The 115,343-nt window shown below is 76.3% G+C and carries 98 protein-coding genes and 1 pseudogene (2 of these 99 running past the window's edge); 30 read left to right on the top strand and 69 right to left on the bottom strand.

The features are described 5' to 3' along the window. The 9 genes in view from P9841_RS18930 to argC are tightly spaced (at most 47 nt apart) and all read right to left on the bottom strand, a layout consistent with a single transcriptional unit that may run on beyond the window. Positions 1-199, bottom strand: partial view of a uridine kinase family protein gene (locus P9841_RS18930; RefSeq protein ID WP_283320096.1) — the start only. Its footprint begins 404 nt before the window's first position; only the first 199 of its 603 coding nucleotides appear in the window; the start codon lies at positions 197-199; the stop codon falls past the left edge of the window. Next, a complete protein-coding gene (gene argH, locus P9841_RS18925) occupies positions 196-1,656 on the bottom strand; it encodes an argininosuccinate lyase (protein ID WP_283320095.1) in 1,461 nt (486 codons plus the stop codon). Before argH ends, P9841_RS18930 begins: the two co-directional genes overlap by 4 nt. Then, positions 1,649-2,887, bottom strand: a complete 1,239-nt coding sequence (locus P9841_RS18920) for an argininosuccinate synthase (RefSeq protein WP_283320094.1) — start codon at positions 2,885-2,887, stop codon at positions 1,649-1,651. The genes argH and P9841_RS18920 overlap by 8 nt, the downstream gene beginning before the upstream one ends. Positions 2,888-2,934: 47 nt before the next feature. Further along, positions 2,935-3,474: an arginine repressor gene (locus P9841_RS18915; RefSeq protein ID WP_222169621.1), complete on the bottom strand. Its 540-nt coding sequence runs from the start codon at positions 3,472-3,474 to the stop codon at positions 2,935-2,937. Beyond that, positions 3,471-4,418: an ornithine carbamoyltransferase gene (gene argF, locus P9841_RS18910; protein WP_283320093.1), complete on the bottom strand. Its 948-nt coding sequence runs from the start codon at positions 4,416-4,418 to the stop codon at positions 3,471-3,473. The genes P9841_RS18915 and argF overlap by 4 nt, the downstream gene beginning before the upstream one ends. Then, positions 4,415-5,710: an acetylornithine transaminase gene (locus tag P9841_RS18905; protein WP_459349160.1), complete on the bottom strand. Its 1,296-nt coding sequence runs from the start codon at positions 5,708-5,710 to the stop codon at positions 4,415-4,417. The genes argF and P9841_RS18905 overlap by 4 nt, the downstream gene beginning before the upstream one ends. Next, positions 5,711-6,724, bottom strand: coding sequence for an acetylglutamate kinase (gene argB, locus P9841_RS18900; RefSeq protein ID WP_283320092.1), 1,014 nt, complete (start codon positions 6,722-6,724; stop codon positions 5,711-5,713). After that, entirely contained in the window at positions 6,721-7,914 is a 1,194-nt protein-coding gene (argJ, locus tag P9841_RS18895) for a bifunctional glutamate N-acetyltransferase/amino-acid acetyltransferase ArgJ (RefSeq protein ID WP_283320091.1), read from the bottom strand. Before argJ ends, argB begins: the two co-directional genes overlap by 4 nt. Beyond that, entirely contained in the window at positions 7,911-8,978 is a 1,068-nt protein-coding gene (argC, locus tag P9841_RS18890; protein WP_283322023.1) for an N-acetyl-gamma-glutamyl-phosphate reductase, read from the bottom strand. The genes argJ and argC overlap by 4 nt, the downstream gene beginning before the upstream one ends. A gap of 84 nt (positions 8,979-9,062) precedes the next feature. Here argC and P9841_RS18885 point away from each other — a divergent pair, with 84 nt between their 5' ends. From P9841_RS18885 to P9841_RS18875, 3 genes are read left to right on the top strand one after another with little or no spacing between them, the layout of a single operon-like run. Beyond that, the gene (locus tag P9841_RS18885) at positions 9,063-9,821 is read left to right on the top strand and encodes an alpha/beta hydrolase (protein ID WP_283320090.1); all 759 of its coding nucleotides are present in this window, start codon (positions 9,063-9,065) and stop codon (positions 9,819-9,821) included. Between the two features lie 53 nt (positions 9,822-9,874). Then, complete coding sequence (locus P9841_RS18880; protein WP_283320089.1) at positions 9,875-10,858, top strand: quinone oxidoreductase family protein; 984 nt, start codon at positions 9,875-9,877, stop codon at positions 10,856-10,858. Beyond that, positions 10,855-11,586, top strand: coding sequence for a DsbA family oxidoreductase (locus P9841_RS18875; RefSeq protein WP_283320088.1), 732 nt, complete (start codon positions 10,855-10,857; stop codon positions 11,584-11,586). Before P9841_RS18880 ends, P9841_RS18875 begins: the two co-directional genes overlap by 4 nt. 109 nt (positions 11,587-11,695) lie before the next feature. Here the strand turns inward: P9841_RS18875 and P9841_RS18870 are convergent, their stop codons facing one another. The 8 genes and pseudogenes from P9841_RS18870 to infC all read right to left on the bottom strand — a co-directional run. Further along, complete coding sequence (locus P9841_RS18870; RefSeq protein WP_283320087.1) at positions 11,696-15,826, bottom strand: ExeM/NucH family extracellular endonuclease; 4,131 nt, start codon at positions 15,824-15,826, stop codon at positions 11,696-11,698. A 313-nt stretch (positions 15,827-16,139) separates the two neighbouring features. Further along, the gene (pheT, locus tag P9841_RS18865) at positions 16,140-18,722 is read right to left on the bottom strand and encodes a phenylalanine--tRNA ligase subunit beta (protein ID WP_283320086.1); all 2,583 of its coding nucleotides are present in this window, start codon (positions 18,720-18,722) and stop codon (positions 16,140-16,142) included. Further along, entirely contained in the window at positions 18,722-19,786 is a 1,065-nt protein-coding gene (pheS, locus tag P9841_RS18860; RefSeq protein ID WP_283320085.1) for a phenylalanine--tRNA ligase subunit alpha, read from the bottom strand. The genes pheT and pheS overlap by 1 nt, the downstream gene beginning before the upstream one ends. A 220-nt stretch (positions 19,787-20,006) precedes the next feature. Further along, entirely contained in the window at positions 20,007-20,618 is a 612-nt protein-coding gene (gene thpR / locus P9841_RS18855) for an RNA 2',3'-cyclic phosphodiesterase (protein WP_283320084.1), read from the bottom strand. 87 nt (positions 20,619-20,705) lie between these two features. Continuing rightward, positions 20,706-21,593, bottom strand: coding sequence for a TrmH family RNA methyltransferase (locus P9841_RS18850; protein ID WP_283322022.1), 888 nt, complete (start codon positions 21,591-21,593; stop codon positions 20,706-20,708). Positions 21,594-21,858: 265 nt separating this feature from the next. Beyond that, positions 21,859-22,245 (bottom strand): 50S ribosomal protein L20, encoded by a 387-nt coding sequence (rplT, locus tag P9841_RS18845; protein WP_283320083.1) that lies wholly within the window; start codon positions 22,243-22,245, stop codon positions 21,859-21,861. A gap of 60 nt (positions 22,246-22,305) precedes the next feature. Then, positions 22,306-22,500, bottom strand: a complete 195-nt coding sequence (gene rpmI, locus P9841_RS18840; RefSeq protein ID WP_146835768.1) for a 50S ribosomal protein L35 — start codon at positions 22,498-22,500, stop codon at positions 22,306-22,308. A 649-nt stretch (positions 22,501-23,149) separates the two neighbouring features. After that, positions 23,150-23,548, bottom strand: a pseudogene (infC, locus tag P9841_RS18835) (translation initiation factor IF-3); the annotation flags it as partial. A 423-nt stretch (positions 23,549-23,971) separates the two neighbouring features. On the opposite strand from infC, the gene P9841_RS18830 reads away from it, so the two are divergent. From P9841_RS18830 to P9841_RS18820, 3 genes are all read left to right on the top strand, one after another. Next, complete coding sequence (locus P9841_RS18830) at positions 23,972-24,448, top strand: Fur family transcriptional regulator (RefSeq protein ID WP_283320082.1); 477 nt, start codon at positions 23,972-23,974, stop codon at positions 24,446-24,448. Between the two features lie 129 nt (positions 24,449-24,577). Next, positions 24,578-26,080 (top strand): catalase, encoded by a 1,503-nt coding sequence (locus P9841_RS18825; protein ID WP_283320081.1) that lies wholly within the window; start codon positions 24,578-24,580, stop codon positions 26,078-26,080. Positions 26,081-26,163: 83 nt separating this feature from the next. Then, complete coding sequence (locus tag P9841_RS18820; RefSeq protein ID WP_283320080.1) at positions 26,164-26,520, top strand: DUF1844 domain-containing protein; 357 nt, start codon at positions 26,164-26,166, stop codon at positions 26,518-26,520. An 11-nt stretch (positions 26,521-26,531) separates the two neighbouring features. Here P9841_RS18820 and P9841_RS18815 read toward each other — a convergent pair whose 3' ends face one another. Further along, positions 26,532-27,938, bottom strand: coding sequence for an MFS transporter (locus tag P9841_RS18815; RefSeq protein ID WP_283320079.1), 1,407 nt, complete (start codon positions 27,936-27,938; stop codon positions 26,532-26,534). Positions 27,939-28,049: 111 nt separating this feature from the next. Here P9841_RS18815 and P9841_RS18810 point away from each other — a divergent pair, with 111 nt between their 5' ends. From P9841_RS18810 to P9841_RS18800, 3 genes are all read left to right on the top strand, one after another. Continuing rightward, the gene (locus P9841_RS18810) at positions 28,050-28,862 is read left to right on the top strand and encodes a hypothetical protein (protein WP_283320078.1); all 813 of its coding nucleotides are present in this window, start codon (positions 28,050-28,052) and stop codon (positions 28,860-28,862) included. Then, the gene (locus P9841_RS18805; RefSeq protein WP_459349162.1) at positions 28,859-29,620 is read left to right on the top strand and encodes a trypsin-like peptidase domain-containing protein; all 762 of its coding nucleotides are present in this window, start codon (positions 28,859-28,861) and stop codon (positions 29,618-29,620) included. Before P9841_RS18810 ends, P9841_RS18805 begins: the two co-directional genes overlap by 4 nt. Before the next feature lie 130 nt (positions 29,621-29,750). Next, entirely contained in the window at positions 29,751-30,248 is a 498-nt protein-coding gene (locus tag P9841_RS18800) for a hypothetical protein (protein WP_283320077.1), read from the top strand. A 108-nt stretch (positions 30,249-30,356) separates the two neighbouring features. On the opposite strand, the gene P9841_RS18795 is transcribed toward P9841_RS18800, so the two are convergent. From P9841_RS18795 to P9841_RS18770, 6 genes are all read right to left on the bottom strand, one after another. After that, positions 30,357-31,172 carry an SseB family protein gene (locus tag P9841_RS18795; protein WP_283320076.1) on the bottom strand — a complete coding sequence of 272 codons (816 nt, stop codon included), beginning with the start codon at positions 31,170-31,172 and terminating at the stop codon, positions 30,357-30,359. After that, complete coding sequence (gene priA, locus P9841_RS18790) at positions 31,169-31,909, bottom strand: bifunctional 1-(5-phosphoribosyl)-5-((5-phosphoribosylamino)methylideneamino)imidazole-4-carboxamide isomerase/phosphoribosylanthranilate isomerase PriA (protein WP_283320075.1); 741 nt, start codon at positions 31,907-31,909, stop codon at positions 31,169-31,171. The genes P9841_RS18795 and priA overlap by 4 nt, the downstream gene beginning before the upstream one ends. 106 nt (positions 31,910-32,015) lie before the next feature. Continuing rightward, the gene (hisH, locus tag P9841_RS18785) at positions 32,016-32,663 is read right to left on the bottom strand and encodes an imidazole glycerol phosphate synthase subunit HisH (RefSeq protein WP_283320074.1); all 648 of its coding nucleotides are present in this window, start codon (positions 32,661-32,663) and stop codon (positions 32,016-32,018) included. Positions 32,664-32,821: 158 nt separating this feature from the next. Continuing rightward, positions 32,822-33,367 (bottom strand): hypothetical protein, encoded by a 546-nt coding sequence (locus P9841_RS18780; protein WP_283320073.1) that lies wholly within the window; start codon positions 33,365-33,367, stop codon positions 32,822-32,824. Next, on the bottom strand, positions 33,364-33,978 hold the full coding sequence (gene hisB, locus P9841_RS18775) for an imidazoleglycerol-phosphate dehydratase HisB (RefSeq protein ID WP_283320072.1): 615 nt from the start codon (positions 33,976-33,978) through the stop codon (positions 33,364-33,366). Before hisB ends, P9841_RS18780 begins: the two co-directional genes overlap by 4 nt. Next, positions 33,975-35,105, bottom strand: coding sequence for a histidinol-phosphate transaminase (locus tag P9841_RS18770; RefSeq protein WP_283320071.1), 1,131 nt, complete (start codon positions 35,103-35,105; stop codon positions 33,975-33,977). The genes hisB and P9841_RS18770 overlap by 4 nt, the downstream gene beginning before the upstream one ends. A gap of 100 nt (positions 35,106-35,205) precedes the next feature. On the opposite strand from P9841_RS18770, the gene P9841_RS18765 reads away from it, so the two are divergent. Next, positions 35,206-37,419 (top strand): RecQ family ATP-dependent DNA helicase, encoded by a 2,214-nt coding sequence (locus P9841_RS18765; RefSeq protein WP_283320070.1) that lies wholly within the window; start codon positions 35,206-35,208, stop codon positions 37,417-37,419. Between the two features lie 200 nt (positions 37,420-37,619). Here P9841_RS18765 and P9841_RS18760 read toward each other — a convergent pair whose 3' ends face one another. Then, on the bottom strand, positions 37,620-38,294 hold the full coding sequence (locus tag P9841_RS18760) for an HAD family hydrolase (protein WP_283320069.1): 675 nt from the start codon (positions 38,292-38,294) through the stop codon (positions 37,620-37,622). Between the two features lie 10 nt (positions 38,295-38,304). Continuing rightward, entirely contained in the window at positions 38,305-39,627 is a 1,323-nt protein-coding gene (gene hisD / locus P9841_RS18755; RefSeq protein ID WP_283320068.1) for a histidinol dehydrogenase, read from the bottom strand. Between the two features lie 396 nt (positions 39,628-40,023). On the opposite strand from hisD, the gene P9841_RS18750 reads away from it, so the two are divergent. Continuing rightward, positions 40,024-40,242 carry an RNA-binding S4 domain-containing protein gene (locus P9841_RS18750; RefSeq protein ID WP_222169647.1) on the top strand — a complete coding sequence of 73 codons (219 nt, stop codon included), beginning with the start codon at positions 40,024-40,026 and terminating at the stop codon, positions 40,240-40,242. A gap of 356 nt (positions 40,243-40,598) precedes the next feature. Here the strand turns inward: P9841_RS18750 and dnaE are convergent, their stop codons facing one another. The 20 genes from dnaE to mraZ form a co-directional block, all read right to left on the bottom strand. After that, positions 40,599-44,180 carry a DNA polymerase III subunit alpha gene (dnaE, locus tag P9841_RS18745; RefSeq protein WP_283320067.1) on the bottom strand — a complete coding sequence of 1,194 codons (3,582 nt, stop codon included), beginning with the start codon at positions 44,178-44,180 and terminating at the stop codon, positions 40,599-40,601. A 75-nt stretch (positions 44,181-44,255) separates the two neighbouring features. Further along, the gene (locus P9841_RS18740) at positions 44,256-45,191 is read right to left on the bottom strand and encodes an RluA family pseudouridine synthase (RefSeq protein ID WP_283320066.1); all 936 of its coding nucleotides are present in this window, start codon (positions 45,189-45,191) and stop codon (positions 44,256-44,258) included. Then, positions 45,184-45,924: a signal peptidase II gene (locus P9841_RS18735; RefSeq protein WP_283320065.1), complete on the bottom strand. Its 741-nt coding sequence runs from the start codon at positions 45,922-45,924 to the stop codon at positions 45,184-45,186. Before P9841_RS18735 ends, P9841_RS18740 begins: the two co-directional genes overlap by 8 nt. 164 nt (positions 45,925-46,088) lie before the next feature. Further along, complete coding sequence (locus P9841_RS18730) at positions 46,089-46,547, bottom strand: TraR/DksA family transcriptional regulator (RefSeq protein WP_283320064.1); 459 nt, start codon at positions 46,545-46,547, stop codon at positions 46,089-46,091. 152 nt (positions 46,548-46,699) lie between these two features. Next, positions 46,700-47,365 carry a DivIVA domain-containing protein gene (locus P9841_RS18725; protein ID WP_283320063.1) on the bottom strand — a complete coding sequence of 222 codons (666 nt, stop codon included), beginning with the start codon at positions 47,363-47,365 and terminating at the stop codon, positions 46,700-46,702. 157 nt (positions 47,366-47,522) lie between these two features. After that, positions 47,523-47,813 carry a YggT family protein gene (locus P9841_RS18720; RefSeq protein WP_283320062.1) on the bottom strand — a complete coding sequence of 97 codons (291 nt, stop codon included), beginning with the start codon at positions 47,811-47,813 and terminating at the stop codon, positions 47,523-47,525. Positions 47,814-47,835: 22 nt separating this feature from the next. Beyond that, a complete protein-coding gene (locus P9841_RS18715; RefSeq protein WP_283320061.1) occupies positions 47,836-48,321 on the bottom strand; it encodes a cell division protein SepF in 486 nt (161 codons plus the stop codon). Positions 48,322-48,439: 118 nt separating this feature from the next. Next, on the bottom strand, positions 48,440-49,186 hold the full coding sequence (pgeF, locus tag P9841_RS18710; RefSeq protein ID WP_283320060.1) for a peptidoglycan editing factor PgeF: 747 nt from the start codon (positions 49,184-49,186) through the stop codon (positions 48,440-48,442). Between the two features lie 5 nt (positions 49,187-49,191). Beyond that, on the bottom strand, positions 49,192-50,439 hold the full coding sequence (gene ftsZ, locus P9841_RS18705; RefSeq protein WP_283320059.1) for a cell division protein FtsZ: 1,248 nt from the start codon (positions 50,437-50,439) through the stop codon (positions 49,192-49,194). A gap of 141 nt (positions 50,440-50,580) precedes the next feature. Next, entirely contained in the window at positions 50,581-51,405 is an 825-nt protein-coding gene (locus P9841_RS18700; protein ID WP_283320058.1) for a cell division protein FtsQ/DivIB, read from the bottom strand. Positions 51,406-51,713: 308 nt separating this feature from the next. Then, a complete protein-coding gene (gene murC, locus P9841_RS19060; RefSeq protein WP_349306915.1) occupies positions 51,714-54,692 on the bottom strand; it encodes a UDP-N-acetylmuramate--L-alanine ligase in 2,979 nt (992 codons plus the stop codon). 134 nt (positions 54,693-54,826) lie between these two features. Further along, positions 54,827-56,056 (bottom strand): putative lipid II flippase FtsW, encoded by a 1,230-nt coding sequence (ftsW, locus tag P9841_RS18685; protein WP_283320057.1) that lies wholly within the window; start codon positions 56,054-56,056, stop codon positions 54,827-54,829. Positions 56,057-56,066: 10 nt separating this feature from the next. Further along, the gene (murD, locus tag P9841_RS18680) at positions 56,067-57,527 is read right to left on the bottom strand and encodes a UDP-N-acetylmuramoyl-L-alanine--D-glutamate ligase (RefSeq protein WP_502848942.1); all 1,461 of its coding nucleotides are present in this window, start codon (positions 57,525-57,527) and stop codon (positions 56,067-56,069) included. Beyond that, the gene (gene mraY, locus P9841_RS18675; RefSeq protein WP_283320055.1) at positions 57,524-58,606 is read right to left on the bottom strand and encodes a phospho-N-acetylmuramoyl-pentapeptide-transferase; all 1,083 of its coding nucleotides are present in this window, start codon (positions 58,604-58,606) and stop codon (positions 57,524-57,526) included. Before mraY ends, murD begins: the two co-directional genes overlap by 4 nt. Then, positions 58,603-60,096 (bottom strand): UDP-N-acetylmuramoyl-tripeptide--D-alanyl-D-alanine ligase, encoded by a 1,494-nt coding sequence (locus P9841_RS18670; protein ID WP_283320054.1) that lies wholly within the window; start codon positions 60,094-60,096, stop codon positions 58,603-58,605. Before P9841_RS18670 ends, mraY begins: the two co-directional genes overlap by 4 nt. Then, complete coding sequence (locus P9841_RS18665; RefSeq protein ID WP_283320053.1) at positions 60,093-61,697, bottom strand: UDP-N-acetylmuramoyl-L-alanyl-D-glutamate--2,6-diaminopimelate ligase; 1,605 nt, start codon at positions 61,695-61,697, stop codon at positions 60,093-60,095. Before P9841_RS18665 ends, P9841_RS18670 begins: the two co-directional genes overlap by 4 nt. A 73-nt stretch (positions 61,698-61,770) precedes the next feature. Continuing rightward, positions 61,771-63,651: a peptidoglycan D,D-transpeptidase FtsI family protein gene (locus P9841_RS18660; protein WP_283320052.1), complete on the bottom strand. Its 1,881-nt coding sequence runs from the start codon at positions 63,649-63,651 to the stop codon at positions 61,771-61,773. Beyond that, a complete protein-coding gene (gene ftsL, locus P9841_RS18655) occupies positions 63,648-64,061 on the bottom strand; it encodes a cell division protein FtsL (protein WP_283320051.1) in 414 nt (137 codons plus the stop codon). Before ftsL ends, P9841_RS18660 begins: the two co-directional genes overlap by 4 nt. Beyond that, entirely contained in the window at positions 64,058-65,143 is a 1,086-nt protein-coding gene (gene rsmH, locus P9841_RS18650) for a 16S rRNA (cytosine(1402)-N(4))-methyltransferase RsmH (protein ID WP_283320050.1), read from the bottom strand. The genes ftsL and rsmH overlap by 4 nt, the downstream gene beginning before the upstream one ends. Positions 65,144-65,334: 191 nt before the next feature. Next, positions 65,335-65,769, bottom strand: coding sequence for a division/cell wall cluster transcriptional repressor MraZ (mraZ, locus tag P9841_RS18645; protein WP_283322019.1), 435 nt, complete (start codon positions 65,767-65,769; stop codon positions 65,335-65,337). Positions 65,770-66,274: 505 nt separating this feature from the next. Here mraZ and P9841_RS18640 point away from each other — a divergent pair. From P9841_RS18640 to P9841_RS18630, 3 genes are read left to right on the top strand one after another with little or no spacing between them, the layout of a single operon-like run. Further along, a complete protein-coding gene (locus tag P9841_RS18640; protein WP_283320049.1) occupies positions 66,275-67,279 on the top strand; it encodes an AAA family ATPase in 1,005 nt (334 codons plus the stop codon). Positions 67,280-67,314: 35 nt separating this feature from the next. Beyond that, on the top strand, positions 67,315-68,499 hold the full coding sequence (locus P9841_RS18635; RefSeq protein WP_283320048.1) for a DUF58 domain-containing protein: 1,185 nt from the start codon (positions 67,315-67,317) through the stop codon (positions 68,497-68,499). A 37-nt stretch (positions 68,500-68,536) separates the two neighbouring features. Beyond that, positions 68,537-70,780, top strand: a complete 2,244-nt coding sequence (locus P9841_RS18630; RefSeq protein WP_283320047.1) for a transglutaminase TgpA family protein — start codon at positions 68,537-68,539, stop codon at positions 70,778-70,780. Positions 70,781-71,014: 234 nt separating this feature from the next. Here the strand turns inward: P9841_RS18630 and P9841_RS18625 are convergent, their stop codons facing one another. The 3 genes from P9841_RS18625 to P9841_RS18615 are packed head-to-tail and all read right to left on the bottom strand — an operon-like array spanning position 71,015 to position 73,226. Then, entirely contained in the window at positions 71,015-71,404 is a 390-nt protein-coding gene (locus P9841_RS18625) for an SCO2097 family morphological protein (protein ID WP_283320046.1), read from the bottom strand. A 38-nt stretch (positions 71,405-71,442) separates the two neighbouring features. Next, complete coding sequence (gene dinB, locus P9841_RS18620; protein ID WP_283320045.1) at positions 71,443-72,792, bottom strand: DNA polymerase IV; 1,350 nt, start codon at positions 72,790-72,792, stop codon at positions 71,443-71,445. Beyond that, positions 72,789-73,226 (bottom strand): SAV_6107 family HEPN domain-containing protein, encoded by a 438-nt coding sequence (locus tag P9841_RS18615; protein WP_222169670.1) that lies wholly within the window; start codon positions 73,224-73,226, stop codon positions 72,789-72,791. The genes dinB and P9841_RS18615 overlap by 4 nt, the downstream gene beginning before the upstream one ends. A 201-nt stretch (positions 73,227-73,427) precedes the next feature. Between P9841_RS18615 and P9841_RS18610 the strand changes: the two genes are divergently transcribed. Further along, positions 73,428-74,243 carry a spermidine synthase gene (locus P9841_RS18610; protein ID WP_283320044.1) on the top strand — a complete coding sequence of 272 codons (816 nt, stop codon included), beginning with the start codon at positions 73,428-73,430 and terminating at the stop codon, positions 74,241-74,243. A gap of 106 nt (positions 74,244-74,349) precedes the next feature. On the opposite strand, the gene P9841_RS18605 is transcribed toward P9841_RS18610, so the two are convergent. The 3 genes from P9841_RS18605 to P9841_RS18595 all read right to left on the bottom strand — a co-directional run bounded on the left by P9841_RS18605 (position 74,350) and on the right by P9841_RS18595 (position 77,155). After that, positions 74,350-74,553 (bottom strand): cold-shock protein, encoded by a 204-nt coding sequence (locus P9841_RS18605; RefSeq protein ID WP_146952335.1) that lies wholly within the window; start codon positions 74,551-74,553, stop codon positions 74,350-74,352. A gap of 317 nt (positions 74,554-74,870) precedes the next feature. Then, the gene (locus P9841_RS18600) at positions 74,871-76,163 is read right to left on the bottom strand and encodes an MFS transporter (protein WP_283320043.1); all 1,293 of its coding nucleotides are present in this window, start codon (positions 76,161-76,163) and stop codon (positions 74,871-74,873) included. Positions 76,164-76,219: 56 nt separating this feature from the next. Beyond that, on the bottom strand, positions 76,220-77,155 hold the full coding sequence (locus tag P9841_RS18595; protein ID WP_283320042.1) for a proteasome assembly chaperone family protein: 936 nt from the start codon (positions 77,153-77,155) through the stop codon (positions 76,220-76,222). Positions 77,156-77,501: 346 nt separating this feature from the next. Between P9841_RS18595 and P9841_RS18590 the strand changes: the two genes are divergently transcribed. The 4 genes from P9841_RS18590 to P9841_RS18575 all read left to right on the top strand — a co-directional run bounded on the left by P9841_RS18590 (position 77,502) and on the right by P9841_RS18575 (position 83,870). Beyond that, entirely contained in the window at positions 77,502-79,733 is a 2,232-nt protein-coding gene (locus P9841_RS18590) for a HelD family protein (RefSeq protein ID WP_283320041.1), read from the top strand. Between the two features lie 103 nt (positions 79,734-79,836). After that, positions 79,837-81,033 (top strand): phosphoglycerate dehydrogenase, encoded by a 1,197-nt coding sequence (gene serA / locus P9841_RS18585; RefSeq protein WP_283320040.1) that lies wholly within the window; start codon positions 79,837-79,839, stop codon positions 81,031-81,033. Positions 81,034-81,058: 25 nt separating this feature from the next. After that, positions 81,059-82,108 carry an aldo/keto reductase gene (locus P9841_RS18580; RefSeq protein WP_283320039.1) on the top strand — a complete coding sequence of 350 codons (1,050 nt, stop codon included), beginning with the start codon at positions 81,059-81,061 and terminating at the stop codon, positions 82,106-82,108. A 61-nt stretch (positions 82,109-82,169) separates the two neighbouring features. Next, positions 82,170-83,870, top strand: a complete 1,701-nt coding sequence (locus P9841_RS18575; protein ID WP_283320038.1) for an AMP-binding protein — start codon at positions 82,170-82,172, stop codon at positions 83,868-83,870. A gap of 152 nt (positions 83,871-84,022) precedes the next feature. Here the strand turns inward: P9841_RS18575 and P9841_RS18570 are convergent, their stop codons facing one another. Together P9841_RS18570 and nrdR are read right to left on the bottom strand one after the other, a co-directional pair. Continuing rightward, entirely contained in the window at positions 84,023-86,056 is a 2,034-nt protein-coding gene (locus P9841_RS18570) for a S9 family peptidase (protein WP_283320037.1), read from the bottom strand. Positions 86,057-86,135: 79 nt separating this feature from the next. Beyond that, complete coding sequence (gene nrdR / locus P9841_RS18565; RefSeq protein ID WP_283322018.1) at positions 86,136-86,651, bottom strand: transcriptional regulator NrdR; 516 nt, start codon at positions 86,649-86,651, stop codon at positions 86,136-86,138. A gap of 183 nt (positions 86,652-86,834) precedes the next feature. On the opposite strand from nrdR, the gene P9841_RS18560 reads away from it, so the two are divergent. After that, complete coding sequence (locus P9841_RS18560; protein WP_283320036.1) at positions 86,835-87,296, top strand: MarR family winged helix-turn-helix transcriptional regulator; 462 nt, start codon at positions 86,835-86,837, stop codon at positions 87,294-87,296. Continuing rightward, positions 87,293-88,441, top strand: a complete 1,149-nt coding sequence (locus P9841_RS18555; RefSeq protein ID WP_283320035.1) for a DUF6544 family protein — start codon at positions 87,293-87,295, stop codon at positions 88,439-88,441. Before P9841_RS18560 ends, P9841_RS18555 begins: the two co-directional genes overlap by 4 nt. Before the next feature lie 483 nt (positions 88,442-88,924). On the opposite strand, the gene P9841_RS18550 is transcribed toward P9841_RS18555, so the two are convergent. Beyond that, positions 88,925-89,362, bottom strand: a complete 438-nt coding sequence (locus P9841_RS18550) for a LysM peptidoglycan-binding domain-containing protein (protein ID WP_283320034.1) — start codon at positions 89,360-89,362, stop codon at positions 88,925-88,927. Positions 89,363-89,656: 294 nt separating this feature from the next. Between P9841_RS18550 and lexA the strand changes: the two genes are divergently transcribed. Next, positions 89,657-90,397: a transcriptional repressor LexA gene (gene lexA / locus P9841_RS18545; RefSeq protein ID WP_283320033.1), complete on the top strand. Its 741-nt coding sequence runs from the start codon at positions 89,657-89,659 to the stop codon at positions 90,395-90,397. Between the two features lie 106 nt (positions 90,398-90,503). Here lexA and P9841_RS18540 read toward each other — a convergent pair whose 3' ends face one another. After that, a complete protein-coding gene (locus tag P9841_RS18540) occupies positions 90,504-91,568 on the bottom strand; it encodes an aminotransferase class V-fold PLP-dependent enzyme (RefSeq protein ID WP_283320032.1) in 1,065 nt (354 codons plus the stop codon). Positions 91,569-91,649: 81 nt separating this feature from the next. Between P9841_RS18540 and P9841_RS18535 the strand changes: the two genes are divergently transcribed. Then, positions 91,650-92,609, top strand: a complete 960-nt coding sequence (locus P9841_RS18535; RefSeq protein ID WP_283320031.1) for a LysR family transcriptional regulator — start codon at positions 91,650-91,652, stop codon at positions 92,607-92,609. A gap of 19 nt (positions 92,610-92,628) precedes the next feature. On the opposite strand, the gene P9841_RS18530 is transcribed toward P9841_RS18535, so the two are convergent. The 3 genes from P9841_RS18530 to hflX form a co-directional block, all read right to left on the bottom strand. After that, a complete protein-coding gene (locus P9841_RS18530) occupies positions 92,629-93,600 on the bottom strand; it encodes an L-lactate dehydrogenase (protein WP_255596361.1) in 972 nt (323 codons plus the stop codon). Between the two features lie 182 nt (positions 93,601-93,782). Further along, positions 93,783-95,957: an ATP-dependent DNA helicase gene (locus P9841_RS18525; protein ID WP_283320030.1), complete on the bottom strand. Its 2,175-nt coding sequence runs from the start codon at positions 95,955-95,957 to the stop codon at positions 93,783-93,785. Positions 95,958-96,013: 56 nt separating this feature from the next. Beyond that, positions 96,014-97,567, bottom strand: coding sequence for a GTPase HflX (gene hflX / locus P9841_RS18520; protein ID WP_459349151.1), 1,554 nt, complete (start codon positions 97,565-97,567; stop codon positions 96,014-96,016). Positions 97,568-97,686: 119 nt separating this feature from the next. Here hflX and P9841_RS18515 point away from each other — a divergent pair, with 119 nt between their 5' ends. Then, positions 97,687-98,298 carry a class I SAM-dependent methyltransferase gene (locus tag P9841_RS18515; RefSeq protein WP_283320029.1) on the top strand — a complete coding sequence of 204 codons (612 nt, stop codon included), beginning with the start codon at positions 97,687-97,689 and terminating at the stop codon, positions 98,296-98,298. Positions 98,299-98,311: 13 nt separating this feature from the next. Here the strand turns inward: P9841_RS18515 and P9841_RS18510 are convergent, their stop codons facing one another. From P9841_RS18510 to P9841_RS18480, 7 genes are all read right to left on the bottom strand, one after another. Beyond that, the gene (locus tag P9841_RS18510; protein WP_283320028.1) at positions 98,312-98,725 is read right to left on the bottom strand and encodes a thioredoxin family protein; all 414 of its coding nucleotides are present in this window, start codon (positions 98,723-98,725) and stop codon (positions 98,312-98,314) included. A gap of 67 nt (positions 98,726-98,792) precedes the next feature. Beyond that, entirely contained in the window at positions 98,793-99,755 is a 963-nt protein-coding gene (gene dapF / locus P9841_RS18505; protein ID WP_283320027.1) for a diaminopimelate epimerase, read from the bottom strand. Continuing rightward, positions 99,752-100,708 carry a tRNA (adenosine(37)-N6)-dimethylallyltransferase MiaA gene (miaA, locus tag P9841_RS18500; RefSeq protein ID WP_283320026.1) on the bottom strand — a complete coding sequence of 319 codons (957 nt, stop codon included), beginning with the start codon at positions 100,706-100,708 and terminating at the stop codon, positions 99,752-99,754. The genes dapF and miaA overlap by 4 nt, the downstream gene beginning before the upstream one ends. Beyond that, positions 100,705-100,869 (bottom strand): hypothetical protein, encoded by a 165-nt coding sequence (locus P9841_RS18495; protein WP_283320025.1) that lies wholly within the window; start codon positions 100,867-100,869, stop codon positions 100,705-100,707. Before P9841_RS18495 ends, miaA begins: the two co-directional genes overlap by 4 nt. 720 nt (positions 100,870-101,589) lie before the next feature. Then, entirely contained in the window at positions 101,590-103,605 is a 2,016-nt protein-coding gene (locus P9841_RS18490; RefSeq protein WP_283320024.1) for a hypothetical protein, read from the bottom strand. Next, a complete protein-coding gene (locus tag P9841_RS18485) occupies positions 103,602-105,614 on the bottom strand; it encodes an ATP-binding protein (RefSeq protein WP_283320023.1) in 2,013 nt (670 codons plus the stop codon). The genes P9841_RS18490 and P9841_RS18485 overlap by 4 nt, the downstream gene beginning before the upstream one ends. 2 nt (positions 105,615-105,616) lie before the next feature. Further along, on the bottom strand, positions 105,617-106,105 hold the full coding sequence (locus P9841_RS18480; RefSeq protein WP_283320022.1) for a type III secretion system chaperone family protein: 489 nt from the start codon (positions 106,103-106,105) through the stop codon (positions 105,617-105,619). Positions 106,106-106,371: 266 nt separating this feature from the next. Between P9841_RS18480 and P9841_RS18475 the strand changes: the two genes are divergently transcribed. Together P9841_RS18475 and P9841_RS18470 are read left to right on the top strand one after the other, a co-directional pair. After that, positions 106,372-106,863 carry a type III secretion system chaperone family protein gene (locus tag P9841_RS18475; protein ID WP_283320021.1) on the top strand — a complete coding sequence of 164 codons (492 nt, stop codon included), beginning with the start codon at positions 106,372-106,374 and terminating at the stop codon, positions 106,861-106,863. Further along, positions 106,860-107,366, top strand: a complete 507-nt coding sequence (locus P9841_RS18470; protein ID WP_283320020.1) for a type III secretion system chaperone family protein — start codon at positions 106,860-106,862, stop codon at positions 107,364-107,366. Before P9841_RS18475 ends, P9841_RS18470 begins: the two co-directional genes overlap by 4 nt. A gap of 73 nt (positions 107,367-107,439) precedes the next feature. On the opposite strand, the gene miaB is transcribed toward P9841_RS18470, so the two are convergent. After that, entirely contained in the window at positions 107,440-109,050 is a 1,611-nt protein-coding gene (gene miaB / locus P9841_RS18465; RefSeq protein ID WP_283320019.1) for a tRNA (N6-isopentenyl adenosine(37)-C2)-methylthiotransferase MiaB, read from the bottom strand. Between the two features lie 155 nt (positions 109,051-109,205). Here miaB and P9841_RS18460 point away from each other — a divergent pair, with 155 nt between their 5' ends. The 4 genes from P9841_RS18460 (at position 109,206) to P9841_RS18445 (ending at position 112,682) form a co-directional block, all read left to right on the top strand. Then, the gene (locus P9841_RS18460; protein WP_283320018.1) at positions 109,206-109,994 is read left to right on the top strand and encodes an amino acid ABC transporter ATP-binding protein; all 789 of its coding nucleotides are present in this window, start codon (positions 109,206-109,208) and stop codon (positions 109,992-109,994) included. A 140-nt stretch (positions 109,995-110,134) separates the two neighbouring features. Next, complete coding sequence (locus tag P9841_RS18455) at positions 110,135-111,010, top strand: glutamate ABC transporter substrate-binding protein (protein WP_283320017.1); 876 nt, start codon at positions 110,135-110,137, stop codon at positions 111,008-111,010. 75 nt (positions 111,011-111,085) lie between these two features. After that, the gene (locus tag P9841_RS18450; protein WP_283320016.1) at positions 111,086-111,736 is read left to right on the top strand and encodes an amino acid ABC transporter permease; all 651 of its coding nucleotides are present in this window, start codon (positions 111,086-111,088) and stop codon (positions 111,734-111,736) included. 49 nt (positions 111,737-111,785) lie between these two features. Then, positions 111,786-112,682, top strand: a complete 897-nt coding sequence (locus P9841_RS18445) for an amino acid ABC transporter permease (RefSeq protein ID WP_283320015.1) — start codon at positions 111,786-111,788, stop codon at positions 112,680-112,682. 37 nt (positions 112,683-112,719) lie between these two features. Here the strand turns inward: P9841_RS18445 and rny are convergent, their stop codons facing one another. Both rny and P9841_RS19055 read right to left on the bottom strand, forming a co-directional pair. Then, complete coding sequence (rny, locus tag P9841_RS18440; RefSeq protein WP_283320014.1) at positions 112,720-114,273, bottom strand: ribonuclease Y; 1,554 nt, start codon at positions 114,271-114,273, stop codon at positions 112,720-112,722. Positions 114,274-114,470: 197 nt separating this feature from the next. Further along, positions 114,471-115,343 carry the 3' portion of a RecX family transcriptional regulator gene (locus tag P9841_RS19055; protein WP_349306914.1) on the bottom strand. Its footprint extends 435 nt past the window's final position, so the window shows 873 of its 1,308 coding nt (coding positions 436-1,308); its start codon lies beyond the right edge, outside the window; the stop codon is at positions 114,471-114,473.

Raw genomic sequence — 115,343 nt, 5'->3', positions numbered from 1 at the left:
TGTGGAGCACGTGCCCGCGCACGCCGGCCTCGGCGCACCGGCGGGCGACAGCGCCCGCGAGCGTGGTCTTGCCCGACCCGGCCGGGCCGTCGACGGCGACCAGCCGGACGGGTCCGAGCCGCCGGGGCGCGGACAGCAGCAGGGGCACGACGACGCCCGCGGCGTCCTCGTGCCCCTGGGGCGCGCTCGGGCAGGTCACCCGGCGATCGTGCCAGACGACGACGCACGGCCCGGCGCCGTGCCCGACACCGACGCCCGCAGCCCGGCGGCACGGGCGCGTGCCCGCCCGAGCTGCTCGGCGACCCGCACCGGGGCGGTGCCGCCGTGCGCGGACCGGGAGGCCACGGACCCCTCGACCGAGAGCACGCTGCGCACGTCCGGGGTGAGGTGCGGCGAGACGGCGGCCAGCTCCTCGTCCGTGAGGTCCCACAGCTCGACGGGCGGCTCGTGCTGCTCGCAGGCCCGGACGCACGCGCCCGCGACCTCGTGCGCGACCCGGAACGGCACGCCCTGGCGGACCAGCCACTCGGCGACGTCGGTCGCGAGCGAGAACCCCTGCGGGGCGAGCGAGGCCATCCGCTGCGTGTCGAACCGCAGCGTCGCGACCATCCCCGCGAAGGCGGGCAGCAGGACGGTGAGGGTGTCGACCTGGTCGAACACCGGCTCCTTGTCCTCCTGCAGGTCGCGGTTGTACGCGAGCGGCAGGCCCTTGAGCGTGGTGAGCAGGCCCGTGAGGTCGCCGACCAGCCGGCCGGCCTTGCCGCGCGCGAGCTCCGCCACGTCGGGGTTCTTCTTCTGCGGCATGATGCTCGACCCGGTCGAGTAGGCGTCGTCCAGCCGGACGAACCCGAACTCGACGGTCGACCAGAGGACGACCTCCTCCGCCAGGCGGGACAGGTCGACGCCGAGCATCGCGGACACCCAGGCGAACTCGGCCACGACGTCGCGGGACGCGGTGCCGTCGATCGAGTTCTCCACCGGCGCGTCGAAGCCGAGCTCCGCCGCGACGGCCGCCGGGTCGAGGCCCAGCGAGGACCCGGCCAGCGCGCCCGAGCCGTACGGGGACACCGCGGCCCGGCGGTCCCAGTCGGCGTACCGCTCGACGTCGCGCAGCAGCGGCCACGCGTGCGCCAGCAGGTGGTGCGCGAGCAGGACGGGCTGGGCGTGCTGCAGGTGCGTGCGCCCCGGCATGACCGCGTCGCCCGCGGCCTCGGCCTGGGCGACCAGGGCGTCGACGACGTCGAGGGTCAGCCCGGCGATGTCGCGCGCCGCGTCCCGCAGGTACATCCGCACCAGCGTCGCGATCTGGTCGTTGCGCGAGCGCCCGGCGCGCAGCCGCCCGCCGAGGTCGGCCCCGGCGCGCTCGATCAGCCCGCGTTCCAGGGCGCCGTGCACGTCCTCGTCGGACTCGGCGGCGACGAACGCCCCGGACTCGACGTCGGCGCGCAGGCGCTCCAGCGCGTCGAGCATGCCCGCGAGCGCCGCGTCGTCGAGCAGCCCGGCCGCGTGCAGCACCCGCGCGTGGGCCTTCGACCCCGCGATGTCCTGCGGGGCCAGGCGCCAGTCGAACTGGGTGGACTTGGACAGGGCCGCGAGCGCGTCCGCGGGGCCGCCGGCGAACCGGCCGCCCCACAGCGTGCCGGCCTGCTCAGGCACCGATGCCGCCCTGCGAGCCGAGGTCCTCGCCGTTGCCGAACTGCACGTCGCGCGCGGCGGCGAGCTTGGACGACAGGCCGTAGATCTCGATGAACCCGCGCGCGGCGGACTGGTCGAACGTGTCCCCCGAGTCGTAGGTGGCGAGGTTGAAGTCGTACAGCGAGGAGTCCGAGCGCCGGCCGGTGACGGTCGCGCGGCCCCCGTGCAGCACCATGCGGATCTCGCCGGAGACGTAGCGCTGGGTGTCGTCGATGAAGACGTCGAGCGACTTCTTCAGCGGGGAGAACCACTGGCCGTCGTAGACCAGCTCGGTCCAGCGCTGCTCGACCTGGCGCTTGAACCGGGCCTGCTCGCGCTCGACGGTGACGTTCTCGAGCTCCTGGTGCGCGGCGATGAGCGCGATCGCGCCCGGGGCCTCGTACACCTCGCGGGACTTGATGCCGACCAGGCGGTCCTCGACGATGTCGATGCGGCCGACGCCCTGCGCGCCCGCGCGGCGGTTCATCTCCTGGATCGCCTGCAGCGGGGTGACCGGCACGCCGTCCAGCGCGACCGGGACGCCCTGCTGGAACGTGATGACGACCTCGTCGGCGACCGGCGGGAACGTCGGGTCGTCCGTGTAGGTGTAGACGTCCTTGGTCGGCTCGTTCCAGATGTCCTCGAGGAACCCGGTCTCGACCGCGCGGCCCCACACGTTCTGGTCGATCGAGAACGGGTTGTGCTTGGTGGTCGCGATCGGCAGCTTCTTGCGCTCGGCGAACTCGATGGCCTTGTCGCGGGTCAGCGCGAGGTCGCGGACCGGCGCGAGGCACTTGAGGTCGGGGGCGATCGACGTGATGCCGACCTCGAACCGCACCTGGTCGTTGCCCTTGCCGGTGCAGCCGTGCGCGACGGTGGTGGCGCCGAACTGCCGCGCGGCCCGGACCAGGTGCTTGACGATGACGGGGCGGGACAGCGCGGACACCAGCGGGTACCGGTCGAGGTACAGGCCGTTGGCGCGCAGCGCCGGCATGCAGTACTCGGCGGCGAACTCGTCGCGGGCGTCGGCGACGTACGCCTCCACGGCGCCGCAGTCCAGGGCGCGCTGGCGGATGACCTCGAGGTCCTCGCCGCCCTGGCCGACGTCGACCGCCACGGCGATCACCTCGGCGCCGGTCGCCTCGGCGATCCAGCCGATGCCCACGGAGGTGTCCAGGCCGCCCGAGTAGGCGAGGACGACGCGCTCAGTCATGTGTCTTCTCTTTCGTGTCTGCGGGGAGGGGAAGGTCGGGGTGGGTGTCAGCCGGTCTGCGCGAGCTCGAGGAACCGGGCCGCGATGGCCGGGCCCTCGGGGCCGTCGGCGCCCTCGCGGGCGATGACGAGGACGGTGTCGTCGCCCGCGATCGTGCCGAGCACGCCGGGCAGCACGGAGTGGTCGATGGCCGAGGCGAGGAACTGCGCCGCGCCGGGCGGGGTGCGCAGCACGACCAGGCTGCCGGACGCCTCCGCGGTGACCAGCAGCTCCGAGCAGAGCCGGGCGAGCCGCGCGGCGAGCGCCTCGGCGTCGGACACCGGGGCCGGGCTGCGGTCGCCGCCCTCCCCCGGCACGGCGTACGCGAGGGCGCCGACGGGGGTGCGGATCTTCACGGCCCGCAGCTCGACGAGGTCCCGCGAGAGCGTGGCCTGCGTGACGGTGACGCCCTGGTGCGCGAGCAGGTCGGCCAGCTCGGACTGCGAGTGCACGGACTGCCGGGACAGCAGGTCCCGGATCAGCGCGTGCCGGGCGGCCTTCGTCGCCGGGATCCGCCCGGTCGACGTCACCGGCTCCTCGGCCGTCACGACGCGTCCTCCAGCAGCCAGGCGAGCAGGGCCTTCTGCGCGTGCAGCCGGTTCTCCGCCTCGTCCCAGACGACCGACTGCGGGCCGTCGAGCACCTCGGCGGTGATCTCCTTGCCGCGGTACGCCGGCAGGCAGTGCAGCACGAGCGCGTCCGGCGCGGCGAGCGCGAGCGCGGCGGCGTCCAGGCGGTACGGCACGAACGGCTGCTCCCGCTCGGCGGCCTCGTCCTCCTGGCCCATCGACACCCACGTGTCCGTCGCCACGGCGTCCGCGCCGGCGAGGGCCGCGGCCAGGTCGTCCGTCACCTCGACGGAGCCGCCGGTGCGCGCCGCCACCGCCGCGGCGGCGGCCACGACGCCCGCGTCCGGCAGGTACGCGGCCGGCGTCGCGACGCGCACGTGCAGGCCCGCGGTCGCGCCGCCGAGCAGGTACGACTGCGCCATGTTGTTGGACCCGTCGCCCGTGTAGGCCAGGGTCCGGCCGCGCAGCGCGCCCACGCCGCCCCAGTGCTGGGCGAGCGTCAGCAGGTCCGCGAGCACCTGGCACGGGTGGAAGTCGTCGGTGAGCGCGTTGACCACCGGGACGCCGGCGTGGGCCGCCATCTCCTCGATCCGGGCCTGCGCGTGCGTCCGCCAGACGATCGCCGAGACCTGCCGGCCCAGCACCCGCGCGGTGTCCGCGATCGACTCGCGCACGCCGATCCGGGCGAGGTTGCCGTCGACGGCCAGCGGGTAGCCGCCCAGCTCGGCGACGCCCGTCGTGAAGGACACCTGCGTGCGCAGGGTCGGCTTGTCGAACACGATCGCGACCGCCTGCGGGCCGGCGAGCGGCCGGCGGGCGTGGCGGTCGGCGCGCAGCGCGAGCCCGAGCTCGAGGACCTGCGCCTGCTCCTCGGGGCTCAGGTCGTCGTCACGCAGGAAGTGCCGGGGCGGGGCGGCGGTCATGCGGCGGCTCCGAGGTCGTGCGGCAGCGCCGCGAGGAAGTCGGTGAACGTGGCGGCCTGCTCGCGGGTCAGCACGAACGGCGGGGCCAGCCGGATCGTCTCCGGGGTGCACGGGTTGACGACGAAGCCGGCCGCGAGGGCGCGGGCGGCGACGTCGGCGGCGACGGGCGCGGTGAGGCCGACAGCGACGAGCAGCCCCTCCCCCCGGACCTCCGCCACGAGCGGGTGCCCCAGGGCGGCGATCTGCTGCCGCCACCACGCGCCGAGGTCCGCGACGTGGGCGAGGAGCCCGTCGCGCTCGATGACGCCGACGGTCGCGAGCGCCGCGGCCGCCGCGACCGGGTTCCCGCCGAACGTGGTGCCGTGCTGGCCGCGCCCGAGCAGCGTCGCCGCCCGCTCGCCGTACGCGACGACCGCGCCGACCGGGAAGCCGCCGCCGAGGCCCTTGGCCAGCGTGACGACGTCGGGGCGGATGCCGCCGCCGAGGTGGGCGTGCTGGTGGGCCAGCCACACCCCGGTGCGGCCCATGCCGGTCTGGACCTCGTCGAGCACGAGCAGCGCGCCGTGCGCGGCCGTCAGCTCGCGGGCCCGCACCAGGTACCCGGGCGGCAGGGGGCGGACGCCCGCCTCGCCCTGGATCGGCTCCAGGAACAGCGCCGCGACCCGGTCCCCGTCGCTCCCCTCGAACGCCGCCTCCAGCGCCGCGGTGTCTCCGAACGGCAGGAACTCCACCCCGCCGGGCAGCGGCTCGAACGGCTCCCGGTAGGCGGCCTTGGACGTGAGCGCGAGCGCCCCCATCGACCGGCCGTGGAACGCGCCCTCCAGCGCCAGGACGCGGGTGCGCCGGCCGGCGGGGCCGTCGGCGTTGCGGCGGGCCATCTTGAACGCCGCCTCGTTCGCCTCGGTGCCCGAGTTCGTGAGGAACACCCGCGACCCCTCGGGGGCGTCCGCGAGCGCCAGCAGCCGCTCCGCGAGCGCGATCTGCGTCGGGCTGGCGAAGAAGTTCGAGATGTGGCCGAGCGTGCCGAGCTGGGCGGAGACGGCCGCCGTCAGCGTCGGGTGGGCGTGTCCCAGGGCGTTGACCGCGATGCCGCCGAGCAGGTCGAGGTAGCGCGTGCCGTCGGCGTCCCACACGTACGGCCCCTCGCCGCGCACGAGCACGCGCTGCGGCGCGCCGAACGTGTCCATCAGGGCGTGGCCGTAGCGCTCCGTCCAGTGCGCGACGGAGTCGGACCGGGTCAGGCCCGTCAGGACGGCGGCGCCGTCGACGGGGGCCGGCTGCTGCGCGGTCACTCAGCTCACCTCGGGGACGTGGGGGACGTTCGGCACGCCGCCGCCGACCTGCGGGATCGGGGCGGTGAAGGGCGAGGGCACCGGCTCGTCGTCGGGCAGCACCATCGTGCCGATGCCCTCGGACGTGAAGACCTCGACCAGGATCGAGTGCGCCTGCCGGCCGTCGATGACGTGGGCCCGGCCGACGCCGCCGGTCACCGCCCGCCAGCACGCCTCCATCTTGGGGCGCATGCCGGAGTCCAGGGACGGCAGCAGGTCAGCCAGGGCGCCGGCGCGGATCCGGCGGGCCAGCGACGAGCGGTCCGGCCACGAGGTGTAGAGGCCCTCGACGTCGGTCAGCACGATGAGCTTGCGGGCGCCGAGCGCGACGGCCAGCGCGGCCGCGGCGGTGTCCGCGTTGACGTTCAGCACCTGCGTCGGGTCGTCGACGTCCGGGGCGACCGTGGAGACCACCGGGATGCGGCCGGCGTCCAGCAGGTCGTGCACCGCACCGGGGTTGACCTGCACCACGTCGCCGACCTGTCCCACGTCGACCGGCTGCCCGTCCACCGTCGCGGTGCGGCGCCGGGCCTGGAGCAGCCCGCCGTCCTCCCCGGACAGGCCGACCGCGTACGGGCCGTGGGCGTTGAGCAGGCCGACGAGCTCCCGCGACACCTGGCCCGTGAGCACCATGCGCACGACGTCCATCGCCTCGGGGGTCGTGACGCGCAGGCCGCCGCGGAACTCCGACTCGATGCCGAGCCGGTCCAGCATCGCATTGATCTGCGGCCCGCCGCCGTGCACGACGACCGGGCGCAGGCCGACCTGGCGCAGGAACACCATGTCCTCGGCGAACGCGCGCTTCAGCTCGTCGTCGACCATCGCGTTGCCGCCGTACTTGACGACGACGAGCGCGCCGGCGAAGCGCTGCAGCCAGGGCAGCGCCTCGACGAGGACCTCGGCCTTCTGGTCGGGGCGCAGGTCGGTGCGGGTGTCGAACGCCGCGTGGTGCGGCGGCGGGGCGTCGAGGCTCATGTGGAGTACGCGCTGTTCTCGTGGACGTAGTCGTGGGTGAGGTCGTTGGTCCAGACGGTCGCGGTGGCGTCGCCGGCGTGCAGGTCGATGTCGACGCGCACCTCGCGCGCCGCGGCCAGGTCGACGCCCTCGCGCGGGTCGCCGACGCCGCCGGCGCGGCACACCTGGACGCCGTTGATCGCGACGTCGAGCCTCGAGGCGTCGTACGGCGCGACCTCCTCCGGCACGGTGCCGACGGCGGCGAGCACGCGGCCCCAGTTCGGGTCGTTGCCGAACACCGCGGCCTTGAACAGGTTCGAGCGCGTGACCGCCCGGGCCACGGCGACCGCCGCGTCCTCGGTGGTCGCCCCCGTGACCGTGACCGCGATGTCGTGGGAGGCGCCCTCGGCGTCCGCGACGAGCTGCCGGGCCAGGTCCGCGGAGGCGGCGGCGACCGCGGTCGCGAACAGCTCGGGGTCCGGCGTGACGCCGCCGGCCCCGGAGGCGAGCAGCAGCACGGTGTCGTTGGTCGACATGCAGCCGTCCGAGTCGACGCGGTCGAACGTGGTCCGGGTGGCGCCGCGCAGCGCCGCGTCGGCCTGCTCGGCGGTCACGACGGCGTCGGTGGTGAGGACGACGAGCATGGTCGCGAGGCCCGGTGCCAGCATGCCGGCGCCCTTGGCCATGCCGCCGACCGTCCAGCCGTCACCGGCCACGGCCGTCGTCTTGCTCACGGTGTCCGTGGTCATGATCGCGGCGGCCGCGTCCGGGCCGGCGTCCGGTCGCAGCGCGCCCGCCGCCGCGTCGACGCCCGCGAGCAGCAGGTCCATCGGCAGCCGCTCGCCGATCAGCCCCGTGGAGCACACCAGCACGTCGCCCGCGGAGACGCCGAGCGCCTCGGCGGCGTGCTCGGCCGTGCGGTGGGTGTCGCCGAACCCCTCCGGGCCGGTGCAGGCGTTCGCGCCGCCGGAGTTGAGGACCACCGCGGCGGCCACCCCGTCCGAGACGGCCTGCCGGGACCAGACGACGGGGGCGGCGACCACGCGGTTGGACGTGAACACGCCCGCGGCGACCTGCAGGGGGCCGTCGTTGACGACGAGCGCGAGGTCCGGGCGCCCGGAGGCCTTGAGGCCGGCGGTGACGCCCGCGGCGCGGAAGCCGGCGGGGGCGGTGACGCCCTGGGCGGCGGGCGCGGCGGCTGCGTCGGTCACGGGGCGACTCCCTCGGTGGTGAGGCCGGCGCGCTCGGGCAGGCCGAGCGCGAGGTTCAGGGACTGCACCGCGGCGCCCGCGGTGCCCTTGACGAGGTTGTCCAGCGCGCACACCGCGACGACCCGGCCGGCGGCCTCGTCGGCCGCGACCTGCACCAGGGCGGTGTTGGCGCCCGTGGTGGCGCCGGAACCCGGCCACTGCCCCTCGGGCAGCAGCTGGACGAACGTCTCGCCGGCGTAGGCCGTCTCCCATGCGGCGCGGACCGCCGCGGCGTCGGCGCCGGGCGCCAGCGGGGCGGTGACCGTCGCGAGGATCCCGCGCGACATCGGCACGAGGACGGGCGTGAACGACAGCCGGGTGCCGGACGCCCCGGCGACCGCGAGGTTCTGCAGCACCTCGGGCACGTGCCGGTGCGTCCCCGCGACGGCGTACGGCTGCGCCGAGCCGAGCGCCTCGGACGCCAGCAGGTGCGCCTTGAGCGTCCGCCCGGCGCCCGAGTACCCGACGGCGAGCACCGCGACCACGTCGGGCCCGACGAGCCCGACGGCGACGCCGGGCTGCAGCGCGAGCGTGACGGCGGTGACGTTGCAGCCGGGGACGGCGATGCGGCGGGCCCGGGCGAGGGCGGCCCGCTGGGCGGCCGGGGCGGACTCCCCCGCGTGCAGCAGCTCCGGCATGCCGTACGGCCAGGTGCCCGCGTGCTCGGTGCCGTAGAACCGCCGCCACGCGTCCGCGTCGGACAGCCGGTGGTCGGCCCCCAGGTCGACCACGACCGCCCCGTCGCCGCGGTCCGCGAGCGCCGCGGCGATCTCCCCGCTGGCCCCGTGCGGCAGCGCGAGCACCACCACGTCGTGCCCGGCGAGCTCGTCCACGGAGGTCGGGGTGAGGACGCGGTCGGCGAGCGAGCGCAGGTGGGGCTGGTGGGCGCCGAGGCGGGTGCCCGCGTTGCTGTGCGCCGTGAGCGCACCGATCTCGGCGTCGGGGTGGCCGAGCAGCAGCCGGAGGGTCTCGCCGCCGGCGTACCCGGAGGCGCCCGCGACGGCGACGGAGAAGGACATGTGCATGATCATACATCGGTGTGCAGGACGATTCATCCTGCTGGCCCGCCGTGGCGTGGACCCGGCAGCCGGGCGCTAGTCTCACGATCCGTGACCAGCCCCCGCGCACCGCTGCACCCCGGTCCTCCCGTCGACGGTACTCCCCGCTCCCGCGGCGCTGTGCTGGTGCTCGCCGGCGGCGGCTACGTGATGCGGGCGCCGCACGAGGCCGGCGACGTCGCCGCGTTCCTGGGCGCGCACGGCGTCCGGTCGGCCTGGCTGGACTACCCCGTCGCGCCCGCCCGCTACCCCGCGGCCCTCCACGAGGTGCTGCTCGCGGTCGCGGACCTGCGCGCGGGCCGGCGCGGCGGCGCCCCCGTGGACGGGCCCGTCGCGGTGCTCGGTTTCTCCGCCGGCGGGCACCTGGCGGGTACGGCCGCGACCGCCACGCTCGAGGAGCGCGCCGGCGCGGCGGCCCTCGCGGGCCTGGACCCGTCCGAGGTGCGCCGGCCCGACGCCGCCGTGCTCTGCTACCCGGTCGTCTCGCTCGTGCGGCACCCGCACCTGGGGTCCCGCACCCACCTGCTGGGCCACGAGGACGACGGCCCCGCGCGGGCGCTGTCGGTCGAGGAGCGCGTCGACGCCGCCACGCCGCCGACGTTCCTGTGGCACACGGCCGACGACGAGGCGGTGCCCGTCGAGCACGCGCTGCTCGCGACCGCCGCGCTGCGGCGCCACCGGGTGCCCGTCGAGCTGCACGTCTACCCCAGCGGCCCGCACGGGCTGGGCCTGGCCGAGGGGCTGCCCGCCGGGGCGTGGACCACCGCGCTGCTGCCGTGGCTCGCCGCGCAGGGCATCGGGCCGGCCTGACCGGATCGCGGGCGCCGCGGAATGCCCGCGCGCCCGGCGTCGTTGCAGGCCACATGCACGCAGTCCTCGCCACCGAACCCGGTGGGCCCGACGTCCTGGCGCTCGACGAGATCCCCGACCCGCTGCCCGGGCCGCGCGACCTGCTGGTGCGGCTCAGCGCCGCGGGCGTGAACTTCATCGACGTCTACCACCGCAACGGCACGTACCCCATGCCGTTCCCGCACGTCCCGGGGTCCGAGGGCGCCGGCGTGGTCGAGGCCGTCGGGCGCGAGATGCGGGAGTTCGCCGTGGGCGACCTGGTCGCGTGGGCGTCGGCTCCGTCGTCGTACGCGGAGCTCGTCGTGGTGCCGGAGCTCGTCGCGCTGCGCGTGCCCGACGGCGTCGGGGAGGACGTCGCCGCCGCGCTGCCGCTGCAGGGCATCACCGCCCACTACCTCGCCACGTCGACGTTCCCGGTGGAGGCCGGGCAGGACGTGCTCGTGCACGCCGGCGCGGGCGGCGTCGGCCTGCTGCTCACCCAGCTCGCCGCCGCGCGCGGCGCCCGCGTCATCACCACCGTGGGCACCGCGGAGAAGGAGGCGCTGTCCCGCGCGGCCGGCGCCGCGGACGTCATCCGGTACACGGAGCTCGACGACCTGACCTCCGAGCTGCCCGGGATCGTGCGGGGGCTCACCGGTGGCCGCGGCGTGCACACCGTCTTCGACGGCGTCGGGCGCTCGACGTTCGACGCGTCGCTCGCGTCCCTGCGCCCCCGGGGCGGGCTCGCCCTGTTCGGGGCGTCGTCGGGCCCGGTGCCGCCGTTCGACCCGCAGCGGCTCAACGCCGCGGGCTCCGTCTACCTCACGCGCCCCACCATCGGCCACCACGTCGCGACCCGCGAGGAGCTGACGTGGCGCGCGGGCGAGCTGTTCGACGCGGTCGCCGCCGGGACGCTGGACGTCCGCATCGGCGCGACCTACCCCCTGTCCGAGGCCGAGGAGGCCCACCGCGCCCTCGAGGGCCGCGCCACCACCGGGAAGGTGCTGCTGACCGCATGAGAGACCTGCACGTCGAGATCTGGTCCGACATCGCCTGCCCGTGGTGCTACATCGGCAAGCGCCGGTTCGCGGCCGCTCTGGAGCAGTTCGAGCACCGCGACCACGTGCGCGTGACGTGGCGGTCGTTCGAGCTGCAGCCGGACGCCGAGCCGTCGACCGCGCACCCCGGCCTGACCGAGGCGCAGCTGCTGTCCGAGCGCAAGGGCATGCCGCTGGACCAGGTCCAGCAGATGTTCGCGCACGTGACGGGGATCGCGGCGTCGGTCGGGCTCGCCTACGACTTCGACCGGGTCGTGCCCGCCAACACGTTCGACGCCCACCGGCTGGTGCACGTCGCGGCCGAGCTCGGCGGGGCGTCCGCGGCGGCCGAGGTCGTGGAGCGGCTGATGAGCGCGCACTTCGAGCACGGCCGGGTCGTGGACGACCCGGAGGTGCTGGTCGCGGTCGCCACCGAGGCCGGGCTGGACGCGGACGCCGTGCGGGAGGCGCTCGCCTCGGACACCGGCGCCGGGGCCGTCCGCGCCGACGAGGCCGAGGCGGCGGCGCTGGGCATCCAGGGCGTGCCGTTCTTCGTCGCCGACCGGCGGCTCGGGCTCTCGGGCGCGCAGCCCGTGGAGGTCTTCGCGCAGCTCCTCGACCAGGCCTGGCGGGACGCCAACCCGCCGCTGGCGATCCCCACGGTGGCCGGCGCGGCCGACGCGGAGGCGTGCGGGCCTGACGGCTGCTGAGCCGGCACCGGCGGGCACAGGCCGGCTCGGGCCGGCCCGCCCCCGGTCGCACACGACAGGGCCCCTCCCGGACGTCCGGGAGGGGCCCTGTCGCGTCAGCCCGCCGCCGTCAGCGGCGCACCGTCACCGTGACCGGGGCGCTCGTGCTGCCGGCCACCTCGTCCGGCCGGGACGGCACGAACGTCGCGGTGTACTCGTGCGGCCCCACCGGCGCGGTGCGCGGCACCGTCCCGAGCGCGAGGCCCAGCAGCACCGGCGACCGCCCGACCACCCGGTCGCCCTCGCGGAACTCGACGGTCCCGCTCGGGAACCACGTGCCCTCGACCTGGACCCGGGCGAGCAGCACGGTCGGGAGCCAGCTGCCGTACGGCTGGCTCGACCTGCTGGCCGACAGGCGGGTCGTCGAGGCCGCGAGCACCGGGCCCTCCGGCTCGGCCACCGTCACCGGCAGCGTCACCGTCGTCCCGCTCGGCGCCGCCACCAGCGTGAGGGTGTGCGCGCCCGGCGTCGTGCCCTCCGGGACCGTCACCGCGACCTCCGCCGCGCCCTCGGCCACCGTGGCGGACCCGATCGACGTCCCGTCCAGCTGCACGTCCAGCGCGGTGTTGCGCGGCGAGCCGAGGCTGGTCAGGTCCAGGCCCGTGACCGGGAACGCGAGCTCGTCACCCGCGGCGACCTCCTCGGGCAGCGCCGGCACCCCGACGGCCCGCTCGTCGAACTCGGGGGCCAGCCCCGGGTTCGCCTCGAGGTAGGCGATCCACGCGTCCCGGTCGATCAGCCCGGAGTCGGTCGTCCCGGCGCCCTCGGCGAGCACCCGGAAGTTGTCACCGCCCTGGGCGAGGAACGAGAACGTGCCGATGCGGTACTCCGCGGCCGGGTCGATCGGCGCGCCGTCGACCGTGACCGAGGTGATGCGGCTGCCGAGCGGCTGCGACTCGTCGTAGGTGTACGTGACGTTGTCCGACAGGCCGAGCTGCAGGTACGGGCGCGAGGGGATCGTGCCGTCGGCGTTGGTCTGCCACTGCTGCTCGAGCATCGTCACCACCTGGTCGCCCGTGAGCGTGGTCGTCCAGAGGTTGTTGACGAACGGCAGGACCGCGTTGGCCTCGGCGTACGTGACGACGCCGTCGGGCGCGTAGAGCAGCTCCGCGCGCAGGCCGCCCGGGTTGACGACGCCGATCTGCGCCCCGCCGCGCTCGGCGGGTGCGAGCGTCTCCAGCAGCGAGTCGGCGACGAGGTTGCCGAGCGTCGACTCCTTCGACCGGTCGTCCCGGGTGCCGCCGGCGTAGGTGCCGCCGGCGCCGGTGTAGCCGCCGCCCGCGAACGCCGTCGTGATGTCGGCGGTCACCGAGCCCTTGGGCTGGTTGCCGACCACCGCGGCCTCCGCGATCGCCGCGTCGACGATCGCCTTGACCTCGGCGACCCGCGGGTACTGGGCGACCAGGGCCGCGTCGAGCTGCGCCTGGGTCTGGCCCGTCGCCGGGGCGACGCGCTTGACGTTCTCCCCCGCGAGCGCCGACACCGCGTCGGTGGCCGGGTCGTAGGTCAGCGTGACCTTGCCGATGTTCTCGCCGTACGAGCCGGTCTGGACGATCGGCCGGGTGCCCTCGCCGGTGGCGCCGGGCTCCGCCGGGCCGTACCACGCGTACTGCTTGTGGGTGTGGCCGGTGAAGATCACGTCCACGTCGGCGGACGTCGCGGTCGCGATCTCGGCGAAGGCGCCGCCCGCGGCGATCTCCTCCTCCAGCGTGGCGCCGTCCGGCGTCCCGGCGCCGGCGCCCTCGTGGTACTCCGCCACGATGACGTCGGCCTCGCCGTTGCCCTCGTCGCCGTCGGAGAGCTGCGCCGCGACGCGGTTGACCGCCGCGACCGGGTCCCCGAAGTCGAGCGTCTCGATGCCACCGGGGCTGACCAGCGTCGGCGTCTCCTGCGTGACGGCACCGACGACACCCACCCGCACGCCGTCGACGTCCAGCACGGTGTACTCGTCGAGCGCCGGGTCCTCGGTGCCCTGCTCGTAGACGTTCGCGCCGAGGTACGGCCACTGCGCGTTCGCGCCGCCCGCGACGACGCGGTCCACCAGGTCGGCGTAGCCGCGGTCGAACTCGTGGTTGCCGACGGCGGACGCCGCCAGGTCGAGGGCGTTGAGCACGTCGATGGTCGGCTGGTCCTCCGCGACCGCGGAGGCGAACAGCGACGCGCCGATGTTGTCGCCCGCGGACAGGAGCACCGCGGCACCCCCGGCGTCCTCGGCCGCCGCGCGCTGCTGCTCGACGGTCCCGGCGAACGCGACGGTGTTGGCGTCGATGCGGCCGTGGAAGTCGTTGATGTTCAGCAGCGTGAGGTCGAGCGGGCCGTCCGGCGCCGTGCCGCCGTCGCCCGCCTCGAACCCGACGAGCACCGGGTCGTGGTCGGAGGACCGGTAGGCGTCCGGGGCGTAGAACAGCGTGCCGTGCGTGTTGTAGCGGCTGTACTCCAGCGCCACCGACTCGCCCGCGTTGATCTCCCAGATGTCCGCGCCGGTGGCCCGGTCCAGCGCCGCCTCGTTCAGCAGCACGTGGTCCAGCGAGCCCGACAGGCCCTGGTAGACGTACGACGAGCCCGGTGCCTCCAGCGCCGTCGCGGCGTCCGCGTAGCCGGCGTCGGCCAGCACCCGCAGCGGGTCCTCCTGCGTGTAGGAGTTGAAGTCGCCGAGCAGCGCGACCGCCTCGGCGTCGCCCTGCACCGTCGGGACCCAGTCGCGCAGCGCCTCGGCCTGCCGGACGCGGGACTCGTTCGACGCGCCCTGGCCGTCGCCGGCGTCCGCGTCACCCGGCCAGGGGCCCGCGGAGCTCTTCGACTTGAAGTGGTTGACGACGACGAACAGCTCGTCGCCCCCGGCCACGGGCACGAAGGACTGGCCGATCGGCTCCCGCGCGTTGCCGAACGCCTGGTCGTCGCCCGACTGGGTGCCGAGCGCCCGGGCGTCGCCCACGGGCTCGACCTCGGCGGGGCGGTAGATCAGGGCGTTGGTGATGGTGTCCTGCTGCTCCACCGGCGGCAGGTCGGCCGAGGACGGCACGTAGTCCCACGTGCCGGCCCCCGCGGCGTCGTTGAGCGCACCGACCAGCGAGGCCAGCGCCTCGTCGGGGTCGCCGTCGACGACCGCGGAGTTCTCGATCTCCATGAGGCCCACGACGTCGGCGTCGAGTGCGTTCACGGCCGCGACGATCTTGTCCTGCTGCCGCTGGAGGTCGTCCGCGTCCCACGCGCCGCGCTGCGCGCAGCCCTCGCGGACCGTCACCGGGTCGCCCGCGCGGTCGGTGTACGGCACGCACGAGGCGCCCTGCGAGCCGAGCGTCGTGAAGTAGTTGAGGACGTTGAACGACGCGACGGTCACGTCGGCGTCGCCGAGCCCCTCGGGGGCCGCCGTGCGGTCGTCCTCGACCTGCACCGGCACGCTCGCGGGGTCGGCCGGGTCCACCGGCGCCGTCGGGCTGAGCTTCCAGGCGCTGTTCCGGTAGTCCACGACGACCGGCTCGGTGAACGTCACCTGCGCCCCGACGCGCACCGGGTTCTCCAGCGACACGTACGGGGGCGTGAGGCCCGAGTTCGCGGCGGAGAGGAAGTTCGTGCTCGCGCCGTCGTCGAGCACGACGCCGCGGGCGGCGTTGTCCGCGGCGACCGCGGCGTTCTCCGGGGTGCCGGGCGCCGCGACGTCGGTGGGCTGCCGCAGGGGCGTGGTGCCCACGGCCAGGCCGATCTCGCCGTACTGGTTGGTGGTGTACGTGTTGCTGACCGTCAGGTCGCCCGACGGCAGGTACAGCATCGACTCGAGCGCCTCGCGTCCCGCGTCGTCCGCCGGCCACGGCGTCGTGACCGGCTCGACGGGGGCGGCGTCGCCCCCGGGCTTCACGAGGCCGGCCGCCGAGGAGACGGTGATCTCGGTGAGGCCCTGGTACTCCGAGACGGCTCCGGTCACCTGGACCAGCTCGCCCGGCGTGACGGAGCCCGCCGTGGTCGGCGAGAACACGAACACCGCGTCCGACGCCGTCCGGGCGGCGTCCCCGCCCGTCCCCGGCGTCTGGATCACGTAGCCGCGGTAGCCCCCGGTCGCGTAGACCGCGGTGACGACTCCGGTCGTCGTCACCGTCGATCCCGCGAGCGGCGAGGCGTCCCCCGTGCCCTGGACCTGCGCGATGGTGTGGGTGTCCTCCGCCGCTGCCGCGGGCACAGCGGCGGCCAGGGGTGCCCCGACCATCGCTCCCGCGGCGGCGAGGCTCGCCGCCCACCTCGTGCGTGTGCGTACAGCGCTCACCGATCTTCTCCGATCCCCCGGGGGCACGACGGCCCTCGTCACAGGGCGGAGTCACAGGTGTGACCCAGCCGAGTGACAACGTATGGGCGGTATGTCCGGATAGGCAACCACTCGGGGGGAACACACGGGTGGCGGAAGCGTGAACACCGCGGACGCGCGGGACCCGGGCGCCGGGCCGAGGTCGTCAGGACGGGCCGAGGTCGTGCGTCCGGACTGACGACCTCGGACGGACATGACGACCTCGGACGTGGCCCGCCTACGCGCGCAGGGTCGCGCCGAACCGGCGCTCGGCCTCCGCCACCACGGCGGCCCGCACGGCCGCCGTCTCGTCGGCGGTCAGCGTCCGGTCCGCGGCACGCAGCCGCAGCGCGAACGCCAGCGACCGCCGTCCGGCGCCGACCTGCTCGCCGGAGTACACGTCGAACAGGCGCGCGCTCTCCAGGACGTCGCCCGCCGGGCTGGCGGACGCGCCCGCCCGCACCGCCTCGAGGACGTCCGCGACCGGCACGGAGTCCGGCACCACCAGGGCGACGTCCTCCTTCGCGACCGGGTAGGTCGACACCTCGCGCGCGACCACCTCGGTGCGCGGGGCCGCGGCGAGCAGCACGTCGAGGTCGACCTCGAACGCGCACGCCCGCGCCGGCAGGCCGAGCGTCGCGACGACCGCGGGGTGCAGCTCGCCGGCGTGGCCGACCAGCGCACCGGCCGCCGTCGTCACGCGGGCGCAGCGCCCGGGGTGCCACGGCGCGGTCGAGGCGTCGGCCTCCAGGCGCACGTCGACGCCCAGCGTCTCGGCGAGCAGGCGCACCGCGTCGATCGCGTCGGCGTGGTCCGCCGGGCGGCCGGGGCCCCACCAGCCGGCGGGCTCCCGCAGCCCGGTGAGCACGCCGGCGACGTGCCGCGGCTGCGGGGGCACCGCGGCGCGGACCGCGTCGAGCACCTCCGGCGCGGGCCGCTCGGCGACCGGCGGGACCGGCGCCGGGGCCGTCCCCGCGACGGGCAGCGTGACCGCGCCGACCTCGAACACCGCGAGGTCCGTGGTCCCGCGGGCCACGTTGCGCCGCGCGGTCTCCAGCAGCGTGACGAGCAGCGAGCTGCGCAGGTACGGCTGCTCCTCCGACAGCGGGTTCGCCAGCCGGAGCAGGGCGCGCCGGGCGTCGTCCTCCGGCAGCGCCAGCGCGTCGAGCTGGGCGGTGCCGACGAACGGGTAGGACAGCGTCTCGACCCACCCGGAGTCCGCGAGCACCTGCGCCACCCGGCGACGCCGGCGCTGGGACACGGTCAGGCCGAGGCCGACCGGCGAGCGCGGGACCACCGAGGGGATCGCGTCGTAGCCGCGCAGCCGCGCGACCTCCTCGACCAGGTCCACGGGCGCGGTCAGGTCCGGTCGCCACGTGGGCACCGTCACCGGCAGCACCGCGTCGGCCCCGGTCCCGACGGGCTCGCCGACCGTGCAGCCGATCGCCCGCAGGTACGTGGCGACCTCGGCGACGTCCAGGTCGAGCCCGATCAGCCGCGACGGCAGGTCGACGGGCAGCAGCAGCCGCGGCGCCGGGCTCGTGCGGTCCACGTCCGTGAGCACCGGGTCCGGCGTCCCGCCGCCGTGCTCCACCAGCAGCTCGACCACGCGCGCGACCGCGACGCGCGGCAGCTGCGGGTCCACCCCGCGCTCGAAGCGCTTGCTCGCCTCGCTGGGCAGCTTGTGCCGCCGCGCGGTGCGGGCGATCGTCACCGGGTCGAAGTGGGCGGCCTCGATCAGCAGGTCGGTGGTCGTGGCCGACACCTCGGTCTCCGCCCCGCCCATGACGCCCGCCAGCCCGAGCACGCGCCCCGCGTCGGGGCCGTCGGTGATGAGCAGGTCCTCCGGGTCGAGCGCCCGGTCCACCCCGTCGAGCGTGGTGAGCCGCTCCCCCGGGCGCGCCCGGCGCACCACGATCGGCGCGCTGAGCGTCGCCAGGTCGTAGGCGTGCAGCGGCTGCCCCAGGTCGAGCATGACGTAGTTGGTCACGTCGACCGCGAGCGAGATGGGGCGCATGCCGGCCTGGGTCAGGCGCTGCTGCAGCCACGCCGGCGACGGGGCGTCGGCCGCGACGCCGCGCACGACGCGGGCCACGAACCGGTCGGCGCCGGGGACGCCGTGGATCGGCGCGTCGTCCCGCAGCTCGACGCCGAAGCCACCGGTCGTCGCGACGCCGTCCTCCGCCCCCGGCCGCGGCAGGCCGCGGTCCGTGAACACCGCCCCGGTCGCGTGCGCGTACTCCCGGGCGACGCCGCGCATCGCGAAGCAGTACCCGCGGTCCGGCGTGACGTTGATCTCCAGCACCTCCTCGCCGAGCCCCAGCAGGGCGCGCGCGTCGGTCCCGGGCTCCGCGTCGATGCCGAGCTCGGACAGCACGATGATGCCGTCGTGGTCCTCGCCGAGGCCGAGCTCGCGCGAGGAGCAGATCATCCCGTCCGACACGTGGCCGTACGTCTTGCGGGACGCGATGGGGAACGGCCCGGGCAGCACCGTGCCCGGCAGCGCGACGACCACGTGGTCGCCCACGTCGAAGTTGTGCGCGCCGCAGACGATGCCCCGCGGCGTGCGGGTGCCGTCCTCGGCGGTGCCGTTGTGCTCCCCCACGTCGACCTGGCACCAGTTGATGGTCTTGCCGTTCTTCTGCGGCTCGGGGTGGCGCTCGACGACCCGGCCGACGACGAGCGGGCCCGTCACGGCGGCCGGGTGGACGGCCTCCTCCTCCAGCCCGACCCGCACGAGGTCGGCCGCCAGCTGCTCGGCCGTGAGGCCCTCGGGGAGCTCGACGTGCTCGGCGAGCCACGTCAGGGGGATGCGAGGCATCAGATCACCGCCCGGAACTGGGTGGAGAAGCGCACGTCGCCCTCCACCATGTCGTGCATGTCCGCGATCTCGTGGCGGAGCATGAGCGTGCGCTCGATGCCCATCCCGAACGCGAAGCCGGAGTAGACGTCGGGGTCGATCCCCGCGGCGAGCAGCACGTTCGGGTTGACCATCCCGCAGCCGCCCCACTCGATCCAGCCGGGTCCGCCCTTCTTCTGCGGGAACCACAGGTCCATCTCGGCGCTCGGCTCGGTGAACGGGAAGAACGACGGCCGCAGGCGGGTGCGCGCCTCGGGGCCGAACATCGCCCGCGCGAAGTGGTCCAGCGTGCCCTTGAGGTGCGCCATGGTCAGGCCCTTGTCGACCGCCAGCCCCTCCACCTGGTGGAACACCGGCGTGTGCGTGGCGTCGAGCTCGTCGGTGCGGAACACCCGCCCCGGGCAGGCGATGTACACGGGCAGCTCGCGCTCCAGGAGGCTGCGCGCCTGCACGGGCGAGGTGTGCGTGCGCAGCACCAGGTGCGGGTCGGGCTCACCCTCGGGCGCCGCGACGTAGAACGTGTCCTGCATCTGCCGCGCCGGGTGGTCCGGGCCGAAGTTCAGCGCGTCGAAGTTGAACCACTCGGCCTCGACCTCGGGACCCTCGGCGATCTCCCAGCCCATCGCCACGAACACGTCCGCGACGCGCTCCTGCAGCAGCTCGAGCGGGTGCCGGGCACCGCGCGGGCGCCGGTCGGACGGCAGCGTGACGTCCACGGCCTCCTCGACGAGCACGCGGGCGTCGCGCTCGGCGGCCAGCTGCTCCTCGCGCGCGGCGATCGCGGCGTTCAGCCGGCCGCGCGCCTGGCCGACCGTCCGGCCGGCGACGGCCTTGTCCGCCGCGGCCAGGCCGCCGATCGCGCGGTTGGCGAGCGCCAGCCGGCTGCGCTCGCCGGTGTGCGCGAGCCGGGCGGACTTGAGCTCGTCGAGGTCGCCCGCGGCGGCGACGGCCGCGAGCGCGTCGGACAGGGCGTGCTCGACGGCGTCGGCGTCGAGCGGGGACAGGGGTGTGTCGGGCGTGGACATCCGGACCTTCCAGGCGGGATCGGCGGGCCGGGAGGTCGCGCGCACGCGACGACCGGCCGACGGGCGAGTCTAGTGGCGCCCGTGCCGGGGACTCCGGACCGTCCGCCCTGCGGAGGTCAGGTGCCGCGCGTCAGCGCCGCGCCCCGGGCACGGGCCCGGGAAATCGGCGGCTGGTGCGCGGCTGGGACGTCATGCGCGCCATGGTGCCACACCCCGGCGCTCAGCCGCCGAGGGTCCACGCCCCCAGGGGCAGGTACAGCGGACCGCCGGCGCGCCCCTCGCCGGGCCGCGACTCCGCGAGCACGAGCTCGCGCACCGGCCAGGCCGGGCCCCGGTAGACCGCCAGCGCGTGCACGAGGAGGTCGGCCGGGTCCGGGCCCGCGGTCCGACGGCGTGAGCCCCGGGGTGGCACCGCGCGGCCGAGCGTCACGTGGGGCCGGGACCTCGCGCGGTCGTCCTGGCGCGCGCCCACCGCCTCGCCCGCCTCCCGGCACGCGGCCACCAGACCGTGGACGGCCTCGACCTCCCCGCCGACGCCGGCCCACAGCGTGCGGTGCGCGAAGACGCCGGCCCCCGTCAGCGACAGCCCGAACGGGCTCGTGCCCGCCGCCACCGCCGCGAGCTCCCCCGCCAGCAGCTCCGCGACGCTCTCCCCGACGTCCCCGTAGAACGCGAGCGTCACGTGCCAGTTCTCCGCGGCCGTCCACCGCACGCCCTGCGGGCCCGAGCGGCCGGGCGAGTCCTCGGCGTCCACGCCGACGGCCGTCACGAGCGCCGACGCCAGGTGACGACGCACCTGCGGCGTCGGCCACAGACCTGCGAAGACGCGCACCCGGCCAGCATGCCGCACGGACCGCGGGTCGTCGTGGCCGGAACCGCGTCGCCGCGTCCGCCCGGGCTCGCGGGCGCGCGGGGCCGGTCAGCGGTGCGCGCGCGAGGACGCGTACAGGCACACGGCCGCCGCCGTCCCCAGGTTCAGCGACTCCGCCCGGCCGCGCAGCGGCACCCGCACGACGGCGTCCGCCAGGTCGCGGTCCACCGCGGGCAGGCCCCACGCCTCGTTGCCGAACAGCCACGCGGTCGCGGCGCGCAGGTCGGGGTCCCCCGGCGTGACCCCGGCGGCGTCGTCCACGGGCGCCGCACCCCCGGCGCGGGCTGCGGCGTCCTGCAGGTCGTCCAGGTCCAGGTCCCCCGCGCCGTCCGCCGCCAGCACCGTCAGCCCCGCGCCGCGCACCGCCGCGACCGCCTCGGCCACCGGCACCCCCGAGACCACCGGCAGGTGGAACAGGGACCCCGCCGTCGACCGGACGACCTTGGGGTTCGTCGCCTCGACGCTGTCACCCGCGATGACGACGGCGTCCGCGCCGGCCGCGTCCGCCACCCGGATCACCGTGCCGGCGTTGCCGGGGTCGCGGACCCGCGCGAGCACCGCCACCAGCCGGGGCCGGCCCGCGAGGACCTCCGGCAGTGCCGCGGCGGCGAGCGGCCCCGTCAGGCGCTCCGCGGGGACGCCCTCGGCGGGCAGGTCCACCACCGCGAGCACGCCCTGAGCATCCGCGGACATCGCGTCGAGCACCGCCGGGGACGCGAGGTGCACGTACAGCCCGCTGGCGTCCTCGGCGATCTCCGGGTGCCGCTCGACGGCCTCGGGCGTCAGGTACACGTCCCGGACCAGCCACGGCGTGCAGCGCACCGCCTCCCGGACCGCCTGGGGGCCCTCCGCCAGGAACCGCCCGGCGCGCCGCCGCCCCGCCCGCGCGACGAGGCCCCGCACGTGCCGCACGCGGTCGGAGTGCAGGTTCGTCAGCAGCGAGGGCCCGCTGCGCGCGGGGTGGTTCTCCGGGACGACGGGCGGCAGCTCACGGGACACGTCCCCCATCCTCCCGCACTCGGGTACCGCCCCACCTCCCGGGCGACGAGCTCCCCTGGCGCGGCGTCCTCCCCGCGAGATCTCCCCGGGCCGGACGTCCTCCCGGACGGACGACGGACCCCCGGCAGCCGCGAGGGCTGCCGGGGGTCCGTCGGTCGGGCGCAGGGCGGAGGTCCGCCGGGCCCGGGGTGCTCGCTCGGCGTCAGGCCGCGGCGCGCGGCGCGTTGACGTCCGCGGGCAGCGCGTCCTTGGCCACCTGCACCAGGGCGTTGAACGCCGGGGCGTCGTTGACGGCCAGGTCGGCCAGCACGCGGCGGTCGACCTCCACGCCCGCGAGCTTGAGGCCCTGGATCAGGCGGTTGTAGGTCAGGCCCTGCTCGCGCGCCGCCGCGTTGATCCGCTGGATCCACAGCTTGCGGAAGTCGCCCTTGCGGACCTTGCGGTCGCGGTAGGCGTAGACGAGGGAGTGGGTGACCTGCTCCTTGGCCTTGCGGTACAGGCGCGAGCGCTGCCCGCGGTAGCCGCTGGCGCGCTCGAGAGTTGCCCGGCGCTTCTTCTGGGCGTTGACCGCCCGCTTCACGCGTGCCACGTGATGCTCCTTGCTCTGTTCTCAGGTCGGCGGGGTGCCGTGGCGCTCACGCGCCGACGGTCACTTGCCGAGCAGCTTCTTGATACGGGGGGCGTCGGCCGCGGAGACGACCTGGTCCGAGGCGAGGCGGCGCGTGCGACGGCTCGACTTGTGCTCGAACAGGTGGCGGGCGTTCGCCTGCTCGCGCATGACCTTGCCGCTCCCGGTGATCCGGAAGCGCTTCTTCGCACCGGAGTGCGTCTTGTTCTTCGGCATGGCTGCCGTCTCTCCTTGTCGTCGCATCGCGCCGGGGCGCGACTCGTCCGTCCGGACCCGGTGGGATCAGGGCGTGGTGGTGCGGGTCAGGCGTTCCCGCCGCCGGACGACTGGCCACGGGGGGCCGGTCGAGCCGAGGGACGCGGGGTGGGTGCCGGGCGCGGCGCGGGCCGCGGGGTCGGCGCCGCCGTCGACCCGGCCGCGGGGCCGGACGTCGGGCGGGGGGTCGCCGACGGACGAGCCGTCGGCGTGGGGGCGGCCGCGGACCGGGGGGCCGCGGCGGGGCGTGCCGTGGTCTGCGGTCGCGGTGCGGCCTGGGGTCGCGGTGCGGCCGCCGGCCGGGGGCCGACGCCGGGCGCGGGGCCGTGGCGGGGCGCGGCGCCGCGGGGGCCTCGGCAGCCGGGGCCTCGGCAGCGGCCGGAGCCGGCGCAGCCGCAGGTGCGGGCGCGGCGGCGGGTGCCGGCTCGGCGACCGGGGCCGGCGCAGCAGCCGGGGCGGCCTCGTCCGGGGCCTCGGCGACCGGCGCGCCGGTCTCGTCCTGGCGCTGCTCACGCCGGGCGCGGCGCTGCTCGCCCTTCTGCTCGGCCTTCTTCTTGGTGGGGCCGAGCACCATGATCATGTTGCGGCCGTCCTGCTTCGGCATGCTCTCGATGAAGCCGAGCTCGGACACGTCGTCCGCGAGCCGCTGGAGCAGGCGCACGCCCATCTCGGGGCGCGACTGCTCACGGCCGCGGAACATGATCATGACCTTGACCTTGTCGCCCGCCGCGAGGAACCGCTCGACGTGGCCCTTCTTGGTGCCGTAGTCGTGCGGGTCGATCTTGAGGCGGAAGCGGATCTCCTTGAGAACCGTGTTGCTCTGGTTCCGCCGGGCCTCGCGGGCCTTCATGTCTGCTTCGTACTTGAACTTGCCGTAGTCCATGATCTTGCAGACGGGCGGACGGGCGTCCGGGGCCACCTCGACCAGGTCGAGATCGGCGTCCTGGGCCAGGCGCAGCGCGTCCTCCACGCGGACGATGCCGACCTGCTCGCCGTTCGGGCCGACCAGGCGGACCTCGGCGACGCGGATCCGATCGTTGATGCGGGGCTCGCTGATGTGGTGCTCCTCGAAGTCGCAGGTGACGACCCCAGGAACGAGGAAGGCCCCCGGTCCTGGGCACAGGTGGGGGCCGACGGTTCCACGACCACCGCGTGAGCGGTGCGTCGCCGACCGCGCTCCCGCGAGGGGGGCACGGCCTGGACCGGTGACCTGGACCCTGCTGCCGGCGGACCGGGCGGTCGGGACTCAGGTGGGAGTGGCTCCACTTGTGCACCCGGGCGGAGCACTCGCGCGCACCACCCAGGTCAGTCGTGGATGACTCTACCAGAACACCCGGGCGGGCCGTCCGGATTCCCCGGCACCGGCGCCACGTGGTGACACACCGTCAGATCCCTCCTTGAACTGTTCCAGAAGACGTGTCAGGGTGAGGCCATGCCCGTCGACCAGCACGCACCCGCCGCAGCCGGCGCACCGGCCCAGCAGCCGGAGCACGGGACCCCGCAGGACCTGCTGCGCCGGCACGGGCTGCGGGTCACCGCCCCGCGCGTGGCCGTGCTCGACGCGGTCGCCTCGATGCCGCACGCCGACGCGGACGCCGTGCTGCGGCACGCCCGGACCGCGCTGCCGACCGTCTCGGTTCAGGCGGTCTACGACGTGCTGCACGCGCTGACCGACGCCGGCATCCTGCGGCGCATCGAGCCGGCCGGGCACCCCGCCCGGTACGAGCGCCGCGTCGGCGACAACCACCACCACGTCGTCTGCCGGCGCTGCGGTGCCGTCGGCGACGTCGACTGCGCCGTCGGCGAGGCACCGTGCCTCACGCCCGTCTCCACGTCGGGCTTCACGGTCGACACCGCCGAGGTCACCTACTGGGGTCTGTGCCCCGGCTGCCGGGCCGCCTCCGGCTGAGACTCCTCCGCCGGGCCCGTCCGGCCCGCCGGACCTCCGACCACCACCCACCGACCACCGGTCGGGCGCACCCGCCCGCACCGGCCCCCGGCGCGCCCGCAGCGGCTCGCCCGACCCGGAAGGACACGTGTGACCCAGGTCCACCCCACCACCACGAACTCCGGCGCCCCCGTCGCCTCCGACGCCCACTCCCTCGCGGTCGGCGCCGACGGCCCGATCGTCCTGCACGACCACTACCTGGTGGAGAAGCTCGCCCAGTTCAACCGCGAGCGCGTGCCCGAGCGCGTCGTGCACGCCAAGGGTGGCGGCGCGTTCGGGACGTTCACGACCACCGCCGACGTCAGCCGGTACACCCGGGCGGCGCTGTTCCAGCCCGGCGTGCGGACGGACATGCTGGCCCGGTTCTCGTCCGTCGCCGGCGAGCACGGCTCCCCCGACACGTGGCGCGACCCCCGCGGCTTCGCGCTGAAGTTCTACACGTCCGAGGGCAACTACGACCTGGTCGGCAACAACACGCCGGTGTTCTTCCTGCGCGACGGCATCAAGTTCCCGGACTTCATCCGCTCGCAGAAGCGGCTGCCCGGGTCGAACCTGCGCGACAACGACATGCAGTGGGACTTCTGGTCGCTGTCCCCGGAGTCCGCGCACCAGGTCACGTGGCTGATGGGCGACCGCGGGCTGCCGCGCTCGTGGCGGACCATGGACGGCTTCGGCTCGCACACCTACCAGTGGGTCAACGCGGCCGGCGAGCGGTTCTGGGTCAAGTACCACTTCAGGACGCAGCAGGGCATCGACAACCTCACGGCCGACGAGGCCGCGCAGCTGGCGGGCTCGGACGCCGACCACCACATCCGCGACCTGTTCGAGCACATCGCCGACGGGGACTTCCCGCGCTGGACGCTGTCCGTGCAGGTGATGCCGTACGAGGACGCGAAGGCCTACCGGTTCAACCCGTTCGACCTCACGAAGGTCTGGCCGCACGCGGACTACCCGCTGATCGAGGTCGGCGTGATGGAGCTCAACCGCAACCCGGAGAACTACTTCGCGCAGATCGAGCAGGCCACGTTCGCGCCGTCGAACTTCGTGCCCGGCATCGCGGCGAGCCCGGACAAGATGCTGCTCGCGCGGATCTTCTCCTACGCGGACGCCCACCGGTACCGGGTCGGCACGAACCACGCGCAGCTGCCCGTGAACGCCCCGCAGGCGCCGGTGCACTCGTACTCCAAGGACGGCGCGGCGCGGTACCACTTCGCCGCACCCGACGTGCCCGTGTACGCGCCCAACTCGGTGGGCGGCCCGGCGGCGGACCCGGCGCGCGCCGCCGAGTCCTCCGGGTGGGAGTCCGACGGGGCGATGGTCCGCGCCGCGGCCACGCTGCACGAGCAGGACGACGACTGGGGCCAGGCCGGGACCCTGTACCGCGAGGTCTTCGACGACGCCGCCCGCGCCCGGTTCCTCGAGACGATCACCGGGCACGTCGGCGCGGTGCGCAGCGACGTGATCCGCGCCCGGGCCGTCCAGTACTGGACGAACGTGGACGCGGGCCTGGGGCAGGCCCTGGCCGCCGCGCTCGCCGGCACGGCCCCGCTCGAGACCGGCGAGCCCGGCACCGCGAGCACGCCCGTCGCCTGACGCCGGCCGTCCCGCGCACCACGACGCCCGCCGCCCGGATCCCCCGGGCGGCGGGCGTCGTCGCGGATGAGAGGATCGCCCGCATGAGCCAGACGCCCGACCCCGAGACCGCCACCCGCGACATCGCCGACGTCGCCGCGGTCGAGGTGATCACCACCGCCGCCGTGCACCTGATGAGCGCGGCCGCCGTCAAGTGCGGCCTGTCGCCCGACACCGAGGGCCGGCGGGGCAGCGACGACCTGGACCTCGACGAGGCCCGCAAGCTCATCACCGCGCTGGCCGCTCTCGTCACCGCGTCGGCGCCGGACATCGGCAACCAGCACGCGCGCTCGCTGCGGGACGGGCTGCGCTCCCTGCAGCTCGCGTTCCGGGAGGCGAGCCCGTTCCCCGACGCGCCCGGCGAGGGCCCCGGCGAGAAGTTCACCGGCGCCGTGTCCTGACACCCCGCGCGTCAGCGGGCGGCGTCCTCCCGCGGTCGCGCGGCCACGTCGTCGGCCCCCGCCGGCACGGGCGTCGGCACCACGCCTGCGGCCGCGGGGACGGCGCGCGCGGGTCCGGCGGGCACAGGGTCGGACGCCGCGGGCAGCGGGCCGGTCCCCGCGGGCAGCGGGTCGGTCCCCGCGGGCGGTGCGTCGCCCTCCCCCGCGCCGCCGTCCGGTGCGCGGCGCGCCGCACCCGCGCGTCCGGCCGCCGCGCGCCGGCGCGCGACCGTCAGCACCGCGAGCCCGCCGAGCGCGAGCAGCACGCCGGCACCGCCCGCGGCGGCGAAGCCCGACCACGGCCCGAACCCGTCGATCACCGCGCCGACCACCGGTGCGCCCATCGCGGCGCCCACCGTGTTCGCGGTGCCGCTCCAGCCCATCACCTCGCCGCGCCGGTGCTCGGGCACCGCGCGGACCAGCGACGCGTTGATCGACGACAGCGCGGCGGCGCACGGCAGGCCCGCGACCACCACCGCGACCGCGAGCTGCACCTGCGTCTGCGCGAACGCGGCAGGCAGGGTCGCCACCCCGAGCGCCGCGACGAGGACCAGCGGGTGCAGCTCACGCCGTCCCGCGCCGTACACCAGGCCACCCACCACGGAGCCCACGCACCAGAGCGCGATCATCCAGCCGACGGCGGACTCGTGGCCCCAGCCGCGCAGCGCCGCGACGATGCCCACGTCCGTGCCGTTGAGCACCAGCGCCGCCGTCGAGGCGGCGGCGAGCACGACCAGCAGGCCGGGCGTCAGCACGCGTCGCCGCGGACCGGCGGGGGGCGCGCCGGGTGCGGTGCCGGCCGAGCGGGTCGGAGGGTCGAACCACATGAGCAGCAGCCCCGCGCCGACGGTGGACACGCCGATCACCGTCAGGGCGACGGAGGTGGACACCTGCGTGGCGACGAGGACGCCCACGGTCGGGGCGAGCATGAACGTCAGCTCGGTGCCCACCGAGTCCAGCGCGTACGCGGTGCGCTGCTGCTCCGGGGGCACCAGCACCGACAGGGACTGCCGCACCACGGAGAACACGGGGACGAGGAACGCGCCCGCGACCACCGCCGCGACCAGCAGTGCCTCGTACCCGAGCCGTGGCGCGACGAGCCACACCGCCGACTCCACGACGACCGAGGGCACGAGCGCGCGCCGCAGCCCCAGCCGGTCCACCCGCCGCCCGCGCCACGGCGACCCGATCGCCACGCCGACCGTCATCGCGGCGGCGACGAGGCCAGCACGGCCGTACCCCTGCCCGAGCGGGCCCACCACGTGCAGGGTGAGCACCACGCCCGTCATGGCGTGCGGGATGCGCGCGACGAAGGAGACGAGGACGAGCGGGAGGACTCCGGGCAGGCGCAGCAGGCGACCGTAGGGGGCGAGGGACACGCGAGGATTCTCCCGCGCCGGAGCCCCGCCGGACGACAGGATTCCGCCTCCGCGGGCTCCCCCGGGAGTGACGTCGGGCACGTCCCGACGGCCCGCCCGTATGGTGGTGCCGTGACGTCTGCCACCGGGCCGGGCGACCCGATCGGCACGCCGACGCCGGTCGGGCCCTCGCCACGGCCGCACCCCGAGCCCCCGGACGGCCGGGCCTCCGCCGCCGCAGGAGCCCCCGGCGCCGCGCCCTCCCCCGCCGTGGCCCGCACGGCCGACCCGCGCGCGGTCGACCTGCGCGCGGGGACGGCAGCCGCCAGGCCGGCGGGGACCCCCGAGGCCGCGTCCGGCGTCCCGTCGGCGGCGGCACCGGAGCACCGCCACGACGAGCACGCCCACGTCGCTCCCCCCGCCCGGCGGCGACGTCGCGGCTGGGGGCTGGCCACGCTCGCGGTGCTGCTGGTCGCCGCCGCCGCGCTCGCCACCGTGCTCTGGCTGCGCGTCGTGAGCTGGCAGGACTACGCGGCGCGGGTCGAGGACCAGGGGCGGGACGTCGGCACCGAGCTCGCCACCCTGCGCGCGCAGCACGAGGGCACGCTCGGGGAGCTGGCCGCGGTGGGCGACCAGCTCGCGACGGCCCAGGAGCGCATCGTGCAGCTCGCGGACGAGAAGGCGCAGGTCGGCGACGACCGCGAGGTGCAGCGCCAGCTCGTCGACTACCAGGCCCGGATCTCGCAGGCCGCCGCGAACGTCGCGTCCGCCCTGTCGACCTGCATCGACGCGCAGAACCAGCTCATCACGTACCTCGAGGACGCCGAGTCGTACGACCCCGCGGACCTCGAGCGGTTCAAGGGCGACGTCCAGGGCGTGTGCGCCGCGGCGACCGACGCGAACACCGAGCTGCAGCGCCAGCTCGCGGCGGGGGCGGACGGGTGACGGGCGCCGTCCGGCCGCCGCGCCCGCGTCCCCGCGCCACGACGCGCGCCGCGGTCCCGCTGCTCGGCCTGCTCCTCCTGGCCGGGTGCGGGGTGCTGCCCGCCGAGCCCGGCGCGGTGCCGACGGACCTCGTGCCGTCCGACGCCCCCGTGCCCACGCCGACCTCGTCCGGCAACCTGTCCCCCGACGGCTTCGACTCCGCCCAGCGGATGGCGGTGCGCATCCGGAACGTCGGCTGCGACTCGCTGTCCACCGGCTCGGGCTTCGCGATCGACGAGACCACGCTCATCACCAACCGCCACGTCGTCGCCGACTCCGCTGACCTGCAGCTGTCGACCTACGACGGCCGCGACGTGGCCGTCACGGCGTCGGCCACCGCGGCGCTGGCCGACCTCGCGGTCGTGCGCACCGCGGACCCGCTGCCGTCGGCGCCGGGACTCGCCGAGGCCGACCCCGGCCCGGGCGACGAGGTCACGGTCGTCGGGTACCCGCAGGGCGGCGCGCTGACCGTCACCACGGGTCAGGTCATCGGGGCGACGACCGACCCGCTGAACGAGAACCTCGGGCAGGTCCTCGTCACGAACGCCGAGGTCGAGCCCGGAAGCTCCGGGTCCGCCGTCCTGGACGCCTCGGGCCGGGTCGTCGGCGTGGTGTACGCCAAGAACGCCACCGGTCAGAGCTTCGTCGTCCCCGTCAGCACGCTGCGGCAGCTGCTCGCCGACGAGGCGTCGTTCACCCCCACCACGTCCTGCGGCTGACCCGCCCGGGGGGTGGGCCGACCGCGGCGCGCGGGGTGCCGTCCGGTGCACGCGCCCGCGGCGTCCGGCCCTGGTGCGGCGGGCGCCCGACGTGCGACGGTGGGGCCTCGGACCGACCCGGGAGGACCTCATGCCCCACGACGACCGCCGCGACGACCTGCCGGAGCTCACCCGCGCCGCGAGCGACGTGTTCTCGGCGCAGCGCGTCTTCGGGGAGGCGTACGAGCACGACGGCACGCTGGTGATCCCCGTCGCGAAGGTGCTCGGGTCGCACGGTGCCGGCACGGCGAGCGGGCACGGCCGGCTCGGCCTGCGCCCGGGGAGCCGCCGGTGGCAGCGGCCCGGGCCCGGGGCGGGGCAGGACGAGGACGAGCGGCGCGACCCGGAGGGCCCGGGCACGGGCGGCGGGCGGGCCCCGTCGGGCCGGGGCGGCGGCGACGCGGAGGGGTCCGGCTTCGCGACGCGGATCAAGCCGCTGGGCGTCTACGTCGTCGACAGCACCGGGGTGCGCTGGCGGCCCGCCGTCGACGTCAACCGGGTCGTCCTCGGCGGGCAGGTCGTCGGCGCGGTGTCCGTGGTGGCGCTGTCGTTCGTGCTCGCGGTGGGACGGCTGCGCCGCCGGCGCTGAGCGGGCGCACCGGGGCACAGCGGCACCGAGGCACCGGGCACCGAGGCACCGGGCACCGGGGCACCGGGCACCGGGGCACAGGGGCACCGAGGCACCGAGGCACCGAGGTCAGCGCAGCCGCACCTCGACGGAGTCCACGCGCTGCGTGACGGTCTCGTCGGCGCCCAGCGCCTCCCCCACGCGGCGCACCACCGCGTCGACGGCGACGCGGTCCAGCCCCGGCACGAGCGTCAGCTCCACGGCGACCTCGGCACGGCCGCCCGGCAGCGCCGCGACGTCGCGCACCGGCACGCCGGGGTGCTGCGCCGGTGCCGCGCGGCGGAACCACCGGCTGCGGGGTCCGGGCCCCGGCTCGCCGCCGGAGGACGGCCCCACCGCGGCGAGCACCGCCCCGCGCACGGCCGCCGCCACCTCGGGGTCGACCGCCGCGCCGGCGCCGGTGCCGGTCACCGCCGGGCGCCACGGCTGCTGCTGCGCGAGCGCCCACACGGCCGGGCGCGGCAGCAGCGCCGTCACGGGGCCGCCGGGGTCGAGGACGAGAAGCTCCCAGCCCTCCTGCACGGCGGACAGGGCCGCGCGGGCGACCTCGGTCGGCACGGGCCGGGCGTCCGCCCGCCACGCCGTCATCGCCGCCACCGACGAGAACACGGGCAACGCCGTCCTGCCGTCCGGCGCCCGCAGCGCCACGATCCCGGCCGACGCCTCCTTCTCCACCGTGTGGGCGTGGCCGCCGACCTCGACCGTCCCCGCGGAGTCGAGCTCCGCGAGCACGGGGACCAGAACGCGCGTCCCGGCGAGCGCCGCGACCACCCCGGCCACCGTCCCGCCCGCCCCGAGGTCCGCGAGCGCCGCGGCGACGGCCGGGTCGGCGCTGCCGTCGTCACCGGCGAACGGCGAGGTCGGCGGCAGCTCCCGGCCGGTCACGGCCGCCCGGCGACGTCCAGCGCCTCGGGCAGCGTGAACGCGCCCGCGTACAGGGCCTTGCCGACGATCGCGCCCTCGACGCCGTCCGCCACCAGGGCCCGGAGCACGCGCAGGTCGTCCAGCGACGAGATCCCGCCGGACGCCACCACCGGCGCGTCCGTGCGCGAGCAGACCTCCCGCAGCAGGTCGACGTTCGGGCCGCGGAGCGTGCCGTCCTTCGTGACGTCCGTGACGACGTAGCGCGCGCACCCGGCGGCGTCGAGGCGCGCGAGCACCTCCCACAGGTCGCCGCCCTCGCGGGTCCAGCCGCGCGCGGCGAGCGTCGTGCCCCGCACGTCCAGCCCGACCGCGATCGCGGCGCCGTGCCGGGCGATCGCGTCGGCCGTCCAGTCCGGGTCCTCCAGCGCGGCGGTGCCCAGGTTCACCCGGGTCGCCCCCGTCCCGAGAGCCCGCTCGAGCGACGCGTCGTCGCGGATGCCCCCCGACAGCTCGACCTTGACGCCCTTGCCGGACAGCACCTGCGTCACGTCGGCGAGCAGCTCGGCGTTGGAGCCCCGGCCGAACGCCGCGTCGAGGTCCACGAGGTGGATCCACTCGGCACCGCCGTCGTGCCAGTCGAGCGCGGCGGCCAGCGGGTCGCCGTAGGACGTCTCCGACCCCGCCTCGCCCTGGACCAGGCGGACGGCCTGGCCGTCGGCGACGTCGACGGCGGGCAGGAGCTGCAGACGGTCGGACATGGGACTCCTCGTCGGGGGGGTGCGCCCGGCGGCGGCCGGCGGCCGGCGGCGGGACGGGGTTCGTGGGGGGCGGCCGGGGTGGGCCGGCCGGGTCGGGCGGGTCGGTTCAGGTCAGCGAGCCGACCCAGTTCTCGAGCAGCTGCGCCCCGGCGTCGCCCGACTTCTCCGGGTGGAACTGCGTCGCCGCCAGCGGCCCGTTCTCCACGGCGGCGACGAACGGGCCGCCGTGCTCGGACCACGTCACCAGCGGCGGCGCCATGCGCTCGGGGTCGGCGCTGCCCGTCAGCGGGAAGCTGCGGGCGGCGTACGAGTGCACGAAGTAGAAGCGCTCCTGCTCGACGCCCGCGAACAGCCGCGTGCCGTCGGGGGCGTCGACCGTCGACCAGCCCATGTGCGGGACGACGTCGGCCTCGAGCCGGTCGACGACGCCCGGCCACTCGCCGAGGCCGTCGGTGCGGACGCCGTGCTCCTCGCCGCGGTCGAACATCACCTGCATGCCGACGCAGATGCCCAGGACCGGCCGGCCGCCCGCGAGCCGGCGGTCGACGATCTGGTCGCCCCGCACGTCGCGCAGACCCGCCATGACCGCGGCGAAGGCGCCGACACCCGGGACGACGAGCCCGTCGGCCTCCGCGGCGTGCTGCGCGTCCGACGTCAGCTCGACCTCGGCGCCGACCCGCTCCAGGGCACGCACGGCCGAGCGGACGTTCCCGAATCCGTAGTCCAGGACGACGACGCGAGGCTGGCTGGGCACCGGTCCAGGCTACCCGGCGCTGCGTGCCCGGCCTCTCGGCGTCCGGTGCGCGGACCGGGTCACGCCGGATCAGGCCAGGCCGGGTCGGGCCGGACGGGACCAGGCCGGGCCGGGTCGGGCCCGGCAGGGCAGCGGGGTGCGGTGCGGTGCACCGCCGGTCAGCCCTTGCGGCGCCGGCCTCCCGACAGCGCGCGCATCGCGGCCCACCGCGACATCCCGACGCTGGTCTCCACGCCGTCGAGCTCGGCCACCGGCGTCCCGCCGACGAGCACGTCCTCGAGCACCGCCGGGGCGCCCGACAGCACCAGCCCGGGCGGCAGGTCGTCCTCGCGCGTGCCCCCGACCCACCGGCTCGCGGCGATCCGGCCGGCTCGCCGGTCCAGCAGCACGACGGGCGAGCCGCGCAGCATCCGCGAGATCGCCTCCGCCGCGGCGGCGGTCCCCGCGGCGTCGGCGGTGTCGCGCAGGACGGCCAGCGCGCCCACCGGGGACGGCACGGCGTCCACGTCGACCCCGGCGAGCGAGCACGCCGCCGCCAGGGGCCGGGCGCCGTCGACCTGCGTCACGACCACCGCGACGACGGGCTCGTCGGGCTCCGTCGCCGCATCGTCCAGGCCGGAGAGGTCGTCGGGGATCTCGAAGCCGAGGTCCTCCGGGACGTCGGGCAGGTCGTCGGGCGAGCCGTCCCGGGGCGCGTCGCTCACAGCGCGCCCTTCGTGCTCGGCACGCCGTCGACGCGCGGGTCCAGGGCGACGGCCGCCCGCAGCGCGCGGGCGAGCGCCTTGAACTGCGCCTCCACGATGTGGTGCGGGTCGCGGCCGGCGAGCACGCGCACGTGCATGCCGAACGCGGCGTGGTGGGCGATCGACTCCAGGACGTGCCGGGTCAGCGACCCCGTGAAGTGGCCGCCGATCAGGTGGTACTCCTGACCCTCCGGCTCCCCCGAGTGGACCAGGTACGGGCGTCCGGACACGTCGACGACCGCCTGCGCCAGCGCCTCGTCCAGCGGCACCGTCGCGTCGCCGAAGCGTGCGATGCCGCGCTTGTCGCCCAGCGCCTCGCGCAGCGCCTCGCCCAGGCAGATCGCGACGTCCTCGACGGTGTGGTGCGCGTCGATCTCGGTGTCCCCGGTCGCACGGACCGTCAGGTCGATGAGGGAGTGCTTGCCGAGCGCCGTGAGCATGTGGTCGTAGAACGGCACGGTCGTGCTGATGTCCGTGCGCCCCGATCCGTCGAGGTCCACCTCCACCACGACGCTCGACTCGCTCGTCGTGCGCTCGATCCGGGCCCTGCGCCCGCCGGTCGTCGTGGTCACGTCCCCAGCACCTCCCACAGCGCGGCGGTGAACGCCGCGGTCTCGTCCGGGGTGCCGACCGACACCCGCAGCCATCCTTCGGGGCCGACCTCGCGGATCAGCACGCCCCGGTCCAGCAGACCCTGCCAGATCTCGTGGCGGTCCCCGTGCACCTGGAACAGCACGAAGTTCGCGTCGGACTCCGCCACCCGGAGCCCCCGGCCGCGCAGGGTGACCACGAGGGCGTCACGCTCCGCCCGCAGGGACCCGACCTGCGCCATGAGCGCCGGGGCGTGCCGCAGGGCCGCGCGGGCCGTCGCCTGCGTGACCGCGGACAGGTGGTACGGCAGCCGCACGACCCGCAGCGCGTCGACGAGCTGCCGCGACGCCGCGAGGTAGCCGACGCGGGCGCCGGCCAGGCCGAACGCCTTGGACATGGTGCGGCTCACCGCCAGGTGGGGGTGCTCGGCCAGCAGGGTCAGCGCCGAGTCGACGCCCTCCCGGCGGAACTCCGCGTACGCCTCGTCGACGACGACGACGCACCCGCCCGGCACCTCGGCCGCGGCGTCGAGCACCTCGCGGACGGTCGCGAGGTCGAGCGCCGTCCCGGTCGGGTTGTTCGGGCTGGTGAGCAGGACGACCGAGGGCGCCTCCCGGGCGACGAGGGCGCGTGCCTCGGCCGGGTCGACGTCGAACTGCTCCGTGCGCCGGCCGGCCACCCAGCGGGTGTGGGTGTCGCGGGCGTACTCCGGGTACATCGAGTACGTGGGCGCGAACGACACGGCCGTGCGCCCCGGGCCGCCGAAGGCCTGCAGCAGGTGGAGCATCACCTCGTTGGACCCGTTGGCCGCCCAGACCTGCTCGGGCTCGAGCCGGACGCCCGACTCCACCGCCAGGTAGTCCGCCAGGTCGGCGCGCAGCGCGAGGAACTCGCGGTCCGGGTAGCGGTTCAGCCCCGTGGCGGCCTCCGCGACCGCAGCGGCGATGTCGGCCACCACCTCCGGCGACGGGGCGTAGGGGTTCTCGTTCACGTTCAGCAGCACCGGCACGTCGAGCTGCGGGGCGCCGTACGGCACCTCGCCGGCGAGCTCGGGACGCACCGGCAGCACGGGCCGCGTGGCCTGCGGGGCGGGGTCGGGTGCGGTCACCGGCTGATCGTATCCGCGGTGCGGGCGGGTGCCGGCGGTCGTCCACAGGGCGACGCCTGCCGCTCGGCCGGTGTCGGCGGTCGTGGCTAGTGTCGGGGCGATGACGCAGCAGATCCCGGGCGCGACCGCACCGACCTCCGACGAGATCGCCGACGCCGGCGGCACCACGACGCACGCCGGCCTGCGCGAGGAGGCGGAGGCCGTGCTGCGTCGCCTCGTCGGGCGCGACGACGCGCGTCTGCGCGACGACCAGTGGCGCGCCGTGGACGCGCTCGTGAGCGACCACCGCCGCGCGCTCGTCGTCCAGCGCACCGGGTGGGGCAAGTCGGCGGTGTACTTCGTGGCGACCGCCCTGCTGCGCGCCCGCGGGGCCGGCCCGACGGTGCTCGTCTCGCCGCTGCTCGCGCTCATGCGCAACCAGGTCGCCTCCGCGCAGCGGGCCGGTGTCCGCGCGGCGACGCTCAACTCGGCGAACGTCACCGAGTGGGACGACGTGCACGCGCAGATCGCCGCGGGCGACGTCGACGTGCTGCTGGTCTCCCCCGAGCGGCTGACCCACCCGCAGTTCCGGGACGAGGTGCTGCCGCGGCTCGCCGCCGATGCGGGCCTGGTGGTCGTGGACGAGGCGCACTGCATCTCCGACTGGGGGCACGACTTCCGGCCCGACTACCGGCGCATCCGCACGCTGCTCGCCGAGCTGCCCGACGGCATCCCGGTGCTGGCGACCACCGCCACGGCGAACGCCCGCGTCACCGCCGACGTCGCCGAGCAGCTCGGCACCGCGGTCCGCGACGACGTCCTCGTGCTGCGCGGGGCGCTCGACCGCTCCAGCCTCGACCTGTCCGTGGTGCGGCTCCCCGACACGGCCGGGCAGCTGGCCTGGCTCGCGCAGAACCTGCCCGCCCTCGAGGGCTCCGGCATCGTCTACTGCCTGACGGTCGCCGCCGCCCAGCAGGTGACCGAGCACCTGCGGTCGGCCGGCCTCGACGTGCGGGCGTACACCGGCCAGACCGACCCGGCGGAGCGCGAGGTCGCCGAGGCGGACCTGCTCGCGAACCGGGTCAAGGCCCTGGTCGCCACCTCCGCCCTCGGCATGGGCTTCGACAAGCCGGACCTCGGGTTCGTCGTGCACGTCGGGGCGCCGTCCTCCCCCATCGCGTACTACCAGCAGGTCGGCCGCGCCGGACGCGCGGCCGAGGCCGTCGGCGGGCGCGCGACCGCGGTGCTGCTGCCCGGCCGGGAGGACCGCGCGATCTGGGAGTGGTTCGCGTCGACCGCGTTCCCGCCGGAGGACGACGTGCGGGCCGCGCTGCGAGCCCTCCGCGAGGGCGGCGTGCTGTCCACCGCGGCGCTCGAGACGCACGTCTCGCTGCGCCGGTCACGCCTCGAGCAGATGCTCAAGGTGCTCGACGTCGACGGTGCGGTCCGGCGCGTGCGGGGCGGCTGGGAGGCGACCGGCGAGCCCTGGTCGTACGACGCGGAGCGGTACGAGCGCGTCACCGCCACCCGTCGGGCCGAGCAGCAGCTCATGGTCGACTACGTCACCACCGACGGCTGCCGGATGGCCCACCTGCGGCGGGCGCTCGACGACCCCGAGCTCGCGGGCCCGGGCGGCGAGCAGTGGCGGTGCGGACGCTGCGACCGCTGCACGGGCAGCACGGTGGGCGTGTCCCCGGACGCCGCGCACGTCGCCGGCGCCCAGGCGCTCCTCACGTCGGCCGGCGTCGCGGTCGACCCGCGCCGGCAGTGGCCCACCGGGATGGCGACCCTGGGACTCGACCTGCGCGGGCGCATCCCGGCCGAGGAGAACGCCGAGCCGGGGCGCGCCGTCGCCCGCCTCGACTCCGTCGGCTGGGGCGGGCTGCTGCGTGACCTGTTCGGCGGCGAGGCGGACCCGGAGGCCGGCCTCCCGGCCGCGTTGCGCGACCCGGTGCTCGCCACCCTCGACGCGTGGCAGCCCGAGCACCGGCCCGAGGGCGTCGTGGTGGTGCGCTCCTCGACGCGGCCCGCCCTCGTCGAGCACCTGGCGAACGGCGTCGCCCGGCACCTCGGCGTACCGCTCGTCGGTGCCGTCGCGCCCCGGCCCGACACCCCGCCGAGCCGGCACGACGTCAACTCCGCGCACCGGCTCGCCGCGGTCGCCCGACGCCTCGAGCTCGACCTCGGACCGGCCGCGGCCGCGGGGCTCCCCGGCCGGAACGTGCTGCTCGTCGACGACCGCACCGACTCGGGGTGGACGCTGACCGTCGCCGCACGGCTGCTCCGGCGGGCGGGCGCCGCGGCGGTGCTGCCGTTCGTGCTCGGGGTGGGCTGACACCGGCGCGCCGGGGGTCGGGGTCGCGTCGCCCGTCGGCGCGGTGCCGGGAGTTGGTGCCGGGGATCGGTGCCGGGGACCTGTGCCGGGACCTGTGCCGGGGACCGGTCCCGGCGGCCGGGTTCGTCTCGCGGTCCGAGCCGCGGTGGACGCGCCCGCCCGCTGAGCCGGTCCCGTGCGCGCCGTCGGCGCGAGGGGTCTCAGCGCGGCAGCGCCAGGTCGAGCACCCGGTGCAGCCGGAGCTGGTCCGGCGCCCTCAACGGCGGGAGCACGAGGGCCGTCATCCCGAGCTCCGCCGCAGCGCCGTCCCACGCCCCGCGGTCGCCGACCATCAGGACGTCGGAGGCCGGGACGCCGAGACCGTCCAGCGCCGCCGCGAAGATCCTGGGGTCCGGCTTCGCAGCGCCCACCTCGTAGGAGAGCGCCCACACGTCCACGAGGTCCGCGAGCGACCCGCCGCCGGGCGACGCGTGGGCCGCGAACGCGGGGCGCAGGTCGACGTGGATGTCGCTGACGACGCCGATCGCTACGCCCGCGCCCGTCAGCGCGCCGAGCGTGGCACCGACGTCGTGGGCGAACGGAGCAGCAGCCACGTCGGACTCAGCGGCGTAGAGCGCGGCAGCCAGCTCCGCATCCAGCCCCGAGGTCGCGAACCAGTGCTCGTACGCCGCCCGGTGCCGATCCTGGTCGGCATCGACGTCCGGCGCCCCGACGGCCGACCGGTCACCCGCGCGGAGCATGCGGAGCACCGCGTCGACCTCCGCGGACCCGGCCGCGCGTCCGGCGTGCACCAGACCGCGCGCCACCAGCTCCGGGTACGTCGGTGCCGGCACGAGCGTGCCCCGGTAGTCGAGCAGGACCGCCCGGAACGACACAGCGCGTGGCTCAGAACCGGGCGCGGACGGCCTCGCCGTGCGCCGGCAGCCCCTCGGCGTCCGCGAGCGCGACGATCCGGTCCGCGACCTCCCGCAGCGCGTCCGCGTCGTACTCCACCACCTGCACCGCCCGGACGAACGAGTGCACGCCGAGCCCGGACGAGAAGTGGGCGCAGCCGCCGGTCGGCAGGACGTGGTTGGAGCCGGCCATGTAGTCGCCCAGCGACACCGGGGAGTACGCGCCGACGAAGATCGCACCCGCACTGGTCACACGCTCCGCGACGGCCGCGGCGTCGACCGTCTGGATCTCGAGGTGCTCCGCGCCGTACGCGTTGACGACGTCGAGGCCGGCCTCGACGTCGTCCACCAGGACGATCGCCGACTGCGGGCCGGACAGCGCCTGGGCCACGCGCGCGGCGTGCCGGGTGGCCTGGACCCTGTCCACCAGCTTCGCCTCGACGGCGCCCGCGAGCTCGACGGACGGCGTGACCAGGACGGACGCCGCCAGCGGGTCGTGCTCCGCCTGCGAGACCAGGTCGGCGGCCACGTGGTCGGCGTCCGCGGTGCCGTCCGCCAGGACCGCGATCTCCGTGGGGCCCGCCTCCGCGTCGATCCCGACGACGCCGCGGACGAGCCGCTTCGCCGCCGCGACGTACACGTTGCCCGGGCCGGTGATCACGTCGACGGGCTCGCAGAGCGTGTCACCGTCCACGGGCTCGGAACCGGCCGCGCCGTACGCCAGCATCGCGATGGCCTGGGCACCCCCGACCGCGTACACCTCGTCGACCCCCAGCAGCGCGCACGTCGCGAGCACGACCGGGTCCGGCAGCCCGTCCTCGTCCCGCTGCGGGGGCGACGCGACGGCCAGCGAACCGACGCCGGCCTCCTGCGCGGCCACCACGTTCATGATCACCGAGGACGGGTAGACCGCGAGCCCGCCCGGCACGTACAGGCCGACACGCCTGACCGGGATCCACCGCTGGCGCACCTGCGCGCCCGGGGCGACCTGCACGGTGTGGTCGGCCGGACGCTGCCGGGCGTGCACCGCGCGGACCCGGCGGATCGTCTCGTCGAGCGCCGCCCGCACCTGCGGGTCCAGCACGTCGACCGCGGCCGCGATCACCTCGGCGGGCACCCGCAGGTGCGCGGGGCGGACGCCGTCGAAGCGCTCCGCCAGATCACGCAGGGCTGCGGCACCTCGCGCCCGGACGTCGGCGATCACCGGCTCGACGGCCGCCGTGGCGGACTCCACGTCGAGCTCGGGACGCGGCAGGGTCTCGAGCAGCTCGCGGCGGGACAGGGCGCGACCGCGCAGGTCGATGCGGGAGATCACCCTCCCGATTCTAGGGGCGCCCCGGAACGTGCGCCGGGGCGTCCACCGGCACGGACGCCTGCGCGCGGCCGGAACCCGCCGCCGGGGCGCGGCCGCCGAGGCGCGGCCGCCGGGGCGCAGTCGCCGACGCGCGATCGCCGGCGTGTCCACCGGCACGGACGCCTGCGCGCGGCCGGAGACCGCCGCCGAGGCGCACGTCGCCGACGTGTGGGCCCCGCGCCTTCCGGCTCCGGCAGGCTGGCACGGTTCCCGTCGGCCGGACCGCGCCGGGCCCGGGCGGGACCGGCACCGGCAGGCGGACGCGGGCGGACGGCGGTCGGGTGGCTCCCGCCCGGCGCTCGAGGTCAGCCGGCTCGGGCCGGGCAAGACCGTGCCGCGCGCTGGCAGGATGGTCCGGTGACCACCGTGCCGATCTCCGACGACGTCATCCGACTCGGGCAGTTCCTCAAGCTCGCCGGCCTGGCCGACTCGGGGGCGGACGCGCGGGCGCTCCTCGACGACGGCGAGGTGACCGTCAACGGTGAGCCGGAGTCGCGCCGCGGCCGCCAGCTGCACCGCGGCGACGTCGTCGAGGTCGCCACCCCGGCGGGCCCGCACCGCGCCACCGTCGCCTGACGCGCCCCGACAGCACCCCGCGAGCTCGGGACTCCCGGCGAGTTCGGCACTCCCGGTCGAGTTCGGCAGTCGGAGGTGCCGAACTCGCACCGCACCTGCCGAACTCGCGGGACGCTGCGGACGCAGCCGCACGCGAGGTCGTCACCTCCGGCCGAGGTCGTCACGTCGACCTGACGACCTCAGCGCGAGCTGACGACCTCGGGGCGGGCGGACGACCCCGGCGCCGAGCTGACGACCTCGTTGCGCGTTGACGAGCTCGGCGGGCGGACGACCCCGGCGTGCGGCGGCGCAGCTGTGGACGCGCCCGTCCGCGCCCGCCCGAGGCCCGCGCCGGGCCGGACGGCCCGGCGCGGGCCCTAGACGCCGACCGGGGTCGTCGCCGACTCGAGGCAGCCCGGGCCGAGCAGCGCCTTCAGGTCGCCGTACAGCGCGGGCGAGCGCTCCACCCGCCAGCCGCCGTTCGGCATCACGAGCGCGGTGCCCCCGCGGACCTGCGCGACGCGGAAGTGGATCTCCGACATCCCGGGGTGGGTGCGGAGCACCTCCAGCAGCCGCTCGAGGACGGGCGGCGTGCACCGGGCCTCGGACATCCGCACCACCACGGGCGCGTCGGCGACGGCGGACAGGTCCGGCAGCGACACCTCCATGGCCTGCAGCTGCATGGCGTCGTCCCGGCGCCGCACCCGGCCGCGCACCACGATGACGGCGTCCTCGGCCAGCACGGTCGAGTAGGCGAGGTAGGTCTCGCCGAAGAACATGATCTCGACCGAGCCCTCCATGTCCTCCAGCGTGACGGCGGCCCACGGGTTGCCCTGCTTGGACATCTTGCGCTGCAGGGACGTCACGAGCCCCGCGACGACGACGGTGGACCCGTCGGGCCGCGCCTCGTCGGCGTTGAGCGTCGCGATCGACACGTCCGCGGCGGCGGACAGCACGTGCTCCAGCCCGGACAGCGGGTGGTCGGAGACGTACAGGCCGAGCATCTCCCGCTCGAACTGCAGCCGCTGCTTCTTGTCCCAGTCCGGCACGTCGGGCACCTGCACGGAGAACCCGGGCCCGTCGTCGCCCCCGAGGTCCGCGAACAGGTCGAACTGCCCCTCGGCCTCGCGCCGCTTGACGCCGATCACGGACTCCACGGCCTGCTCGTGCACGAGCAGCAGCGCCCGGCGGGCGTGGCCGAGCGAGTCGAACGCGCCGGCCTTGATGAGCGACTCGATGGTCCGCTTGTTGCAGACCACGGCCGGGACCTTGTCGAGGAAGTCGGTGAACGAGGTGAACTCGCCCTTCTCCTCGCGCGTCCGCACGATCGCCTCGACGACGTTGGCGCCGACGTTGCGGACGGCGGTCAGGCCGAACCGGATGTCGGGCCCGACGGCCGTGAACAGGGCGGAGGACGAGTTCACGTCGGGCGGCAGGACGGTGATGCCCATGCGCCGGCACTCGCCGAGGTACAGGGCGGACTTGTCCTTGTCGTCGCCCACCGACGTGAGCAGGCCCGCCATGTACTCGGTCGGGTAGTTCGCCTTGAGGTACGCCGTCCAGTACGAGACGACCCCGTACCCGGCGGAGTGCGCCTTGTTGAACGCGTAGCCCGCGAACGGGACCAGCGTGTCCCAGACCGCCTGGATCGCCGGCTTGGAGTAGCCGCGCTCCTTCATGCCCGCCTCGAACGGCACGAACTCCTTGTCGAGGATCTCCTTCTTCTTCTTGCCCATCGCGCGGCGCAGCAGGTCGGCCTGGCCGAGCGAGTAGCCCGCGAGCACCTGCGCGGCCTTCTGCACCTGCTCCTGGTACACGATGAGGCCGTACGTGCCGTCGAGGACCTCCGCCAGGGGCTCCTCGAGCTCCGGGTGGATGGGCGTGATCGGCTGGAGGCCGTTCTTGCGCAGCGCGTAGTTCGTGTGCGAGTTCATGCCCATCGGCCCGGGCCGGTACAGGGCGATGACGGCGGAGATGTCCTCGAAGTTGTCGGGGCGCATCTGCCGCAGCAGCGCCCGCATCGGGCCGCCGTCGAGCTGGAACACGCCCAGGGTGTCGCCGCGCGCCAGCAGCTCGTACGTCGGCTTGTCGTCGAGGGGGATCTCCTCGAGCTCGATGGCCGGCTTGTCGTTCATGACGATGTTGCGCAGCGCGTCGTCGAGGATCGTGAGGTTCCGCAGCCCGAGGAAGTCCATCTTGATGAGGCCGAGGCCCTCGGACGTCGGGTAGTCGAACTGCGTGATGACCGCGCCGTCCTGCGGCCGCTTCATGATCGGGATGATGTCGATCAGCGGCTCGCTGGACATGATGACGCCGGCGGCGTGCACGCCCCACTGGCGCTTGAGGTTCTCCAGGCCGCGCGCGGTCTCCAGGACGCGCTGCGCCTCGGGGTCGGCGGCGACGACCTGCCGGAACTCCTCGGCCTCGGCGTAGCGCGGGTGCTCCGGGTCGTACATGCCGGACAGCGGGATGTCCTTGCCCATGACGGCGGGCGGCATCGCCTTGGTGAGCTTCTCCCCCATCGCGAACGGGAAGCCCAGCACGCGCGAGGAGTCCTTGAGGGCCTGCTTCGCCTTGATGGTGCCGTACGTGACGATCTGCGCGACCCGGTCGTCGCCGTACTTCTCGGTGACGTACCGGATGACCTCGCCGCGCCGGCGCTCGTCGAAGTCGACGTCGACGTCGGGCCAGGAGACGCGCTCGGGGTTGAGGAACCGCTCGAAGATCAGCCCGTGCCGCAGCGGGTCGAGCTCGGTGATGCCCATCGCGTACGAGGCCATCGACCCGGCCGCGGAGCCGCGTCCCGGCCCGACGCGGATGCCCTGCTCGCGGGCCCACGCGATGAAGTCGGCGACGACGAGGAAGTAGCCGGAGAAGCCGAGCTGGACGATGACGTCGGTCTCGTACCGCGCCTGGGCCCGCACGTCGTCCGGGATGCCGCCGGGGTACCGCCGGTGCAGCCCGCGCTCGACCTCCTTGATGAACCACGAGTTCTCGTCCTCGCCCTCCGGGACGGGGAAGCGCGGCATGTAGTTGGCGCCCGTCGGGAACTCGACCTCGCACCGCTCCGCGATGAGCAGCGTGTTGTCGCACGCCTCCGGCAGCTCCGACCAGGTCTGGCGCATCTCCTGCGCGGACTTGACGTAGTAGCCGTCGCCGCTGAACGCGAAGCGCGAGCCGCCCTGGTCGTACGTCGGCTCGTCGAGCGTGGACCCGGACTGGACGGCCAGCAGCACCTCGTGCGCGTGCGCGTCCTCCTTGCGGGTGTAGTGCAGGTCGTTCGTGGCGACGACCGGCGCGCCGATCTGCTCGGCGATGCTCAGCAGGCCCTTGATGGTCCGGCGCTCGATCTCGAGCCCGTGGTCCATCAGCTCGACGAAGAAGTTCTCCTTGCCGAAGATGTCCTGCAGCTCCCCGGCCGCGCGCAGCGCCTCGGCGTCGTGCCCCAGCCGCAGCCGCGTCTGGATCTCGCCCGACGGGCACCCCGACGTCGCGATCAGCCCGGTGCTGTACGTCTGCAGCAGCTCGCGGTCCATGCGCGGCCACTTGCCCATCTGCCCCTCGAGCGAGGCCAGCGAGCCCATCCGGAACAGGTTGTGCATGCCCTCGGTGCTCTGGGACAGCAGCGTGAGGTGCGTGTAGGCGCCGCGGGCGGAGACGTCGTCGGCCGCCTGGTGCGCCTCGCCCCAGCGCACGCGCGTCTGGTCGAACCGGCTGGTGCCCGGCGTGACGTACGCCTCGACCCCGATGATCGGCTTGACCCCGAGCTTCTTGGCCTGCGAGTAGAAGTCGAAGGCGCCGAACAGGTAGCCGTGGTCGGTGATCGCCATGGCCGACTGGCCGAGGCGCTGGGCCTCCGCGAGCATCTCGCCGACCCGGGCCGCGCCGTCGAGCATCGAGTACTCGGAGTGCACGTGCAGGTGGACGAAGTCGGAACCGTTGCTGCCACCTGATGCCATGCCCGCCATCCTAGGTCGACCGTCCGACAGACCCGGCGTGCCCCGCCGCCGACCCGGGCGACCGCGCGGGAGGCGTCAGCGGTAGCCGTCGCGCAGCGTCTCCAGCGCGTGCTCCAGGTCCGCCGGGTAGCCGCTGGTCACCTCCAGCCACCGCCCGTCCGCGGGGTGCGCGAAGCCGAGCCGCACCGCGTGCAGCCACTGCCGCGTGAGCCCGACCCGCTCGGCGAGCACGGGGTCCGCGCCGTACGTCAGGTCGCCCACCAGCGGGTGCCGCAGCGCCGCGAAGTGCACGCGGATCTGGTGCGTCCGGCCCGTCTCGAGGTGCACCTCCGCGAGCGACGCGGCCGGGAGCATCTCCAGCACCTCGTAGTGCGTGACCGACGGCTTGCCCTCCGCGGTGACCGCGAACTTCCAGTCCTGCCCCGGGTGCCGGCCGATCGGGGCGTCGATCGTCCCGGTCGTCGGCTCGGGGTGGCCCTGCGCGAGCGCGTGGTAGACCTTCTCGACGGTGCGCTCCTTGAACGCCCGCTTGAGCACCGTGTACGCGTGCTCGCTCTTCGCGACGACCATCAGGCCCGACGTCCCGACGTCCAGGCGGTGCACGACACCCTGCCGCTCCGCCGCGCCCGAGGTCGAGACGTGGTAGCCGCGCGCGGCGAGCACGCCGACGACGGTCGGGCCGGTCCAGCCCGGCGACGGGTGGGCGGCGACGCCCACGGGCTTGTCCACCACCACGAGGTCCGCGTCGTCGTACGCGATGCCGAGGGCCGGGACGTCCTGCTCGGAGTCCACCGTCCGGCTCGCCTCGGGCGCCGGGACCTCGACCTCGAGCCAGCCGTCCGCGGGCAGGCGGGCGGACTTGCCCACGGCCAGCCCGTCGACGCGCACGTACCCGCCCTCGGCGAGCTCCGCCGCGCGGGTCCGCGACAGCCCGAGCATCCGCGACAGCGCGGCGTCGACCCGCTCCCCCGCCAGCGCGTCCGGGACCGGCAGGGTCCGGACCTCAGCCATCGGCGCGCGCCCCGCCCGGGACGTCGGCGGACGCACCGCCCACGCCGTCGCCCGCCGCGCCGCCGTCGCCCTCCGCCGCGCCGTCCTGCCGCCCGTCGTCCTCGCCGCGGCCCTCACGGGAGCCGTCGAGCCGGATGCCGAGCAGCGACAGCAGCATCAGCATGCCCGCCGCGACGACGATCGCGATGTCGGCGACGTTGCCCACGAACCAGTCCGCGTACGCGATGAAGTCCACGACGTGCCCGCGCGCGACGCCGGGCTCGCGGATCATCCGGTCGACCAGGTTGCCGAGCGCCCCGCCGAGCAGGAGCCCCAGCGCGACGGTCCAGCCGCGGGACCCCAGGCGGCGCGACACCCGCACGATCACCACCACGACGGTGATCGCGACGACGGTCAGCAGCCAGGTCGTGCCGGTGGCGATGCCGAGCGCGGCACCGGGGTTGAACAGCAGCTGCAGCCCGAGCAGGTCGCCCAGCAGCGGGCGCCGGACGCCCTCCTCCAGCGTCGCGAGCGCCCACGCCTTCGTCGCCTGGTCGAGGGCGAGCGTGGCGACCGCCAGCACGACCAGCCCGGTCACGAACCGGCGACGCGGTCCGCCGCCGGGCACCGGGGCGCCGTCCCGCGCCGTGGCGGGCTGCGGGCCGACCTCCGGGCGGACGGGAGCGGCTGCGCTCTCGGCGGCGCCGGGCTGCGGGGTGGCGGGGACGGGCTCGGGCCCGGGGGTTCGCGACATCGCCGCAGAGTCTACGGGCGTGCCGCGGCACGGCGGCGGCCCCGCACGCCCGCGGACGTCCCCGGCCGCACCGGGACGACGCGCCGGGCGCGACCCGGCCGACGCCCGGACGCACGACGGCCCCCGGGATCACCCGGGGGCCGTCGTGGACGTCGCGGTCGGCGTCAGCGGCGCTCCTCGCGCTGCTTGCAGGCCACGCAGAGCGTCGCCCGCGGGAACGCCTGCACGCGGGCCTTGCCGATCGCCTCGCCGCACGAGTCGCAGCGGCCGAACGTGCCGGCGTCGATGCGGGCCAGCGCGCGGGTGGTCTGCTCGAGCATGTCGCGGGTGTTGTTGACCAGCGTGAGCTCGTGCTCGCGCTCGAGAGCGCTGGAGCCGGAGTCGGCCTGGTCGTCGCCCGCGCCGTCGCCGGAGTTGCGCAGGAGGTTCGACAGCTCCTCGTCGGCCGCCGCGAGCTCCGCGGTCAGGCGGTCGATCTCGGCGACGAGCTCGGTGGCGATCTCCTGCACCTCCTGCTCGGTCCAGGGGTCCTCACCGGCCCGGACGGGGAACCGGGTGGCCGCGTCCGTCAGGTCGGGGAGCGTGCGAGGGGCGTGCGCGCTGAGCGAGTCGTTGATGGCCACGGGGGTCCTCTTTCCTCAGATGAGTCCGCAGAGACTATGCGCCCCGCCCTGGACGCACAACACACCACGCCCGACGGGGCGGGCGTGGTGTGTCGTGGGTGACGAGGCGTCCGGCTGCCGGCCGGGTCGGCAGGCGCCCGGCGGCGCCGGTGTCAGAGGCGGTCGGCCGACGGCGTCGCGCCCTGGGCACCGCGCTGCGGCAGCGCGCTGGCCCGGTTGTCGAGGTCGCCGAGCAGGTTCTCGAGGTAGCTCTTGAGGCGCGTGCGGTAGTCGCGCTCGAACACCCGGAGCTCGTCGATCTTGCGCTCGAGCACCGAGCGCTCCTGCTCCAGCTCGCTGAGCGTGCGGGCGGAGGTCTCCTCGGCCTCGCGCACGATGCGCTGGGCCTGACCCTTCGCCTCGTTGACGATGCGCTCGCCCTCCTCCTGGCCGCTGCGGACGTAGTCGTCGTGCAGCTTCTGGGCCAGGGCGAGCATGCCGGTGGCGGACTCGGGCTCGCTCTGCCTCTGCGGCGCGACCGGCGCGGTGGCCACCGGGGCGGGTGCCGGGGCCGGGGCGGCGGCGACGGGGGCCGGGGCGGGCTTCTCCTCGGGCTTCGGGGCCGCGGACGCCTGCGCGCCCTGGCGGCTGAGCTCGGCGATGCGGCGCTCCGCCGCGGCGAGCTTCGCCTTGAGGTCCTCGTTCTCGCTCTGGGTCTCCCGGAGGGTGTTCACGACCTCGTCGAGGAAGTCGTCGACCTCGTCCTGGTCGTACCCCTCGCGGAACTTCGTCGCCTGGAACTTCTTGTTCAGGACGTCGTCTGCCGTCAGCAGTGCCATCGTCGTCACCTCTTCGGTCGTACTGGGTCGAGCCGGTGGCAGTCCGCCGACCACCTCGGGCCACCGTAGCGGACATTGGGATTTGTGCACGCGACCCGCCCGCGTGCCGCGGCACGCGATCGGACCCGGGGGCACGCCGGCCCGGGGAGCAGCGGCGTCATGCCGCGAGCCACCCCAGGAGGGAGAGCAGGAACGAGCACCCGAGCATGAGCACGAGGAACGCCAGGTCGAGGCGCACCGAGCCGAGCGTCAACGGCGGGATCACCCGGCGCAGGGCGCGCAGCGGCGGGTCCGTCACCGAGTACGTGATCTCGGCGACCACGAGGGCGACGCCGCGCGGGCGCCAGTCCCGGGCGAAGTACTGCACCCAGTCGAGGACGAGGCGCACGAGCAGGACGAGGATGAAGGCCAGGACGACGAGCTGCAGCAGGCCGAGGACGAAGGTCACGCGTCCCAGTCTCCCCGATCCGTCAGCTCTGGTTGAAGAAGCCGGCGCGCGAGGCCTCGGCGGGCCGGCCGTCGCCGGTGATCTCCACCGAGGACGGCGACAGCAGGAACACCTTGTTGGTGACCCGCTCGATCGCGCCGTGGAGGCCGAAGATCAGGCCCGCGGCGAAGTCGACGAGCCGCTTGGCGTCCGCGTCGTCCATGTCCGACAGGTTCATGATGACCGGGGTGTTCTCCCGGAACGCCTCGCCGATCTTGCGCGCGTCGTTGTAGGAGCGCGGGTGGATCGTCGTGATGCGGCGGACCTCGCCGTCGTGGCGGGGCGCGGGCGCCGGCGCGACGGGGCGCTCGACGGGCGCGGCGGTCCGGTGCAGCGGCGTGACCTCGGCCTCGTAGTCCTGTCCCACGGTCGCCTCCGGCTCGTCGTACTCGTCGACGTACTGGTCGTGCTCGCCACGGTCGTCGGCAAGCCCGAGGTACAGCATGGTCTTGCGCAGCGCTCCGGCCATCGCGATCACTCCATCCGCATTGCTGAAAGGTCCTGCGACGTCACGCTAGCAACGGCGCAGCGCGCCGCCCTGCTGCGACACGCGGCGTGTCGGCCGCCGTGCTGGCCGGCCGCGGCGGTCAGAGCAGCGCGACCACGCCGGCGGACCTCCCCGTGACCTCTCCCGCGCGCTGCGCCCGCCGGTGCGAGTAGAAGCGCGCGTCGGTGTCCGTGCACCACCCCGTGAGCCGCACGTCCCCGACGCCGGCCCCGCGCAGCACGGCCGCCGCGCCCGCGGGCAGGTCGAGGCCGGGCGTGCCCCGGTCGGTCATGCAGGCCGTGGCGGGCACGACGGCCGCGACCTCGCGCTGCAGCTCCTCGGGGACCTCGTAGCGGGGGCCCGAGATCGCCGGTCCGACGACCGCGCGCACCCGGGCGGGGTCCGCGCCCCGGGCGACGAGCGCCCCGACCGCCGCCTGGAGCACGCCCGCGACGAGGCCGCGTCGGCCCGCGTGCACCGCGCCGACGACCCGGGCGACCGGGTCGGCGAGCAGCACGGGGACGCAGTCCGCGACGAGCACGCCGACGGCGGTCCCGGGCAGCGCCGTGACGAGCGCGTCGGCGTCCGCCACCGCGTCGGCACCGGCCTCGGCGACCGAGCCCAGCACGTGCACCGCGGACCCGTGCACCTGCCGGGCCCAGGCGACCGGCGCCCCGGCCCACGCCGCCACGCGCGCACGGTTCTCCCGCACGTGCGCCGGGTCGTCCCCGACGGCGAGGCCGAGGTCGAGCGTGTCCCAGGGGGGCGCGCTGACACCGCCGGCGCGGGTGGTGAAGCCCGCCCGGACGCCGGGGCCGAGGTCGACCTCCAGGACCGGGACGCCCACGGCGGCTACTTGAGGAAGTCCGGCACGTCGAGGTCGTCGTCCTTGCGGCGCGCGACCTCCTCCTCGAAGATCCGCGGGACCTCGAGCTGGCCGGTGGCGCCGGCGTCGGTCTCGGTGCTCAGGAACGCCGGGACGCCGGGCGCCGGGCGCTGCTCGTCGTCCGGGCCCACCGGGCGCGGCGGGACCGCGGCGTGGGCGGCGGTGGTGGTGGGCACCGCCGCCGACGGCGGGATCGCCGCCGGGGCCGCGCCGGCACCGCCGGAGCTGACCTGGCCCAGGGCGCGCGAGTCGCGCCGGACGGCGGGCGCGCCGCCGTCGAACCCGGCCGCGATGACCGTCACGCGCACCTCGTCGCCCAGGGCGTCGTCGATGACGGCGCCGAAGATGATGTTCGCCTCGGGGTGCGCAGCCTCCTGCACCAGGCGGGCGGCCTCGTTGATCTCGAACAGCCCGAGGTCGGACCCGCCCTGGATCGACAGCAGCACGCCGTGGGCCCCGTCGATGCTGGCCTCGAGCAGCGGCGAGGAGATCGCGAGCTCGGCGGCCTGCACGGCACGGTCCTCGCCGCGCGCGGAGCCGATGCCCATGAGCGCGGAGCCGGCACCCTGCATGACGGACTTCACGTCGGCGAAGTCGAGGTTGATCAGGCCCGGGGTGGTGATGAGGTCCGTGATGCCCTGGACACCGGAGAGCAGCACCTGGTCGGCGGACCGGAACGCGTCGAGCACGGACACCGAGCGGTCGGAGATCGACAGCAGGCGGTCGTTCGGGATGACGATGAGGGTGTCGACCTCGGCGCGCAGCGCCTCGATGCCGGAGTCGGCCTGCACGGTGCGGCGGCGGCCCTCGAAGGTGAACGGGCGCGTCACGACGCCGATGGTCAGCGCGCCGAGCGAGCGGGCGATCCGGGCCACGACGGGCGCGCCGCCCGTGCCCGTGCCGCCGCCCTCGCCCGCGGTGACGAAGACCATGTCGGCGCCGCGCAGGACGTCCTCGATCTCCTCCGCGTGGTCCTCGGCGGCCTTCTTGCCGACCTCGGGGTCGGCGCCGGCACCGAGACCCCGGGTCAGCTCGCGGCCGACGTCGAGCTTCACGTCCGCGTCGGACATGAGCAGCGCCTGGGCGTCGGTGTTGATGGCGATGAACTCGACACCCTTGAGGCCGACCTCGATCATGCGGTTCACGGCGTTGACGCCGCCACCACCGATGCCGACGACCTTGATGACCGCCAGGTAGTTCTGCGGAGCTGCCACGGTGGGTGCCTCTCGTCTCGCGATGTCGACGAACCTTCACCCTCAACTAGAGGGTTATAGTTATGTCAGTTCTGTCTGGGTGTGACGGTATGTGGCGCACCGGACGGGTTCAACGACCGGTGCGCGCGTGTCGGCGCCGGATCACCCGACGACCGGCATCGTGGGCGCCGAGACGTCGTAGCGTGCCGAGCCCGCCGTCTCGGGCGCGGCGCGCAGCGCCTGCAGCACCGCCACCTTGAGCGCCGAGTCCTGCGCGCTCCCCCACTCGACGGTCGCCCCGTCGCGCAGCGTGAACTGCACCGTGTCCTGCGAGCCGGCCGACACCTGCCCGATGGCCGCGAGCAGGTCCTCGGGCAGCGCCTCGAGCACCCCGAGCGTGGCCGTGAGGATGCGGGCCTCGCCGACCGGCACCTCGACCACCGGCAGGCCCTCCGGCGGCGCGTCCGCCCGGCCGACCTGCACGCCCTCCTGGTCGACGAGCGCGAAGCCCTCGCCGTCGCCGTCGGTCGCGCTGTGGTCCGCGCGCTCCGCGACGTCCGAGGACTCCGGCACCGCGGCGACCGGCTCGCGGGAGACCAGCGCCACGGTCAGCCCGTGCGGCCAGTCCCGGCTGACCGTCACGTCCCGCACGCCCGGGACGTCGAGCAGCTCGGAGCGCAGCCGCGCCGTGTCCAGGCGCGGCAACGGCGTGCCGTCCTGCGCGTCCACCACCGCCCGCACCTGGTCGACCGCGACCACGGTCCCGGCGCCCGTCACGGTGACCTGGTCCTTCTCGAGCGCGAGCACGGGCGAGAGCAGCAGCAGCCAGGCCAGCGCGGCGACGACGAGCACACCCCCGGCGACCAGCAGGATCTGGCGCCACGCGAGCCGGCGGCGGGCGCGCGCCCGCTCCGCGAAGCGCGCGGCCGAGCCCTGGCTGACGACCGACGGCCGCACGGGGAACGCCCCCGTGCCGGACCGCGGCACGAGCGCCGAGCCCGCCGTCCGCCGTCCGCCGCCGGGCGCACCCTCCGTGCGGCCGGAGCGCGCGCCGTCGTCCCGGGCACCCGCCCCGGGTGCCGGGGGCGCCGCCGGGACCGCGCTCGTCGGGGCGGTCCCCGGGCGCGACGACGCGCCCGCGCCGGGAGCGGCGGGCCGGGCCGCGGGGGCACGGGACGCAGCCGCACCGGACGTCGCCGGGCGGGGCTCCGACGAGGCCGGGGCCGGCCGCGGGGCGGGCGGGCGCCGCGGCCCGGACGTCCGTCCGGGCTGGGGCGGTCGCGGGCGCTGCGGGGTCACGCCCGCCCGGTCCCGTCGGGCTGCTCGGCCGCGTCGTCACCCGCGGGGTCCGCGGGCACCTCGGGGGCGTCGGGGGCGTCGAGGGGCTCGCCGGCCTGCGCGTCGGCGCCGCCCGCCAGCGCGTCGAGCACCTCGGCGCCGAGCAGCGTGACGTCGCCGGCGCCGACCGTGAGCACCAGGTCCCCGGGCGCGGCCGCTGCGGCCACCGCGCGGGCGGCCTCGTGCCGGTCCGCGACGTACGTGGCGCGCCCCGGCGTGGGCACCCGCTGCACGATCGTGTCGCCGCTGGTCTCCGGGTCCGGGTCCTCGCGCGCGGCGTAGACGTCGGTGACGACGACGGTGTCCGCGAGGTCGAGCGCCGCTGCGAACTCCGCCGCGAAGGTCCGCGTCCGCGAGTACAGGTGCGGCTGGAACAGCACGTGCACCCGGCCGTCGCCCGCGACGCCCCGGGCGGTGCGCAGCAGCGCGGCGACCTCGGTCGGGTGGTGGGCGTAGTCGTCGACGACGCGGACGCCGCCCGCCGTGCCGCGGTCCTCGAACCGCCGGCCCGTGCCGCGGAACTCGCCGAGCCCGGCCGCGACGGCCGCGGGGTCGGCACCGACGGCCCACGCCGCCAGGTACGCCGCCGCGGCGTTCGCCGCGTTGTGGTCGCCGGGCACCGCGAGCACCAGGTCCGCGCCGGGGACCTCGGCGGAGCGCGACGTGAGCGTGACGTGCCAGCCGCCGCCCTGCGCCCGCACCGGGCCGAGCACGAGGTCGGGGCCCGGCCCGTCCCCGGCGACCGACGCGTCCGAGCCGTACGTGAGGACGCGGACGCCCCGCCGCGTGAGACGGTCCCGCACCGCGTCGACGAGCCGGGCCGCACCCGCGTCGTCGAGGCAGGCCACGAGCGCGCCGCCGTCGAGCACGCGGTCCGCGAACGCCTCGAACGCGGCCTCGAACGCCTCCGCCGAGCCGTAGTGGTCGAGGTGGTCGGGCTCGACGTTGGTCACGACGGCGACCGCCGGCGCGTACGCCAGGAAGGACCCGTCCGACTCGTCGGCCTCGGCGACGAAGACCTCGCCCGCCCCGGTGCGGTGCCCGGGCGCGGCGCCGTCCGCGGTGAGGACGGTGCCGCCGATCGCGTACGACGGGTCGAGCACCGGGTCCTCGCGGCCGGCGACGGCGAGCGCGGTCGCGACCATCGTCGACGTCGTCGTCTTGCCGTGCGCGCCGGCCACGGCGATGCCGATGCGCCCGGTCATGAGCGCGGCCAGCGCCTCGGAGCGGTGCAGGACCCGCAGCCCGCGCTCCCGCGCCGCCGCGAGCTCGGGGTTGGTGTCCCGGATCGCGCTCGACACCACGACGGTGTCGACGCCGGCCAGGTGCGCCGCGTCGTGGCCGACGTGGACGACCACGCCCGCCTCGCGCAGGGCCGGCAGGGCCGGGCCCTCGTGCGCGTCGGAGCCGGAGACCGGCAGGCCGCGCGCGGCGAGCAGCCCCGCCACGGCGGACATCCCCGCCCCGCCGACGCCGACCAGGTGCACGCGCCCGAGATCGGCCACCGCGTCACCGCGGGTCGCGGCGGGGTGGGCGCTCGGCTCACCGTCCCCCCGGCCTCCCGCCGCGGCGTCGTCGCCGTCCGGCACGGCCGTGCCGCCGACCGCCGCGCCGTCCGCGAGCGGTCCGTCGTCCGCCCCGGAGCCGTCGCCCGCCGGGCCCGCGTCCGCACGACCCGCTCCGTCGGCGCGCGCCTCGCGCTCCGCGGCGTCCGCGGCGGCACGCTCGGCCGCCGCCCGCTCCGCCTCCGCCCGCTGGGCGGCGACCCGCTCGCCCTCGGCGAGGGCGTCCAGCACGAGGTCGGCGACGCGCGCGGCGGCGTCCGGCACGCCCACCCGGGCGGCGGCCTCGCCCATGGCGCGGCGCTCGTCCGCGGCACCCGGCTCCAGCAGCGGCAGCAGGTGCGTGGAGATCCAGTCGCCGGTGAGGGCGTCGTCGGCGACCAGCAGCCCGCCGCCCTCGGCGACCACGGGCTGCGCGTTGAGCCGCTGCTCCCCGTTGCCGACGGGCAGCGGCACGTACACCGCCGGGATCCCGAGGGCGGCCAGCTCGCTGACCGTCCCCGCGCCGGCCCGGCACAGCACGAGGTCCGCGACGGCGAGCGCCTGCTCCATCTCCCCCAGGTACTCGCGCACGTGGTAGCGCTCGGCGCCGGGGACGCCGCGCACCGCGGAGCGCACCTCCTCGGCCTTGCCGGCGCCGGTCAGGTGCAGCACCTCGGCCCCGGTCGCGAGCACGGCGCGCGCCTGCGCGGCGAGCGCGCGGTTGACGGACACCGCCCCGAGCGAGCCGCCGGTGACCAGGAGCGTGACGCGGGACGGGTCGAAGCCCAGCTCGGCGGCCGCGCGGCGCCGGGTCCCCTCCGGGTCGCGGGCGCGGTCGGCCAGCAGGCCGGCGATCTCCGGGCGCAGCGGCAGCCCGGTGACCTGGGCGCGCGGCAGCCGCGTGCCGGGGAAGGTCACCGCGACGGCGTGCGCGCCGCGCGCGCCGAGCCGGTTCGCGAGCCCGGCCCGGGCGTTCTGCTCGTGGACGACCACGGGCACGCCGCGGGAGCGGGCCGCCAGGTAGGCGGGCGTCGAGACGTAGCCCCCGAAGCCGACGACCGCGGCCGCGCCGGTGGCGTCGATCGCCTCGCCCGCCGCGTCGACCGCCACCCGCAGCATCCGGGGCAGGCGCAGCCAGTCCGGGGTGGGCCGGCGGGGCAGCGGCACCTTCGGGACCACGCGCATCTCCAGCCCGCGCTCGGGCACCAGCCGCGACTCGAGGCCCTCCGCGGTGCCGAGCGCGACGAGGCGCAGCTCCGGGTCGCGGGCGCGGAGCTCCTCCGCCACGGCGAGCAGCGGGTTGACGTGCCCGGCCGTGCCGCCGCCCGCGAGCAGGACCGCGCGGGGACGCGTCTCCTCGTCGTGCGTGGCGTCGGCGTCGGGTGCGGTCACGGGGTCCTCCGGTTCAGGCGCGGGGGCGCCGGTGGTGCGAGCGGGACGAGGGGCGGGGGTGCCGGGCGCGGGCCGGCGGCCGGTCCGGCGCTCCGGGACGGCACCGGGCGGGGTGCTGCGGGGCACCGGCGACGTCAGGCACGGGTCCGCCCGATCACGGCGAGCGACCGGCGCACGACGCTCGGCCGGGCGGCGAGGGCCTCCGCGGCGCCCGGCTCGGTGCGGGCGAACGACACGACCATGCCGAGGGCGACCAGCGTCGTGATGAGGGCGGACCCGCCCGCCGACACCAGCGGGAGCGGCACGCCGATCACCGGCAGCAGCCCGACGACGACCCCCATGTTGACGAGGGCCTGGCCCACGATCCACGCGGCCACGCCCCCGGTGACGATCTGGGCGAACGGGTCCCGGTGCCGGGCGATGACGCGGAACATCGCGAACGCCAGCACGGCGACGAGCACGAGCACGAGCAGCGTCCCGATGAGGCCGAGCTCCTCGCCGATGATCGCGAAGATGAAGTCGTTGTGCGCCTCGGGCAGGTACGACCACTTCTCGCGGCTCTGCCCGAGGCCGAGCCCCGCCCAGCCGCCGGTGGCGAGCGCCTGCAGGCCGTGGATCGTCTGGTAGCAGCCGCCCTGCTCGTCGCAGTTGCCGGTGAACCAGTCCATGATCCGGCTGGTCCGGTTGGTGCTGCCGATCGCGAGCACGGCGACCCCCGCGGCGGCCGCGACGCCCGCGGCGGCGAAGATGCGCATGGGCACCCCCGCGACGAACAGCGCCCCCGCGACGAGCAGCAGCATGATGATCGCCGTGCCCAGGTCGTGGCCGAGCAGGACCATGCCGACGGCGCCGGCGGCCACCGGCAGCGCCGGGATCGCGGCGTGCTTCCAGTCGTCGAACAGCGGCTGCTTGCGGGCGAGCACCGCGCCGAGCCACACGACGAGCGCGAGCTTGAGCGCCTCCGCGGGCTGCGCGGTGAACCCGCCGACGCAGACCCAGCCCTGGTTGCCGCCCTTGCCGCAGCCGAGCGGCGTGTAGACGAGGAGCTGCGCGACCAGGCCGGCGCCGAGCAGCGGCCAGGCGAGCGCCTGGTACACCCGCGACGGCATCCGCGAGGCGACCCACGCCAGCGGCAGGCCGATCAGCGCGTACTGGGCCTGGTTGCGGAACACCGCGTACGGCGAGTCGTCGCTGGCGAGCGAGTCCACCGAGGAGGAGGACAGGACCATGACGAGGCCGAGCACGAGCAGCAGCCCGGCGGCGCCGACGAGCAGGTAGTAGCTCGTGACGGCGCTGTTCCACTGCCCGAGCCGCGAGGGGCGCTGCTCCGTGGCGGGCGACGGGGCGTCGGTCGTCTGGGCCATCGGCGCCGGGTCACCCCCTCGGGAGCAGTGCGCGGACCTCGGCGGCGAACGCCTCTCCCCGTTCGGCGTACGAGGAGAACTGGTCCATCGAGGCGCACGCCGGCGCCAGCAGGACGGTGGTGCCGGCGCCCCGGGCGTCCGCCAGGCGGCGGGCCTCGGTCACGGCGCGGGTCATCACCGTCCCAGTGTCACCGGGATCCACGCGGACCACGGGGACCTGCGGCGCGTGTCGGGCGAGCGCGTCGGCGAGCGGCGCGGCGTCCACCCCGATGAGGACGACCGCGTGCAGCCGGTCGGCCCGCGACGCCACGAGGTCGTCGAACGTCGCGCCCTTCGCGAGCCCGCCCGCGAGCCACACCACGCTGCCCGGGGCGAAGGCCGCCAGGGACGCGGCCGCGGCGTGGGCGTTCGTGGCCTTGGAGTCGTCCACCCAGCGCACGCCGTCGACCTCGGCCACCGTCGCGATCCGGTGGGCGCCCGGTCGGTAGGACCGCAGCCCCGCCCCGACCGCCTCGGGCGGCACGCCGTGCGCGAGCGCCAGGGCGGCCGCGGCGAGCGCGTCCTGCACGACGTGCGGCGCGAGCCCGTCCGGCCCGGCGAGGTGCGCCAGGTCGTCGAGCGTCGCGAGCTCCTGGGCGTGGGTGTGCCGCAGCGCGGCGAAGCCCCGGTCGACGAGGACGTGGTCGACGAGGCCGACCTGGCCGACCGACGGCGCGCCGAGCGTGAAGCCCACCGCGACCGCGCCGTCGGCGACGTCGGCCTCCCGCACGAGGTGCTCCGTGGTGGGGTCGGCCGCGTTGTAGACGCACGCGACCTCCACGCCCGAGTAGATGCGCCCCTTGTCGGCCGCGTACGCGTCGAGCGAGCCGTGCCAGTCCAGGTGGTCGGCCGCGACGTTGAGCACCGCGGCCGCCTGGGCCGCCACCGACGTCGTGTGGTGGAGCTGGAAGCTCGACAGCTCGACGGCGAGCACGTCGAGCGCGGGGTCCGTCGCGGCCAGGACGACCGGTGTGCCCACGTTGCCGACCGCGGCCGAGCGCCGGCCGGCCGCGCGCAGGATCGCGTCGAGCATCTCGACGGTCGTCGTCTTGCCGTTGGTGCCGGTGACCGCGAGCCACGGCGCGGGGCCGTCCCCGGTGTCCCGGCCGACGCGCAGCCGCCAGGCGAGCTCGACCTCGCTCCACACCGGCACGCCGGCCGCACGGGCGGCGGCGAGCAGCGGGTGGGCGGGCGGCCAGCCCGGGGAGACGACCACGACGTCGGCGGCGTCCAGCAGGCCCGCGGCCAGGAACGCGTCGACGCGGTGGTCGGCGTCCTCGGCGCGGTCGTCGACGGTCGTGACGTGCGCGCCCAGGCCGGTCAGCACGTCGCGCGCCGCGCGGCCGGAGACGCCGAGGCCGGCGACGACGACCCGGGCGCGCCCGAGGTCCTGCGCGGTCGCGGGTCCGGCGGCGCTGTCGTCCACGGTCAGCCCGTCACCCACTCCGCGTAGAAGATCCCGACGCCCAGGGAGACGAACAGCCCGGCGATCAGCCAGAACCGGATCACGATCGTGACCTCGCCCCACCCCGACAGCTCGAAGTGGTGGTGCAGCGGCGCCATCTTGAACACCCGTTTGCCCGTCAGCTTGAAGAAGCCGATCTGGATCACGTCGGACATCACGATGATGACGAACAGGCCGCCGATGATCGCCGCGAGCACCTCGGTGCGGGTGACGATCGACAGGCCCGCCAGCGCGCCGCCGAGGGCCAGCGAGCCGGTGTCGCCCATGAAGATCTTGGCCGGGCTGGCGTTCCACCACAGGAACCCGAAGCACGCGCCGGTGATCGCCGCGGCGACCACGGCCATGTCGAGCGGGTCGCGGGTGCCGTAGCAGCGGGTGGGGTCGCCGTCGGGGAGTCCGCAGCGCTGGTTGAACTGCCAGACGCACACGATGACGTACGCGCCGAACACGATGAGCGACGACCCGGTGGCGAGCCCGTCGAGCCCGTCGGTGAGGTTCACCGCGTTCGACCAGGCGGTGATGAGGAAGTTCGCCCAGATCACGAACAGGATCGCCCCGACGGTGGCGCCGGCGAACCCGAGGTCCAGCCCGGTGTCCCGGATGAACGAGATGTGCGTCGAGGCGGGCGTGCGCAGGGTCGCGTCGGGGAACTGCAGCGCGAGCACGGCGAACGTGATGCCGACGAAGCCCTGGCCGACGATCTTCCAGCGCGCGGACAGGCCGAGGCTGCGCTGCCGGGAGATCTTGATGAAGTCGTCGAGGAACCCGACCACGCCGAGCCCCGTCATGAGGAACAGCACCAGCACCGCGGACGCGCTCGGCAGCGTCCCGGAGGCCAGCACGGCGGCGCCCCAGCCGAGCAGGGTGGCGGCGATGATGACGACGCCGCCCATCGTCGGGGTGCCGCGCTTGGTGTAGTGCGCGGTCGGGCCGTCCTGCCGGATGAACTGGCCGTACTGGCGCCCGACGAGGAACGTGATGAACAGCGGGGTGGCGAGCAGCGCGACGACCATCGCGACGCCGCCGGCGACGAGGACGGAGATCACGGCTGCACCTCCGCGGGCACGCCCGTCAGCAGGTCGCCGAGGCGCCACAGGCCGGCGCCGTTCGAGGCCTTGAGCAGCACGACGTCGCCGGGCCGCAGCTCCGACCCGAGCAGCTCCGCGGCGGCGTCGACGTCGTCCACCACGACGACCTCGTCGCCCCACGACCCCTCGCGCACGGCGCCGGCGGCGATGCCCCGCGCGCCCTCCCCGACCACGACGGTCAGGCCGACGTTGAGCCGCACCACCTGCAGGCCGATCGCCTCGTGCTGGGCGCGCGCGTCGGGGCCGAGCTCCATCATCTCGCCGAGCACGGCCACCGAGCGGCGCTCGCGCCCCGCCAGCACGGCGAGCGCGCGCAGCGCGGCGCGCATCGAGTCGGGGTTGGCGTTGTACGAGTCGTCGACGACCGTCACCCCGTCGGGGCGCTCGACGACGTGCATGCGGTGCGGGCTGATCGCGTCGGCGGCGGACAGCCCGGCGGCGACGTCCGCGAGGGACAGGCCGACGGCGAGCCCGGCGGCCGCGGCGGCCAGCGCGTTGTGCACGTGGTGCTCCCCCACCAGCCGCAGCGTGACGTCGGCCCGCTCCCGGGACGTCTCCCCCTCGACCGGCGGCACGCGCCCGGCGTCGAGCGTGAACGCCGCCCGGCCGGCGCGGTCCACGCGCAGGTCGACGGCGCGCACGTCCGCCCCGGTGGTGGTGCCGAACGTCGCGACGGGCCCCGGGGCCAGCTCCGCCATGGCCAGCACCCGGTGGTCGTCCGCGTTGAGCACGGCGACGCCGCCCGGCGCGAGACCGGTGACGAGCTCGGACTTCGCGCGCGCCACGGCCTCGATCCCGCCGAAGCCCTCCAGGTGGGCGTGCCCGACGACGAGCACGACGGCGACGTCCGGCGGCGCGATGTCCGTGAGGTAGTCGAGGTGACCGATCCCCGAGGCGCCCATCTCGAGCACGAGGAACCGGGTCTGCTCGTCCGCGCGCAGCACGGTGAGCGGCAGGCCGATCTCGTTGTTGAACGACTTCTCGGGCGCCACCGTCGGGCCGGCCACGGTGCACAGCTGCGCCAGCAGGTCCTTGGTGGTGGTCTTGCCGACGGATCCCGTCACGCCGATGACGCGCAGCCCGCTGCCGCCCGGCTCGACCGCGGCCTCGCGCAGCTGCTCGAGCACGACGCGCGCCAGCTCGCCGAGCGCGCGCTCGACGTCGTCCACCACCACCACGGGCAGCGGCACCGGGGCGCCGTCGCCGGAGCCGTCGTCGGTGAGGTCCCGCGTCGCCAGGACGAGCGTCGCGCCGGCGCGCACGGCGGCGGCCGCGTAGTCGTGCCCGTCGACGTGCTCCCCCGGCAGCGCGACGAACAGCGCGCCGGGCCCGACCAGCCGGGAGTCCACGACGACCGGTCCGGTGACCACCGTGGACGGGTCGAGGTCCGCCGGGCGCAGCCGCCCGCCGGTCGCGGCCGCCACCTGCGCCGCCGTCATCGCGATCACGCGTGCTGCTCCTGCTGCTGCCGGGCCGTCCGCTCCGCGTCGGCCGCGCGCAGGACGTCGCGGTCGTTGTAGCGGTGGAAGACGCCGGCGATCTCCTGGGTCGGCTCGTGACCCTTGCCGGTGATGATGATGGTGTCCAGCTCCGTCGCGAGGTCGAGGGCGTCGTGGATCGCCTGCGTGCGGCTCGTGGCCTCGTGCACGTCCGCCAGGTCGGGTCGCTCCTCGCGCACCCCGTCGAGGATCGCGGCCCGGATGGACGCGGGGTCCTCCGAGCGGGGGTTCTCGTCGGTGACGACGAGCACGTCGGCGAGGCGCGCGGCGATCCGGCCCATGATCGGACGCTTGCCGCGGTCCCGGTCGCCGTCGGAGCCGAACACGATGACGAGCCGGCCGGGCGTGATCGGGCGGACCGCCTCGAGCGCCAGGACGAGCGCGTCCGGGGTGTGGGCGTAGTCCACGAGGCACAGCGGGCGCTCGTCCGGCGCCGGGCGGCGCTCGACGACCCGCTCCATCCGGCCGGGGACGCCGCTGGCGTGCCCGACGGCGTCGATCGCGTCCGCGAGCGGGACGCCGGCGCGGTGGGCGAGGACGACCGCCAGCGCCGCGTTCGAGACGTTGACCAGCCCGGGCAGCGGGCTCGCCGCGCGGTGCTCGGCGCCGTCCGGCCCGCGCAGGACGAACGAGGACCCGACGCCGTCCAGGCCGATGTCGGCCTCGGTGACGGCCCAGTCCGCCGTGGCCGACTCCGGGGAGCCGACGTGCGTCGCGACGGTGTCGACCGGGATCTCCGCCTCGGCGGCGAGCCGACGGCCCCACTCGTCGTCGACGACGACCACGGCGTGCCGGGCGCGACCGGGCCGGAACAGCTGGGCCTTCGCCTGGAAGTAGCCCTCCATGTCGCCGTGGAAGTCGAGGTGGTCGCGCTGGAGGTTCGTGAAGCCGGCGACGTCGAGCTCCAGCCCGTTCACGCGGCCGAGCGCGAGCGCGTGCGAGGACACCTCCATCGCCGCGGCGGTCGCGCCCCGCTCCAGCCCCAGGGCGAGGATCGACTGGAGCACCGGCGCCTCGACCGTGGTGCGGGGGCTCTCGATCGCCTCGTCGCCGATGCGCAGCTCGACCGTCCCCATCACCACCGTGCGCCCGTGCTGTCGGCGCAGCGCTGCCTCGACGAAGTACGTCGTGGTCGTCTTGCCGTTGGTGCCCGTGACGCCGACGGTCGTGAGGTGGCGGCCGGGGTGGTCGTGCAGCTCGGCGGCGAGGATGCCGGCGACGGCCCGCGGGTCGTCGCTCAGCAGCACCGGCACGTCGCGCAGCGCGGGCTCGCCGGACAGCAGCGCGGCGCCCGCGGCGTCGGTGACCACGGCCACGGCGCCGGCGGCGACCGCCTGCGGGGCGTGGGCCGCGCCGTGGGTGTGCGCGCCCGGCACGCCGACGAACACGTCGCCCGGCAGCACGTCGCCGCTCGCGACCGTGACGCCCGAGGTCAGCAGGTCGCCGGGCACCTCGGGGCCGGCGCTGACGAGGCCCGCGGCGGCGGCGAGGTCGGCGACCCGGCGGCGGTGGGGGTGCTCCGGCCGGAGCCGGCCCTGCGGGGACGTCATGGGCACGAGGCTACCGCGAGGGGCGGTCGGACCCGCGACCGGGAGGCCGCCCGTGACGGTGGTCACGCCCGCCTCACCAGGTCGTCGGGAACAGCTCGGGCTGGGTGCCGCTGGGGGCCACGCCGAGCTCCGTGAGGGCGTAGCCGGCCACCTCGGAGAACACCGGGGCCGCGACGGTGCCGCCCCACTCCGACGTGCGCGGGTTGTGCAGGACGACGCTGACCGCGATGGCCGGGTCGTCGGCCGGGGCCACGCCGATGAACGACGCCGAGATGCCCTGCGAGCCGTCGGCGCGCCAGGACTGGGCCGTGCCGGTCTTGCCCGCGACGCGGTAGCCCGGGATGGCGGCCGCCGAGCCGGTGCCCTCGTCGACGGCGCTCTCCATCATGCTGAGCACGGTGGCGGCCGTCTCCGGCGAGACCACCTGGGTCGCCTCCGGTGCCTCGGCCGGCGTGTACGTGCCGTCCGGCTCGGTCCAGCCCGCGACGAGGTGCGGCGCGATGCGGGTGCCGCCGTTGGCGATCGTGGCGAACACCTCGGTGGCCTGCAGCGCCGTGACGGAGAGCGACTGCCCGAACAGCACGGCGTACTTGGACCGGCCGTCCCAGTCGTCGGACGGGTGCAGGATGCCGGGCGACTCCCCCGGCAGCTCGATGCCGGTCCGCGCGCCGAAGCCGAACTTCGACAGGTAGTCGTACCGGACCTGCTGCGGGATGTTCTGCCCGATCATGACGGTGCCGGTGTTCGACGACTCCGCGAGGATGCCGGTGGTCGTCAGGCGCAGCCCCGCGTGCTCGTGCGAGTCCTTGAACGTCTGGTTGTTCGGCGTCGTGTACTGGTAGGGCACCTCGAACTGGCTGTACGGGTCGACGAGACCGGTCTCGATCGCCGCCGCCATCGTGATGACCTTCGCCGTCGAGCCGGGCTCGAACACGTCGGACACGGCGCTCGACCCGCTCCACAGGTCCTGCGTCTTGCCCGGGTCGTTCGGGTCGACCGTGCGGGAGTCGGCGATCGCGAGCACCTCGCCGGTCTTGGTATTGAGCGCGACGATGGACCCGGAGTCCGCACCGGTGGCGGCGACCTGCTGCTCGATGGCCTGCTGCGCCTTCCACTGGATGTCCGCGTTGATCGTCAGCTGCACGCTGCGCCCGTCCACCGCGGGGGTCGACTCCTGGTAGCCGCCGGGGATCTGCTGGCCGCCGCGCCCCCGCTCGTACGTCGTGCTGCCCGGGGTGCCGGCGAGCTCGCCGTCGAGCACCGCCTCGACGCCCGTGGCGCCGGTCCCCTCGGCGTTGACCCAGCCCAGCAGGTTGCCCGCGAGGTTGCCGTTCGGGTAGACGCGGTCCGCCACCTGGCTGGCCGTGATGCCGTTGATACGCAGCTCGGCGACCGCCTGCCAGACCTCCGGCAGCACGTTCTTGGCGACGTAGACGAAGCCCTTGTCGCCGTCCAGCTTCGCGCCGAGCTCCGCGACGTTCGCGTCGAGCACCGGCGCCAGGAGCTGCGCCGCCCCCGCCGCGCCCGTGTACGTGGTGCCGTCGACCTTCGCCGACCAGGTGCGGATCAGCCGCTGGTTGGCCTCGATGTCGTACCGGTCGACGGACGTCGCGAGCACCTCGCCCTCGGCGTCCGTGATCTGCCCGCGCGAGGCCACGAGCGTCGCCTTCGTCAGGCGGCTCTCCAGCGCCTCCGCGGCCATCGCCTGCCCCTGCACGCCCTGGAGCCACACGAGCCGGCCGGAGAACACCGTCAGCAGCAGCGCCACCACGACGACCAGCACGGTGCGGCGGCGGTTGAGCAGCGTGATGCTGGGCCCGCCGGCGACGGCGGCGCGACGCGGCCCCCGCTGCGTGGGGACGCGCGGCGCGGAGGTGCCGGGCACGCGGCGCGCGACGCCGGCCGGGCGGGCGGGCCCCGCCGGGGCGGGCGTCCGGCGCGGCGGCGTGCTCACTGGCCGGCTCCGGTCGCCCCCTGGACGGTGCCGTCCGCGAGCCGCAGCCAGGCGGTGGACCCCGCCGGCTGCATGCCGAGCGCGGTCGCCTGCTCCGCCAGGTGCGCCGGCGCCTTGTTCGCGTCGAGCTCGGCCGACAGCGACTGCTCGGTGCGCGCCAGCTCGGCGAGCCGCAGGTCCATCGTGCGCGTCGCGTACGCGCCGGCGGCGAGCTGGGTGTTCAGCAGCAGCGCCGCCAGCAGCGCCGCCGCGAGGATCGCCATGCAGGTGACGACGAACGGCACGTGCGTGCGCGCCTGCGCCGGCGGCCGGACGACGCGCAGCCGGGGGCGCGCGGGGGCGGCGGCGGGGGTGGTGGACGGACGGGGGTGGACGCGCGGGGCGCGCGCCGCGGCCTGCTCGGCGCTCATGCGGTTCTCCTCGGTCCGGTGGTGCGGGTCGTGTCGGTGCGGCGGCCGGTCTCGGTGCGGCGCGAGCCGCGTCCGCGGGCGCCGTGGGGCGGGGCACCGGCGCCGGGACGCAGGTGCTCCGGCGTCGGCCGCAGCCGCTCGGCGGCCCGCAGCCGGACCGACTGGGAGCGCGGGTTGCGGGCGATCTCCGCGGCGTCGGCCTCCTCGGCGCCGCGCGTCAGCAGCCGCAGGTAGGGGGCGTGGGTCTCCGGCACCACGGGCAGCCCGGGCGGCGCGCTGATCTCGGCGCCCGCCGCGAACGCGCGCTTCACGAGCCGGTCCTCCAGCGACTGGTACGCCTCGACGACGATCCGCCCGCCGACGACGAGCGCCTCGACCGCCGCCGGGACCGCCCGCCCGAGCACGGCGAGCTCGTCGTTCACCTCGATGCGCAGGGCCTGGAACGTCCGCTTGGCGGGGTTGCCCCCGGTCTGGCGCGCCGCGGCGGGGATGCCCGCGCGCACCAGGTCCACGAGCTGGCCGGACCGCTCCACCGGCGCGGTCGCGCGCGCCTGCACGATGCGGCGGGCGATGCGACCGGCGAACCGCTCCTCGCCGTACTCGCGCAGCACCCGGGTCAGCTCGGCCTCGTCGTAGGTGTTGAGGACGTCGGCCGCGGTGCGGCCGCGGGTCGGGTCCATCCGCATGTCCAGCGGGGCGTCCTGGGCGTAGGAGAACCCGCGCTCCGCCTCGTCGAGCTGCAGCGACGACACGCCGAGGTCCATGAGCACGCCCTGGACGCCGGGGAGGCCGAGCCGCTCGAGCACCTCGGGGATCTCGTCGTACACGGCGTGCACCGGGGTGAACCGGTCGCCGAACGGCGCGAGCCGCGCCGAGGCGAGCCGCAGCGCCTCCGGGTCGCGGTCCACGCCGACGACCCGCACGTGCGGCAGCGCCGCGAGCACGCCCTCGCTGTGCCCGCCCATGCCGAGCGTCGCGTCGACCAGGACCGACCCGGGCGCGGCGAGCGCCGGGGCGAGCAGGTCGAGGCAGCGCTGCAGGAGCACGGGCGTGTGCCGCGACGCGGCGTCGTGCTCGGACATGCGTGCCTCCTCTCGGGCGGGCTGGTCAGCGTGGTGCGCGTGGTGCGGGTGGTGCGGGTGGTGCTGGTGCGGGGCACGGAAGTGGTCGGGCGGCCCCTCCGCCGTCCGACCAGATCCCCCACCGGCCCTCTGACGCCGGGGAAGTGCGTCAGAGCTGCCGGGGGGAGGTCTCACCGGGCGGTGGTCATGCGTCAGAAGGCTCCGGGGAACACCTCCTCGGCGGTCTCCGCGTAGCCGGCCTCCTGCGCGGCCAGGTAGGTCTCCCAGGCCTGGAGGTCCCAGACCTCGACGCGGGTGCCGGCGCCGATGACGGCGACGTCGCGGTCGAGGCCGGCGTAGGCGCGCAGCATCGGCGGGATCGACACGCGCCCCTGCTTGTCCGGGACCTCGTCGGAGGCTCCGGACAGGAACACGCGCAGGTAGTCGCGGGCCTGCTTGCTGGTGACGGGGGCCTGGCGCAGCTTGTCGTGCATCCGGGCGAACTCGTCGAGCGGCAGCAGGAACAGGCAGCGGTCCTGGCCGCGCGTCATGACCAGGCCCTGCGCGAGCTGGGGGCGGAACTTGGCCGGGAGGATCAGCCGCCCCTTGTCGTCGAGCTTGGGGGTGTGGGTCCCGAGGAACGGCACGGAGGCACCGAGGCCGGCCAGCGCCTGCTCGAACCCCACGTCGCCCACCTCCCCCGGACCGCGCTCGAGGCACCCGCTGGCACCCCGTGGCTCCACGGTACTCCACTTCACTCCACCTGTACCTGTGAGATCGGCGCCGGACGGGTGAACCTGAGCCGTCTGCGCAGGTCAGGGCCGGTGGAGCGCGGTGGAGGACATGACGCGTCCCGCGTGGCGAAGGGCCGGGATCCGGCGGCCGCCCGGCCCGGTCCCCGCGGGCACCGCACCGCGTCGTCGCAGGTCAGCGCCTCGCGGCGTCTCGCTCGCCCCCCGGCCCACGGCTGCCACCGCCCGGCCCCTCCCTCCCCGGGGAGGGAAGTGGAGCGCCCCGGCCGCGCCGCCGGGCCTCCCCGGGGACACGCCCCACCCGGGGCCGGCGCGAGCCGTGCGGATCCCGCCGAGGCCGCCGACCTCCCGCCCACCAGCGCGGGCGCTTAGGCTTCCCCCAGTCGACCGAGGGGGTCCCATGCCGCTGGCCGTGCCCGGCGCGTCCGAGATGGACGAGCTCATCACCGTGACGGACCGGATGCGCGCCGGCATCGACCGCGTCGTCAGCGGCCGGCCGGAGCTGGTCCGCACCGCGGTCGCCGTGCTCCTCGCCGAGGGTCACCTGCTGCTCGAGGACGTGCCCGGAGTCGGCAAGACCACCCTCGCGAAGGCGCTGGCCCGCACGATCGACTGCACCGTCGGCCGGGTCCAGTTCACCCCCGACCTGCTGCCGAGCGACCTCACCGGCGTCACCATCTACCGCGCGCAGACGGGCGAGTTCGAGTTCCGGCCCGGTCCGGTGTTCTCCCACGTGGTGATCGGCGACGAGATCAACCGCGCCTCCCCGAAGACGCAGTCCGCCCTGCTGGAGTCCATGCAGGAGGCGCAGGTCACGGTGGACGGGCGGACCTACCCGCTGCCGCGGCCGTTCCTCGTCGTCGCGACGCAGAACCCGGTCGAGATGGAGGGCACGTACCCGCTGCCCGAGGCGCAGCGGGACCGGTTCATGGCGCGGCTCGCGGTCGGCTACCCGACCGCGGAGGCCGAGGTCGCGATGCTCGACCTGCAGGAGACCGCCGACCCGCTCGACGGGCTCTCGGCCGTGACGGACGCGGCGCAGGTGACGCGCCTGATCACGACCACCCGCCACCTGTACGCCTCGGCGGCGGTGAAGCAGTACGTCGTCGACCTCGTCGGCGGGACCCGTGCCGACCCGGCGCTGCGCCTCGGTGCCTCGCCGCGCGCCGCGATCCAGCTGCTGCGCGCCGCCAAGGGCCTCGCGGCGGTCGCCGGGCGCGACCACGTGCTGCCCGACGACGTGCAGGACCTGGCGGTCGCCGTCCTCGCGCACCGGGTCATCCTCAGCGCCGAGTCGCGGCTGTCCGGCCGCACCGGCCAGGACGTGATCGGCGACCTGGTGGCGCGCACCGCGGTGCCCGCCCCGGCGCGCGCGGCCGTCCGCGACCGGACCGCCGCGGGCTGATGCGCCTGCGCCCGACCCGCCGGGGGGTGGGCCTCGTGGTCGCGGGCCTCGTGGTGGCCGCGGCGGGCACCGGGCTCGGCTCGACCGACCTGCTCACGCTCGGCACGCTCCCCGTGCTGCTCGTCCTGCTGGGCCTGGCGGCCGTCGGCGTCGTCGACCCGGGCCGCGGGAACGCGCTGCGGACGCGGCGGACGGTGCGGCCCGACCCCGTGCACGCCGGGCGGACCGCCGACGTGCAGGTGGAGGTCGCCCTGGCCCGTGGCGCCTCGCGCGCACGGCTGACCGACCTGCGGCTGCGCGAGCAGGCCGCCGTCGAGCTGTCCGGCGGCCGGCCGCTGCGCGCCGCCGTCTCCCGGGAGCCGCGCGCCGTGCGCCTGCGCTACCCCGTCCAGGCCACCCGCCGCGGGCGGTGGGCGCTGGGACCGCTCGTGGTCACCCGCACCGACCCGTTCGGCGTCGCGCAGGTGCGGGCCACGCTCGGCGCGCGCGAGACGGTCACTGTGTGGCCCGCCGTCGTCGAGCTGCCCGTCCCGCGCGAGCTGCTGGTCGCCGAGCCGGAGCGGTCCGTCGTCGGCGCGCGCTCCCCCGCGTCCGACGACGCCGCGCTGCGCGACTACCGCGTCGGCGACGACCTGCGCCGCGTGCACTGGCCGAGCAGCGCCCGGCGCGGCGAGCTCGTCGTGCGCTCCGACGAGCGCGCCGGGATGCGCCCCGTGACCGTGCTGCTCGACCAGCCCGGCCCCGGCGACGCGCTGGAGTGGAGCATCTCCCTGGCCGCGTCCGTCGCGCTCGCCGTCCGCGCGGCCGGCCACCCCACGCACCTGCTCACCGGGGCGCCGGCCGACGACCGCGGGCTCGTCGACGTCGGCATGCCGGCCGCGCAGCAGCTCCTGGACGCCACCGTCGACCTCGCCGGGCACCCGGACCCCGCGTCGGCGGAGCGCGCGCTGCTCGCCGAGCTCGGCGCCGTGGACGAGGCCGACGGCGGGTCCGGGCTGGTCGTGGCGGTGCTGGGCGCGCAGGGCGGCGCCGGGCGCGCGGCGCTCGCCGAGGTCAGCCGCACCCGGCCCTCCTGGGCGGTGGTCCGGGGGGACGACGCCGACGAGCCCGCCGCCGCCACCGCCCGCGCCCTGCGCCGGGCGGGCTGGCGCGTCGTCCTAGCCGCGCCCGGCTCCGACCTCGCGGCCGCCTGGTGGCGGCTGACCGGGGCGACGACGTGAGGGCCGCACCGCGGTCCGGGCACCCCCGGAGGCGGCCGTGAGCGGCAGCGCGCTCCGGCGGGGCTGGCGCTCACCCGTCGCGACGGCCGTGGTGGCGGCGGCGACGGGCACCGCGCTCGGCGCGCTGTCGGGCCTGCTCGCCGGGAGCACCTGGGCGCTGCACGCCGTGCTCGCCGTCGCCGGCGCCGCGCTCGTGGTGCTCGGCGTGCGCACGGTCAGCCGGTCGTCGTGGCTGCCGTCCACGGTCGCGCTGATCGTCTCGGCGTACGCGCTGCTCGCCTGGTACGCGACGCCGCCCGGTGGCAACGCCCTGCTCGTCGGGCCCGGCACCCTCGAACGGGCGGGGCAGCTCGGCACGCAGGCCGCCCAGCTCATCGAGGTGTCCGTGGTGCCGATGCCGGTGCCCCCACCCGTCGAGCTGCTCATCGTCGGCGCCGCCGTCCTGGTGTTCCTCGCCGCGGACCTGCTCGCCGTCGGGTGCGGCATGCCCGCGCTCACCGGGCTGGCCCTCGTCGCGGTGTGGACGCCCGCCGTCGTCCTGGGCTTCCCCGGCAGCACCGCGGCGCTCGCCGCGACCGGGTTCCTCTACCTGGTCCTGCTCGCGCTCGCACAGCCACCGGTCAGCCGCGACCGCGGAGGACGGCGCGCCGCCACGGTCCTCGCCGGCGCCGCGGGCCTGGTCGTCGTCACGCTCGCGGCCGGACCCGTCGTGGCGGCCGTGCCCGCCTGGTCGTGGCTCGACCTGCCCGACGTGGGCACCGGCGCGGTCGGGCCGGTGCGTCTCGCCGACGACCTGGACCTGCGCGACAGCCTGCGCGAGCAGTCCTCGCAGGTGGTGCTGCGCTACACCGTCGAGGCGGTCGACCCCGAGGCCGACGGCCGCCCCGCCGCCACCGCCGGGCTCGTCGGACCGCTGCGCTCGTTCACCCTGCGCGACTTCGACGGCCGGTCCTGGCAGCGTGACCCCGGCGCGGAGCTCACGGACTGGGACCGGGCGGGGCTGCTGTCCTCCACGCCGGGCCTCGTGGGCGCCGCGCCCGACCCGGCGCGCGGCACCCTGGTCTCCGTCGACGTCCAGGTGGGGGCTCTGCGGGAGCAGCGCCTGCCGGTGAGCACGTTCCCCCGCACCGTCGCGATCGACGGCCGCTGGTCCTACGACGCCGCGCGGGACGAGGTCGTCGGCCAGGACCGGACGCAGGCGGGCACCCGGTACGACATGGTCGTCGAGGTGCCGGCGCTCGACGCGGACCTGCTGCGGGCCGCCACGGGCGACCTCCCGGACGGCGCCGACGCCTACCTCGCCGTCCCCGGCACGGAGCACGAGCAGGACCTGCGGGACCTCGCCGCGGAGATCACCGCCGGCGCGGGAACCGCCTACGACCGGGCCCTCGCGCTGCAGTCGTACTTCCGCGACGGCACGCAGTTCCGGTACGACACGTCCGTCGAGGCCGGCACCAGCGACGACGCCGTGTGGGACTTCCTGCAGAGCCGGCGGGGGTACTGCGTCCAGTTCGCCACCGCGATGACCGTGCTCGCCCGCACGCTCGACATCCCGGCCCGCCTCGGCGTCGGGTTCCTGCCGGGCGACCTCGGGTCGGACCGCTCGTACCGGGTCACGGGCGCCGACGCCCACGCGTGGCCGGAGCTGTACTTCCCCGGAACCGGCTGGGTGCGGTTCGAGCCCACCCCCGCCGTCCAGACCGGCCCTCCCCCCGCGTGGAGCAACCCCTTCAACGCCACCACACCGGACACCGCCCCGACCACCGGCACGGCGCGACCGAGCGCCGCCCCGACCCCGACCACGACGTCCACCGCGTCGAGCAGCGGCGGCGGCCTCCCGGGGGTGACGACCGCCGACGGCACCCCCGCCCCGCTCATCACGCTCGGTGTGCTCGTGCTCGTCGCCGCCGGTGTGCTGGGCGGCATCGCGCTGCGCCGGCGGCAGCAGCAGGGCTCCCGCCTCACCCCCGAGGCGGCGTGGCGACGGCTGCGGGACCGCCTGCGGCGCGCGGGCGTCGGGTGGTCCGACGCGCACACGCCCCGGCAGGCCGCCGCGGCGGTCCGCGACCAGGTGGTGGAGCGCCGCGGTCGCCCGCTGTCCCCCGAGGCGGAGCAGGCGCTCGCCGCGCTCGCCACCGCGGTCGAGCGGGAGCGCTACGCCCCGGAGCCCGGCCTGCCGGCGCCCGCCGAGCTGCAGGCGTGGCTCGCGGAGGTGCTGACGGACGTCAGCACGGGGAGCCGGCCGGAGGCGCCGGGCGACCCGCTGCCGGCGCGGGGCTGAGCGGCCGGCCGGCGACGGCGACGGCGGCAGGCAGCGACGTCAGCAGCCGGCGACGGGGCAGCCCGCGACGTGAGCAGGAGGCGACAAGAGCACATGTCGCGGTCTGCTCACGTCGACGTCAGGAAGGAGGCGACGTCAGCAGACACCGACGTCAGCGGCCGACGCGACCGCTGATCATGCGTGTGCGACAGCACCGTCGGGCCGCACCACGTCGCAGCGACGGGTGCGAGGGCGTCAGCGGCCCTGGTCCCGCCGACGGTCCCAGCGGTCCTCCATGCGGTTCATGAAGCCCTTCTTGCGCGGCGCGGGCCGCGGCGCCGTGCTGCCGTCGGGCCGGACGACGCCGGTCGGGCCGGCGGCGCTGCTGCGGCGCGGTCGGGTGAACGCGATCGCCACGGACGCGAACATCACGACGAAGCCGAGCACCCCGAGCCAGACCTCGGACGCGGCGGCACCACCCACCAGCAGCAGCAGCCCGGCGACGGCACCGATGCCGCCCAGGACGTACCGCAGGACCGGCTTCCGCCCACGCGAGGTGAGCGTGTTCGCGAGCCGGGGATCGTCAGACGTGAGCTGACGCTCCATCTGCTCCAGTACACGTTGCTCGTACTCGGAGAGAGGCATTCCAACCCCCCGTGCTCCGCCGTCGGGACTTCTTCACGTCAGGATAGATGCCGTTCGCGGAAGTCGGTAGTCGGAGAGGCCCGCCTCACCCGTGACGCGGACGACATCTCGGGGGCGAGCCCGTCCGGCGTCACGTCCGCGGCCTTCTCGGTGCGCGCCGAACGCCCGACCGCCGGCGTGCCCGCGCCGATCGCCGACCGTCCGAAGCGCTCCCGGACGAGGTCCATCGCGCGCTCCGCCTCGCGCCGGGCGTCGGAGTTCTCCGCCACCGCCTCCTCGAGCGTCGGCTGCCGCACGACGTCCTCGGCCGGGACCAGCCCCTCCGCCCGCACGCCGATCAGCCGCACGGGGAGACCGCCCAGGTCGACCCCCGCGAGCAGGTCCCGCGCCGCCAGGTAGATCTCCCGCCCGACGTCGGTCGGCTGGGGCAGCGTGCGCGAGCGCGTCAGCGTCCGGAAGTCGGCGGTGCGCACCTTGATCGCGACGGTCCGCGCCGCGAGGTGCTGCGCCCGGAGCCGGCCCGCGCACCGGTCGGCGAGCTCCAGCGCCTTGCTCTCGACCACCCGCACGTCCGCGACGTCGGCGGCGAACGTCTCCTCCGCCCCGACGCTCTTCTCCTCCCGGCCCGGGCGGACCGGGCGGGGGTCCCGCCCCCACGCGAGGTCGTGCAGGTGCGCGCCGGCCACCCGCCCGACGGCGCGCTGCACCGTCGCGACGTCGCTGTCCGCGAGCTCGGCGACGGTGCGGATCCCCCAGCGCTCCAGCGACGCGGCCGTCCGGTCACCGACCCCCCACAGCGCACCGACGGGCAGCACCCGCAGGAACGCCACGGTCGCCGCCTTCGGCACGAGGAGCACGCCGTCGGGCTTGGCGTGACCGGACGCCAGCTTCGCCACGAACTTGGTGGCGGCGACCCCGACCGAGCAGGTGATGCCGTACTCGGCGCGGACGCGCTCCCGGATGAGCGCCGCGATGCGGGTGGGGTTGCCGAGCCGCCGCCGGGCGCCGCCGACGTCGAGGAACGCCTCGTCCACGCTCACCTGCTCGACGAGCGAGGTGACGTCCCGCAGGATCGCCATGACACCCTCGGAGACCGCCCGGTACGCCTGGTGGTCCGGCGGGACGACGACCGCCTGCGGGCACAGCCGCAGGGCGGCCGACATGGGCATGGCGGAGTGGACCCCGAACGCGCGCGCCTCGTACGTGGCGGCCAGCACCACCGACCGCTCGGAGCCCCCGACCACCACCGGACGGCCACGGAGGTGCGGACGCCGGGCGAGCTCCACCGACGCGAAGAACGCGTCCATGTCGACATGCAGGATCGAGCAGCCGTCCTCCTCGGTGCCCCAGTCCCGCCGCGCGTCCTGGGACCGCGGGCCCCGGCTCATCCGGCGCGCGCCTCACCGACGGCAGCGGCGTCCTCGAGCTGGGCGCGCACGATGTCGAGGAAGTCCTCCGCGTGGCACAGCACCTGCTCCGCGCGCTCGGCGCTCACCGCGTCGAACCGGCCGGCGTCCACCGCGGCGCGCAGGCCGGCGCCGGCCGCGAAGTAGCCCGTCCAGCGGCCGAGCTCCGGAGCGACGCCGTCGAGCAGCTCCCACACCGTGCGCGGTGCGCGGCGACCCGACAGCGGCTGGCGCTCGGCCAGCACGGCGGCGCCGGCACGGAGGGCGGCGAGGTGCGCGTGCGTGAACTGCTCCCACGGCTCGGTCGAGAACTGCGCGGCCACGAGCTCGGCGTCCGCGCGCTGGAGGAGCTCGGCCGTGCGGCCCGAGAGCCCCGGCGCCGCACCCCGCGGGGCACGAAGGGTCCTGACCGGCATCGCGCACCTCCTTCTCTCGACCCACCCAGTATCGAACACCTGTTCGAACGCGTCAACCCGTACCGTGTCCGGATGGCCTCCCGCGACCGCTCCGGCAGGTCCGGCGGCCCCGGACGACCCGCCCGGACGACCTCAGCCTCGCACCGACCACCGACACGGTCCGCGCGCCGGGGTGGCGCGGACGCCTGGCCGGTCGGGCCGGTGCCGATCGCGACCGGCACCGCCGAGCTCGTGCGCTCGCCCGACGACCCCGACGCGGTCACGCTGCTCGTCAACGGCGTGCCGAGCTCGCACCTGGACCTGGCCGACCCGTCCCGCCTCGAGTTCGAGTACATGCAGCAGATGGCGGCGGTGCTGGACCGCCTCCCGGCGGGCACCGGGCCGGTGCGGGCCGTGCACCTCGGCGCCGCGGGCTGCGCGCTGGCGCGGTGGGTGGACGCCCGCTTCCCGGGCGCCCGGCAGGTCGCCGTCGACCTCGACCCGGTGCTCGTCGCCCTCGTGCGCGACTGGTTCGACCTGCCGCGCTCCCCCGCGCTGCGCCTCCGGGCGGGCGACGCCCGGGCCGAGCTGGCCACCCTGCCCGCGGCCGGTGCGGACGTGGTCGTGCGCGACGTGTTCGCCGGCGACCGGACCCCGGCGCACCTGACCACGCAGGAGGTGGTGCAGGAGGTGGTGCGGGTGCTGCGGCCGGGCGGCCTGTACCTGGTGAACTGCGCCGACCGCCCCCCGCTCACGCTCGCCCGCGCGGAGGCCGCGACCCTCGCGACCGGGTTCCGCCACGTCGCGGCGGTCGCCGAGCCGGCGGTCCTGCGGGGCCGTCGGTACGGGAACGTCGTGCTCGCCGCGACCGACGACCCGGAGCTGCTCGCCGACCCCGGCCTCGCGCGGGAGCTGCGGTCGCTCCCGGTGCCCGCGCGCCTCCTGCACGGCGACGAGCTCCTGGCGTTCACCGGGCGGGCGGCCCCGCTGCGGGACGCGGCCCCGGAGGTCGAGCCGGAGCCGGGCGTGGACCTGTAGCCGGTCCCCCACGCACGACGAGGCCGCACCCCGCTCGGGGGTGCGGCCTCGTCGTCAGGTCGTCCGTGCGGGCGTCAGCCCGCCCGGCCGGACCGGACCTCGTGGGTCAGAGCGGGCGGACCTTCTCCGCCTGCGGGCCCTTCGGGCCCTGCGTGATCTCGAACTCCACGCGCTGACCCTCGTCGAGGCTCCGGTAGCCCTGGGAGTCGATGGCCGAGTAGTGGACGAAGACGTCGGCGCCGCCGCCGTCCTGGGCGATGAAGCCGTAGCCCTTCTCAGCGTTGAACCACTTGACAGCACCCTGTGCCATGTTCTTGTCCTTCTGTCCATCCGGTGACGGTGCGGGACCTCGTGCCCCGCGCCGTGCCGCAATGCCTATCCCGCGTCCTGCACCGGGTGGACCAGCCGGATGGCTGGAAGGTGCCGTGCGGGCGACCCCGGGGGGTCCTCCCGGCGGCGCCGGTCAAGCGTCAGTACGTCACTGCAACACGCCGATCCTCTCACGCAGGTCAGCGCCGCGCCATGGTTCTTCCCCGGCCCGAGGCCCCTCCTCGACAACGATCCGGTCACGGTCCGATCACGAGATGCTCACACCGACCGGGTGGTCGGCGTCCGGGACGGACCCCGCTAGACCGCCAGGCCGGGGTGCGCGCGACGGGCCGGGCCGCGGCCCAGCAGCATGCCCAGCATCCCCACGGCCCACGGCAGCGCGACCCACGCGAACGCCGCGCGGAACGCCTCGAGGTCCCGCACCTCGCCGCCGACGCGGTCGAGCACCACGCCGACCACCAGCATGGTCGCCAGCGCGCCGACGAAGCCCCCGGTGTTGACGAAGCCGGTGGCCGTGCCGAGGCGCGCGGGCGGCGTGCAGGACCGGGCGACGTCGAACGCCACGAGCGACGTCGGGCCGCCGACCGCGACCACCACCACGAACACGACGAGCACGCCCAGCGGGACGGGGCGGGACGGCACCGCCACCGCCAGCCACGCCACGCCGACCGCGACGAGGGTGCCGACCGCCAGCGGGGTGCGGGCGCGGGGGTGCCGACCGACCAGCAGCCCCACGAGCGGCCCCGCGACGACCGCGGCGACCACGTTGACGGTGAGCAGGGCGCTCGCCTCCCCCGGCGTCCTGCCCTGGCCCTCCACGAAGAAGGCGTAGCCCCACAGCAGCACGACGACGTGGTTGCTGAACTGCCCGGAGAAGTGCATCCAGAACGCCAGCCGGGCACCCGGGTCGCGCAGCACCGCCCGCAGGGCGCCCGGCTGCCGGAGCGGCCTCGTCCGTGCCGCACGCCGGCGCTTCAGCAGGCCGACGCGCCGCCCGCCGCGGCCCGCGGGCTCCGCCGCCGGCGCGGGGGCGTCGCGCACGACGGCCAGCACCGCCACGCAGGCGACGACACCCACCGCGGCGACCGACAGGAACGTCGTCCGCCACCCCTGCGCGTGCAGCAGCGCCACGAGCGGGACCGCGGACAGCACCTGCCCGACCTGGCCCAGGCTGCCCGTGAGCTGCGTCATCAGGGGGACCCGGTGCACGGCGAACCACGCGGGGACCAGGCGCACGACCGAGACGAAGGTCAGCGCGTCCCCCGCGCCGACGAGCACGCGGCCGGCCAGCACCAGGCCCGCCGACGGGGCGAGCGCGAGCACCGCCTGCCCGAGCGCCATGACGCCGGCGCCGGTCGCGACCAGCACACGCGGCCCGTAGCGGTCGAGCAGCACGCCCACGGGCACCTGGAGCAGCGCGTAGACCACCAGCTGTGCGACGGCCATCGTCGCGAGCAGCGCGGACGACACGCCGTACAGCTCGGTGACCTCGATCGTCGCGACACCGAACGACGACCGGTTCATCACCGCGACCACGTACGCGGCGACCGCCACGCCCCAGACGACGAGGGCGCGGCGGTCGGAGGTCACGTCGGACCATTCTGCCGTGCTGCGGGGCCCGTCCCGGACGGGCGCGCGCCGGGCGCCTACAGGCCGGTGCCGTCCCCGCGCTGCTCCGCGAGGAACCGCTCGAACTCCTCGCCGAGCTCGTCGGCGGTGGGGAGCTCGGCGCTCTCGGCCAGCAGGCTCGGTCGGCCGATGTTCCGCGTGAACGCGTCGTACTGCTGCTCGAGCGCGTGGACGACCGCCGCGACCTCCTCGGACTCGGCCACCTGGCGCTCGACCTCGAGCCGCGTCTCCTCGGCCGACTCGACCAGGGCGCCGAGGTCGATCTCCAGCCCGGCCGCGCGCTGCACGTGCTCGAGCGCCGTGATCGACGCCTGCGGGTACGGCGACTGCGCGAGGTAGTGCGGCACGTGGACCGCGAAGCCCATGGCGTCGTGCCCGCTCTGCCCCAGCCGGATCTCCAGCAGGGAGCTCGCGTCGGCGGGCACCTGGACCGTGCCGAACCACGACGGGTGGCCCGCGACGAGCTCGGGGCGGTTCGCGTGCGCGGTGACCGACATCGGCCGGGTGTGCGGGATGCCCATCGGGATGCCGTGCAGGCCGACGGTCAGGGGCACGTCGAAGCGCTCGACGATCTGCCGCACGGCGGCCACGTAGCGCTCCCACTGCACGTCCGGCTCGACGCCGTGCAGCAGCAGGAACGGCACGCCGCCGCTGTCGCGCACCAGGTCGACCGCGAGCTCCGGCTCGTCGTACTCGCCCCAGTGGTCGCCCTCGAACGTCACGGTCGGGCGCCGGGAGCGGTAGTCGAGCAGCTGGTCGACGTCGAACGTGACCAGCCGCTCCGTGGGGAGCTGCTCGGTGAGGTGCTCCGCGGCCAGCCGGCCGGCGCCGCCGGCGTCGACGAAGCCGCGGACGGCGTGCACGAGCACCGGCCCGCTGCCGCCGGCGCTCCGCGCCTCGACCTCGGCGGCGACCGCCGGGTCGACGGCGTAGATCTCGCTCGGGTCCAGCATGGGTCCTCCTGGATGACGTCTGCCGGGCGTCGGGGTCGACAGCCCTCCGTGCACGTCAACAGCGTGCGGCGGCGCTTGCTTCCCGCGCACGCCTCCCACGCCCCGCGTCCGCCACGGGCGAACGCCGCCGTCCGGCCGCGGGCCCCGTCCGGGGGGACAGCCGCCGCCCGTCGTAGCCGGTCCTCGCACGTCCCCCGGTCGCCGGTGACACGCGACCTCCCCGATGGCGGATAATGGACGGCCGCTCGCGCCGGGAACCCGTCGCGCGGGCGTGCACGGCGTGCGCGCGACGACCGTGCGGGGCGGGACCGAGGACGGCGCAGAGGGACGACGGACGGGAGCACCGGTGACCGGGATCGAGGCGCAGCTGGCCGCCGAGCAGGACGTCGTCGACCGGCTCTACGCGCGGCTCGACGAGCTGCGGGACCAGACGCGGCAGCGCCTCGCGGAGGTGCGGCGCGTCGGGCCGTCGGGCTCGCCGCAGAACCGCTCCGAGCGGGACGCGTTCGCGACGCTGTACGAGGACCGGCTCGCGCGCCTGGAGGCCGTGGAGGACCGGCTCGCGTTCGGCCGGCTGGACCTCGCCGAGGGCGGCCGGCGCTACATCGGCCGCATCGGGCTCAACGACGACGAGCACGCGTCGATGCTGACCGACTGGCGCGCGCCGGCGGCGCAGTCGTTCTACCGGGCGACGTCCGCGCGGCCCGACGGGGTCGTGCAGCGCCGCCACCTGGTGACGCGCGGCCGCCGCGTGACCGGCCTCGAGGACGAGGTGCTCGACCTCGCGGTCCTCGCGGACGACGGCGCGGCCGAGCGCCTGGGGGCGCTGTCGGGCGAGGGCGCCCTGCTCGCCGCGCTCGCCGCGCGCCGCACCGGGCGGATGGGCGACATCGTCGCGACGATCCAGGCCGAGCAGGACGCGATCATCCGCGCCGAGCTCGCCGGCGCGCTGGTCGTGCAGGGCGGTCCGGGCACCGGCAAGACCGCGGTCGCGCTGCACCGCGCCGCCTACCTCCTCTACGCGCACCGCCGCACGCTCGAGCGCTCGGGCGTGCTGCTGCTGGGACCGAGCCGCACGTTCCTGCGCTACATCGACCAGGTGCTGCCCTCGCTCGGCGAGACCGGCGTGGTGTCCACGACGGTCGCCGAGCTGTTCCCCGGCGTCGTGGCGACCGGCGAGGAGGACGACGCCGTCGCCGAGATCAAGGGCCGCCTCGTGTGGCGCCGGATCGTGGAGCGCGCCGTCCGGCAGCGGCAGCGGGTCCCCGACCGGCCGACGTCCGTGACGATCGACGGCCGGACCGTCGTGGTGCGGCCGTCCGACGTGCGGTCGGCGATCGCGCACGCCCGCCGCGGCCACCGCCCGCACAACCAGGCGAGGGTCACGTTCGTCCGGGACATGCTGGGCCGGCTGGCCGAGCAGTACGTGAGCCAGCTCGGCTGGTCCGTGGCCCCGGACGAGCGCGGCGAGATCATCGAGGAGCTGCGCACCACCCGGGAGATCCGGGTGGCGCTCAACCTGGCGTGGATGCCGCTGACGCCCCAGGGGCTGGTGTCGGCCCTGCTGAGCCGCCCGGCGCGGCTCGACGCGGCGGCCCCGGAGCTGTCCGCGCACGAGCGCGCGGCGCTGCTGCGCGAGCCGGACGCCCCGTGGACGGCCGCGGACGTCCCGCTGCTCGACGAGGCGGCCGAGCTGCTCGGCGAGGACGACCAGGCGGCGCGGGCGCAGGCCAAGCACGACGCCGCGCAGCGCGCGCAGGAGCTCGACTACGCCCGGCAGGTGCTCGAGCAGTCCGGCGGCGGCCTGGTCTCGGCGGAGCTGCTCGCCGACCGGTTCGCGGCCACCGGTCCGGCGCTGACCACGGCGGAGCGCGCCGCGGCGGACCGCACGTGGACGTACGGCCACGTGGTCGTCGACGAGGCCCAGGAGCTGTCGCCGATGGCGTGGCGGATGGTGCTGCGCCGCGTGCCCACCCGGTCCCTGACGGTGGTCGGCGACGTGGCGCAGACGTCGACGGCCGCGGGCACCCGCGACTGGGCGGCCACGTTCGACCGCCTGCTCGCGGGCGGCTGGCGCCTGGCCGAGCTCACCGTCAACTACCGCACGCCCGCATCCGTGGCGGTGGCGGCCGAGCGCGTCGGGCGCGCCGCGGGGCTGCCGCTGACGCCCGCGACGTCCGCCCGCGACGTCGACGACGCGCTGCGCACCGAGCAGGTGGAGGCCGGCGGCGTCGCCGAGGCGGTCGCGCGCCACGCGGCCGAGGCCCTCGCCGACGTGCGCGACGCGTCCGGCGCCGGGCGGGTCGCCGTCATCGCGGCCCCCGAGGCGCTGCCGGCGCTCGCCGACGCGCTCCCCGGGGCGGGCGCCACCCGCGCGGGCTCGCCGGACCTCGACGCGCCGCTGACCCTGATGACGCCGACGCAGGCCAAGGGCCTGGAGTTCGACGTCGTGGTGCTCGTCGAGCCGGCGGACGTGCTCAAGGGCGGGGCCGGGGACCTGTACGTCGCGATGACGCGCCCGACGCAGGCGCTGCGGGTCGTGCACGCGCTCCCGTTGCCCGCGGGCTGGGAGGCCTGAGACCCCCGCCCGCCCCACGGCGGGCGGGGCCGGGGACCCGGGTGCGTGTCCGAGGACCGGGACCGGCTTGGAGCGTGCGACGCCGAGGCGCACCATAGGGTCCGTGCCACGCGCCCTGCTGCTCGAGAACCTGCACCCCCAGGCCCGGACCATCCTGGAGTCCGCCGGCTACGAGGTCGTGACGCGCTCCGGCGCGCTCGACGAGTCCGAGCTGGTGGAGGCCCTCCAGGGCGTGCACCTGCTCGGCATCCGCTCCAAGACGCAGGTGACGGAGGCCGTGCTCGACGCGGCGTCCGACCTCGTCTCCATCGGGGCGTACTGCATCGGCACCAACCAGATCGACCTGCACGCCGCGGCGTCCCGCGGCGTCGCGGTCTTCAACGCGCCCTTCTCCAACACGCGGTCCGTGGTCGAGATCGCGCTGGCGGACATCATCGCGCTGACCCGGCGCCTCACGGTGCTCGACCGGTCGATGCACGACGGCGTCTGGAACAAGTCGGCGGACGGCGCGCACGAGGTCCGCGGCCGCACGCTCGGCATCGTGGGCTACGGCAACATCGGCACGCAGCTGTCCGTGCTGGCGGAGAACCTCGGCATGTCGGTCGTGTTCTACGACACCGCGGAGAAGCTCGCGCTCGGCAACGCGCGGCGCGCGGAGACGCTCGACGAGCTGCTGGACGTCGCCGACATCGTCACGCTGCACGTCGACGGCCGCAGCGGGAACGCCGGGCTGTTCGGCGCGAAGCAGTTCGCGCGGATGCGCCCCGGGGCCGTGTTCCTCAACCTGTCCCGCGGGTTCGTCGTCGACTACGGCGCGCTGCGCGACGCGGTGCTGTCGGGCCACGTCGCGGGCGCCGCCGTCGACGTGTTCCCGGTGGAGCCGAAGCGCAAGGGCGACCCGTTCGAGTCCGAGCTGCGCGGCCTGCCGAACGTCATCCTCACCCCGCACACGGGCGGCTCGACGGAGGAGGCGCAGGAGGCGATCGGCCAGTTCGTGTCGAACAAGCTGCGCGACTTCATGAACACCGGCACCACGATGCTGAGCGTCAACCTGCCGAACCTCACCCTCGAGCACCGGCCCGGGGTGCACCGCCTCACGTACCTGCACCGCAACGTCCCCGGGGTGCTGGCGGCCGTCAACCAGACGCTCGCCGAGCACGGGGCCAACATCGAGGGCCAGCTGCTCGCGACCCGCGGCGAGGTCGGCTACGTGGTGACGGACGCCGTCGCCGTGGAGCCCGACGTCGTGGCGGCGCTGCGGTCGCGGCCGGAGACGATCCGCCTGCGCGTCGTCGACTGAGGCGGGCGCCGCTACGGTCGGGGGCATGCACCTCGCCGACCCCGAGCGCCACGACCGCCTCCCCCTGCGCCGCGCCGGCCGCACGGGGCTCGACCTGCCCGCGGTGACGCTCGGGCTGTGGCAGAACTTCGGCGACGGCACGCCGTTCGCCGACCAGCGCGCGCTCGTGCTGCGGGCGTTCGACCTCGGCGTCGTGCACCTGGACCTCGCGAACAACTACGGTCCCCCGCCCGGTGCCGCCGAGGAGTCGGTGGGCCGGCTGCTCGCCACGGACCTCGCGCCGTACCGCGACGAGCTGCTGCTGGCCACGAAGGCCGGCTACCGGCAGTGGCCCGGGCCGTACGGGGAGTTCGGGTCCCGCAAGTACCTGCTCGCGTCGCTGGACCAGTCGCTGCGCCGGCTCGGCGTCGACCACGTCGACGTGTTCTACAGCCACCGGTTCGACCCGGCCACGCCGCTGGAGGAGACGATCGGGGCGCTCAAGACCGCCGTCGACTCGGGGCGGGCGCGCTACGCCGGCATCTCGTCGTACTCCGCCCGCCGCACGCGGGAGGCCCTGGCGGTCGCGGACGGCATCGGGCTGCCGCTGGCGCTGCACCAGCCGTCGTACTCGATGCTGAACCGCTGGGTCGAGCAGCCCGACGACGCCGCCGGCGGGCGCAGCCTGCTCGACGTCGCCGGTGACGCCGGCCTCGGGGTCGTCGCCTTCTCCCCGCTCGCGCAGGGGATGCTCACGCGGAAGTACCTGGGCGGCGTGCCCGAGGACTCCCGGGCGGCCCGGGGCGGCCCGCTGCGGCCCGAGTACCTCAGCGACGAGAACCTGGCGCGCGTCCGGGCGCTGGCGGCCGTGGCCGACGCGCGTGGGCAGTCGCTGGCGCAGCTCGCCATCGCGTGGGTGCTGCGGGACCCCCGGGTGACGTCGGTGGCGCTCGGCGCGCGCACGCCGGAGCAGCTCGAGGAGAACCTCGCCGCGGTCCGCGGGCCGGCGCTGACGGCCGAGGAGGTCGCGGAGATCGACCGGCACGCCGTGGACGCGGGCATCAACCTGTGGGGCTCGCGGTCGTCGAACCTGTGAATCCACGGTTGCCTGAGGCTACGCCCGCGTAACTTACGGCTGCGTAGGTTACGGTGTGCTCGTGAGCGACTTCTCCCGTCCGTGGCACGCCTCCTACGCCCCCGGGGTCCCCCCGGAGGTGACCGTGCCCGACGAGCCGCTGACGGCAGCCCTGGAGCGTTCCGCCGCCACCTGGCCTGAGCGCGTCGCACTCGACTTCCTCGGCGCGGCCACCACGTACGCCCAGCTCGCCGACCAGGTGGCCCGCGCCGCCGGTGCCCTGCACGACCTCGGGGTCCGCGCAGGCGACCGCGTCGCGATCGCGCTCCCGAACTGCGCGTCGCACGTCGTCGCGTTCTACGCCACGCTCCGCCTCGGCGCCGTCGTCGTCGAGCACAACCCCACGTACACCGCCGCCGAGCTCGGCCACCAGCTCGCCGACTCCGGCGCCACCGTCGCGCTGGTCTGGGAGAAGGCCGTCGCCGCGGCGCTCGAGGCCCGGCCCGGCACCGACGTGCGGACCGTCGTCGCCGTCGACGTGTCCGCCGACCTGCCCGCCGCCAAGCGCCTCGCGCTGCGGCTCCCCCTGCCGGCGGCCCGCCGGACCCGCGACGCGCTGCGGGCCACCCCACCGGCCGGCACGCCCGTGTGGCACCGCCTGGTCGCGGCGGCCTCGCCGCTGCCGTCCTCGCACCCGCTGCCCACGGCCGACGACGTCGCGCTGCTGCAGTACACCGGCGGCACGACGGGCACCCCGAAGGGCGCGGTGCTCACCCACCGCAACCTGGTCGCCAACACGGTGCAGGGCCAGGCGTGGACGGGCGCGGAGCCGGGCACCGAGACGATCTACGGCGTCCTGCCGTTCTTCCACGCCTTCGGCCTCACGCTCTGCCTCACCTACGCCACCCGCGTCGGCGCGACGCTCGTGGTGTTCCCGAAGTTCGACCCCGAGGCCGTCCTCGCGGCCCAGCGCCGCCGGCCCGGCACGTTCCTGCCGGCCGTCCCCCCGATGCTCGACCGCCTCGCCGCGGCCGCCGAGGCACGGTCCGCGGACCTCACGTCGTTCCGGTACGCGATCTCGGGCGCGATGTCGCTGTCGCCGCAGACCGCCGCCCGGTGGGAGCGCCTCACCGGCGGCCTCGTCATCGAGGGCTACGGGATGACCGAGACCTCCCCCGTCGCGCTCGGCTCGCCCCTGTCCCCCGCGCGCCGGCCCGGGGCCCTCGGGCTGCCGTTCCCGAGCACCGACGTCCGCGTCGTCGACCAGGAGGACCCGACCCGCGAGGTGGTGCCGGGCGAGCAGGGCGAGCTGCTGATCCGCGGGCCGCAGGTGTTCCAGGGCTACTGGGGCCGGCCGGACGAGACCGCCGGGCAGCTGCTGCCGGGCGGCTGGCTCCGCACGGGCGACGTCGTGCGGCTCGACGACGACGGGTTCGTCGTCCTCGTCGACCGGATCAAGGAGATGATCGTCACCGGCGGGTTCAAGGTGTACCCGTCGCAGGTGGAGGACAAGCTCCGCACGATGCCCGGTGTGCGCGACGTCGCCGTCGTGGGGCTTCCGGGCGGGGACCTGGGCGAGAAGGTCGTCGCCGCCGTGGTCATGGAGCTCGGGCACGCCCAGGTGGAGCTGCAGGCCGTGCGCGAGTGGTGCGCCGAGCGGCTCGCGCGGTACGCCGTCCCGCGCGAGATCGTCATCCTCACCGACCTGCCGCGCTCGCAGATCGGGAAGGTGCTGCGCCGCGTGGTCCGCGACGACCTGCTCGCGGCCGCAGCCCCGGCCTGACACCCGGCCGCACCCGTCCCGGCACGACGCCGCCGCACCCCGCGCGAGGTCGTCACTCCCGGCCGAGGTCGTCACGTGGGCGTGACGACCTCGGACCGATGTGACGACCTCGCGGGGTCGGGCCGGGCTCCGGCCGGGCTCCCGACGGGCCGTCAGGCCGTGGTGACGGGCAGGCGCGCGGCCCACCAGGCGAGCACGTGCTCGAAGCGCACCAGCCGGTGCTGCGGCCGGCCCGACCGCGTGAGCTCGTGGCCCTCCCCCGGGAACAGCAGCAGCTCGGCAGGGACCCCGCGCCGCTTGAGCTCCACGAACCAGCGCTGACCCTGCTCGACGGGGCACCGCCAGTCCTGCTCGGAGTGGATGACCAGCGTGGGCGTCGTGACCCGCGCGACGTGCGCCATCGGCGACTGCGCGGCGACCGCGGCGCGCTCCTCGTCCGTGTCGCCGTCGCCGAGGTACTCGAGCCCGAAGAACCAGCCGATGTCGCTGGAGCCGACGAAGCTCACCGGGTCGAGGAAGCCGCGCTCGACGATCGCCGCGGCGAACCGGTCCGTCCGCGTCGTGAGCCAGGCGGTCAGGTAGCCGCCGTACGAGCCGCCCATGACGCCCACGCGCCCGCCGTCCAGCGCGGGGTCGGTCAGCGCGGCGTCGAGCAGCGCCAGGACGTCGTCGGTGTCGACGGTGCCGAACGCGTGCCGGATCGCCGAGCCGTGGGCGGAGCCGTAGCCCGCCGATCCGCGCGGGTTGCCGTACACGACGGCGTACCCGGCCTCCGCCAGCGTCTGAACCTCGTCGAACAGCCCGACCGTGTACTGCGCGTACGGGCCGCCGTGGATCATGAGGATCGTCGGGTGCGGGCCGGCGAACCGCTCCGGGTCGGGCGTGACCACCCAGCCGTGGACGGGGTAGCCGTCCGGCGCCGTGGTCGTCAGCTCCCGCGGCGCGCGCACGCGCCCGGTCGCACGCAGCGGCGCGGACCAGTCGGTCAGCACCCGGGTGGTACCGGACGCGAGGTCGACCGCGTGCAGGTCCCCGGACGTCAGCGGGCCCGCGGCCGCGACCACCGCGACCGGCGCGACCGGTGCGGCCGCCACGCCGTGCACCGCCAGCTCCCCGGTCACGAGGTCGCGCGCGGAGCCGTCGGCGCGCAGCTCGCGCAGCAGCACCGTCCCCCGGTGGAGCACCCCGGCCAGCACGCCGTCGGCCGTGACCGCGAAGGTGCCGGGGTCCAGGTCGACGGCCTCGTCGTCGGTCAGCCGCTGCGGCTGCCCGTCCGCCCGGGGGCCGGCGTCACCGTCCGCGCCCGCGGTCAGGCCGAGCCGGTACAGGCCCGTCTGCCGGGCGACGAAGTCCCTCCCGGACGTCCCCATGTCCTGCGCGAGCAGCCACAGCGTCGTCCCGTCGGGCGACGGCAGCGCGGCCGAGACCGCCAGCGTGCTGCCGGCGTCCGCGTCGGTCAGCGCGCGCGGCGCCGCGTCCGCACCCTCCGCGGTGTCGACCACCACGGCGTCGGCGCGCAGGTCCTCGTCGCGCGAGGCGTGGCGTGCCGCCACCACCACCACGTGGCGCCCGTCGGGGAGCCACTCGGCCTGCTCGACGTCCAGCTCCCCGGACGTGACCTGGCGGGCCGCGTCGTCGCCCGCCGCCGGCGTGCTGCGCCCCGGCAGGTCGGCCGGCACCGGCACGACGAAGAGCTGCCGCCGCTTGTCCCGGGTGAAGCCCACGCCGTCGTTGCGGTACGGGAACGTCGTGATGTGCCGCGGCCGCTCGGCACCGGCGTCCTCGCCGGCGACGTACCGGCCCTCCTCGGGCACCCGCGCGACGAACGCGAGCGCGGACCCGTCCGGCGACCACCGGGACGTCTGCACGCCCAGCGGCGCGTCGGTGAGCCGCACGGGTTCGCCGCCGGCCGCCTCGACGACGTGCAGCTGGGGACGGCCCTTCGGCTCGGCGCGCAGGAACGCGACCCACCGCCCGTCCGGCGACACCCGGGGGTCCGTGTCGCGGTGTCCGCGGGTGAGCCGGACCGGCTCGCCCGAGCCGTCCGTCGGCACCCGCCAGAGCTGGCCGGTGTACTCGTCGAGGTCGAGGTCGGGCGCGGTGCGGGAGACGACGGCGTACGAGCCGTCCGGACCGAGCGCGGGGGTTCCGGGGACGTGCAGGAGCGAGAGGTCGGTGGGGATCACCCGACCGACCGTAGTACGCCCGGCGACGGGGCCGGGCGTCGCAGCGCCGGAGGTCACCCCGCCGGCCGCACCGACCCTCTCAGGAGGCGGCCGGGGCGTCGCCCTCGCCGGTCGCGGCGGCCCCCGCGGCACGCGCGGCGTCCGCCACCTCGTTCTCGGCGCGCAGCACCGTGATCGCGGCCTCGAAGTCGTCCAGGCTGCTGAAGGCCTGGTAGACGCTCGCGAAGCGCAGGTACGCGACCTCGTCCAGGTCGCGGAGCGGCCCGAGGATGGCGAGGCCGATCTCGTAGGCGTCCAGCTCGGCGGACCCGCTCGCGCGCAGCGTCTCCTCGACCCGCTGCGCCAGCAGCGCGAGGTCGTCCTCGCTCACCGGCCGGCCCTGGCACGCCTTGCGGACGCCGTTCACGATCTTCTCGCGGCTGAACGGCTCCGTGGCCCCGGACCGCTTCACCACGGAGAGGCTGGCCGTCTCGATCGTCGTGAACCGGCGGTTGCACTGCGGGCACTGCCGGCGTCGGCGGATGGACAGACCGTCGTCCGACGTGCGGGAGTCGACGACGCGCGAGTCCGCGTGGCGGCAGAACGGGCAGTGCATGAGGGCCTCCAGCAGGTCCGGGTCGTGCGGCCGGCACGGCGGCGGGCGCCGCGCCCTCCCGGACGACCGGGACACGGTAGGACCGGCGCCGCACCCGGTGCAACACCGTCCCGGCCCCGGGACGTCCCGCGGAGGGACCTCCGTCCCCCGCGAGACCCGCGCGATCCGTAATACCTTACGCACATGACGCGCGCGGCAGACGAGGCGGAGCTGTTCGGGACGCTGTTCGTGCTCGGGCAGCACCTGACGCGCCACACGGACGAGGCCCTCACCGGCTACGGCGTCACGAGCCGGCAGTGGCTGCTGCTCGCGGTGCTCGTGCGCGCCTTCCCGGGCGAGCACCCGACGCTGACGCGCGCCGCGGAGGTCGTCGGCACCTCGCGGCAGAACGTCAAGCAGATCGCGCTCCAGCTCCAGCGTCGCGGCCTGGTGGACCTGGTCCCCGACCCAGCGGACCGCCGGGCCACGCGCCTGCGCACCACACCGCGGGTCGCCGAGCTGTTCGACTCCCCCGCCGCGGTCGCCCAGCAGCAGGAGCTCGTCGCGCGGGCGTTCGCCGGCCTCGACGACGCCGACCTGGCCCGGCTCGCCGACCTCGTGGGCCGGTGCCTCGCCGCGCTCGCCGACGGGAGGACCCCCGCGTGACCGGCCGACCCAGGAGCACTGTCCGCCTCGCCGTGGGCGCGCTCGCGGTGGCGCACGGCGCGGCGCACCTGCTCGTGCTCGCCGCCACACCCGGAGGTCCGGGCCTGGCCGGCGACGCCGCACCCCCGGCGGTCGGGTCGGCGGAGGGCCTCGCGTGGCTCGCCACGGCGGTGCTCCTCATCGGGGCCGGCACCGCCCTGATCGCCGACCGGCCGACCTGGTGGCGGACCGGCGCGGTCGCGGTCGTGGCGTCCCAGGTGCTCGTGGTGTCGCACGGCGACGCCCGCTGGGGCACCCTCGCGAACGTCGTGCTCGGGATCGCGGTCCTGCACGGGTGGTGCGCGACGGGGCACTGGTCCGCCCGCGCGCGGTACCGCCGCGGCGTCGCGGCCGCCCTCGCCGCAGCCGACGTCCGGGCCGACGCCGACCGGGCGGGCGCCGTCACCGTGGACGACCTCGCGACGCTCCCGGCCGCCGTCGCCCGCTACCTGCGGCGCACCGGCAGCGTCGGTCGCCCGCCGGTGACCGCCGTGCGCGTGACGCTGCACGGCCGGATCCGCAGCGGGCCGTCCGACCGGTGGATGACCTTCACCGGCGAGCAGGTGGACACGGCCGGCCCCCGCCCCACCCGGCACTTCCTGCTGGACGCCACCGCGGCGGGGCTCCCGGTCGACGTGCTGCACGTGCTGACCGAGGGCAGGGCCACCATGCGGGGTGACCTGCTCTCCGCCGTCCCCGTCCTGCGCGGCGCGGGCCCGGCGATGGACCGGAGCGAGACGGTGACGTTGTTCAACGACCTCTGCCTGATGGCGCCGTCCGCGCTGCTCGCCGCACCCGTGACGTGGGAGGAGCTCGACGCGCGCCGCGTGCGGGGGACGTACCGGCAGGGCGGACACTCCGTGCGGGCCGTGCTCGAGTTCGACGAGGACGGCGACCTCGTGGACTTCGTCTCCGACGACCGCTTCCGCGCCACGCGCGACGGGCGGTCGTTCACACGCGAGCGCTGGTCGACACCGGTGGACGGCTACGCGGTGCACCACGGGCGCCGGCTGCCGTCGGCGGCCGCCGCGATGTGGCACCCGAGCACGGGCGAGCCGTTCCGCTACGCCGAGATGGTGCTGGACGACGTCGCACCGGCGCGGTGACGCCCGGACGTCGCGCCGACGCGGTGACGCCGAGGATCCGACCCAGCGCGGCGACGCCGAGGATCCGACCCAGCGCGGCGACGCGGAGCATCCGACCCAGCGCGGCGACGCCGAGGATCCGACCCAGCGCGGCGACGCCGCGACGTCGACCGGCCCCGGGGCGCTCCGGGCACCGGCCCCGCCCGTCCTGCCGGGACGCGTGCGCCCGGCCCGGAGATGACGACGGGGGTGGCCGCGTGTGCGGCCACCCCCGTGGGGACGCCCCCATCCCGTCTCGTCCGGGCGACTCGCCTCGCGCGGACGGTTGCTGCACGCCTCGCGCCGGGCGGCGGGACGAACCCACGGTGCCGGCGACGACGCGTCCCTCGCGGCGAGCCCCCCAGCCAGCCGTTCGAGGTGGCACCACAGTAGAGGCAGGCGTCCCAATTACGCAAGCGTCCCGTGCCGTTATTCACGGCGGCCCGGATGCACCGGACCAGCAGGTCAGGAGCCCGCAGGCAGCAGCAGCACCTGACCCGCCATCAGCGAGGCGTCCGGCAGGCTGTTGAGCTCCTGGAGCCGCAGCACGACGTCGCGCACATCCTCGCCCGGGGCCGCCACGTCGGCGGCGATCTGCCAGAGCGTCTCGCCGGCCACCACGGCGTGGGTCGTGACCTCGGTCGCCTGCTGCGGACCGTCCGCCACCGCGCGGCCACCGACGACCCCTCCGAGCACCACGAGCAGGGCCAGGAGGAGCAGGACCGCGCGACCCCGGCGCGTCAGGTGCAGCGTCGCCTCGGGGGCGGCGGACGGACGCGCGGCGGTGCGCTCCCGGCCGGCGGACCGCGCCGTCACCGGGCCCATCGCGGCAGGACGAGGACGGGCCGGCCGCTCGGCCACGGGACGCGTCCCGAGTCGCGGCTGCACTGCGATGGCGCTCATCTCCACCACTTCCCTCCTGGGCCGCCTCGCGACCCGTCGAACACCTGTTCGTTCGAACGTCTGTACGAACTGAACCACACCCGGAGCGCGATGTCGAGACACGATCGAACAGGTGTTTGATCCACCCGTCCGCGCGCCCTACGCTCGGGGACGTCGGGAACAGCGCACCACGAGGGTCTGACACGACCGCCGGGCGGACGCCGCCGGGTGGGTCCGCAGCCCCGTGACCTGCGCGGTCGCCCGGCTCGGCGGACGGGTGCGGCAGGCACCGGCGCCACGGAGACGGGAGCGGAGATGGCCATCGAGGGATCCGGCGCGACGGCGGGCGCGGCAGACGGGCCTGCCGTGGTCGAGCTCGACGCGGAGGGCGACGGGCTGACCCCGCGGCAGCGCCTGGTGCTGGAGACCGTGCGGGCCTCGGTCGAGTCCCGCGGCTACCCGCCGAGCATGCGCGAGATCGGCGACGCCGTCGGCCTCACGAGCCCGTCGAGCGTCAAGCACCAGCTGACCGCGCTCGAGCGCAAGGGCTACCTGCGACGCGACCCCAACCGGCCGCGCGCCATCGAGGTCGTCCAGCCGGACGACTCACGCGGCGTCGCCCCCCTGCCGGGCGTCGCGGGCCTCGGCGACGAGGACAGCGCCCCCCGCGACGGCGTGCCCGAGGCGGCCTACGTGCCGGTGGTCGGCCGGATCGCCGCCGGCGGGCCCATCCTCGCCGAGCAGCTGGTCGAGGACGTCTTCCCGCTCCCCCGCCAGCTCGTCGGCGCCGGCGACCTGTTCCTGCTCAAGGTCGTCGGCGACTCGATGGTCGACGCCGCGATCTGCGACGGCGACTGGGTCGTCGTCCGCCGCCAGCCCGTGGCCGAGAACGGCGAGATCGTCGCCGCGATGCTCGACGGCGAGGCGACCGTCAAGACGCTCAAGCGCACCGACGGCCACGTCTGGCTGATGCCGCAGAACCCCGCGTACTCGCCGATCGACGGCGACCACGCCCAGGTGCTCGGCCGCGTCGTCTCGGTGCTGCGCGCGCTGTAGCGGCGCCCGCCGCGACGCCGCCCGGACCTCGGCGGCGGCGCCCGCCCGGACCACCGGGCCGGGGACGCCCGCGGACGTCGACCGCCCCTCGGGCGACCCGCCGCGCTCAGGCCGCGGCGTCCCCGCCCGTCGACGTCAGCGCCGCGAGGGCGCGCGCGACGTCCTCCTCGTCGTTCCAGACGTGGAAGGCGAGCCGGACGCGCCCGGCCCGCCCGGCAACGCGGCACCCGGCCGCGCCCAGGGCGGCCAGGCGGCTGCCGTCCGGGTCCGCGAGGCTGACGACGGCGGACCCGCCGGGCTCCAGACCCAGCCCCGCGCGGAGGGCGTCCGCGAGGCCGACCCCGTGCGCCCGCACGGCGGCGGGGTCGGTCGTGGCGAACGCGTCGAGCGACTCCGCGGCACCGAGCCACGCCTGCCAGGCCGGGGAGACGTCGTACCGGCGCGCGTCGGACGCCAGGTGCATCGCGGGCCCGTAGCAGGAGGCCCACGGGTCCTCGCCGGCGTACCAGCCCGCCTGCGCGGGTCGCAGCCCGTCCTGCGCCTCCTCGCGCACGGTGAGGAACCCGGTGCCGCGCGGGGCGCAGAGCCACTTGTACGCGGCCGTGACGGACACGTCGTACCGGCCCGCGTCCACGGGGAGCCACCCGGCCGCCTGCGTCAGGTCGCACAGCGTGCGGGCACCGGCCGAGCGCGCCGCCGCGACCACGGCCTCGTCGTCGAGCACCTCCCCCGTGGCCGACTGGACCAGTGCGTAGGCCACGAGGTCCACGCCGGGCACGACCGCCTCGGCCAGCCGCGTGGCCGGCACGTGCTCGACCCGGATCCGGTCGCCCTGCGCGAGGAACGGGAACACCACGGACGTGAAGTCGCCGTCCACGCAGACGACCCGCGCGCCGTCCGGGAGGGAGCCCGCGACGAGCGACGTCATCGCCGAGACCTGCGACCCGATCGCGACGCGTGTCACGGGCACGCCCACGAGGTGCGCGAACGACGCGCGCGCGGCGCGGACGGCCGCCTCGTAGCCCGGCACGTCGAGCCGGCCGCCGCCCCAGCGGTCCAGGTCGTCCCGGAGCGCCTGCACCGTCCGCCGCGGCGCGACGCCCGCGGTCGCGGCGTTCAGGTAGCCCGGCGCGGGGTCGAAGTCGGCGCGCAGCTCGTCGAGGGATCGCATGCCGGAGACTCTGCCCGGAGACGATCATGCGGACAAGCGCCAGTTTCTCCCGTACCCATGCGTCTAGCTTATGCTCCAAGGATGTCGCCCCGACCGCTCGACGCCGCCGCCCTCCGCCTCGTCCGCGCGGTGCACGACACCGGCAGCGTGACCGCCGCCGCGCGCTCCCTCGGGCTGACGCAGCCCGCCGCCAGCCAGCAGCTCCGGGCGGTGGAGCGGGCGGTCGGCACGCCGGTCGTCGTCCGCGCGGGGCGTGGCGTGCGCCTGACGGAGGCCGGCCTGGTGCTCGCGCGGAACGCCGCCGCCGTGCAGTCGGCGCTCGACGCGACGCTGGAGGAGGTCGCGGCCGTGGCGTCGCTGCGGGCCGGGCGGGTGCGCGTCGCCGCGTTCCCCTCGGGCGCCGCCACCCTGCTGCCCGCCGCGCTCGCCGCGCTCCGTGCCGAGCACCCCGGCCTGAGCACGACGTTCGCCGAGGCGGAGCCGCCCGAGGCGCTCGCCGAGCTCGCCGCCGGCAGGGTCGACGTCGCCCTGACGTTCCGCGCCGCGGACGCCGCGCCGCCGGACGACGGGGAGGGCCGCGGCCTGCTCCGGGTGCCGCTGCTGGACGACGACGTCCTCGTGGTGCTGCCTGCCGCCGACGGCCGCCGGTCCGGGGAGCCGGTGGCGCTCGGCACGCTCGCGGACCGCCCGTGGATCGCCGGCTGCCCGCAGTGCCGCGCGCAGCTCGTGGGCGCGTGCGCGCGCGCCGGGTTCGCGCCCCGGGTGGACTTCGCCACCGACGACTACCTGGCCGTGCTCGGGCTGGTCCGCGCGGGGCTCGGGGTGGCGACGCTGCCCGGGCTCGCGCTCGCCGCCCTGCCGCACCCCGGCGTCACGGTCCACCCGGCGCGCCCCGGGACGTCGCGCGTCGTCGAGGCCGTCGCGGCACCCGGGACGGCGCGGGTCCCGGCGGTCGCCGCCGCGCTCGCCGCACTGCGCACCGCGGCCTCGGGCGTCGAGCACCCCCACGTCCGGCCGCGTGGCGCGACCGGGCGCGTCTGAGACCCGGCGCCGCGGTCGCTCAGAGCCCGAAGCGCCGCGCCACCGCCCGCAGCGACTCGGCCGAGCGCTTGAGCCCCGCGAGCTCGTCCGTCGACATCGGCACCTGGAGCCGCTCGCCCACGCCGGAGCGCCCCACCACCGACGGCACCGAGAGGCACACGTCCGAGATGCCGTGGTAGCCGTCCAGCAGCGACGACACGGGCAGGATCCGCCGCTCGTCCTTGACGATCGCCTCGATGATCCGGGACCCGGCCAGCGCCACCGCGTAGTTGGTCGCGCCCTTGCCGGCGATGATCCGGTACGCGGAGTCGACCACCTCGCGGGCGATCGAGTCGCGCACCTCGCGCGTCAGCGGCACGTGGCCGTCCATCGCGTTCCAGTCGAGCAGCGGGACACCACCGATCGTGGCGGACGACCACAGCGGCAGCTCGGTGTCGCCGTGCTCGCCCGCGATGTACGCGTGCACGTTCTGCACGGCGACGCCGGTGTACTGCGCGATGAGGTACCGCAGCCGGGAGGAGTCCAGGACGGTCCCGGAGCCGAAGAGCTGGGTCGGCGGCAGGCCGGACACCCGCAGCGCCGCGTACGTCACGATGTCGACCGGGTTGGTCACCATCACGTACACCGCGTTCGGCGCCACCTCGACGAGCGACGGCAGGATCTTCTTGACCAGCGAGATCGTGGCCTCGGCCAGGTCGATGCGGGTCTGGCCCGGCTTCTGCTTCGCCCCGGCGGTGACCATGACGACGTCCGCGTCCGCGCACGCGGCGATGTCGTCGGACCCGACCACCTCGGCCATCGGCATGAACTGGATGCCGTGGCCCAGGTCGAGCGCCTCCGCCTCCACCTTGGCCTTGTTGATGTCGTACAGCACCACGCTGCGGGCCGCGCCGCGCATCAGCGCCGCGTACGCCATGGTCGACCCGACGGCGCCCGCGCCCACGACGGCGAGCTTGGTGGTGCGGCGCGGTCCGGCGGCGGTCCCCGGCAGTCCGAGCTCGTCGCCCTCGACGTCGTTCGTCTGATCGCTCACGGCGGTCCTCCCGGTGGTGCTGGTGCTGCGTCGGCGCCGGTCGGCGCGCTGCTGCGCACGAGGCTAGCCGCCCCCGGGCCGGCTGTGCGTCCGCTCGGCTGCGACGCACGTCACGGGCCCGCGCGGGCCCGGACGCGCGATCAGGGCTGCGCGAGCCGGCGCAGCGCCCCGAGCGCGACCTCGCGGTCCGTGGTGCGCCAGAACGCCGGCAGCGACCGCGCCAGGAACTCCCCGTACCGCGCCGTGGCGAGACGCGGGTCGAGGACGGCGACGACGCCCCGGTCGTCCACGGACCGGATGAGGCGCCCGGCCCCCTGCGCGAGCAGCAGCGCCGCGTGGGTGGCCGCGACGGACATGAACCCGTTGCCCCCGGCCGCGGCGACGGCCTCGGAGCGGGCCGACCGCACGGGGTCGTCCGGGCGCGGGAACGGGATGCGGTCGATGATCACGAGCTGGTTCGCCCGGCCCGGGACGTCGACGCCCTGCCAGAGCGACAGGGTGCCGAACAGGCACGTGGCCTCGTCCTCCGCGAACCGCCGCACCAGCGTCGGGAGCTGGTCCTCGCCCTGCACGAGCACCGGGACGTCCAGCCGCTCGCGCATCGCCTCGCCGACGGCCACCGCGGCGCGGCGCGACGAGAACAGCCCGAGGGTCCGGCCGCCGGCGGCCGTGACGAGCGCCTCGATCTCGTCGAGCTGCGCGTCGGTCGCCGGCTCGCGCCCGGGGGGCGGCAGGCGGCGCGCGATGTAGAGGATGCCCTGGCGCGGGTAGTCGAACGGGCTGCCGACGTCCACGCCGTGCCAGGGCAGTGTCGCGGTCGCGGACGACCCGGTCCCCTCGGCGCCCGCCCGCCCGCGAGCGGACGCCTCCCCCGCGGACGCCGCACCCCCCGCGTCCGTCCCCTCGCTCCCGCCCGGCGCCCCGAGCACCGCCGCGGGCGTCGCCACGGAGGCCGTCGCGGCGGCCGCCTCGCCCGCCCCCTCGAGGCCGATCGCCCGCGCCATCGGCCGGAACTCCCCGCCGAGGCTGAGCGTGGCCGAGGTCAGCACGGACGCCCTCCCGGCCAGCAGGTTCGTGCGGATCAGGCCGTTCACCGCGAGGGGCGCCGCGTACAGCCGGGTCGCCCCGTCGCGCTCCCCGCGAGAGCACCACAGGACGGTGAACCGCTGGTCGTCGGGGTCCGCCGCCATCCGCTCGGCCACCTCGAACAGCGCCAGCACCGCGGACGTCGCGATCTTCAGGCCCGGGTCCGGCTGGGCGCTCTCGCCCGCGGCGGGCTTCTCCGGACGCAGGGCGGTGAGCAGCGACCGCGCGGCGTCCCGCACCATCGCCACGGTGGCGCGCGTGCCCTCCGGCAGCCCCTGGGCGAACCGGCCCTCGGGCAGCTGCATGAGGGCGGTGCCGAGCGCCGCGGCGGCACCGTCGAGGTCGGTCGTCGCGACACCGGCGTGGCGGCGCGCGATCCGCCCGGCGTGCTCGACGGTGGCCACCGACAGCTCCGCGGTCGACTGCGCCGTGACGCGGTCGGCGAGCTCGTGCGCCTCGTCGACCACGAGCACCTGGTGCTCGGGCAGCACGCCGGGCGAGCCGGACGCCGCGATCCCGAGCATCGCGTGGTTCGTCACGACGACGTCGGCGGACCGCGCCGCGGCCCGCGCGCGCTCGGGGAAGCACTCGTCGAGCACCGGGCACCGCTGCCCCAGGCACTCCAGCGCCGTCACGGAGACCTGCCGCCACGCGCGGTCACCGACGCCGGGCACCAGGTCGTCCCGGTCGCCGGTCTCCGTGGCCTCCGCCCACTCCCGCAGCCGGACCACCTGGGCCCCGAGCGACTCCTTCTCCGCGGGCTCGCCGTCCGTCGCCTCCGCGGTCGCGGGGTGGTCCGCCGCACCGCGGTCCCCCAGGTCGAACAGCATGCCCTGGTCGTCCGGCGGGTAGCCGCCCGCGGTCTTGTGCACGCAGACGTAGTTGTGCCAGCCCTTCAGCAGGGCGACCTGCGGGGGCCGCGGCAGCTCCGGGGCGAGCGCGTCCGCGACGAGCGGCAGGTCGCGCGTCATGACCTGACGCTGCAGGGCGAGCGTGGCCGTCGAGACCACGACGCGCTCGTCGGCCAGCACGGCGTGCCGGACCGACGGCACCAGGTACCCGAGCGACTTCCCGGTGCCGGTGCCCGCCTGGACCATCACGTGCCGGCCGGCCTCGATGGCGTCGGCGACCTCCCGGGCCATGCGCCGCTGGCCCTCGCGCGGCGCACCGCCGAGCGCCGCCACCGCCACGTCGAGGAGGTGGTCGACGTCCGGGGCTGGATCAGGCACCCGGACAGGGTAGTCGCGCGCGCCGACAGCCCCGCACGCGGCGTCGTCGACGGGCGTCAGCGGCCGCGGACCGCTGCGGCCGCCAGCTCGGACGCGAGGCCGGCGTCGACCCGCCCGCGCAGCGCCGTCCCGAGCTCGGTGTGCTCCTCCGCGTCGATCTCACCGGTCTCGTGCACCCGGTGGACCAGGTCGCCGCGGTCGTACGGGATCACGACGTCGACCGTGACGCCCGGGCGCGGGAGCTGGTCGGCGATGACCGCCTGGAGCTCGTCGATCCCGTCGCCGGTGTGCGCCGAGACGACGACCGCGCCGTGCTCGCGCGAGCGCAGGCGGGCGAGCGCCTCCGGCTCGGCGAGGTCGGCCTTGTTCAGCACGATGATCTCGGGCACGTCCATCGCGCCCGGGATGTCGGCGAACACGTGCCGCACCGCGGCGATCTGCCCCTCCGGGTCGGGGTGCGAGGCGTCCACGACGTGCAGCACCAGGTCAGCGTCGGCGACCTCCTCGAGCGTCGACCGGAAGGCCTCCACGAGCTGGTGCGGCAGGTTCCGGACGAAGCCCACCGTGTCCGCCAGGGTGTACACGCGGCCGTCCGCGGCCTGGGCGCGGCGCACGGTCGGGTCCAGCGTGGCGAACAGCGCGTTCTCCACGAGGACGCCGGCGTCGGTGAGCCGGTTCAGCAGCGAGGACTTGCCGGCGTTGGTGTAGCCGGCGATCGCCACCGACGGGATCGCGTTCTTCTTCCGGGACGCCCGCTTGGTCTGCCGGGCGGGCTCCATCGCGGCGATCTCGCGGCGCAGCTTGGCCATCCGGTTGCGGATGCGGCGGCGGTCCAGCTCGATCTTCGTCTCACCGGGTCCGCGGGAGCCCATGCCGGCCCCGGCGCCGCCGACCTGGCCACCCGCCTGCCGGGACATCGACTCGCCCCAGCCGCGCAGGCGCGGGAGCAGGTACTCGAGCTGCGCGAGCTCGACCTGCGCCTTGCCCTCCCGCGACTTGGCGTGCTGGGCGAAGATGTCGAGGATCAGGGCGGTCCGGTCGACGACCTTCACCTTGACGACGTCCTCGAGCGCGCGGCGCTGCGAGGGCGCCAGCTCCCCGTCGACGACGACGGTGTCCGCGCCGACGGCCAGGACGACGCCCGCGAGCTCCGCGGCCTTGCCGGACCCGAGGTACGTGCCGGGGTCGGGCGTGGACCGGCGCTGCAGCAGCCCGTCCAGCACCTCGGAGCCGGCCGTCTCGGCGAGCGCCGCGAGCTCCCGCAGCGAGATCTCGGCGGTCTCCTGCGTCGTGCCCGGGCCGCCCCAGAGGCCGACGAGCACCACGCGCTCCAGCCGGAGCTGCCGGTACTCGACCTCGGTGACGTCCTGGAGCTCCGTCGAGAGCCCCGCCACCCGGCGCAGCGACGTGCGCTCCTCGAGGTCGAGCTGCTCCCCGTCGTGCGCGGTGTGGACGGTCGCGCCGTCCTGGAGCGCCGTGCCCGCCCGGGCCAGCACGCGTGCGACGACGTCGTCGGCGACCCGCTGGGCGTCCCGCGCGGCCTGCTGCGGGTCCCCCGGTGCGTCCGTGACGTCCTGCTCGCGGGTCGGGGGGGTCTGGGGATCGGTCACGCGCGTCCTTCGGTGTCGGCGACGGGCGTCCGTCGTCGGCGCCCGGTGTCCAGTGTCGCGCGCCCCAGGGGGCCGCGCGAGGCAATTCGCCACCGGCGGACGCCGGTAGGGTCGCGGACGTGAGCCCCGAGCACTACTTCACGGCCGAGCCCGCGTCGGACGGCGAGCTCCGGCGCCGCACCGTGCACCTGGCCGGCCGGGACCTGGACGTCGGGACGGCGGGCGGCGTGTTCTCCCCGGACCACCTCGACGCGGGGACCGAGGTGCTGCTGCGCCACGTGCCCGCGCCGCCCCGCGCCGGCGACCTGCTGGACCTCGGGTGCGGGTGGGGGCCGGTCGCGCTGAGCCTCGCGCTGGCGTCCCCCGCGGCCCGCGTGTGGGCGGTCGACGTCAACGAGCGCGCCCTCGACCTCACGCGCCGCAACGCGGCGGCGCACGGGCTCGCCGGGGTGCGCGCGGTGCGCCCCGAGGACGTCCCGGACGACGTGCGGTTCGCGGCGATCTGGTCGAACCCGCCGATCCGGGTGGGCAAGGAGACCCTGCACGCGATGCTCCGCCAGTGGCTGCGCCGGCTCGTCCCCGGTGGTGAGGCGTACCTGGTCGTCGCCAAGAACCTCGGGTCGGACTCCCTGCTGCGCTGGCTGGGCGAGGAGCTGGGGGGCGAGGCGGACGTCGACCGCGTCGCCACGTCCCGGGGCTTCCGGGTGCTGCGGGTGGTCGCCGCGGGCTGACCGGCGGCCGGCGTCAGCCGGCGACGGCGGCCACCGCCGCACGGGCCTGCGCGAGCGACGGCACGCCGGTCACGCGCGCCACGGGCCGCCCGCCGCCGTCGAGCAGCACGACCGTCGGCGTCCGCGTCACCGCGAACCGCTCGGCGAGGTCGGCCCGGTCCGCGACGTCGACCTCGACGTGGGCGACGCCCTCGGTCGTCGCGACGACGCGCTCGAGGATCCGGCGGGTCGCGCGGCACGGGGCGCAGAACGCCGACGAGAGCTGCACGAACGTGGCCGCGGCACCGAGCGGGTGGCGCAGCGCGCCCGCGTCGAGGGGCTGCCCCGCCGCGTCCGCCGCGGTGGCGCCAGGCGGGAGCGCGCCGGACGGCGGCAGCACTTCACGCGCCGGCGTGTCGGCGTCACGCGGCCGGGGATCGGGGGTCACGGAGTCGGAACGCCTCGTCGCCGCCGTGGTGTTCCCGGACGGCCGGCGCCCGGTCCTGCGCCCGTGCTCAGCCCGCGAGCGCCGCGACGTCGACGTCGACGTCCGCGACGAGCACCGCGGGCCCGGCGAGCTCGACGTGGCCGTCCGCGAGCGCCGTGACCCGCACCGTGCCGCCGGGGACGTCGACCAGCCACACGTCGGGCGCCTGCGGCCCGGCCCACGTGCGCACGGCGAGCGCCGCGGCGCAGGCGCCGGTGCCGCAGGACCGGGTCTCCCCCACGCCCCGCTCGTGCACCCGCATCCGGAGGCGTCCCAGCACGGTGCCGTCGGCGTCCCGCTCCTCGCCGAGGGGCACGACGAGCTCGACGTTGGTGCCGTGCGGCGGCACCGGCTCGACGGCCGGCGCCCGCGTGAGGTCGGCGTCGTCCAGCTCGGCGTCCCCGGCGAGCGCGAGCACGGTGTGCGGGTTCCCGAGGTCGACGCCGAGCGCCGGCCGGGGCACGTCGAGTCCGGCCACCGCGACCTGGGCGTCGAAGCCGGCGGACGCCGCCCCGGTGCCGCCCGGCAGGCGCCACGCGCCCATGTCGACGGCGTACCAGAGCTCGCCGGCCGGCCCCTCGACCTCGCGGACGCGGCGGACGCCGGCGCGCGTGCCGAGCACGAGCTCGCCCTCCGCGGGGTCCCAGAGCCCGAGCGCCCGCGCGTAGGCCGCGACCACCCGGACACCGTTGCCGCACATCTCCGCCACGGAGCCGTCGGCGTTGCGGTAGTCCATGAACCACGTGGCGGCGGGGTCCTCGGCGAGCACGGCGACACCCTCGGGCAGGTCGCCGCTGGCGACCAGCCGGATCACGCCGTCCGCCCCCACGCCCGCGCGCCGGTCGGCGAGCGCCCGGACGAGCGCCGCGTCGAGGTCGACGCCGTCGCGGCCGTCCAGCAGCACGAAGTCGTTCTGGGTGCCGTGCCCCTTGGTCGCGTGCAGCACCCGGGAGGAGGTGGCGGTCGCGGGCGCGGCGGTGGGGACGGTCATGAACCCAGACTACGGCGGGGCGCCGGGTCGGCCGTGGCGAGGCCGAGCTCACCGGCGTCCGCGGCCGCCACCAGGGCGAGCGCGCGCTCCGGCAGGTCCGGGTCCTGGGCGTCCAGCCAGTGCACCCGGGGGTCGCGCCCGAACCACCCCATCTGCTTGCGGGCGAGACGCCGCGTCCCGGCGACGACCTGCGCGCGGGCCTCGTCCAGCGTGATCTCGCCCCGCAGCGCCGCGATCACCTCCGCGTACCCCACGGCGCGGGCCGCGGTCCGGCCGATCCCGCTCTTCACGAGCCCGCGCACCTCGTCGACGAGCCCGGCCGCCCACATCCGGTCGACCCGGGCCTCGACCCGCGCGTCGAGCACCCCCCGGTCGCAGTCGAGCCCGATCTGCACCGCCGGGACGGCGTAGTCGTGCCCCGGCAGGTTCGCGGAGTACGGCCTGCCGGTCAGCGCGACCACCTCCAGCGCGCGCACGATCCGCCGGGCGTTGCGCGGTCCGATGCTGTCCGCCGCCACGGGGTCGACGGCCGCCAGCTCCGCGTGCAGCGCGCGGGCACCCTCCGCCTCGACGCGGGCCTCGAGCCGGGCGCGGACCTCCGGGTCGGTGCCCGGGAACTCGATGCGGTCGAGCAGGGCCCGGACGTAGAGCCCCGAGCCGCCGACCACGACGGGCCGCCGGCCGCGCGCCCCGATGTCGGCCACGGCCGCGCGGGCGTCGCGCTGGTAGGCGGCGACGCTCGCGTCCTCCGTGGGGTCCAGCACGTCGAGCAGGTGGTGCGGGACGCCGCGGCGCTCGGCCGGCGCCAGCTTCGCGGTGCCGATGTCCAGCCCCCGGTAGAGCTGCAGCGCGTCGGCGTTGACGACCTCGCCCCCGAGGCGCTCCGCGAGCGCCAGGCCGAGGTCGGACTTGCCGGTGGCCGTCGGGCCGACGACAGCGACGACGAGGGTCACGGGGCCTCCTGCGCGGCAGGGTGCCCGGCCGCGTGCCCGGCCGGGTGCCAGGCCGCGACGACGTGCCACGCGCCCGCGACGACCTCGGCCCGCGGCCCGGACACCCGCACGGGCCCCTCCGCCGCGGCGGCGGCCGCGCGCCACGTCGGCCACGCGGACACCGCGAGCTCGCGGGCCGCCCGCGGGCCGAGCGCGTCCAGCGCCTGCGCCAGCGCCGCGGGACCGCCGGCCAGCCCGGCCAGCAGCGCGGCGTCGGCGTCCGCCGCGCGGGGTCCTCCGCCAGCGGCGCCGCGTCGCCGTGCCGGGCGCTCGGCGAGCCGACCACGACCAGCAGCACCACCCCCGCCGGGACGTCCGGGACGCCCCGGACGTCCGGCGCGTCGCCGCCGGGGTCGCGCGGGAGCTCGACCACGTCGACGGCGGCCGTCACGCCGGAGGCGCGCAGCAGCGTCAGCGCGACCGACGCCGGCACGTCGGCGCGGCGGGCGGCGGGCCCGGACGGTGCGTCCGCACCCGCACCGAGGCCGGCCGCACCGAGGCCGGTCGCGACCGGGTGGCGCAGCGTCCGGTGCGCGTGCCCCGGTGCGACGACGAGCACCGGGGCGGACGCGGCCCGCCCGGCCGGCACGCCGGCAGCCCGCCCGGCCGGTACGCCGGTCGCCGGATCGGCGGGCACGCCGGCGGCCGGATCGGCGGGCACGTCAGGCGTCAGGCCGGGAACCGCCGCGCCGAGCAGCGCGAGCGCCTCCTCGCGCAGCGCGGACGCGGGGTCCTCCCGGCCGGCCGCGCCGGGGACGAGCAGCGCCGTGTCGGGCAGGAACACCACGGCCGGTCGCACCCCCCGACCGTATCCCGCCGCCCGGCGTCCGCGCGGCCCCGGCTCAGGACGTCAGCGAGCGCGCGAGCTCGTCGGCCCGGGCGTCCTGCCCGGAGCGGCGCAGCACGTCGACCAGGTCGTTCGCGGCCTCGCCCCGCGGGCCCCGCTGCCGGGCGGCGGTGAAGCCCTCGACGGCGGACTCCAGGTGCCACACGGCCTCGTCGACGCGGCCGAGCCCGTCGTGCAGGCGACCGGCCAGCCAGAAGGCGTGCGCGGCGTCGGCAGGCGCACCGAGCGCGGCGTACGCCTCGGCGGCCCGCTGCGCACGTGCCGCGGCGTCCTGCGCGCGGCCGTCGCCGCCGAGCGTGGCCAGCAGCCGGGCGGCGGCGTCCTCCAGGTCGGCCGCGGCGCGGCGGTCGGCCGCCTGCTCCCGCGCGACCAGGGCCTCCGCGCGGTCCTCGTCCGCGGAGGGCGGTGCGTCCAGGCGCGCGGCGAGAGCCGCGGTCAGGTCGTCCGTCTCGCTCAGCACGGCGGCGGCGTCGCCGGTGGCGGCGGCCGCGCGCGCCCACTGCACGACCACCGGGGCGAGCGCCGCGGGCGGCAGGCCCCCGGCGCGCAGGCGCGGGATCGCCGCGGCGTAGCCCGCCGACGCCCCGTCGTCGTCGCCGAGCACCTGGGCGCAGTGCGCGGCCTCGGCGTAGGCGAAGCCGGAGTCCGCGAGCAGCCCCGCGTGCTCGGCCGCGACGGCGGCGTCGAGGTACGCGGCGGCGGCCGCCTCCGGGTCTCCCGCCGCGACGAGGCGCTCGGCCTCCGCGACGAGCGCGTCGGGGGCGGCGTGCTGCGCGTGCGTCCCCCGACCCGCGCCGTGCGCGCCGACCTCGTCCACGGGTGCGGGGTCCGGGTCACCCGCCGGTGCGCCGGCCGGTGACCCGGCGCCCGCGGCACCGGCCCCCGTGGCACCGGCGCTCCCGAGCCCGCGCGGCAGCACGTCGAGGTCCAGCACGTCGTCGGCGGGCTCGGTCCGCCACGCCCGTTCGACCGCCTCGGACTCCGACGGCGTCCCGTTGCGGGCGTCGAACCGCGCGGCGAGCTCCGCCGCCTGAGCGCGCAGCCAGTCGTCGAGCTCGGCGACGGTCGCGGCCGGGACCCGGTCCAGACGCAGCGGGTGGTCGCCGTGCTCCGGGCGCAGCACGTGGGTCGCCGCCCCGACGAGGCGCGAGAACGCCAGGCGCGAGTACGGGGTGTCCCCGCCGGTCAGGTACTGCTGGTCCGCCTCGATCGCGCGCAGCGTCCGCTCGGCCTGCCCGCCGCGGGCGAGCAGCCGGATGCGCCGGCCGCGGGCGCCGACCATGTCGGACTCCGCCTCGGCCAGCGCGGCGACGGCCCGCCGGTGGGCCCGGGCGGCGTCGCGGGGGCGGCCCGTGTCCAGGTAGGCCTCCGCGAGGTACGACAGCATGTCGGCCGGCTCGGACGCGCACGACGGGTCCTGCGCGAGCGTCTGCTCGATCAGGCGGATGCCCTCGGGGACCCGGTCCGTCGCGAGCAGCCACGCCGCGCGGTCGCCGGGGTCGCACGCCTCGCACTGGGACCAGTCGTCCCGCGGCGTGGCGACCCACGCCTGGTACGCCGCCTCCGCGTCGGCGGCGCCCCGCTGGCGCGCCCACGCGAACCGCTCGTACGCGACGGCGTCCATGCCGTTGCCGGCGAGCGCGTAGCGACGCTCCATGTCGGCGAGCGTCCGGTCGATCTGCTCGGCGGGCACCGTCGGGAAGTCCGCGAGCGCGCTGACCATCCACTTGAACGACCAGAACAGCGCGTGCCGGTCCTGCGCGTCGAAGTGCTCCGGGTGCTCGTCCCACCAGCGCAGCAGCCGGGCGAACGCGACGAACGACCGGTCCACCTCCCCGCCCCACTGGTAGGCCTCGACGAGCGTGCTCAGCGCGTACGCCCGGGCGGCGTCCGGGCCCTCGGCGTCGACCAGCCGCACCTGCCGCTCGGCGGCCTGCGTCCGGGCGAGCCCGTACGGCATCTGCCGCACCCGGGTGATCTCGCGGTTGGCGTCGTCCAGCGTGCGGGTCACGCGCGCTCCTGTCCTGCCGGTCCCCCGGCGTCCTGGTCGTCCCGGTGGTCCCGGTGGTCCCGGCCGGGGACGTCGGTCCCCCGGCCGGCCGCGCCGCCGAGCCCGGCGCGCAGCAGCACCGCCAGGGACCCGGTCATGAGCTCGGACTCCCGGGCGCGCAGCGGCTCGCCGGCCAGCAGCAGCGCCGAGACGTACAGCGACCGGACCCCGGCCGCCGCGACCTCGCCGGGCGGGGCCGCCAGCAGGTCCCGGACCACCGGGCTCGCGTCGTTGAGCACGAGCCGGCGGGCGGGCGCGGGCTCGGCGAACCCGGCGAGCACGTCGCTCCACACGTCGTCGGCCTCGGCCATCGCCGCGTGCAGGTCGCGCTGGTGGTCGCCGTCCCGGTCGTGCAGGAGCACGGCCGGCAGGTCCGCCGGCTCGAACGTGCGCAGCAGGACGTCGCAGTCCTGGGGGCGCAGCACCGCGCCCGCCGCGCGCACGGCGTCGAGCGTCTCCAGCTCCCGCTCCGGCGCCGGCGCGGCGAGCACCTGGGCGATGTCACCCGCCCCGAGGGGGCGCACCTCGACGCCGAGGCGGTTGCGCCCGGAGAGCCGTGCCAGCAGGTCGGCGTCGTAGACGTAGCCGGCGTTCACGACCGCCACGCCCTGCGCCCGCGCGACGGGGGCGATCCGCCGGTAGTCCTCCAGCGTCGGGGCGAACACGACCCGGCCGTGCTCCTGCGCGACCTCGGCCAGGGTCAGCGTCCCGTCCGTCGTCTCGTAGGGCAGGATCCGCGCCGCGAGGTCGAGCATCGTGTCGTCCGTGAGCGCGAGCGACCGCACCGCCAGGTGGTGCGTGGCGACGAACTGCCGCGCGAGCGCCGTCCCCGACTCGAGCGTGCGCAGGGTCCAGTCCCGGACCTGCCCGGCGAGCGCCTCCTGCGTCGCGAGCAGCACCTCGTCGGTGTAGAGCTGCTCGCGCGACGCGGTGGGCCGCAGCGCGGAGGCGTCGATCGCGCAGCGCACGAAGAACGCCCACTCGGGCAGCAGCCCCTCCACGCGCGCGCCCAGCAGCATCCGCTTCACGGAGACGCGGTGCGTGCCGCCACCGCCCGGCGGCACCGCGGCCGGCAGCACGAACGCGACGCCGGTGACCCCCGCGAGGGGCACCTCCAGGTCGAGGTGCGCCAGCGGCGTGAAGCCGAAGGTCTGCTCGCAGTACCGCTCCAGCGCGCGGGTGCGCGCGGCGTCGTCGGCGTGCGTCCGCGCCCACGGCAGGTCGGGGACGGTGACACGGCGCCACGCGTGCCCGGGTCGCGCCCCGCCGTCCGCGAGCACCCGCGTGCGGGTGGCGGGGTCACCGTCGACCGCGCCCGCCCCGACCGCGCCGCCCGCGCCCGTCGTGCCGGGCCCGCCGAGCGGCACCTCCACCGCCACGTCCACGGGCAGCAGCGACCCGAACTCCGCCGCGAGCGCCGCCACGGTCTCCCCCGCGAGCCAGTGCTCGAGGTCCCGGCGCGGCCGCAGCAGCACCGTGCTCCCGGGCGGCAGGTCCGCCGCGGGCAGCTCCGCCAGGTCGTACGAGCCGTCCGCGCGCCCGAGCCAGCGGATCGCGGCGGCACCCGGGTCCCGGGCGGACCGCGACACCAGCTCGATCTCGTCGGCGACCATGAACGCGGACAGCAGGCCGATGCCGAACTGCCCCAGGAACTCCTCCCGGCCCAGCCCGAGGTCGAGGTCCCGCTTGGACGACCGGCCGACGGTCGCCAGCAGCTCCTCGGCCTCCGCGCGGGTCAGGCCGACGCCCGAGTCCACCACCGCCAGCGACCCGTCCGCCAGCGGCCGCAGCCGCACGGTCGCCGGGCACGCCGGGTCCACCGCACGCCGCGCCGTGATGGCGTCGACGCCGTTCTGCAGCAGCTCGCGCACGTACACGCGGGGGCCGGAGTACAGGTGCCGGGCGAGCAGGTCGACGACGCCGTGGAGGTCGACCTGGAACGCCCGGCCGGTGGTGGGCTCGAGCGGCACGGTCACTCCGCCTCGAGCTCCGCCTTCGCCGTGGCGGCCTGCTCCGGGAACTGCTCGTCGAGGTGCTCGAACAGGCTCAGGGCGGTGGTGATGCCGCACGCGAGGTGCAGGTCGAGCTGCTCGTCCGTCAGCCCGTGCTCGTAGTCGACGGTGTGCTCGGCGTAGACGCCGACGACCTCGCCCTCGGGGCGGACGTAGCCCTTCGGCCAGAGCTTCTCGGAGTTCCAGCTGTTGACGAGGTCGACGACGCGCGCGTACTCGTCGACGGAGACCTTCCGGTTCCAGCGGCCGCGGACCTGCAGGTACTCCTGCTGGCCCCCGAGGCGGAAGAAGTAGAACAGGTGCCCGTCCCAGTAGCCGCCGATGTCGCCGTCGTCGTCGACCCCGTAGCGCATGTCCCGGGCGTCCAGCACGGCCGTGATCCGGTCGTGCGTCAGCGCCTCGGTGGCGGGCGCCGAACCCGTGGCCTCCGGCTTGGTGAAGAACCCCATGTCCGTCCTCAGTCTCGTGCGGCGCCCGTCGGCGCCGCTGCTTGGCGTCGGTGCAGGTGGTGGCCGCGCCGCCCCTGCCCGATCGAGCCTAAGCCCACTCGCCGCGGCGTGCGGCGGCCCGCCCACGCCCGCGGGTGCGATCCCTGGCGTCGTCGGCGGCCCCGGGTAGGGTTTCCGGCATGGGTCTGTTCCGGAATCGCCGGTCGCGCCGCGACCCGGACCGGCCGGGTCCTGCGCCGCAGCCCGGGGGGCGTCCCGGTGCGCCCGTGGCAGGTCGCGGCGGGCGCCCGGCGGGGGCTGGTGCCGCGGTCACCGTCGACGACGGCCGGCCCACGCCGCTGACGCCCGAGCGGGTGCAGCGGTGGTTCGAGGAGCACGACTTCCACTACTTCGTCGACAACGACGGCGACCTCGGCGGCCTGTGGCGGGGACGGCTGTTCTACTTCTTCCTGTTCGGCGACCAGCAGGAGATCCTCCAGGTCCGCGGGCAGTGGAACCGGGAGATCGCGATCGAGCGCCTCGAGGAGGTGCTCGACGCCTGCACCGAGTGGAACGCCGAGCGGATCTGGCCGAAGGCGTACGTGCGGGTCCGCGACAACGGCATGGTCCACGTCGTCGCGGAGGTCTCCACCGACCTCGAGCACGGCGCGACCGACGAGCAGCTCAGCCAGCTGCTGTTCTGCGGCGTCTCGACGTCCAGCACGTTCTTCGACGCGATCGACGAGCTGTACCCGGACCCCGCGGCGGCGGCACCGTGACGGCGCGCACGCCGGGGTGGCTCTCCCGCGTCCTCGCGCCGCGCACGCCGCAGGGCACCGGTGAGCGGCGGGTCGCCCCGCAGGCCCGGCCCACGCCGCTCACCCGCGACCGCGTCGCGGCGGCGCTGTCCGCGCGGGGCTACCACTTCCGCGTGGACGAGGACGGCGACCTGACCGGCGTCTGGAACGACTCGCGGTTCTGGTTCCTGCTGCTCGGCGAGCACGAGGAGATCCTGCAGGTCCGGGGCCGGTGGCACCGCCAGCTCCCGGTGGACGGCCGGCGGGCCGTCGCGCTCGCCCTGAACGACTGGAACCGCGAGCGCATCTGGCCGAAGCTCTACCTCCGCGAAGAAGAGGGCCAGGTCGCGGTGTACAGCGAGGTGTCGACCGACCTGGAGCACGGCGTCACGGACGAGCAGCTCGACCAGCTCGTGTCGTGCGGCCTCGGCACCGGGGTGCAGGCGTTCGCGTCGTTCGAGACGCTGCTGCCGCCGCAGGTCTGACACCGCGCGCAGTACCGGAGCGACGCCGTGCGGCACCCGCGCAGGGGTCGTCCCCCGCGCGGCTCAGCGCGCCTCAGCGCGGTCCGGTGCCGACCGTCGGCAGGCCCAGCAGCACCGGCGCCGCCGGTCCGCCCGAGCCCGCCCCGGTGCCGCACGCGTCACCCGCACCGCCGTGCGCGTGGTCGTCCCCGCCCTGCGCGCGACGCTCCCACGCGTCGCCCGCGCGGGTTCGGCGCACCGCGAACGTGCCACCGAGCGCCCCGGAGTCCGCCTCCAGGTGGTGGGGCGCCGCCCGGGTGATGTCGACCGTCACCAGGTCGCCGGGCCGGGGCGCGTCGGCGGGGTCCAGGCCGTCCGGCACGGCGAGGTGCACGAGGCGGTTGTCGGCGGCGCGACCGGACAGGCGCCGGGTCTCGCCGTCCTTGCGCCCCTCGCCCTCGGCCAGCAGCACCTCGACGGTGCGGCCGACCTGGGCCTGCATCTCCTCGAGCGCGATCCGGTCCTGCAGCGCGACCAGGCGCTCGTAGCGCTCCTGCACGACGGCCTTCGGCAGCTGGTCGGGCAGGTCGGCCGCGGGGGTGCCGGGGCGCGGCGAGTACTGGAACGTGAACGCGGACGAGAACCGGGACGCCTCGACGACCCGCAGCGTCTCCGCGAAGTCCTCCTCGGTCTCCCCCGGGAACCCGACGATGATGTCGGTCGTGATCGCGGCGTGCGGCATCCGCTCGCGGACCCGGTCGAGGATGCCCAGGAACTTCTCCGACCGGTAGGACCGCCGCATCGCCCGCAGGATCCGGTCGGAGCCGGACTGCAGGGGCATGTGCAGGCTCGGCATGACGGCGGGCGTCTCCGCCATAGCCGCGATGACGTCGTCGGTGAACGCCGCCGGGTGCGGGGAGGTGAACCGCAGCCGCTCGAGGCCGGGGGTGGCGCCGGCGGCGCGCAGCAGCTTCGCGAACGCCCCGCGGTCGCCGAACTCGACGCCGTAGGAGTTCACGTTCTGCCCGAGCAGCGTCACCTCGATCGCGCCCTGCTCCACCAGCGCGGAGACCTCGGCGAGCACCTCGCCCGGACGCCGGTCGCGCTCCTTGCCCCGCAGGTGCGGCACGATGCAGAACGTGCACGTGTTGTTGCACCCGACGCTGATCGACACCCAGCCGGCGTAGACCGACTCGCGGCGGGTCGGCAGCGTCGAGGGGAAGACCTTGAGCGACTCCTCGATCTCGACCTCGGCGGCCCGGTTGTGGCGCGCCCGCTCCAGCAGCACCGGGAGCACGTCGAGGTTGTGGGTGCCGAACACGACGTCCACCCAGGGCGCGCGCTCGACGATCCCGGAGCGGTCCTTCTGGGCGAGGCAGCCGCCCACGGCGATCTGCATCCCGCCCGGGCGGGTGCGCTTGGCCCCCGCGAGCCGGCCGAGGTTGCCGTACAGGCGGTCGGCGGCGTTCTCGCGCACCGCGCAGGTGTTGATGACGATGACGTCGGCGTCCTCCGCGGCGGCGGCCTCCGGCGACGCGGCGACGTAGCCGGCCTGCTCGAGCATGCCCGCCATGTGCTCGGAGTCGTGCACGTTCATCTGGCACCCGAGCGTCTTCACGAGGTAGGTGCGCGGGGCGGCGCCGGCGGTCGGGACGGCGAGGTCCGCGAGGCCGGTCGCGGCGGGGGGCGTGGTCGTCGTGCTCATCGCGGACAAGGGTACGTCCGTCCCCCGCGGGCCCCCGCGGGCGGCGGCGAGCCGGTGCGCGGACGCCGCCCGACGGACCCGGTCACGGCGATCCTGTGACCGTCCCGTGACCTGAACGGGTGGCGGCTGTCACATCCGCCGCCTAGGTTCCGAGGATGGCGCAGCCCGACCCGGCCCCGGCCCCCGCAGCAGCACGCCCGCACGGCGGCGAGCCCCTCGTCGTCCTGGACCACGTCAACAAGCACTTCGGCGACCTGCACGTGCTGCAGGACGTCAGCCTCACCGTGCACCGCGGCGAGGTGGTCGTCGTCATCGGCCCGTCCGGCTCCGGCAAGTCGACGCTCTGCCGCACGATCAACCGGCTCGAGACCATCGAGTCCGGCACGATCACCCTGGACGGCCAGCCGCTGCCCGCGGAGGGACGCGACCTCGCGCGGCTGCGCGCCGACGTCGGCATGGTGTTCCAGTCGTTCAACCTGTTCGCGCACCGCACGGTCCTGCAGAACGTCACGCTCGGCCTGCGCAAGGTGCGGCGCCTCGGGGCGTCCGAGGCCCGGGAGCGCGCGATGGAGCTGCTCGAGCGCGTCGGCGTCGCGAGCCAGGCCCGCAAGCTGCCCGCCCAGCTCTCCGGCGGGCAGCAGCAGCGCGTCGCGATCGCCCGCGCGCTCGCCATGGAGCCGAAGGTCATGCTGTTCGACGAGCCGACCTCCGCCCTCGACCCCGAGATGATCAACGAGGTGCTCGACGTCATGGTGTCCCTCGCCGGCGAGGGCATGACCATGGTCGTCGTCACGCACGAGATGGGGTTCGCCCGCCGTGCGGCCGACCGGGTCGTCTTCATGGACGGCGGCGCGGTCGTCGAGGAGGCCGACCCCGAGACGTTCTTCACGGCCCCGCGCAGCGACCGCGCCCGCGACTTCCTGTCGAAGATCCTCACCCACTGACCGGCCACCGCGTCCTGCGCGGCCCGGCAGCCCGTCCCCCGCCCCTGCGACCCGACCACCACGGCACCACCGCACCGACCGCACCGACCGGAACCGACACGACACCGACCGACACGCACGCGACGCAAGGAGACAGCCCGATGAGAACCCGCACCGCAGGACCGATCGCCCTCGCCGCCGCCTCCGTCCTCGCCCTGACCGCCTGCGGCGGCTCGGACGACGGCGACGGGGCCAGCCCGGAGGTCTCCGACGTCGACGCCGCCGACTTCCCCGAGGGGTCCACGATGGCGGAGCTCGCCGAGGCCGGCTCCATCACGATCGGCACCAAGTTCGACCAGCCGCTGTTCGGGCTGGTCGGGCCGGACGGCACGCCCGAGGGCTTCGACGTCGAGATCGGCCGGATCATCGCCGGTGCGCTCGGCATCCCCGAGGACGGCATCCAGTGGACCGAGACCATCTCCTCCAACCGGGAGTCGTTCATCCAGTCCGGCCAGGTCGACATCGTCATCGCGACGTACACGATCAACGACGAGCGCAAGGAGGTCGTGTCGTTCGCCGGCCCGTACTACGAGGCCGGGCAGTCGATCCTCACGCTCGCGGAGAACGAGGACATCCAGGGCCCGGACGACCTCGCCGGGAAGAAGGTCTGCACCGTCTCCGGCTCGACGCCCGAGGCGAACCTGCTCGAGAACTTCCCGGACACCGAGGTCGTGCCGTTCGGCGCGTACTCCGACTGCCTCGAGCCGCTGCGCGGCGGCCAGGTCGACGCGATGAGCACGGACAACGTGATCCTCGCCGGGTTCGCGGCGGACGACCCCACCTTCGAGGTGCGCGGCGAGCCCTTCACCGAGGAGCCGTACGGCATCGGGCTCGCGCTCGACGACACCGACTTCCGGATGTGGATCAACGACGTGCTCGAGGAGTCGTACGAGGACGGCACGTGGACCGAGGCGTGGGAGGCCACGGCCGGCACCGTCCTGCCGACGCCGGAGCCGCCGGCGGTCGACCGGTACTGACGCCGCGGGTGGCGCCGGGCGACCCCGCCCGGCGCCACCCGGCCCGCTCCCCGACGCCTCCCTGGAGGGCACTGCGTGGACCTGATCGCCGACAACCTGCCGGCCTACCTCAGCGGCTTCCGGCTGACGCTGCAGCTCACGCTGCTGGCCGGCGCCCTCGCGCTCGTGGCCGGCACCGTCCTCGCCGCGCTGCGCGTGTCGCCGCTGCCGACCCTGCGCGGCGCGGCCGTCGCCTGGGTGGAGCTGCTGCGCAACACGCCGCTGACCCTCGTGTTCTTCTTCCTCGTGTTCGTCGCACCGCAGTTCGGGATCCTGCCGCCGCTCGGGTTCTGGACGGCCGTCATCGCGCTGTCCGCCTACACGTCGGCGTTCGTCTGCGAGGCGGTGCGGTCCGGGATCAACGGCGTCCCGGTCGGGCAGGCGGAGGCCGCCCGCGCCATCGGGCTGACCTTCGGGCAGACCCTCGGGCTCGTGGTGCTGCCGCAGGCGGTGCGGACCGTGGTGCCGCCGCTGATCAACGTCCTCATCGCGCTCGCGAAGAACACCTCCGTCGCGGCCGGGTTCGCCGTCGTCGAGCTCACCGCCGCCGGCCGCCGCGTCGCCCTCGCGAACCCCGCCGAGGCCATCCAGGCGCTCGCCGGGGTCGCGGTGTTCTACCTCGTCATCACCATCCCGGCCGGCTACCTCGCCGGGGTGCTCGAGCGGAAGGTGGCGTTCGCCCGGTGACCCCGACCCGCCACGACCGCCGCACCCACGAGCCCGAGAGGGGCCCGCGATGAGCTCCGTCCTGTACGACCAGCCCGGCCCGCGCGCCCGCCGGCGCGAGCGCATCGGCTCGGTCGCCGGCGCGCTCGTGCTGATCGTCCTGCTCGCCCTGGCCTACCGGTACGCGGAGCAGCGCGGCCTGTTCGGGGCCGACCGCTGGGACGTCCTGTACGACCCGCCCAAGAACCAGACCGCCGAGGACGTGTGGCGCTCCATGGTCGTCGTCGGGCTCGGCGCGACCCTGCGCGCGGCGGTGGTCGCCGCGCCGCTCGCCCTGGTGCTCGGGCTGCTGCTCGCGATGTGGCGCACCACGCGGATCGGCTGGCTGCGCGCGCCCGCGACCGTCGTCATCGAGCTGTTCCGCGGCCTGCCCGTGCTGCTGATGATGCTGTTCGCGCTGCTCGGCTTCGGGTGGGACGCGTTCGCCGCCGTGGTGTTCGGCCTCACCGTGTACAACATGGCGATCATCGCCGAGATCCTGCGGGCGGGCCTGGCGTCGCTGCCGCGCGGACAGTCGGAGGCGGCCGCGGCGATCGGGCTCTCGCGGTGGCAGACGATGCGCCTCGTGCTGCTCCCCCAGGCGGTGCGGACCATGCTCCCGAGCCTCGTCGCCCAGCTCGTCGTGCTGCTCAAGGACTCGTCGCTCGGGTTCATCGTCGGCTACCCCGAGCTGCTCAAGGCCATGCAGAACAACGCCCAGTACTTCGGGAACCGGTACTACGTGGCGCTGTTCGTGCTCGGCGCGGGCACCTACCTCGTGGTCAACCTGTCGCTGACGCGGCTCGCGGTGTGGCTGCAGGGCCGCAGCACGCGCACCGCCGGGCGCGCCGGCGCGGACCCGGCGCTCACCGCGGCGGCGGCCGCGACCGCCGGCGGGGGCCGTGGGGGCGCCGGCTCGGCGGTCTGACGACCCCGCGGCGCGGCCGACCGGCACCGTCCGTCGTTCAGCCGGCGGTCGCGCTCGCGCGCACCTCGCGCACCACCGTCACCGTGATCTCGCCCGGGTAGGACAGGTCGCGCTCGATGTGCCGGGCGATCTCCACCGCGAGCCGCCCGAGGTCGGTGTCCGGGACCTGCGACGGCTCCACGACGACCCGCATCTCGCGCCCGGCCGCCATGGCGAGCGCCCGGCGCACGCCCGCGTGGCCGGCGACGAGCTCCTCCAGCTTCTCCAGCCGCTCGACGTGCTGGTCGACGTCCTCGCGGCGGGCACCCGGGCGGGACGCGGACATCGCGTCCGCCACCTGGACGAGCACCGCCTCGACGGTCTCGGCCGGGACCTCGTCGTGGTGGGCGGCGATGCCGTTCACGACCGCGGGCGACTCGCCGTGACGTTCCGCCAGCGCGGCGCCGACCGTCGCGTGCGTGCCGGGCACCTCCCCGGTGAGCGCCTTGCCCACGTCGTGCAGCAGCGCGGCGCGGCGGGCGACCTCGACGTCGGCGCCGAGTTCGCCGGCGACCTGCGCGGCCAGCAACGCGGTCTCCACGACGTGGTCCAGCACGTTCTGCCCGAACGACGTCCGCAGGCGCAGCCGGCCCAGCACGCGCACCAGCTCGGCGTCCAGACCGCGGACGCCGGCGCGCTCCGCGGCCGCGAGGCCGGCCTCGTCCGCGCGGTCGTCGGCGCCGGCGACCGCCTCGGCGTACGCCGCCTCGATGCGCTGCGGGTTGATCCGCCCGTCGGCCATGAGCGCCTCGAGCGCCACCTGGGCGACCTCGCGGCGGTCCGCGTCGAAGCACGACAGCACCACGGTGTCCGGGGTCTCGTCGACCAGCACGTTCACCCCGGTGAGGGCCTCGAACAGCCGGATGTTGCGACCCTCCTTGCCGATGATCCGGCCCTTCATCTCGTCCGACGGCAGCGGGAGCAGCGTCACCGTGCTCTGGCTGCTCGTGGCGACCGCCGTGCGCTGCGCGGCCGTCGCGAGCACCCTGCGCGCCCGGGCGTCCGCGGTGCGCCGGGCCTGCGCCTCGACGCGGCGGACCGTCGCCGCCGCCGCGGCCTGGGCCTCCGCCGTGAGCCGCCGCACCAGCTCGGCGCGCGCCTCCTCGGCGGTCAGCCCCGACGCCGCCTCCAGCTGCTCGAGGGCTTCCCGCTCGGCGCGGGACCGTACCTCCGCCGCCTCGCGCGCGGCCGCGTCCCGCACGCCCGCGAGCTCGCGCTCTGCGGTCCCCCGCGCGTCCGCCGCGGCACGCCGGAGCTCCTCCGCGGCGTCCCGCGCCGCGGCGGCCGCTCGCTCCTGCTCGGCGGCCGCCCGTTCGCGCGTCGTGGCCGCGCGCTCCGCGGCCGTCGCGGACTCCTCACGCTCGGTGGCGCGGGCCTCGCGACGCTGCGCGTCCGCCAGGGAGGCGCGGGCCTCGTCGCGGATGGACTGCACGTCCTCGAGCGCCTGCCGGCGGACCGCCGCGGCCTCCCGGCGGGCGACGAGCACGAGCACCAGGGCGACGAGGCACGCCAGCAGGAGGCCGATGACGACCGCGACGTCCTGCACGGGCACGCTCCTCGTCCGGGACGGGCCGGGGCCGGGAGGCCCTGGCGGTGGGGATCGGTTCGGTCCGCGGGCCGTCGCGCACCGCTCGTCGCGGCGCGCCCGGCTGCCGGGACGACGGTCCATTCTCCACCTCGACCCGCGCGTCCCGGTGCGCGACGCACGGGCGGGCGCGGTGTCGACCCTCGACGTCCGCGGGGACGGCGTCAGTCGTCGAGGTCCGCCCCCTCCGCGGCCAGCTCCTCGCGCACGACCCGGGCGACGAGCTCGCCGCCGTAGCCCTTGCGGCCGAGCGCGCCGTACGCACGCCGCAGCCGCGTCTCCCGGTCGAGCCCGCGGGTGGCGGAGAGCTTCTTGCGGGCGAGCGCCCGTGCCGCGCGCTCCTCGTCCTCGTCGTCCACCTGCGCGAGCGCGTCGCGGGCCGTCACGTCGTCGACCCCGCGACGCCGCAGCTCCTGCGCGATGCCGCGCCGCGACATCCCCCGCTCGGCGTGCCGCGTGCGGACGAGCATCTCGGCGTACGCGCCGTCGTCCACGAGCCCGACGTCCGTGAACCGGTCGAGCACCCGCTCGGCGACCTCCTCCGGGACGTCCTTGCGGGCCATCGCCTCGGCGAGCTGCGCCCGGCTCCGCGGAGCCCCGGTCAGCAGCCGCAGCGCGAGGGACCGCGCGACCGACTCCGGGTCGGGTTCCGCGTCCGTCGCGGCAGGGCCGTCCTGCGGGGGCTCGCTCGCCGGTGCCCTGCGCCGCCCGCGCGTCGGACGCCGACCTCCCGCGCCGTCCCGGCGCCGGGTGTCCCCGCCAGCGGGCTCGGCGTCCTCCGCCGTCGGCGGGACACCACCGGTGCCCTGCGATCCGACCGCGCCCGCACCGCGTGCGGACGCCCGGGTGCCCCCACCCCGTGCGGACGCCCCGGCGGTCGACGCGGGGTCGTCGCCGGCCGGCCGGGCGAGGATCTCGGCCATGCGCGCCGCGAGCTCGGCCGTCGTGGCCGCCACCTCGGACCGGTCGCGCGCGCGTGCCGGGTGGGGAGCCGAGTCCGGCCCCACCGGTCCACCGACGCCGGCGAGCTCGCCGAC

This window comes from Cellulomonas sp. ES6, from assembly GCF_030053835.1.
GTDB lineage: Bacteria > Actinomycetota > Actinomycetes > Actinomycetales > Cellulomonadaceae > Cellulomonas.
Note: the sequence above shows the minus strand (reverse complement) of the source record. Positions and strands in the feature narration are given on the sequence as shown.

Bases quoted from the DNA above. Each gene is read 5' to 3' on its own strand.
- P9841_RS18540 (WP_283320032.1), bottom strand. From the start codon at position 91,568: ATGCGATCCCTCGACGAGCTGCGCGCCGACTTCGACCCCGCGCCGGGC.
- P9841_RS18725 (WP_283320063.1), bottom strand. From the start codon at position 47,365: ATGGCACTGCTGACGGCAGACGACGTCCTGAACAAGAAGTTCCAGGCG.
- P9841_RS18830 (WP_283320082.1), top strand. From the start codon at position 23,972: ATGCCCGTCGACCAGCACGCACCCGCCGCAGCCGGCGCACCGGCCCAG.
- P9841_RS18715 (WP_283320061.1), bottom strand. From the start codon at position 48,321: ATGGCCGGAGCGCTGCGCAAGACCATGCTGTACCTCGGGCTTGCCGAC.
- P9841_RS18480 (WP_283320022.1), bottom strand. From the start codon at position 106,105: ATGGGGTTCTTCACCAAGCCGGAGGCCACGGGTTCGGCGCCCGCCACC.
- P9841_RS18800 (WP_283320077.1), top strand. From the start codon at position 29,751: ATGCCCCACGACGACCGCCGCGACGACCTGCCGGAGCTCACCCGCGCC.
- ftsL (WP_283320051.1), bottom strand. From the start codon at position 64,061: ATGAGCGCCGAGCAGGCCGCGGCGCGCGCCCCGCGCGTCCACCCCCGT.
- dapF (WP_283320027.1), bottom strand. From the start codon at position 99,755: ATGACCGTCCCCACCGCCGCGCCCGCGACCGCCACCTCCTCCCGGGTG.
- P9841_RS18460 (WP_283320018.1), top strand. From the start codon at position 109,206: ATGGCGCAGCCCGACCCGGCCCCGGCCCCCGCAGCAGCACGCCCGCAC.
- ftsW (WP_283320057.1), bottom strand. From the start codon at position 56,056: ATGGCCCAGACGACCGACGCCCCGTCGCCCGCCACGGAGCAGCGCCCC.
- priA (WP_283320075.1), bottom strand. From the start codon at position 31,909: ATGTCCGACCGTCTGCAGCTCCTGCCCGCCGTCGACGTCGCCGACGGC.
- dinB (WP_283320045.1), bottom strand. From the start codon at position 72,792: ATGAGCCGGGGCCCGCGGTCCCAGGACGCGCGGCGGGACTGGGGCACC.
- P9841_RS18875 (WP_283320088.1), top strand. From the start codon at position 10,855: ATGAGAGACCTGCACGTCGAGATCTGGTCCGACATCGCCTGCCCGTGG.
- nrdR (WP_283322018.1), bottom strand. From the start codon at position 86,651: ATGCACTGCCCGTTCTGCCGCCACGCGGACTCGCGCGTCGTCGACTCC.
- pheT (WP_283320086.1), bottom strand. From the start codon at position 18,722: ATGCCTCGCATCCCCCTGACGTGGCTCGCCGAGCACGTCGAGCTCCCC.
- P9841_RS18605 (WP_146952335.1), bottom strand. From the start codon at position 74,553: ATGGCACAGGGTGCTGTCAAGTGGTTCAACGCTGAGAAGGGCTACGGC.
- P9841_RS18560 (WP_283320036.1), top strand. From the start codon at position 86,835: ATGACGCGCGCGGCAGACGAGGCGGAGCTGTTCGGGACGCTGTTCGTG.
- rsmH (WP_283320050.1), bottom strand. From the start codon at position 65,143: ATGTCCGAGCACGACGCCGCGTCGCGGCACACGCCCGTGCTCCTGCAG.
- P9841_RS18595 (WP_283320042.1), bottom strand. From the start codon at position 77,155: ATGCTGGACCCGAGCGAGATCTACGCCGTCGACCCGGCGGTCGCCGCC.
- P9841_RS18625 (WP_283320046.1), bottom strand. From the start codon at position 71,404: ATGCCTCTCTCCGAGTACGAGCAACGTGTACTGGAGCAGATGGAGCGT.
- argC (WP_283322023.1), bottom strand. From the start codon at position 8,978: ATGCACATGTCCTTCTCCGTCGCCGTCGCGGGCGCCTCCGGGTACGCC.
- P9841_RS18665 (WP_283320053.1), bottom strand. From the start codon at position 61,697: ATGACGTCCCCGCAGGGCCGGCTCCGGCCGGAGCACCCCCACCGCCGC.
- P9841_RS18445 (WP_283320015.1), top strand. From the start codon at position 111,786: ATGAGCTCCGTCCTGTACGACCAGCCCGGCCCGCGCGCCCGCCGGCGC.
- rpmI (WP_146835768.1), bottom strand. From the start codon at position 22,500: ATGCCGAAGAACAAGACGCACTCCGGTGCGAAGAAGCGCTTCCGGATC.
- P9841_RS18820 (WP_283320080.1), top strand. From the start codon at position 26,164: ATGAGCCAGACGCCCGACCCCGAGACCGCCACCCGCGACATCGCCGAC.
- P9841_RS18455 (WP_283320017.1), top strand. From the start codon at position 110,135: ATGAGAACCCGCACCGCAGGACCGATCGCCCTCGCCGCCGCCTCCGTC.
- P9841_RS18870 (WP_283320087.1), bottom strand. From the start codon at position 15,826: ATGGTCGGGGCACCCCTGGCCGCCGCTGTGCCCGCGGCAGCGGCGGAG.
- miaB (WP_283320019.1), bottom strand. From the start codon at position 109,050: ATGAGCACGACGACCACGCCCCCCGCCGCGACCGGCCTCGCGGACCTC.
- P9841_RS18920 (WP_283320094.1), bottom strand. From the start codon at position 2,887: ATGACTGAGCGCGTCGTCCTCGCCTACTCGGGCGGCCTGGACACCTCC.
- dnaE (WP_283320067.1), bottom strand. From the start codon at position 44,180: ATGGCATCAGGTGGCAGCAACGGTTCCGACTTCGTCCACCTGCACGTG.
- P9841_RS18580 (WP_283320039.1), top strand. From the start codon at position 81,059: ATGCACCTCGCCGACCCCGAGCGCCACGACCGCCTCCCCCTGCGCCGC.
- argF (WP_283320093.1), bottom strand. From the start codon at position 4,418: ATGACCGCCGCCCCGCCCCGGCACTTCCTGCGTGACGACGACCTGAGC.
- P9841_RS18765 (WP_283320070.1), top strand. From the start codon at position 35,206: ATGACGCAGCAGATCCCGGGCGCGACCGCACCGACCTCCGACGAGATC.
- lexA (WP_283320033.1), top strand. From the start codon at position 89,657: ATGGCCATCGAGGGATCCGGCGCGACGGCGGGCGCGGCAGACGGGCCT.
- P9841_RS18735 (WP_283320065.1), bottom strand. From the start codon at position 45,924: ATGTCGCGAACCCCCGGGCCCGAGCCCGTCCCCGCCACCCCGCAGCCC.
- P9841_RS18535 (WP_283320031.1), top strand. From the start codon at position 91,650: ATGTCGCCCCGACCGCTCGACGCCGCCGCCCTCCGCCTCGTCCGCGCG.
- P9841_RS18880 (WP_283320089.1), top strand. From the start codon at position 9,875: ATGCACGCAGTCCTCGCCACCGAACCCGGTGGGCCCGACGTCCTGGCG.
- P9841_RS18550 (WP_283320034.1), bottom strand. From the start codon at position 89,362: ATGAGCGCCATCGCAGTGCAGCCGCGACTCGGGACGCGTCCCGTGGCC.
- pheS (WP_283320085.1), bottom strand. From the start codon at position 19,786: ATGTCCACGCCCGACACACCCCTGTCCCCGCTCGACGCCGACGCCGTC.
- argB (WP_283320092.1), bottom strand. From the start codon at position 6,724: ATGAGCCTCGACGCCCCGCCGCCGCACCACGCGGCGTTCGACACCCGC.
- P9841_RS18740 (WP_283320066.1), bottom strand. From the start codon at position 45,191: ATGGCTGAGGTCCGGACCCTGCCGGTCCCGGACGCGCTGGCGGGGGAG.
- P9841_RS18615 (WP_222169670.1), bottom strand. From the start codon at position 73,226: ATGCCGGTCAGGACCCTTCGTGCCCCGCGGGGTGCGGCGCCGGGGCTC.
- P9841_RS18640 (WP_283320049.1), top strand. From the start codon at position 66,275: ATGCCGCTGGCCGTGCCCGGCGCGTCCGAGATGGACGAGCTCATCACC.